Source organism: Frigoribacterium sp. NPDC087798 (genome assembly GCF_044742985.1).
Taxonomy (GTDB): domain Bacteria; phylum Actinomycetota; class Actinomycetes; order Actinomycetales; family Microbacteriaceae; genus Frigoribacterium.
Genome location: NZ_JBIUVP010000001.1, coordinates 961,680 through 1,072,606 on the forward strand (window position 1 = coordinate 961,680; position 110,927 = coordinate 1,072,606).

Sequence of the window (110,927 nt, forward strand, 5' to 3'; positions counted from 1 at the left end):
GGGTTGTGAGATGGCGCTGGGGGGGGGTTTGGGGGGGGGGGGGGGGGGGGGGGGGGGGCGGGGGGGGCGCGGGGGGGGGGGGCGGCCCCCCCCCCCCCCCCCGCCTCCGTCGTCCCTCGCGAGGGCGCCTACGCGTCGAGCCGGGCGAGCGCCTGCGTGACGTCGCCGAGCAGGTCGTCGACGTCCTCGATGCCGACCGACAGCCGCACGATCGAGTCGGGCACCTCGAGCTCGGTGCCGCGCACCGAGGCGTGGGTCATCTCGCTCGGGTAGCCGATGAGCGACTCGACGCCGCCGAGCGACTCGGCCAGCTGGAACAGCTCGGTCGACTCGGCGAACCGTCGGGCCGCGGCGGCACCCGCGCTCAGCTGCACCGAGAGCATGCCGCCGAACGCCCGCATCTGCCGGGCGGCGAGTTCGTGGCCAGGGTGGGACTCGAGCCCCGGGTAGTAGACGCGCTCGACCGCCGCGTGCCCCTCGAGGGCCCGGGCGATGGCGAGGGCGTTCGACGAGTGGCGGTCGACGCGCACGCCGAGCGTCTTGATGCCACGCACCGTGAGCCACGCCTCCATCGGCGCCGACACGGCACCGACGCCGAACTGCACGAAGCCGACCTTCGCGGCGAGCTCGTCGTCGCGCACGACGACGGCCCCGCCCACGACGTCCGAGTGACCGCCGATGTACTTCGTCGTCGAGTGGACGACCGCGTCGGCCCCCAGCGCGAGGGGCTGCTGCAGGTACGGCGACGCGAACGTGTTGTCGACGACGACGACGGCCCCGGCGGCGTGCCCGATCTCGGCGAGCGCCGCGATGTCGCTGATCTTCATCAGCGGGTTGCTCGGGGTCTCGACCCAGAGCACGGCCGTCGGGGCGGCCTGGACCGCGGTGCGCACGGCGTCGAGGTCGCTCATCTCGACGGTGTCGAGCGTGACGCCCCAGGGCACCCACACCCGGTTGACGAGGCGGTGCGTGCCGCCGTAGACGTCGTTGCCCATGACGATGCGCGTGCCGGGTGCCAGGACCGAACGCAGCAGCGCGTCCTCGGCCGACAGCCCCGAGGCGAAGCTGAACGCGGCGCTGCCGCCCTCGAGGTCGGCGAGCAGGGTCTGCAGCGAGTCGCGCGTCGGGTTCGCCGACCGCGCGTACTCGTAGCCGCCGCGGAACCCGCCGATGCCGTCCTGGACGAACGTCGACGACTGGTAGATCGGGGGGACGACGGCACCGGTGGTGGGGTCGAAGTCCTGGCCGGCGTGGATCGCCCTGGTCGAGAAGCCGTGGGTCATGAGGATGTCCTTTCGAGGGGGACGGGTGGTGCAGACGGAGGGGGACGAGGAGGCGCGGGCCGGGCCGCCGGGTGACGGTGCCGCCCCGGCCGCTCAGGAGGACAGGAAGGAGAGGACGTCCTGGCGGGTGACGACGCCGACCGGGCGGCCGTCGTCGGTGACGAGCAGGGCGTCGACGGACTCGAGCGCGGACCGGGCCGCCGAGACGGGTTCGTTCACGCCGATCAGGGGCAGGGGGTCGCCGAGGTACGCCGAGACGGCGTCGCCCATGGTCGCGCCCCCGCGGAAGATGGCCTCGAGCAACGCCTTCTCCTCGATGGCGCCGACGACCTCGCCGATGACGACCGGGGGCTCGGCCGAGAGCACGGGCATCTGCGAGACGCCGTAGGTCTTCATGATGCCGATCACGTCGTGGACGGTGTCGGACGGGTGGGCGTGGACGAGGTCGGGCAGCTGCCCGGTCTTCGAGGCGATGAGGTCGCGGACCGACCGCTCGTCGTGGCTGACGCCGAAGCCGTACGAGCGCATCCACGCGTCGTTGAAGATCTTGCCGAGGTAGCCGCGCCCGCCGTCGGGCAGCAGGGCGACGACGACGTCGTCCGGGCCGAGCTCGCGGGCCACGTCGAGGGCGGCCGCGACGGCCAGGCCGGACGAGCCGCCGACCAGCAGTCCCTCCTCGCGGGCGAGGCGCCGGGTCAGCTCGAACGAACGGGCGTCGTCCGCGGCGATGATGCGGTCGACGACCGAGGGGTCGTAGGCGGCCGGCCAGAAGTCCTCGCCGACGCCCTCGAGCAGGTAGGGACGGCCGGTGCCCCCGCTGTAGACGCTGCCCTCGGGATCGGCGCCGACGACCTGCACCGCGCCTCCGGACACCTCTTTGAGGTAGCGGCCGGTACCGCTGATGGTGCCGCCGGTGCCCACGCCTGCGACGAAGTGCGTGATGCGGCCGTCGGTGTCGCGCCAGATCTCGGGGCCCGTCGTCTCGTAGTGGCTGAGCGGCCCGTTGGGGTTGGCGTACTGGTTCGGCTTGAACGCCCCGGGGATCTCGCGCGCGAGGCGGTCGGAGACGCTGTAGTACGACTCGGGGCTGGTCGGCTCGACGGCGGTCGGCGTGACGACGATCTCGGCGCCGTAGGCCTTGAGCACGTTGCGCTTGTCCTCGCCGACCTTGTCGGGCAGGACGAAGACGCAGCGGTAGCCGCGCTGCTGGGCGACGAGGGCGAGGCCCACGCCGGTGTTGCCGCTGGTCGGCTCGACGATGGTGCCCCCGGGCCCGAGCAGGCCGTCGCGCTCGGCCGCGTCGATGATGCGCGTCGCGATGCGGTCCTTCGACGAACCGCCCGGGTTGACGTACTCGACCTTGACGAGCACGGTCGCCGTGATGCCCTCGGTCACCTTGTTCAGCTTGACGAGCGGCGTGTCACCGATCAGGTCGAGGACGGTCTCGGCGTACTTCACGGGTGCTCCGGTTCTCGCGGGGCCCTCGTGGGGCGCGCGCAGGTCGACGACTCGGGTGGTCGGGTCGGTCGGGGCGTCCCCGCCGGACCCGTCCGTCGAGTCTAACGACGGGGTCGTGGCGTGTGACGGAGGGTCGGCGGGCCCGACCGGCTGGCACGCGCCTCCCAGGCAGTCGTGAGAGAAAATGGGTGACGCATCCACGATCGGGTGCGTCCCGACCACCTCCCCGACCCCAGAGGACCCCCGTGGCCAGCAGCGACAAGCCGACCGACAAACCCACCGTCAAGCAGCAGCGAGACGCCCGGCGTCACGAGAAGGTGGCCGAGCTCAAGCGGCAACAGGCCCGGGCGAAGCGCAACCGCACCATCGGCATCGTCACCGCCTCGGTCGCGGGCGCGGCGGCGATCGCGCTGGTCGTCACCTTCGTCGTGACGAGCGGCCAGCCGCGGCAGGACCCCCAGGCCATCGAGATCGACGGCGTGAAGACCTACTCCGACCTCACCGCGAACCACGTCGGCGGCAGCGTCGACTACGCGATGACCCCTCCCGCGGGCGGCGACCACAACCAGATCTGGCTCAACTGCGGCGTCTACACCGAGCCCGTGCCGAACGAGAACGCCGTCCACGACCTCGAGCACGGCGCCGTCTGGTTCACCTACGACCCCGAGCAGGTCAGCGAGGGCGAGATCGAGGCGCTGCGCGACTTCGCCCCCGACACGTACGCGGTCGTCTCGCCCTACGAGGGCCTCGACTCCCCCATGTACGTCTCGGCCTGGGGCGCCCAGTTGCCCTTCTCGAACGTGACCGACGACGAGGCCACCGTGTCCGACTTCGTCACCAAGTACTGGAAGTCCACGAACGCCCCCGAGCCCGGTGCGCCGTGCAGCGGCGGCGTGGACGGCACCGGCAAGATCGCGTGACGGCACCGGGGCGCGACGACGTGATCGACGGGACGGGGCCGCACCGCGCCTCCTCGGGTCGTCGGCTGAGGCTGGTGATCGCGGGGGTCCTGACCGTGGCGATCGTGCTGCTGGTCGGCGTCGCGCTCGGGCGGCTCAGCTCGCCCACCCCGGTCACGCCCGGGACGGACAGCGTCGAGGCGGGGTTCTCGCGCGACATGCAGGTGCACCACGAGCAGGCCGTGCAGATGGCGATGATGGTCCGCGACCGGACCGACGACCCCGCGGTCCGCTCGTTGGCCTACGACATGGCCCTCACGCAGTCGCAGCAGGCCGGTCAGATGTACGCCTGGCTCGAGCTGTGGCGCCTGCCGCAGGCGCCCTCGGAGCCGACCATGACCTGGATGACCCGTCCGACCCTCGACGGGGACTACGGCAGCCACCACATGACCGACGACGGAGGCGCGGGCGGCTCGGCCACGCCCGTCGCCACCCACGAACCCGGCGGCCGCATGCCGGGGCTGGCGACCGACGAGCAGCTGGCGGCACTGGACTCCGCGAACGGCGTCGAGGCCGAGCGGATCTTCCTGACCTTGATGATCGCGCACCACGAGGGCGGCATCGAGATGGCTGACGCCGTCCTGGCGCGCAGCGAGGTGCCGCAGGTGCGGGCCTTCGCCTCGGGCATGGTGCAGACGCAGCAGAGCGAGGTCGACGCCATGCAGGCGATGCTCGTCGAGCGCGGCTGACGGGACGCCTCAGCGCTACGACGACACCTGCTGCCCGTACAGCTCGGCGTACACCCCGCCCAGGGCCAGCAGCTCGTCGTGCGTCCCCCGCTCGACGACGCGACCGGCCACCACGACGAACACGACGTCGGCGTCGCGCACGGTCGAGAGCCGGTGCGCGATGGCGATCGTCGTCCGGCCACGGGTCGCCGTGTCGAGGGCCTCTTGCACCACGCGCTCGGACACCGTGTCGAGGGCGCTCGTCGCCTCGTCGAGGACCATGACGGCGGGGTCCTTCAACAGGACGCGAGCGATGGCGATGCGTTGTTTCTCGCCGCCCGAGAGCCGATAACCCCGCTCGCCCACGATCGTGTCGTAACCGTCGGGGAACGACGCGATGGTCTCGTGGATGTTCGCCTGCCGGGCTGCGTCGACCAACTGTTCGTCGGTCGCGTCGGGTCGCGCGTACCGGAGGTTGTCGCCGATGCTGGCGTGGAAGAGGTAGGTCTCTTGGCTGACGATGCCGATGTTGCCGACCAGCGATTCTTGGTCGAGGCGCCGGACGTCGGTGCCGGCGAATCGCACCGCCCCGCCGGACGCCTCGTAGAACCGCGGGATCAGGTACGAGACTGTCGTCTTGCCGGCACCGCTCGGGCCGACGAAGGCGGCGAACTGACCCGGTGCGATGTCGAACGAGACGCCGTCGAGGGTCTTCTGCCCGGGCTCGGCGTCGGGGTACGAGAACGAGACGTGGTCGAACTCGACCCGGCCGAGCTGCGTCTCGTCGACCGGCTCGGCCGAGGGGTCGTTCGTGATCGCCGGGTGGAGGTCGAGGTACTCGAAGATGCGCGCGAAGAGCGCTCCGGAGGTCTGCAGGTCGAGGGCCACCCGCAGCAGCCCCATGAGCGGGAAGGTCAAGCGGGCCTGCACCGTGGTGAAGGCCACGATCGTGCCCGCCGTCACGGGCACGTCACGGAGGATCAGCCAGGCCGCGACCAGGTAGATGAGGGCGGGGATGACCGAGAGGAAGATCTGGACGACGGCGAAGAACCACTGCCCGCTCATCTGCTGACGCACCTGCAACCCGATCTGGGTGCGGTTCTCGGCCGAGTAGCGCTCGACCTCGGCGCGCTGCTGGTTGAAGCTCTTCGCCAACAGGATGCCGCTGACGCTCAGCGCCTCCTGCGTGATGGCGGTCATGTCGCTGAGCGACTCCTGCGTCTTGGTGGCGATGCGGGCGCGCACCTGGCCCACCCGTCGCTGGGCCACCACCAGCAGCGGCAGCAGGACGACCGTGACGACGGTCATCTGCCAGCTGAGCACGAGCATGGACACGAAGGCCGCGATGACCGTGACCGTGTTGCCGAGGACGCTCGAGATGGTGTTGCTCAGCACGTTCGCGACGCCGCCGACGTCGTTCTGCAGGCGCGACTGGATGACCCCGGTCTTGGTGCGGGTGAAGAACGCGAGCTCCATGCGCTGCAGGTGGCCGAAGAGGCGGATGCGCAACGCACCCATCACCTTGTTGCCGACCGTGGCGGTCAGGTACGTCTGCCAGACGCCGATGCCGGCGGACAGCACCCAGAGTCCCACCATGGCGCCCACGAGTTCGAGCAGCACGGGCACGTCGGGACCGCCCTGGGGGAACAACCCCCGGTCGAACGCCTGCTTGGTGAGCAGCGGTGGAGCCACGCTGACGGCGGCCCCGATCAGGACGAGCACGACGGTGACGACGAGGGCCCGCCGGTGCGGGGCGAACAGGCCGCGGATGCGACGGAACAGGTCGGGGATGCGCGGCGCGGTGGCGTTCGCCGCACGCTGGGCCTCGGCGTCGCCGCTCGAGACCCGGCCGGACCCGCCCGGTCGGCCTCCGCCCCGGGGACCGCCTGCGGGGGCGTGCATCGAACTCATGCGGTCAGCGTAGGCCCGACCCCCGTCACGGGTGGCCCGCCGTCGGATGCCGACGCGTCGTCGCCGTTCGCGGGTGCCGTCACCGTTGCCGTCCCCCGGAAAAGAGCCTCACCTGCGACACGCCGCGACACGCCGTAGAACGACCGTTCGTCCCCCAGTTGTGGGCGCAATGCCCGACAGACCATACGGCGTAATGAACACTCAGTTTAGTATGGCGGTGTCGGTGCACCTGACCAGGCTCCGGCAGCCGCGTTCTCCCTACCCGACGGGCGAGCCTCCCGAAGCGGCCGAGCTAGGACCATCGTGAACACGTCGAACCCCACGGCCGTCGAACCGCCGAGTGCCGAACTGCAGCCCGCCGACCACCGGGCCGCTCTCGATGCCATCGAGCAGGGCTGGACCCAGATCGCCCCCTTGCAGGGAGCGCGTCTGCGCGAGGCCATCCGCTCGACGCCCGAAGAGGAATGGCGCGGTCGACCCCGCATCCTGCTCGCCCTGGCGGCGAGCCACCGCTCGGTCGGCTCCCGCTCGCGCAGTGCGGCCCTGCCCTGGTTCCGCGGCGTCGCCAAGGCGCTCGACGCCGACCCCGACCTGCCGCTCGACATCCGGGCGGGCTACCACGTGCACCTCGGGGCGTCGCTGCGCACCCTCGGCAACTTCGTCGTGGCCCACGAGCACCTCGAGGTCGCCCGGACCCTCATCGAGAACGACCTCGCCGAGTCGATCAGCGTGCGCATCTCGCTCAGCGCCTCCTTCTCGTTGCAGCTCGGCCTCATCCGGCTGCACTACGGCGAGATCGACCAGGCCCGCTTCGCCCTGAGCCTCGCGAACGGTCTCGGCGAGGACCACCTCAGCACCGCCGAGCGGGTCGAGTGCCTCTCGGCGCTCGCCTTCGTCGCGATGCTGATCGGAGACTTCGACCTCGCCGACCGCCACGTCGACCTCGCCCGCGAGCTCGCCGACGGCACCGACCTGCTGGGGAGCTCGTTCGGGGCCCTCACCCAGATCACGCGCGTGCACCTCGCCCTCGAACGCGGTGAGGCCGTGAGCGGCCACGAGGGTCTGCTCGCCGACGTGCGGCAGGCGTCGCGCGGCAGCGACTGGGAGGCGCTCGGCCTGTTCGCCGAAGCGCACGTGCTGCTGTCCGAGGGCCGCTACATCGAGGTGCTCGACCTGCTGGCGCGGATCACCCGCACCATCGACGGGTTCACCGGGCACAGTGCCCTCACCGACTCGGCCACGGTGTTGCGGGCCGAGACCATGCGCCTGCTCGGTCAGCCGCACGAGGCCCGTCGACTCGCGTCGTCGGTGACGTCGTCGCACCACCACATCCGCTGTCCCGGTCGCGTGCTCGCCCTCGTGCACCTCGCCGCCGGTGAACCCGAGGCCGCCCTCGAGGCGCTCGAGCCGTGCCTCGCCATCGGCGACCTGCACAGCGAGCGCACGATGGGCCAGGTCCACGCCCTCCAGGCGGCCGCACACCTCGCCCTCGGCGACGCCCCGCACAGCGACATCGCCTTCGACCAGGCCCTGCTGAGCGCGGGTCACAACGGGTCGATCTGGCTCTTCGCCACCCTGCCGGAGGACGTCCTCGACCACCTCGTGCAGCGCGCCGTCGGCCGTCGCCAGCCGGCCGCCATCGTCGGGGTGCTCGACCGCCTGCGCGGGACCACGGCCGACGTCGTGCCGCAGCTCGCCGAGCCGCTGAGCGACCGCGAGCTCGTGATCGTCCGGCACCTGGCCACCGGTCAGACCCTCGGCCAGATCGGCAGCCAGCTGTTCATCTCGGTCAACACCGTTAAGAGCCACGTCCGCAGCATCTACCGCAAGCTGCAGGCGTCGTCGCGGCGCGAGGCGATGACCCGCGTCAAGCAGCTCGGCCTCGACCTCGACGACTAGGGACGAGGAGGCGCGGTGCCGGCCGTGGGGTAACCTCTCGCGGTGCCCCACGAGTCCCGCGTCACGTCCCGTCCGTCCCTCCTCGCCCAGCTGAGGGCGCGCAAACCCCTCGAGGCCTACGTCGCCGAGAGCGCGGCATCCGCCGACGGCGGCCCCCGTCTGCGACGCACCCTGGGCGTCTGGCACCTCACGGCGATCAGCATCGGGGCGACCCTCGGCACGGGCATCCTGGTCGTGCTGGGCACCGCCGTCCCGCTGGCCGGCCCCGCCGTCTGGATCTCGTTCGTCCTCGCGGGCGTCGCGGCCCTGCTGTCGGCCCTGTCGTACGCCGAGATGGCGGGCAGCGTGCCCGTGTCGGGGTCGAGCTACTCGTACGCGTACGCGACGCTCGGCGAGGGCATCGCGTGGGTCTGCGGGTGGTGCCTCGTGCTCGAGTACGCCGTCTCGGTCGCGGCCGTCGCCGTCGGGGCGGGGCAGTACGTTAACGAGGCCCTCGACGTGTTCGGGCTCGCCCTGCCGGCCGCGATCGCCGAGCCCCCGGGCGCCGGCGGCGTCCTCAACCTGCCCGCCGCGGTCCTCGTCCTGCTCGCCACCCTCGTGCTCGTTCCCGGCGCGCGCGAGAGCGCCTGGGTCAACACCCTGCTCGTCGTCGTCAAGGTGGCGCTGCTCGTGTTCTTCGTCGCCGTCGCCTTCACGGCCTTCCGCGCCGGGAACTTCGAGCCGCTGGCACCGATGGGCGCGGCCGGCGTCTCGGCGGCGGCCTCGCGCCTGTTCTTCTCGTACATCGGCTTCGACGCGGCGTCCACGGCCGGCGAAGAGGCCCGCGACGCGAAGCGCGACCTGCCGCGCGCCATCATCGCCTCGATCGTGATCATCACGGTGCTCTACATCCTGGTGGCCGTCGCCGCTATCGGTGCGCGCCCGTGGACCACCTTCACCGACGGCGAGGCGACCCTCGTCACGATCGTCGCCGACATCACGGGACAGCCGTGGGTCGCCTTCCTCTTCGCCGTCACCGCCGTGGCGGCGATCGCGAGCGTCGTGTTGACGGTGCTCTACGGTCAGACGCGCATCTTCGTCTCGATGGCCCGCGACGGCCTCGTGCCCCGCGTCCTCGGCCGCGTCTCGGCGCGCACGCAGACCCCCGTCGCCGGCACCCTGATCGTCGGCGGAGCCGTGGCCGTCGCGGCGGCGGTGATCCCCCTGGGCGCCCTGGCCGACGCGACGAGCATCGGCACGCTCTTCGCCTTCGCCCTGGTCAACGTGTCGGTCATCTGGCTGCGGCGCAACCGACCGGAGCTCGACCGCACCTACAAGGTGCCCCTCTACCCGCTGACCCCGGTCCTCGGCTGTGCCTTCTGCGTGCTGCTCATGGTGACCCTCGGGTGGGTCACCTGGGCGGCCTTCGCCGTCTGGATGGTCGTGGGCACCGCGGTGTACCTCGGGTACGGCCGCCGACACTCGGTCCTGGCCCGCGCCTCCTGACCCGGCCCTCCGCGTGGTCGGCGGGTCGCAGCGGAAACGCCAGAAGGCGCCACCCCGAGGGGTGGCGCCTTCCGTGTGGTGCTGAGCAGACGTGCCGCTCAAGCGCAGAGGGCCGCGAGGGCCCGCCGACTACTTGAGGGTGATCGTCGCGCCGGCGGCCTCGAGCTGAGCCTTGGCCTTCTCGGCGGCGTCCTTCGTGGCACCCTCGAGGACGGTGCTGGGGGCACCGTCGACGACGGCCTTGGCCTCGCCGAGACCGAGGCTCGTGAGCGCGCGGACCTCTTTGATGACCTGGATCTTCTTGTCGCCGGCAGCCTCGAGCACGACGTCGAAAGCGGTCTGCTCTTCGACCTCTTCAGCGGCGGCGGCGGGGCCGGCGGCACCGGCAGCGGCCACGGGGGCAGCAGCGGTGACCTCGAAGACCTCTTCGAACTTCTTCACGAAGTCGCTGAGCTCGATGAGCGTGAGCTCCTTGAAGGCCTCGATCAGTTCGTCCTGCGTGAGCTTCGCCATGGTGTTCTCCTTATGGGTTTTCTAAAGTGTGGGTTGGTACGACAGCTGTTTAGCTGTCGGCTTCCTGCTTGGCACGCAGCGCCTCGACCGTGCGAACGGCCTGGGACAGCGGTGCCTGGAACAGGTAGGCAGCACCGAACAGCGAAGCCTTGAAGGCGCCGGCCAGTTTGCCCAGCAGCACCTCTCGGGACTCGAGATCGGCGAGCTGCTTGACCTCGTCTGCCGTGAGCGGGTTACCGTCGAAGTAACCGTTCTTCACGATCAGAGCGGGGTGTGCCTTGGCGAAGTCACGCAGGCTCTTGGCGACGGCGACAGGGTCACCGTGCACGAAGGCGATCGCAGACGGTCCGACGAGTTCGTCGTCGAACGAGCTGATTCCGGCGTTGTTGGCCGCGATCTTGCTGAGCGTGTTCTTCACCACGGCGTACGTCGCGTCTGCACTGATGGACTTGCGGAGCTCTTTCAGCTCGGCAACAGTGAGACCGCGGTACTCGGTGAGCAGGACGGCGGTCGAGTCACGGAAGTTGTCCGTGAGCTCGGCGACCGATGCTTCCTTGTTCGCCATGGCTCTCCTAAAACGTGGGTGTGCCGGCAGCCCCCGGGAACTCGACTCGGCCGCGCCGAGACCGGCGCCGCACCAATGAAAAAAGCTCCGGCGCAAGCGCACGGAGCTGGATCTCTTCGAGAAGAGGAACGACTTCACACACCTGCGCTGGTCGCTCTCTCTCGAGAACCTTCGGCACCCGTCTGCGAGCAGACGACTACAACCGGCGGTCTTGGGCTTCGTACAGAGTAGACGCAGGAGGCGCGCTCACGCAAGTCGCGCCTCCTCGGCTTCGGGGTGGGGTGCGTCCGCGGGCGTCACGAGCGGCAGGCGGACCGTGAAGGTCGCTCCCCCGGCCGAGCTCGCGACGTCGACGGTGCCGCCGTGGGAGTGGACGACGGCCTGGACGATCGCGAGGCCGAGCCCCGTGGAGCCGGCCTTCCGCGACCGCGAGCTGTCGGCGCGGGCGAACCGCTCGAACAGCACGGGCAGCACGGCCGGGTCGATGCCCGGCCCGTCGTCGGCGACCGAGACGACGGCCTCCCCCGACGTGTCGTCGACCGTGAGCGAGACGTGCACGTGGGTGCCGTCGGGCGTGTGGGTGCGCACGTTCGTCAACAGGTTCGCGACGATCTGGTGCAGGCGCATGGCGTCGCCCGACACGGTCACCGGCTCGTCGGGCACGTACACGTCGACGTCGTGCGTGGGTCCGGCCACGTGGGCGTCGTTGACCGTGTCGAGCACGACCCTGGTCAGGTCGACGTCGCCCGTGACGAGGTCGCGGCCCTCGTCGAGGCGGGCGAGCAGCAGGAGGTCCTCGACGAGCGAGGTCATCCGCAGCGACTCCGACTCGATGCGGCCCATGGCGTAGACCACGTCGTCGGGCAGTCCGGTGTTCATGCGGCGGGTCAGCTCGGCGTAGCCGCGGACCGACGCGAGCGGGGTGCGCAGCTCGTGCGAGGCGTCGGCCACGAACTGCCGCACCTTGTTCTCGCTCTGCTGACGGGCCTCGAGGGCCCCGGCCACGTGGCCCAGCATGCGGTTGAGCGATGCGCCGACGCGGCCGACCTCGGTGCGGGTGTCGGCGTCGGCCTCGTCGACGCGTTCCGCGAGGGCCACCTCGCCGCGGTCGAGCGGCAGTTCGGCGACCCGCAGCGCCGTGTCGGACATGCGCTCGAGCGGGCGGAGGGCGCTCCGCACGACCCCGTAGGCGATCGCGATCGCGACCGCGAGGCCGATGAGGGTCACCGCGAGGATCGTGACCACCATGACCGTGATGGTGCGGTCGACGCTGCTCGTCGGCAGACCGACGACGAGGTACGCCGGCGTGGTGGCGAGGGAGCCCGACGTGGTGGTCGTCTGGTAGCCGACCGCGAGCGACTCCACCCGGTACGACCCCAGCGCCGACCCGAGCGAGACGGACTCGGGCGCGGTCGAGCCGGCGACGGTCGTCACGACCGAGGTCAGGTCGTCGGTCAGGCGCGGCGTGACGACCCGACCCGACTGCTCGACCTGGTACGCCGCCACGACCGTCCCGTTCACGACGACGGCCGTGAAGGTGCCGGGCGACTGCCGCGGGCCCGAGAGGTCGTCGCCGTCGGGCGTCAGGTAGGGCCGGCTCGTCGAGCCCTGCGCGTTCACCATGGGCACGGAGCGGCCCGTCGCCCCCTCGAGCTCGTCGTCGAGCTGACGCATGAGCGACGCCTGGAGCACGAACACGCTGACCGAGCCGATCACGATGGTCAGCAGCACCACGAGCGCGACGATGCTGAGGATCAGGCGGTTGCGCAGCGTGAGCGGCCCGGCGAGACCGGGCGCCCGGCCCACCAGGCCCCGGAGGCGCGAGCCCACCCGGGCGGGCAGGGCATCGCTCACGACGTGGGCTTGATCACGTAACCGACGCCGCGCACGGTGTGGATCATCGGCTCTTCGCCGACGTCGATCTTCTTGCGCAGGTACGAGATGTAGATCTCGACGACGCTGGACTTGCCACCGAAGTCGTAGCTCCAGACCCGGTCGAGGATCTGCGCCTTGCTCAGCACGCGGCGGGGGTTGCGCATCAGGAAGCGCAGCAGCTCGAACTCGGTCGCGGTCAGCTCGATCTCGCGACCGGCGCGCGTCACCTCGTAGCTCTCCTCGTCGAGCACGAGGTCGCCGACGACGATGCGCGAGTCGCCCGCCTCGCTGATGGCCGAGGCCGACCGGCGGATCAGGCCGCGCAGGCGGGCCACGACCTCTTCGAGCGAGAACGGCTTGGTGACGTAGTCGTCGCCCCCGGCGGTGAGACCCGACACGCGGTCCTCGACGCTGTCCTTCGCGGTGAGGAACAGGATCGGGGTGTCGTCACCGCTCGACCGCAGTCGACCCAGCACCTGGATGCCGTCGATGTCGGGCAGCATCCAGTCGAGCACGATCGCGTCGGGCTTGAACTCGCGCGCCGTGGCGAGGGCCGCCTGACCGTCGGAGGCCGCCTTGACGTCCCATCCCTCGTAGCGGAGGGCCATCGAGAGCAGGTCGGTGAGACTGTTCTCGTCGTCGACGACGAGGACTCGGAGAGGCGTTCCGTCGGCACGGGTGAGGCGGGGGGCCGAGGCGGTGGCGGGGGTCGTTGTGGTCACCTCTCCAAGTATCGAGTGGTTCCTATGAACCGACTGTGATCAGTCGATGAGCGGGCTGCGCATCGTCCCCGGGCGACCCACGCGGGCCGCGACCACCCGGGGCGCCGGGCGCGCGTCAGGCGGACGGGTAGTCGGCGCAGGCGAAACGAGCCGAGTCCGGGGCCCAGCAGGGCACGTTGATCGTGCCCTGGCCGCCGAAGAGGGCGAGCACGTCGCGTGGCGCCCGGCCCGGCACGGGCAGGCCGTCGGGACCGAGGGGCAGGGTGCGCAGCACGACGTCGCGGTTCTCGGGGTGGCCGAGCGTGCCGGGCTCGAACGACACCCAGAGCAGCATCGAGCCGTCGGGCGACACGTGCGGGAACCAGTTGACCCGTTCGTCGTCGGTCACCTGCAAGACGTCTCCGCCGTCCAGTCGGCTCCGGAAGAGCTGCGCGTGGCCGGCGACCCCCGCGGAGGCGCGTTCCGAGTTGGCCCACAGCCACGCCCCGTCCGGAGAGAACTCGGCCCCGTCGTCGGGGTGCTCGTCGTCGGTCACCGGCGTGGTCGCGCCGTCGGCGAGCGAGACCAGGGCGACGTTCGTGCGCCAGCCGGCCCGCGCCTCCTCGTCGTCCGGGTCGTCGACCGGCGCCGGCAGGGCGCCGACGATCACGCTGAGCGTGGCACCGTCGGGCGAGACGCCGTGCAGGTAGTTCTTGTGGTTGCGGCCCGCGGGGTGGTCGCGCGTCACGCGGCGGGCGGTGCCGCCCGGGGTCACGCCGTCCCACGGCACCTCGTACAGGTGGCCGTCCCGGGCGCTCACGATCACGGCCCCCTGGTCGGGAACGATCACGTGGTCGTTGTTGATCTCGGGCACGTCGCCCATCGGCACCGGCTCGAGCGCCGTCTCGTCGACCCCACGGGCGTCGGCGGGCACCCGCCAGAGCAGGCCGTCGCCGTTGACGACGAGCCAGCGACCGTCGGGGCTCCAGTTCGGGGCCTCGACGAGCACGCGGGTGCTCTCGAGGACGACCTGGACGTCGCCGGTCGCGGGGTCGACGACGAGCAGGCGGCTCCGTTGGCCGGGCAGCAGGATTCGGGGCATGGGATCAGTCTGCCGTCACTGGTTCGAGAAGGCGGCGTCGAAGGAGGCGCTCGGCCGTCTCCAGAGGAGTGAACGGATGTAGGCGAGCGCCTCGGGAGCACCGTGCAACCGGTCCATGCCCGCGTCCTCCCACTCGATCGAGATCGGGCCGTCGTAGCCGATCGCGTCGAGGGCGCGGAAGGCGTCCTCCCACTTCATGTCGCCGTGGCCGGTCGAGACGAAGTCCCAGCCCCGGCGGGGGTCGCCCCAGGGCAGGTGGGAGCCGAGCACGCCCGAGCGCCCGCTGGCGGGCTTGATGCGGGTGTCCTTGCAGTCGACGTGGAAGATCCGGTCGGCGAAGTCGGTGATGAACGACACCGTGTCGACCCCCTGCCAGAGCATGTGCGAGGGGTCCCAGTTGAAGCCGAAGGCCGACCGGTGCTCGATGGCCTCGAGCGCCCGGACGCTCGTCCAGTGGTCGTAGGCGATCTCGCTCGGGTGCACCTCGTGGGCGAACCGGACGCCCTCGGCGTCGAACACGTCGAGGATGGGGTTCCAGCGGTCGGCGAAGTCCTGGTAGCCGGCGTCGATCACGCTCGCCGGGACCGGCGGGAACATCGCCACGTAGGGCCAGATCTTCGAGCCGGTGAAGCCGACGACGGTCTCGACGCCCATCTTGCGCGCCACCCGTGCCGCCCGCTTCATGTCCTCCGCGGCCCGCTGCCGGACGCCCTCGGGCTCGCCGTCGCCCCAGGTGGACGGGCGCACGATCGCCTGGTGCCGGAAGTCGATCGGGTCGTCGCAGACCGCCTGCCCGGTCAGGTGGTTCGAGATCGCCCAGACCCCCAGGCCGTGCCGCTCGAGCACGTCGAGTCGCGACCGCAGGTACGCGTCGTCCTGGTCGGCGCGCTCGAGGTCGAGGTGGTCGCCCGACGCGGCGATCTCGAGGCCGTCGTAGCCCCACCCGGCGGCGAGTGCCGCGACCTCCTCGAAGGGCAGGTCGGCCCACTGGCCGGTGAACAGGGTGACGGGGCGGGAGCTCTCGGCCATGGGTTCCTTCTCGGGGGCGACGGGGGTGCGGGCGGGCGGCGGGGGCGGTGCGGGCGGCGGCGGGGTCGGGACGGTCGGGGTCAGGGCAGGTCGACCCACCGGCGCGACGCGGCGGACGCGAGGACCGCCTCGGTCACCCGGACGGCGCGCAGGCCGTCGGCGAAGGTCGGCAGCCCCTCGGGGGTCCCGCCCCGGACGGCGTCGTGGGCGTCGCGCACGAACCCGGCGAACGCGTCGACGTAGCCCATCGGGTGCCCGGCGGGGACGGTCGACAGGCGGGCGGCGTCGGGTGCGAGCACGGCCGCGTCGCGGGCGACGAGCTGCGTGCCCGACCGGCGTCCGACCCAGAGCGTCTCGGGCTCCTCCTGCGAGAACTCGAGGCTCTCGGCGGTGCCCGACAGGTCGAGCAGGAGGCGGTTCTTGCGACCCGGCGCGACCTGCGACACGAAGAGGGTGCCGATCGCCCCCCGTGCCGTCTCGAACACGACGGCCGCCTCGTCCTCGGTGTCGACCGACGAGCCCCCGCGGTGGGTGTGCACGGTGGTGGTCGTCGAGGTCAGCCGGGCCAGCCGGTCGCCCAGGACGAACTCGAGCAGGTCGACCAGGTGGCTGCCGATGTCGGCGAAGGCGCGTGACGGACCGCCCGCGGCCGAGTCGACCCGCCAGTCGACGTCGTCGCTGTCGAGCAACCAGTCCTGCAGGTACGAACCCCGGACGCTCAGCACGCGGCCGACCTCGCCCGTGGCGACGCGGGCCCGGGCCTCGCGCACCATCGGGTGGTAGCGGTAGACGAAGGGCACGGCACCGACCAGTCGCCCGGCCCGGGCGGCCTCGACCAGGGCCTCGGCCTCGGCGCTCGAGGTCGCCAGCGGCTTCTCGCAGACCACGTGCTTGCCGGCGGCGAGCGCCGCCAGCGCGACGGGCGCGTGCGTGGCGTTCGGCGAGCAGACGTGCACGACGTCGACGCCGGGATCGGTCACGAGGTCGTCGACGCTCTCGTGGGAGGTGTCGACGCCCAGGGAAGCCGCCGCGTGGGCCGCGCTGGCGGCGCTCGAGGAGGCGAGGGCGACCACGCGGGCACCGGCCGACCGCGCGGCGCCGGCGTGCACGCGCGCCATGAAGCCGCCGCCCACGATGCCGACGCGCAGGGGTTCGACGCGACCCGCGCCTCCTCGGCTCGGCGCTGCCCGGCCGGCCGGGCCGGCGGTGGCGCCCACCGGCCCCACCGCCGTGGCCACGGCCGGCTCGGTCACTTCACGGCCCCCGACGACAGTCCGGTGATCAAGTGTTTCTGCACGAGCATGAAGCCTATGAGCACGGGCAGCGAGACGACGACCGAGGCGGCCATGAGCTGGTTCCAGTAGACGTCCTGCTGCGAGGCGTAGGCGCGGAGGCCGATGGAGAGCGTGCGCGTGTCCTTGCTCGTCAGCACCGAGGCGAAGAGCACCTCGCCCCAGGCCGTGATGAAGGCGTAGACCGCGACCGCGATGATGCCCGGCTTGGCGACCGGGATGATCACGCGGAACAGGGCACCGAGGCGACCCGTGCCGTCGATCATCGACGCCTCCTCCAGCTCTTTCGGGATGGACGCGAAGTAGCCCGTCAGCATCCAGATCGAGAACGGCAGCGAGAACGTCATGTAGGTGATGATCAGGCCGAGGTAGCTGCCGGTCAGCTGCACGCCGACCGTGCGCTGGATCTGAACGAAGATCAGGAACAGCGGCAACAGGAACAGGATGCCCGGGAACATCTGCGTCGACAGCACGACCAGGCTGAAGCTGCGCTGGCCCTTGAACCGCAGGCGGGCCAGCGAGTACGCGGCGAGCACGGCCATGGCCACCGACAGCACCGTCGCCGAGATCGTGACGATCAGGCTGTTCTTGAAGTACGACGCCAGCGGCACCGTCTGCCAGATCTGCACGTACGGTTCGAGCGTCACCCGGCTGGGGATCCAGGTGAACAAGCCCTGGACGTCGGCGAGCGGCTTGATCGAGGTGGTCAGCACCACGTAGAGCGGGACGACCACCACGAGCGACAGGAAGGCCAGCCCGAAGAAGCGGAAGACCTTGAACCCACGGGTCTCAATCATCGTGTTGTCCCTTCGGCAGAACCATGCGGATGTAGAACGCCGACGCGATCAGCAGCACGACCAGGAGCATCACGCTCATGGCACCGCCGAGGCCGAAGTTCCAGTTGTTGAACGACTGCTGGTAGATCAACGGCGAGATGAGCGTCGCCTGCTCGGGCGACGCCGGGCCGAAAAGCACGTAGGGCACGTTGAACTGGTTGAAGATCCACAGGCTCATGATCAACAGCAGCACGGCGTTGGCCGGCTTGACCATGGGCAGGGTGATCTGGGTGAACTGCTTCCAGAGGCTGGCGCCGTCGAGGCTCGCGGCCTCGTAGACGTCGCCCGGGATGTTCTGCAACGCGGCGAGCAGCATCAGGAAGGCGAAGGGCCAGAACTGCCACGCCGTCACGATGACGATGGCCCAGAACGAGTTGCCGCCGAGCAGCCAGAAGGGGCGGTCCTGCAGGATGCCGAGGTCGTCCACCAGGAAGCGGTTGATGGCCCCGTCGCGCTGGTTGAACATGAAGGCCCAGGCGATGGTGCCGACGTACGACGGCAGGGCGTAGGGCACGAGGAAGAGCGTGCGGAGGATGCCGCGGCCCTTGAACGAGCTGGTCAGGAGCACCGCGCCGAGCATGCCCATGCTCCAGGCGATGGCCACCACGATGACGGTGAACATCAACGTGCGCCCCAGGGCCCCGTACAGCTGGCCGGCGATGGGCGAGGACGGGTCGAGCGCGGTGACGAAGTTCTGCAGGCCGACGAAGGGCGCGTTGACCCAGTTGGCGATGCTGAGCTGGTTCAGCGTGATGAACGCGATCCAGATGCCGAGCACCATCGGGACGATGTGGACGAGCAGTTCGGCCAGGGCGGCGGGCGCCACCAGGAAGTAGGCGAGCGGCGATCGGTGCTTCTTGCGCTTGGCCGGCTCGATCGGGGCCTGCTGGTGCGGGTCGGGCGGGAGATCTTTCTCGGCGGTGGCGGGGGGCAGGACGTTGACGGTCATGAGGGTCCTCTCGGGGCCTGGGTGGCGGGGGCGGCCGGTCGATCGGACCGGCCGCCCCCGTCACGGGCGGTGGGACGGGCTACTGACCCGAGCTCATCTGGCTGTTCGCGTCCTCGAGGGCCGACTTGACGTCGGACTCGCTGACGGAACCGCCCTGGGCTGCGGTGGCGAGGAGGTTCTTGATCGCGGTGCCGACCAAGGTCTCCATCTGCCCCTCGGAGGGGTAGAGGGGCATGGGCTGGGCGTGGTCCTCGAGGATCGTCTGCTTCAGCTTGATCGTGTCCGACTGGAACGCCGGGTCGTCGTACGCGCTCGTGACCACGGGCAGCGAGCTGAACGCCTTGTTCAGGTACACCTGCTCGGAGTCGCTCGTCAGGTGCTTGACGAAGTCGATCGCCGCGTCCTTGTTGCCGCTGTTCTCGAAGACGCTCACGTTGATGCCGGCCACGTGGCTCTGGGTGCCCAGCAGACCGGTCGCGTCGGCGGACTCCATCGGCACGGGTGCCGCGGCGTAGTCGGTGAAGTCGCGGGCCGAGAGGTTCGCGTCGGGGGCCTGGTCGAAGAACATCGCGGCCTTGTCGTCCGCGAACGTCGCGGCCATGTCCGAACCGTTCACGCTCTCGGCGTCGGAGGGTGAGACCACCTTGTCGACCGCCATCAGGTCGACCCACTCCTTGACGCCCTTGACGACGCCGTCGTTGCCGAAGTCGGGCTCGCCGTCCTCGTCGTACAGCGTGCCTCCGTTCTGCAGGCCCCGGACGAACGCCTGGTGGGCGTTGTTCGAGATGCTCGACCCGGCCATGGTGACGCCCCACTGGTCGATCGTGCCGTCGCCGTCGGTGTCGACCGTCAGCTTCTTGGCGTCCTCGACGAACTCGTCCCAGGTGGCGGGCGGGGTGGTGATGCCCGCGGCCTCGAACATCTTCGTGTTGTAGTACAGCGAGTACGACAGCCCGTAGAGCGGGATCGACGTGGGTGCCTGACCCTCGGCACCGCCGGTGGCGAAGCTGGACTGCACGAAGCGGTCCTGGCCACCGACCTGGTCGAGGGCGTCGCCCTCCCAGGGCACGAAGGCACCGCTGGACTGCAGCGACACCGCCCAGGTGTTGCCGATGTTGAGGACGTCGGGCCCCTCGCCGCTCGAGACGGCGGTGAGGATGCGGTTGTAGAGGTCGGACCACGGGATGACCTCGAGGTCGACCTTGACGCCGGTCTCCTCCGTGTAGCGGTCGATGCTCTCCTGCAGGATCTCGGCGTCCTTCTCGACCGTCGGAGCCTGGTTGCTGGCCCAGTAGGTGATCGTGTCGGCGTCGCCGCTGCCGCCCGAGGCGCTGCAGGCGGTCATCGATCCGACCGAGAGGGCTCCGACCGCGAGGGCGGCGAGCCAACGGAACTTCGTTTGCATGACTTCTCCTGGTGTCTCTTCTTCGAGATTTCTCTTCATCGAGTGAGGGAAGGGGTGGTGCGGGGGTTCGTGGTGCTGTGGTGACTCCGGTGGTACGGGTAGTGCGGGTGGTGCGCTCAGGGGGTGGACGGGTCGGGAGGCGCGGTGCCGGCGTCGAGGAGGCGCCGGCACCGCACCGGATCAGCCGAGGGTCGGGACGGAGGGGTCCCAGCTCTCGGGCAGCTCGGGCGTCGGCTCGAGGGTCGAGTCGACGCGGACGCTCTCGTCGCGTTCGGCGGACTCGGCCAGCGAGACCATGACGTCGAGGACGTGGAAGGCGAGTTCGCCGGGCACGCGCTCACGGCGACCCTCGCGGATGGCCTGGGCGAGCTCGGCGACGCCGGTGCCGCGGGTGAAGGTCGAACCCGTGGCCGCGACGACCGCCGGCTCGTCGGTGCCCGTGTGGACCGTCGTGTCGCCCTCGAACTCGTTCGGGTCGGGGAACACGGCCGTGCCCTCGGTCCCGGCGATCTCGACGAAGCCGGCGCGGGCCAGCTTCGAGTCGAAGCTGAAGACGGCCTGCGCGCTGGCGCCGCTCTCGAACTGCAGCAGGGCGCTCACGTGCGTCGGCACCTCGACGGGGAAGACCGTTCCGGCCTTCGGCCCCGAGCCGATGACCCGGCTGTCCCGGGCCTTCGACGCCGTGGCCGTGACCTTCGCGACGGGTCCGAAGACCTGCACGAGCGTGGTCAGGTAGTACGGGCCGACGTCGAACATCGGTCCCGCGCCGTAGGCGAAGAGGAACTCGGGGCTGGGGTGCCACGACTCGGGGCCGGGCACCTGGAAGAGCGCGAGGCCGGTCAGGGGCGTGCCGATGTCGCCGCGCTTCACGACCCGCAGTCCGGTCTGCAGACCGGCGCCGAGGAACGTGTCCGGGGCGACGGCCACGCGGACGCCCGCCTCCTTCGCGGCGGCCAGCAGCCGGGCACCGCTCTCGCGGTCGAGGGCGTAGGGCTTCTCTCCCCAGACGTGCTTGCCCGCGGCGACGGCCTGCAGCGCCACGTCGACGTGGGCCGCCGGGATCGTCAGGTTGACCACGATCTCGACGTCGTCGAGGGCGAGCAACTCGTCGACCGTGCCGCTGGCGGGGACGCCCCACTTCTCGGCCTGGGCCGCCGCGCGGGCCTGGTCGATGTCGGCGATGAAGAGCACCTCGAGGTCGGGGAACTGCGTGAGGTTGCCGAGGTACTGGTCGCTGATCACGCCGGCGCCGATGACCCCGACGCCCACCGGGCCGGTCTTGCCGTCGGAGGCGACGGCGGGCCGCGAGGCCGTCGTCACGTCGGTCATGCGCGGACCCCCTGCAGGAACTCGAGGCTGTCGGCGAGCGCGGTGAACACGTCACCGGCGTGGTCGTCGAGTTCGACGACGGGGGTGGCCTGACGGGCCGCCTGCAGGATGTCGCGGACGGGCATCGACCCGCGCCCGACGGCGACCTGCTCGACGTCGTTCTTGTTCTTCGGGCCGTCCTTCACGTGGAGGAACTGCACCTTGTCGCCGAGGCGGGCGAGCAGCTCGGCGGCGTCGACGCCGCCGACCTCGACCCAGTAGGTGTCGATCTCGAGCACGACGTTCGCGGGCAGGGCCGCGGCGAACACCTCGAGGGCGGGGGTGCCGTCGATCAGGTTCTCCAGCTCGAAGGCGTGGTTGTGGTAGCCGATGGTGAGGTCGTGGGCGGCGGCCGCGTCGGCGATCTCGCCCAGCTCCTTCGCGATCGCCTCGACGTCCTCACGGGTGACCCAGCGGGTCTCGTCGATGTGCGGGTCGATGATCGTGCCGACGCCGAGACGGGTGGCGGCGGCGAAGATCGGCTCGAGGTCCTTGCCGATCAGGCCGACGTGCGCGCTGGGCGCGGTGAGTCCGGCGGCGGGCAGGGCCTCGGCGTACTCGTCGACGCGGTCGACGAAGGCGTACGGCTCGACCTGGGTGTAGCCGAGGTCGGCGATGCGCTTCAGGGTGCCGGGCAGGTCGGCGGCGATGGCGTCTCTGACCGTGTAGAGCTGGACCGAGATCGGGCTTGCGGTGGTCACCAGGGGTGTCTCCTCTTCCGAGTGGATGTGCGACGGCGACGGGCACCGTCGGGGACTCTCAGCGGTCGAGCCGTCGACCGGTCACCCCCGGAAGAGTGGCGGTCGGCGTCGACCGAGACTCACCATAGGACCGCTTCTGTCGACCCGCAAGCAAAAGTCGACCTTTTCTCGGCGGGGTTCTCTCGGGCGTCGCCGAGGGCTGTGGTTTACTGCTGCCATGTCCGACACGACGAGGTCGTCTGCCCTCGGCAGCACCGGAGCCAGCGAGATCTTCCAGCTGCTCCGCGACGGCGTGCCGCGCACCCGGGCCGAACTCGCCGCGATGACGGGCCTCGCCCGGTCGACGATCGGCCTGCGCCTCGACGTCCTGGCCGAACTCGGTCTGGTCGGCCCCTCCGCCGACGCCGTCTCGACGGGTGGCCGCCCTCCCTCTCGCGTGGCGCTCATCCCCTCGGCGCGCGTCGTCCTGGCCGCGGACTTCGGAGCGGGCCACGTCAACCTCGCCCTGACCGACCTGATGGGCGTCGAGCTGAACAGCGACCGTCGCCTGATCGACATCGCCGACGGTCCCGAGACGACCCTCGCCGGCATGGTGACCGGGGCGGACGCCCTGCTCGACCGGCTCGGTCGCACCCGGGACGACCTCATCGGGGTCGGGATCGGCCTGCCGGGCCCCGTGCAGTTCAGCACGGGTCGACCGGTGAACCCGCCGATCATGCCCGGCTGGGACGGTGTCGACGTGCCGGGCTGGGTGAGGCGCCACCTCGACGTGCCCGTCCTCGTCGACAACGACGTCAACATCATGGCCCTGGGCGAACGCAGCCACGCCTGGCCGGGCACCGACCACTTCCTGTTCGTCAAGGTCGCCACCGGCATCGGCTCGGGCATCATCTCGGGCGGTCGCCTGCAGCGCGGCGCCCAGGGCATCGCGGGCGACATCGGCCACGTGCAGATCCCCCGCGGCGCCGGCGTCGTCTGCCACTGCGGCAACGTCGGGTGCCTCGAGGCCGTCGCCTCCGGCCCGGCCCTCGCCCGCTCGCTGCAGGCCCTCGGCCACGACTGCGAGGGTGGCCGCCAGGTGGTCGAGCTCGTCCGGGCCGGCAACGTCGACGCGGTGCAGGCCGTCCGCCAGGCGGGTCGCGACCTCGGCGAGGTGCTGACCGCCTGCGTCAACATGATCAACCCCTCGGTCATCGCGATCGGCGGCTCCATGGCGCAGGCCGGCGAGCACCTGCTGGCCGGCGTGCGCGAGGTCGTCTACCAGCGGTCGATGCCGCTCGCGACCGAGCACCTGAGCATCGTGCCGTCCCGGGCGGGCGACCGGGCGGGACTCATGGGCGCGAGCATGCTCGCGATCCACCACGCCCTCTCCCCCGCGGCGATCGACGAGCTCGCCGCCGCCGTCTGACCGCGGGCTCCCGGTGCTCGCCGCTCCGCCGCGACACGAGGAGGCGCGGGTGTCGTCCTCGCGCCCCCGGCGAGGGAGAATGGTCACCATGACCGTCGTCCAACCCATGCTCGCCCTGTGGGACGACGACGAGCCGACGACCCCCGCCGCGCCTCCTGCGCACCTGACGCGCGTGCTGGCCGACTCGTCGGACCGCATCGCGTGGCTGCGGGCTCGCAGCCAGGGCATCACGGCCACCGACGTCGCCCGACTCTCGAGCCCGCGCGCCGTGCAGGCCGTCGTGCTCGACAAGTTGTACGGCAACGGTTTCGGCGGCAACGCCTACACCGACCACGGGCGGGCGCGTGAGCCCGAGATCGCCCGGTGGGTGCTGCAGAGGCACGGCATCGAGTCCAGCCAGAAGCTCTTCCACGCTGCGGGTCAGCGCCGACACCTGGCCACCCCGGACGGCGTGACCGTCCGCACCGACGGCACCGTCGAGCTGTGCGAGATCAAGACGACGAAGAAGGCCTGGTCGTCGATCCCCCGCTCGTACCTGCGTCAGGTGGCCTGGCAGCAGTACGTGCTCGGCGCCGAGCGCACCCTCGTGGTGTGGGAGCAGCACACCGACTTCGTGCCCCTGCACGGTGACCCGCAGTGCCGCTGGGTCGAGCGGGACGAGGACGAGATCCACCGTCTCGTGGCCCTCGCCGACCAGGTGCTCGACACCCTCGCACGACAGGCGCCGGTCGACCCGTTCGCGCCGGGCGGTCGGGCGTCGGCGCCGCCACCGCCCGACGCCTACGAGGCCTACGAACCCCCGCCCTACGATCCGTTGCGCTGAGTCACGCGCCGATCCGGGTCGACGAGGCGCAGGCGCGACGCCGCCACGACGAGCGCCCCGATCAGGGCGACCGCGACGGCGATGCCCACGCACCAGAGCGCCACGACGCCCCCGCCGAGGGTCGCCACGTCGAGGAAGGGGTACGGCACGAAGTCGGCGCCCCGAGCCAGGACGACGACCACCCAGATCAACGGGAAGGCCAGGAACTGCCACAACCGCCGCCAGGGCTGGCGGTCGCGGTCGGCGAAGAGCACCCAGTCGAGCACGACGTAGAGCGGGATCACCCGGTGGAACACGTCGCTCGCCCACCCCACGGTGTACGGGTCGTTCGAGGGCAAGCCCGCCAGCAGCAGGTTGAAGACCAGCCCGGTCAACGCGATGTACGTGGTCGCCGCCGCCCGCACCGCGACCGTCCACCGGGGCGGCGTCGTCCGGCGCAGCACCGTGAACGCCCCGATCGCCAGGGCCAGCAGCACGATGAGGTTGCTCTGGATGGTGAAGTACCCGAAGAAGTCCACGAACCGGTACCCCGGGTCGCGCAGGCTGTTCTCCCACTGGGCCACGACGGCGACGAGGACCGCGACCGCAGCCGCGACGCGCAGGACGGCGACCGATGCTCTCATGTCCACACCGTACCCATCATCGTTTCCCTCTCGGTGACACCCGCGAAACACGGGTGACTCATCCGTCCCGTTGACTGACCTGACCACCGCGCCGGAGCCACGGCGCACACGAGCCGACAGGGGCCGCCGATGGACACGACGATGCAGACGACGATGCGGGCGATGGTGATCGAGCGGACCGGCGGGCCCGAACAGCTCGTCGCCGCCGACGTGCCCTACCCGCGACGGGTCAACGCCGAGGTGCTCGTGCGCGTCGTCGCCGCCGGCGTCAACCGCTTCGACCTGGAGACCCGGGCCGGTCGCGGCGACAGCGACGCCATCCCGGCGTTCCCGGCCGTGCTGGGCCACGACTTCAGCGGCGTCGTCGTCGAGACGCCCTACGCGGCGCATCCACTGAGTCCGGGCGACGCCGTCTACGGCATGGCCCCGTGCCCGCGCTCCGGTGGCAGCTACGCCGAGTACATCAGCGTCCCGTCGCTGTCGGTGGCCCGGAAGCCCACCACCCTGTCGCACCTCGAAGCCGCCGCGGTGCCCCTCGCGGCGCTCACGGCCTGGGGGATGGTCGTCGACGTCGCCAAGGCCCACGAGGGCCAGCGCCTCCTCATCAACGCCGGCGCGGGCGGGGTGGGGCACTTCGCGGTGCAGTTCGCCTCGTACTTCGGCGCACACGTCGTCGCGACCGGCTCGCAGGCCAACTCGGCCTGGCTGCGGGAGCTCGGTGCCGCCGAGGTCGTCGACTACGGCGCGGCCGACGTCGACCGCAGCGTCCGTCAGGTCGACGTCGTGCTCAACCTGGTCGACGACGACGTCGAGGCCGACCGGTCGCTGAGGTTGCTCCGACCCGGAGGGCTCGCCGTCCACGCACCGCTCGCCTCGGGGGCCGCCTTCGCCGAGAAGGCCGCGCAGGCAGGCGTCCGGTCGACCGGGTTCGCCGTCTCCCCCGACGGCGCCACGCTGGCGGTCATCTCGCGACTGCTCGACTCGGGAGACGTCCGGGTCTACGTCGACGAGGTCTACGACCTGGTCGACGCCCGTGACGCCCATGCCCGCCTCGAGCGGTCGCACACCCGCGGCAAGCTCGTGCTGCGCGTCACCGACGACACCGAGGCCGCCTGACCCGGCCTCCGGACCGGCCGCCGTGGCCCGACGCGACGCCGCCTAGATCCGACGCTCGAGGACGAAGTCCTGCTGCAGGTCGTCGCCGAGGGCGAAGGTCTTCGTCCCGACCTTCACGAGTCCGTGCTTGGCGTAGAAGCGAAGCGCCCGTTCGTTCTGCTGGTTGACCCCGAGCCACACCGAGGAGGCGCCGGTCGCGCGGGCTGCCTCGAGGGTCGCGGCCATCAGGGTCGAGGCCGCCCCCGTGCCGTGCCCCTGCGGCATGACGTAGAACTTGCTCAGCTCGACGGTCGGCCGGGACGAGACGGCTGCGGCGACGTCCGCGTCCTCGGGATCTCCCGCGATCATCATGCTGTAGCCGAGGGCCCCCCGGGCCGTGGGGTCGACGGCCAGCAGGACGGTCCGGGTGTCGTCGGCGAGGTAGCGCGAGAAGGCCTCCTCGGACAGCACCGTGGTGACGACCCGGGCGATGTCCGCGAGGTCCGACCCGGGCGGGCAGGCGAGCGGGAAGGTCACCGCGGCGACCTCGGCGAGCAGGGGGGCGTCGGTCGGGAGGGCAGGGCGCACGGTGACGGTCATCTGCCCATGGTGCCCCACCCGCGCCTCCTCGCCCGACCACGGACGGGAGCCGACGACGAAGGCCGCCCCACTCGAGAGTGGGACGGCCTTCGGGCGACGCAGTGCCTGGGAGGTCGGAGGACCTAGAAGACGTTGATGTCGAGGGGGATGCCGGGACCGAAGGTCGTCGACAGCGTGCCCTTGGTGATGTAGCGGCCCTTGGACGAGGACGGCTTGAGGCGGACGACCTCTTCGAGGGCGGCGTCGAGGTTGGTGTTCAGCTGCTCTTCCGAGAAGCCGGCCTTGCCGATGACGAAGTGCACGTTGCTGTGCTTGTCGACACGGAACTCGATCTTTCCGCCCTTGATGTCGTTGACCGCCTGCGCGACGTTGGGGGTCACGGTGCCGGTCTTCGGGTTGGGCATGAGGCCGCGGGGGCCGAGCACCTTTCCGAGACGACCGACCTTGCCCATGAGCTCGGGGGTCGAGACGGCCGAGTCGAACGACGTGTAGCCGCCCGCGACCTTCTCGATGAGCTCGTCGCCACCGACCTCGTCGGCACCGGCGGCGATGGCCGCCTCGGCGGCGGCACCCGTCGCGAACACGATGACGCGGGCGGTCTTGCCCGTGCCGTGCGGCAGGATGACGGTGCCGCGCACCATCTGGTCGGCCTTGCGGGGGTCGACGCCGAGCTTGAGCGCGACCTCGACGGTCGAGTCGAACTTCTTCGAGCCGGTCTCGCGAGCGACGGCCACGGCCTCGCTGGTGCTGTAGAACTTGCCTGCCTCGATCTTCTCGGCAGCGGCGCGGTACGCCTTGGACTTCTGAGCCATGTTGGACCTCTTCGTACTGGGGACGTGGTTGCGAGCCTGGCCGGCTCTCCCACTGATGTCAGGGTCGTGCAGGCGGGTCGCCTGCACGCAGGGGTGCTGCTTAGGCGTCGACCGTGATGCCCATGGAACGGGCGGTGCCGGCGATGATCTTCGCCGCGGCGTCGATGTCGTTGGCGTTCAGGTCGGCCTGCTTGGTCGTCGCGATCTCGCGCACCTGGTCCATGGTCAGCTTGCCGACCTTGGTGGTGTGCGGGGTTCCCGAACCCTTGGCGACGCCGGCGGCCTTCTTGATGAGCTCGGCGGCGGGCGGGGTCTTGAGGATGAACGTGAACGAGCGGTCTTCGTAGACCGTGATCTCGACGGGGACGACGTTGCCGCGCTGCGACTCGGTCGCCGCGTTGTACGCCTTGCAGAACTCCATGATGTTCACGCCGTGCTGACCCAGGGCCGGGCCGATGGGCGGGGCGGGGTTCGCGGCGCCGGCGTTGATCTGAAGCTTGATCAGACCCGTGACCTTCTTTTTCGGTGCCATTGTTCTTTTCCTTCTTGTGGGGTTCGAACCGATCGCGGTCGCGACCTGCTCTCCCGGTGGCCCGCGGCGCGGACTCCGGTGATCTGTAGACCTGGGGGGGGTGGGTGCCTGCTAGAGCTTCGTGACCTGGTCGAAGCTGAGCTCGACCGGCGTCTCGCGCTCGAACAGCGAGACCAGCACGGTGAGCTTGCCGCTCTCGGGCTTGATCTCGTTGATCGTACCGGGAAGTCCGGCGAACGACCCCTCTTTGATCGTGATCGTCTCGCCGATCTCGAAGTCGACCTCGGCGGGGATGACCCGCTGGGCCTGCTTGCCACCCTTGGCGCCGCCCTTGGCGGGCGCCGGGGTCGTGTCGACCTGGACGAGGCTCTTCAACATGTTGAAGGCCTCTTCGAAACGCAGCGGCGTCGGGTTGTGGGCGTTGCCCACGAAGCCCGTGACGCCGGGGGTGTGGCGGACGACGGACCAGCTGTCCTCGTTGAGGTCGAGACGCACGAGCACGTAGCCGGGGATGCGGACGCGGGTGACGAGCTTGCGCTGCCCGTTCTTGATCTCGACCACGTCCTCCATGGGGACCTCTACCTGGTAGATGTAGTCCTCCATGGTCATCGAGACCATGCGGTTCTCGATGTTCTGCTTCACGCGGCGCTCGAAGCCGGCGTACGAGTGGATGACGTACCACTTGCCGGGCTTGCCCCGCAGCTCGTAACGGAAGGCCTCGTAGGGGTCGACCTCGGCGGGCTCGTCGTCCTCGACCTCGGTGGCGGACACGTCGACGTCGACGTCGTCGTGCGCGATCTCGGCGTCGGCGTCCTGGACGGACTGCTCGGCCTCGGCGATGACGGCGTTCGCGGCGGGGGCGTCGCCCTCGTCGGCCGCCTGCTCGGCCTCGGAGTCGGCCTCGTCGTCGGTGGCCTCGACGGCGGCCTCGGCCTCGAACTCGTCGTCGATGTCGAGGGCGTCGTCGACGATCGCGTCGGCCTCGGGGTCGCGTGCCTCGGCCAGCGTGTCGAGCAGGCCGTCGAGGTCGCTCGTGTCGGTCGAACCGGAGTCGCCTTCGTCGACGACCGAGAGGGCCTCGGACTCGGCGGGCTCGACGGCGTCCTCGTCGGCGGCCAGCGTGCCGCCCTCTTGGGCCTCTTCGACCTCGGAGGACTGCTCGGCAGCGGTGGCGAGGTCGATGTCGTCGCGCTCGTTGTCAGGCAAGGGTTCTTCTTTCGATCGGGGTTGTCGGGTGCTCGTGCTCGGTGGCACGGGACCCGCTCACGTGGTGCTCGGGGAGTCGGCCGGTGGGTGACGCGTCAGCTGCCGGTCGGGCCGTTGCCGAAGACGTAGCCGACGCCGGTGCCGAACACCAGGTCGAGCAGGGAGACGAGGGCCATCATGATGACCACGAAGACCAGGACGACGCCGGTGTAGCTGAGCAGCTCTTTGCGGGTCGGCGTGACGACCTTCTTGAGCTCGGCGATCACCTGGCGGATGAACAACGCGATGCGGGCGAAGGGACTGCGGCGCGTCGCACCGTCGCTCTTCGCCTTCTCGACGACGTCTTCACTGGGGACGTCAACGTCTTTTCTCGCCACTGTTCCGACCTTCCGAGCTCGGCCCGTGGGCCTGTGTCCGTATCTGTGTGTGATCACCGTGTCATGAAGAACACAGCCGGGCTGCAGGGCGGACAGGACTCGAACCTGCAACCTGCGGTTTTGGAGACCGCTGCTCTACCAATTGAGCCACCGCCCTATGGGACCGACGCCCTTCAGATGACCTCTCGGTCGGACCCGGAGGCCCTGCCTCTCTCAGTCGGCTGTTGGTGAACCGGACTGCAGAGGCGCGCTGAAGCTTGGCGCATTCGATCGCCTCGTCAAGTGTAGGCGAAGCGGCGGGCGCGTGCAAAGCCGGGCGCCGCGGGGTCCGACGGACCGCCGGCGGGCGCACCCGTCCGGGCCGGTCACACCCCCGCTAGGCTGACCCGCGTGACCCCGACCGCGCGCCGTCTCTCGTCCCGTATCTCGTCGATCGCCGAATCGGCCACGCTGGCCGTCGACGCGAAGGCCAAGGCCCTGCTGGCACAGGGCCGACCGATCATCAGCTACGGCCCGGGCGAGCCCAACTTCCCCACGCCCGACCACATCGTCGACGCGGCCGTCGTCGCCGCCCGCGACCCGCGCAACCACCGCTACTCGGCCGCGGCCGGCCTGCTCGAACTGCGCGAGGCGATCGTCGAGAAGACCCTGCGCGACAGCGGCACCACGGTGTCGACGTCGCAGGTGATCGTCACGAACGGTGGCAAGCAGGCCGTCTACCAGGCCTTCCAGGCGCTGCTCGACGACGGCGACGAAGCCCTCCTGCCGTCGCCCTACTGGACGACCTACCCCGAGGCCATCGCCCTCGCCGGCGGAGTCACCGTCGAGGTCTTCGCCGGTGCCGACCAGGGCTACAAGGTCACCGTCGACCAGCTCGAGGCCGCCCGCACCGAGCGCACGAAGGTGTTGCTGTTCTGCTCGCCGTCGAACCCGACGGGCGCGGTCTACTCACCCGACGAGGTCGAGGCGATCGGTCGCTGGGCCCTCGAGGCCGGCGTCTGGGTGATCACCGACGAGATCTACCAGAACCTCACCTACGACGGGGTGACGGCCGTCTCGATCACCGAGGCCGTGCCCGAGCTGGCCGACCAGGCGATCCTGGTCAACGGCGTGGCCAAGACCTACGCGATGACCGGGTGGCGGGTCGGCTGGATGATCGGCCCGACCGACGTGGTCAAGGGTGCCGCGAACCTCCAGTCGCACCTCACGTCGAACGTCTCGAACGTGTCGCAGCGGGCGGCCCTGGCGGCCCTCACCGGACCGCAGGACGAGGTCGAGGCCATGCGGGTCGCCTTCGACGCCCGACGCAGCACCATCGTCCGCGAGCTCAACCGGATCGACGGCGTCGTCACCCCCACCCCCGAGGGTGCCTTCTACGTCTACCCCGACGTGCAGGGCCTGCTCGGTCGGGAGTGGGGAGGCGTCACGCCCACCACGTCGCTCGAACTCGCCGACCTCATCCTCGAACAGGCCGACGTCGCCACCGTGCCCGGTGAGGCCTTCGGGCCCAGCGGGTACCTCCGGCTGTCCTACGCCCTCGGCGACGACGAGTTGCTCGAGGGCGTCCGCCGCCTCCAGCGCCTGTTCGCCTGAGGCCGCGACCCCCGTCCCGAGGCCGGGTCCACCGATCGGTGGACCCGGCCTCGACCGGTCGGGCCTGGTGCGCGGAGCCGCCACGGCGCACGCTGGAGCCATGACCCCCGAACCCGTCGTGCGAGTGCACGACCTCACCAAGACCTACGGCACCGCCACGGCTCTGCACGGCCTCTCGTTCGAGGTGGCCGCGGGCGAGACCCTCGGCCTGCTCGGCCCCAACGGTGCCGGCAAGTCGACCACCATCGAGATCCTCGAGGGCTACCGCGACCGGTCGGGCGGCGACGTGTCGGTGCTCGGCGCCGACCCGCAGCACGCCGGTCTCGACTGGAAGGCGCGCCTCGGCATCGTCCTGCAGACCTCCGGCGAACAGGGGACGGCCACGGTGCGCGAGCAGATCGCCCACTTCGCCGGCTTCTACCCGAACCCGCGCGACGTCGACGAGGTGATCGCCGCGGTCGGCCTCGAGGCGAAGGCCGGGGCGCGCATCCGGTCGCTGTCCGGGGGGCAGCGACGACGCGTCGACGTCGCGCTCGGTGTGGTCGGCGGCCCCGAGCTGTTGTTCCTCGACGAACCGACCACGGGCTTCGACCCCGAGGCCCGCCGACAGTTCTGGCAGTTGATCCGGTCGCTGTCGGACGACGGGACGAGCATCGTCCTCACCACGCACTACCTCGACGAGGCGGCGCAGCTGAGCGACCGCGTCGCGGTGATCGCGCAGGGCCGGCTCGTCGCCCAGGGGCGACCCGACGAGCTCGGGGACGAGGAGGCGCGCACCCCTCGCGTGACCTGGCTCGACGAGCACGGACGGCACGACGTCCGCACCTCCGCACCGGGCGCCCTGGTCGCCGACCTGCACGCCCGCGGAGGCGAACCGCGCTCGCTCGAGGTGATCCGGCCGTCGCTGGAGGACGTGTACCTCGGGTTGGTCGCGACCGCCGAGCACGTCGCGGACGGAGAACGGGTCGCGACCGACGCCGGGGACGCGCAGCGCGCCTCCTCGTCCGGGGTGACCTCGTGAGGACGCTCTCGCTCGGCCTGAGCCGCACCCGGTACGAGGTGCGGGGGTACTTCCGGGCCGGCGACACCGTCTTCTTCACGTTCCTGTTCCCGGTCGTGATGCTCGCGATCTTCTCCACGGCCTTCAGCGCCTCGGGCTCGTTCGGCACGCGGCCGGACGGTTCCGAGGTGGGGGCCGCCGCGTTCTACCTGCCGGGCATGATCGCGGCCGGCATCCTGCTCTCGGGCGTGCAGAACCTCGCCGTCGACATCGCCCTCGAGCGTGGCGACGGCACCCTCAAGCGACTCTCGGGGACGCCCCTGCCGGTCGGGTCGTACTTCGTCGGCAAGTTCGGCCAGGTGCTCGTCACGAGCCTGCTGCAGGTGGCGCTGCTCGTGCTGGTGGCCCGGGTGCTCTTCGGCGTGCCCTTGCCGACCGACGCCGGGTCGTGGCTGACGCTCGCCTGGGTCTACCTGCTCGGCATCGCGACGTCGGCGCTGGTCGGCATCGCCCTCTCGCGCGTGCCCCGCAGCGGGAAGAGCGCCACGGCCGTGATCGTCCCGATCACGCTCGTGCTGCAGTTCATCTCGGGGGTCTACCTGCCGTTCACCCAGCTGCCCGACTGGCTGCAGTCGGTGGCCTCGGTGTTCCCGTTGAAGTGGCTGGCGCAGGGCATGCGCAGCGTGTTCCTGCCCGACACGTTCTCGGCCGCCGAGGCCGGCGGATCGTGGGACCTGCCCGGCGTCGCACTCTGGCTGACGGTCTGGCTCGTCGCCGGCGCCGTCGCCTCGCTGCTGACCTTCCGGTGGATCAGGAAGGACACCTGACCCGTGGACGGCCACCGTCCTCCGCCCGATCGGCGACGACCACGACGGCCTCGACGGCCCGCGGCTGCCACTAGCGTGATCGACATGGACGACACCGGCGACCGGGCGGAGGCCGCGGCCTCCGCCCGGTCGGGCACCGCCATCTCGATGCGCTGGTGGGACGCCGGCCTCGCGATCACGGTCGTGGTGATGGTCGTCCTGGCCACGACCTCGTCGAGCGGCCGGGTCACGGCCTCGTTCGTCGCCGTCGGGCTGCTGGTGCTCACGTGGTTCGCCCTCGCGCGGCCCGTGGTGCGTCGCGCCGACGCGCTGCTGTCGCTCCCGACCGTGACGGCCGTCGCCGCGCTCGTGGTGGTGGGCGGCGTCACGGTGGCCGCCACCCCCGAACTCGCGGTCGTGCAGGCCTTCCTCATGCCGCTGATCTGGACGCTGCTCCCCGGCACCCGGTCCGCGATCGTCGCCAACGTCTGCTTGTGCGTCGCCATCTCGATCGGGTTCGTCGTCAGCCTGGGGTGGTCGGCCGAGGCCCTCGCGACGGCCGCCACCAGCGAAGGCCTCTCGCTCGTCTTCAGCATCGCGCTGGGGATGTGGATCACCACGATCGCCCGGGTCGGGGTCGAACGCGGCCGGCTGCTCGACGAGCTGCGCGAGGCCCAGGCCGAACTGGCCGCGCGGCACCGCGACGCGGGCACGAGCACCGAACGCGAGCGCCTGGCCCGGGAGATCCACGACACGATCGCCCAGAGCCTCACCGGAGTCGTCATGCTCGCGCAGCAGACCCGCGGAGCCCTCGCGGCGGGCGACCTGACGACGACCCGTGAACGGCTCGACGTGATCGAGGCAGCCGCCCGCGAGGCCCTCACCGAGGCGCGCACCCTCGTCGCGGCGACCGCGTCCACCGGACCGGCGGGCACCGACGTGGCGGCCGCCCTCCATCGCCTCGGCGCGCGCTTCGAGCGGGAGAGCGGAATCGGGATCACGGTCGACGCCGTCGAGGTCGACCTGCCCCGCGACCTGCAGGTCGTGCTGGTGCGGTGCACCCAGGAGGCGCTGGCCAACGTCCGCAAGCACAGTGCGTCGACGTCGGCGCGGGTCACGCTCACGGCGACGGGCGGGACGGCCGTGCTCGTCGTGTCCGACGACGGCACCGGGTTCGACACGGCGGTCGCATCGACCGGGTTCGGCCTCGACGGTCTCCGCGAGCGGCTCGAGCTGTCGGGTGGCCGCCTCGACGTCTCGTCGGACCGTGACGGGACGGTCGTCACCGCGCAGGTCCCCCGCGCCTCGGTGGTGACCCCGTGACCGCGGGGCCCGCGCACGAGGGTGCGACGTCGACCGGGCCCGGAGCCTCGTCGGCGGGATCGCCCGTGCACCGCACCCTCGTGGCCGACGACCATCCGATCGTGCGGCAGGGCATCGCCGCCCTGCTCGCGACGACGGACGACTTCGTCGTGGTGGGGCAGGCGAGCGACGGCTCCGAGGCCGTCGCCCTGGCGGACTCGCTCGAGCCCGACCTGATCGTGATGGACCTCCGCATGCCCGGCCTCGACGGTGTCGAGGCGACCGAGGCCGTCCTGGCACGTCACCCGACGACCAAGGTCGTCGTGCTCACCACCTACGAGTCCGACGACAGCATCCTGCGGGCGATCGAGGTGGGGGCGAGCGGCTACCTCCTGAAGGCCTCCCCGGAGGACGAGCTCGTGGCGGGCCTCCGAGCCGTGGTCGCGGGACAGGTGGCCCTCGCCCCCGCGATGGCGGCCCGTCTCGTCGGCCGCGCACGCAGCGGCGCCGAGCCCGTGCCGCGCCCGACCCCGTTGAGTCCTCGCGAAACCGACGTGCTCGCCCTCGTGGCGGAGGGTTGCTCGAACCGCGAGATCGGACGCCGGTTGTTCGTCGGCGAGGCGACGGTCAAGACGCACCTGCTGCACGTCTTCGAGAAACTCGGCGTCAACGACCGGACGCGCGCCGTCACGCTGGCGCTCGAACTCGGCCACCTGCCGCGCCGCTGAGGTCCTCTGCGCCGCGACGTCGGACGGGCACCGCCGCGTCGGACGGCCGCCGCGTCGGACGCGCGCGGCGGCGTCCCTACAGCGAGAGGCCGAGGAGGACGGGCTCGGGGTGCAGCAGCACGCCGAACTCGGACTGGACCCGCTGCTGCACGTAGCGCGCGAGCTCGGCGACCTCGTCGCCCGTGGCACCGCCACGGTTGGTCAGGGCCAGGGTGTGCTTGGACGAGACGGCGGCCTGCGAGCCCGGCAGGCGGAAACCCCTCGTGATGCCGGCGTGCTCGATCAGCCAGGCGGCGCTGAGCTTGACCTCGGCGGGTGCACGGGGCGCCGGGGCGGCCGGCTCCTCACCGAGTGGCACGACCTGGCGCTCGGGCTCGGGGCCGGTCGGCCACCGTGGCGCGTCGGCCGGCAGGGTCGACGCATCGGCCCGCGACACGATCGGGTTGGTGAAGAACGATCCGCTCGACGCCGTGTCACGGTCGGCCGGGTCGAGCACCATGCCCTTCGCGGCCCGCAGGGCGAGCACGCTGGAGCGCACGTCGGCGACCGAGACCCGGGCCCCGAGCTCGACGCCGAGGGCCTTCGCGAGCTGCGGGTACGCGACCTGCTCGCTCGCGCCTCCGTGGTCCGTGAGGGCGAACTCCACGGCCGTGACGACGCCCCGACGGCCCTGCTTGAAGACGCTCGTGCGGTACCCGAGGTCGAGGTTGGCCGCGGGGATGCGGACGAACTCGCCCGAGTCGTCGTCCAGGAAGTCGACGGCCACGAGCGTCGAGGCGACCTCCTGGCCGTAGGCACCGATGTTCTGGATCGGCGACGCGCCCGTCGAGCCGGGGATGCCGCTGAGCGCCTCGAGCCCCGACCAGCCCTGCTCGACCGTCGAGGCGACGAGGTCGTCCCAGGGCTCGCCTGCGGCGACGCGGAGGTGGACGCGGTGGTCGTCGGAGTCGACGCGCTCGACACCCCGGGTGGCCACGTGCACGACCGTGCCGTCGAACGGCTCGTCGGAGGCGACCGTGTTCGACCCGCCGCCCAGGACGTACCAGGGGTCGTCACCGACCGACGCCTCACGGACCGCGGCCAGCAGCTCGTCGGTCGTCGTCGCCTCGACCAGGCGGGCGGGCTCGCCACCCACCTGCATCGTCGTGAGCTCGGCGAAGGTCGTCACGCCAGCGTCACCACGACCTGGGCCTTGCCCAGCACGGTCTGGCCGCCGGCGGTCACGGTCAGGTCGATGCGCGCCGTGCCGGCCTCGGCGTCGAGCTTGCCCACCTTCGCGACGACGGCGATCTCGGCCCCGGCGGTGGGGTCGACCACGACGGGACGCGTGAAGCGCACCTGGTAGTCCGACACCCGACCGAGCACGCCGGCGTCGTCGCCCGCCCCCTCGAGCCATTCGACGACCGGCTGGACGGCGGTGCCCATCGTGAGCATGCCGTGGGCCAGGACACCGGGGAGACCGACCGCGGCCGCCACGTCGTCGCGGTAGTGGATGGGGTTGAAGTCGCCCGAGGCGCCGGCGTAGCGCACCAACGAGTCGCGTGTCAGGGGGTAGGTCTTCTCGGCCACGACCTGGCCGACCTCGAGGGCGCTCACGCGGCGGCCTCGTCGTCGGCGCGGACGACGAGCGTCGACACGGCGGTGACCACGTGCCGCCCGTCGACGTCGCGCATGTCGGAGGACGCCGTGACCATGGCGTTGCCGCCCAGCGTCTTGACGCTGGTCACGGTCAGGGTGGCCGTGAGCTCGTCCCCCGCGACGATCGGACGCGAGAGCGAGAAGCGCTGCTCGCCGTGGACCACGCGCGAGAAGTCGATGCCCGCGTCGGGTTCGGCGAGCAACTGGGCGAGCGTGGCCTCTTGGACGACGACGGCGAAGGTCGGCGGGGCGACGAGGTCGCCGTGCCCGGCCGCGTGGGCCGCCTCGACGTCGAACGAGAGCGGGCTCGTCGAGCCGGTCGCGCGGGCGAACTCGCGCACCTTCTCGCGGCCCACGAGGTAGGGCGGGGCCGGCGGGAAGACCCGCCCTTGCAGATCAGGGTTCACGGACACGCGGTCGAGTCTAACCAGCGGGGTACGTCGCCCGGCCCGGTGTCGGGGGCACGGCGTACGTTCACGTCATGAGCGACGCGAACATCGACCCCGACATCACCCCCGTCGACCCGGCAGCGGCCGAGTCCGACGAGACGACGACCACCGACACGACGACCACCGACGAGACCGACCAGGCCGCCACGGCCCGCGAGGAGAACGCGGCTCCCGCACACGGCGAGACGCTCGGCGGCGCCCGCCCCGACGGCGGCAGCACGGCGTCGAAGGACCCGGACGACTGGGTCACCGGCGACGAGCCCATCACCGGCCCGCAGAAGAGCTACCTCGACACCCTCGCCCGCGAGGCCGGCGAAGAGCTGCCCGCCGACATGACGAAGGCCGAGGCGAGCGAGCACATCGACCGCCTCCAGCAGAAGACCGGCCGCGGGGCCTGACCCCTCGTCGTCCCCCGGGGCCCGGGCCGATCCGCGAAAGACGGCCCGGTGCCCCTTCCGATCCACCCGTGGCAGTCGTACACTCCAGTCACGTCTGGGATGGTAACTCGACGTGGGCACCCTCCTCTGGCGCGTGCCGGTACTGATCCACCTGCACCTCGAGCGCCGAGGGTGCGACGGGGTGCATCCGAGTCCTCCCCCGACTCGGGTGCACCTCTTCTCGTCGCCCACCGCACCACGTGCCGTCGTCCGGGGCCGACCCGTCCGGGGCCGTGCGGCTCCGTCCGTCTAGGGTGAACGGATGACCTCCCCCGAGCCCCCGGTCTCCACCGCCGGCTCCGGGCGCCGCGACGGCCCCGCCTCGTGGACCGTCGCCCTGCTGGGTTCGACGCACCCGGGGCCGACGGTGGTGGTGACCGTCCTCGCCGTCGTGCTGGGCGCCTCCTCGGGGTTGCCCCTCGGCCGACTCGTGCTGCTCGCCCTCGCGGTGCTGCTCGGACAGGCCTCGATCGGGTTCGCCAACGACTGGCTCGACGCCGGGCGCGACCGCGCCGTCGGCCGGACCGACAAGCCGGTGGCCCAGGGCCTCGTGAGCGTGTCGGCCGTCCGCCGTGCCGCGGTGGTCTGCGGCGTGCTGATGCTCGTGCCCTCCTACGCGCTCGGGCCGGCAGCCGGTACAGCCCACCTCGTGCTCGTGGCCTCGGGGTGGGCCTACGACCTCGGGCTCAAGCGGACCCCGGTCTCGGTGGTGCCGTTCGTCGTGAGCTTCGGCCTGCTGCCCGCCGTCGCCACCCTCGCCGCGGCACCACCGTCGCCTCCCGCCGGCTGGGCCGTGGCGGTCGGAGCCGTGTTCGGCGTGGCGATCCACTTCACGAACGTCCTGCCCGACCTCGACGACGACGCGCGCACCGGCATCGTCGGGCTCCCCCACCGCCTCGGGCGGACCGTCTCGGGAGTCGTCGCGTTCGCGGCCCTGGCCGTCGCGGCCGTCCTGCTGCTCTCGGGCCGGCTGGGCGGCGACTCGTCGGCTCCAGGCCTCGTCGCTGCCGCCGTCGGCACCACCGTGACCCTCGGCATCGCCGTCCTCGGCGTCCGCCTCGTGCTCGCGGGACGCGTCGATCGCACCCTCTTCCGGTTGATCATGGTGGCGGCCGTGCTGCTCGTGGTGCAGCTCGCCCTCAGCGGCGGCACCGTCGTCGCCTGAGCACGCGGGTCGACGAAGGAGAGCCGAGCGGGGGGGCCGCGGGGGCCGGATGGCTCAGGCCCAGCGCATGGCGTAGACAGACGCGAGCAGGTGCCTGCTCGGAGCCCTCAGCACGGCTCCGAGCGCCAGGTCCCGGGCCCGAGCCGCTCCCCCGCCGACGGGCCGACCGAGGGCGGTGTTCCACTCGGCCTGCCGGGCGGCGCGGAGGGCGGCGCGGGCACGGTCGGCGTCGAAACGGCCGAACGTGGTCGGATCGAGCACCCGGCCACCCCTCCGCTTCACCGCCGCGGCGATGACGACCTCGAGAGCGTGTCCGTCGAGCCAGCCGAGGTTCATGCCCTGGCCGCCGATGGGACTGATCTCGTGGGCGGCGTCGCCGATCAGCGTGACCCGGCCGACGACCGTCCGGACGGCCAGCCGGCGCCGGACGCCGAACCCGCTCGTCATGGTCGAGGTCGTCGGGTCGACGGGCGACCCGGTGCGGTCCGACACGAGCCGCGCGACGTCGTCCGGTGCGACCGACGCGGTCGCTCCGTGAGCCGACCCGACGTGCACCACGAACCGTCGTCGACCCGCGGGCAACGGGAACGACTCGACCACCCCGGAGCGCTCGAGATGGATCACGGCGTCGGGGCCGTGGCCGGTGGCGTCGGCGAAGTCGCCCATCACGTAGCGGTCGGGCAGGTCCCGGGCCCTGGTGTCGACGCCCAACGCGGCGCGGACGGCGCTGCGCGTGCCGTCGGCCCCGACGACGAAGCGGGCGGCGACGACCACCGGCCCCTCGTCGTCGACGCCCTCGACGACCACGTCCTCGTCCCGTTGTGCGAGCCCGACGAACCGCACGCCCCGACGGAGCGCGTCGTCCCGCCGCGCGGCCAACCCCGTCCGCAGCACCGCCTCGGTGCGGTCCTGCGGCACCGCCGCGACGAACGGCCACCGCGACGACGCCCGGTCGAACGGCACCACGCCGACCGTCCGCTCGCCGCTCCGGGCGATCCCCCGCCGGATGCGGACGGCGTCGGCGAGCAGGTCGTCCGCGAGGCCGAGCCGGTCGAAGAGGTCGATCGAGGGCGGATGCACGCCGAGGGCGCGCGAGTGCGCCGGATCGTCGACCCGCGCCTCCCAGACGACGGCGTCGAGGCCGCGATCCGCCAGGGCGGCGGCGAGCATCACCCCGACGGGCCCGCCACCGACGATCAGGACGTCATGCGTCCGCACGGCCGGCACCCCCGGGGGCGTCGACGCCGATCTCGCGGACGAGCAGCAGGCGGAAGGGCCACTGCCGGACGACGCGCCACCCCGGCGGAGCCACGTCGACCAGCTCGTCGGCGGTGAAGCTGCGGCGGATCGACAGGAGCCCGTCGACGTGGACGAACGAGCGGGTCCGCCACGGCCAGGTCGCGGCCCGGTAGGCGAGGTACGCCCCGCGGGCCCGCTCGATGTCGGCGTGCAGCACGAGACGGGACGCCAGGCGGGCGCTGTCGTCCAGCACGGCCGCCCGGGCCTCGTCGTCGAGGTGGTGCAGGACGTGGTTCGACACGACCACGTCGAAGGTCTCGCCCGCCGCCACGAGGTCGGCGCTCGAGGCCCGCCGGAACTCGACGCCGGGCGGGACGGGGCGGGACACCGCGAAGGCGTGGGCCCGTTCGTCGGGATCGACGGCCACGACCTCGAGGGCGAGCCCGTCGCGACGGGCCCAGCCGGCCAGGGCGCGCGCGAGGTCGCCGCCGCCGGACCCGAGGTCGAGCAGCCTGGTCGTCACGTCGGCCGACAACAGCGGGCGGAGGCGGCGGAGGTACGCCCGGCGCCACCCCGCCACGAGACCGTTCACGACCGGGAAGGCCCGGTAGGTGGCGTTCAGCAGGCCGAGGTCGCAGCCCGGGTCGTCCATCAGCTCGACGAGTCCGACGCCTCGTCGCGACAGGTCCGGCCACCAGGGCGGCCGCACCGCGACCGACGGAGCCGAGGAGGTGCGGGTCGCGCTCACGAGACCGCGCGACGCGTCATCAGCGCGGTCTCGACGGTCAGCCCGGGGCCGAAGGCCATGGCACCCACGCGCTGCGACGGGGCGGGGGGCCCGGCCAGGAGGTCGGCGAGGATGAACAGGACGGTCGCGCTCGACATGTTGCCGTAGTCGCGCAGGACGTCGCGTGAGGGCGCAAGGTGGGCGTCGGTGAGCCCGAGCTGCTGTTGCACGCGGTCGAGGATGCTGCGCCCGCCCGGATGGACGGCCCACAGGTCGACGTCGCCGACGCCGACGCCGCCGGCCTCGAAGAGCGGTGCCAGGGCCGAGTCGATGTGCAGCTCGATGATCTGCGGGACGTAGCTGCTCAGCACCATGTCGAAGCCCAGGTCGCCGATCGTCCACGCCATGTCGGTCTCGCCGACCGGCGTGAGCACCGTCTCGAGGACGTCGAGGTCGAGCACGACGGAGCCCGACGGCGCCGGGCGGGCGGTCACCACGGCGGCGGCCGCCCCGTCGGCGAACACGGACGAGGCGACGATCGAGTCGGGGTCGTCGGAGCTCCGCAGGTGCAGCGTGCAGAGCTCGGCGCAGACGACGAGCACGACCGCCTCCGGATCGGCGAGGCAGAAGTCGCGTGCGGCGGCGAGGGCGGGGAAGGCCCCGTAGCAGCCCATGAAGCCCAGGTGGTGGCGACGGGTCGACGGCGACAACCCGAGGCCCCGGACGAGCAGGTAGTCGGGCCCGGGGGCGAAGAAGCCGGTGCACGACACGCTGATCACGTGCGTGACGTCGTCGGGCCCGAGGTCGGGCGCCGCCGCGAGCGCGGCACGAGCGGCGTCGAGGAACAGCTCGGGCGACCGGTCCGTGTAGACCTGGTTGCGTGCGCCCGTGCCGGGTCGGAGGATCTCGTTCGACGCGGCGTCGTAGAACGTCGGCTCGCCCTCGCGCGGTCGCCGGTCGAGCTCGTCGACGACGGTGTGCCGGGTCTCGATGGCCGAGGCACCGAACGCGGCTCCGACGATGCGCTGACCGAGGCGGCCGAGGCCGGCCTGGGTCGCGAAGATCTCTCGGACGTCGTCCTGTCGGATGATGGTCGGGGGCACCGCGGTGCCGATGCTGCGGATGCTCACGGCCATGCTTCATCGTATGCCCGACGCCCGGGCACGGCGCACCGGTCGCGTCTCGGTGCACGGAGACGACCCGCCGGGTGACCACCGAGGGTACGGACGACGAAGGCCCGAACTCGTGAGAGATCCGGGCCTGCGGTAGCGAGGGCGGGACTTGAACCCGCGACACCACGATTATGAGCCGTGTGCTCTAACCAACTGAGCTACCCCGCCGCAGGCTGCAGGCCCTGCCGGCATCACACCGGGACGGGACCGAGACAGCCAGAGCCCCGAGTCAGGATTGAACTGACGACCCCTTCCTTACCATGGAAGTGCTCTACCACTGAGCTATCGGGGCGTGACCACCAGGCGAGCGACCGAGGCCGCTGCCGATTGGCACCAGACAAGGGTAGCAGAGCGAACGGGCTGCTGACGCCACGTGCCGACCCGGCCCGCCGAGGGCCCCGCGGGGCAGGATCGACGGGTGCACAGCCTCGAACTCTTGCTCGACCCGGCCTCCGACGGAGCCGTCCGTGACGAATGGCGCGTGCTGTCCGCGGCGGGCCTCCCGTCGCAGGGCGACCACGTCGGGACGTCGAACGCGCCGCACGTCACCCTGGTGGCACGACCCGACCTCGACCCAGCTGCCGACCCGCGCCTCCTGCCCCTCTCGGAGGCATTGCCGATGCCCGCCGAGCTCGGCGGGCTGCTGCTCCTCGGATCGCCCCCGCGCGGGCTCGTGCTCGTGCGACCCGTGGTCGTGACGGGAGAACTGCTGGACCTCCACGCCCGGGTGCACGAGAGCCTCGGAGGCGCGGGGGACGTCCCGCACACCACGCCCGGTCGGTGGACCCCCCACGTCACCCTCGCGTCACGCCTGACGCCCGACCAGGTGGCCCGGGCCCTCGACGCCCTCTCCGAGGCCGGCGTCCCGTCGACCCGGCCGGTCGTGCTGTCCCGGCTGCGGCGCTGGGACCCGGGAGCGCGCACGATCGTCCCGCTGGGTCCCGTCGCCGCGGACGCGGAGGCGGATGAGAGGGACGGCGCCGGGCGCTGACCCCGGACGTCAGGCGAGCGGACGCGAGGCCGCCTCGAGCGACGCCAGGTCGCCCTCGGTCAACTCGACCCGGGCGGCGTCGAGCAGACCCTCGAGCTGGCGGGGGGTCCGGGCGCTGCCGAGTGCGCCGATGACGTTGTCGCGGGAGGCGAGCCACGCGACGGCCACGGCGCCCGGCTCGACGTCGAGACGCTCGGCGATCTCGACGACGACCTCGAGGGTGCCCTGGTTCTGCGGCGTGACGTAGCTGAGGGCCCGGCTGCCCCGGGGAGAGTCCCCTCGGCCGGCCTCGTGACGGTACTTGCCGGTCAGGAACCCGCTCGCCAGGGACGAGTGCGGCAACACGGCGAGGTCGTAGTGGTCCACGATGGCGGCGACGTCGTGCTCGTACTCGCCCCGTCGCACCAGGTTGTACGCGACCTGGACCAACCGGAACGGGTGGAGTCCGTCGCGATCCGCGATCGCGAGGGCCTGCCGGAGGCGCGCGCCGGTGTAGTTGGACGCCCCGGCGCAGAGGATCTTGCCCTCGTCGACGAGCTCGCTGAGCGCGCCCACCGTCTCGTCCAGCGGTGTCTCGTCGTCGTCGAAGTGCGTGAAGTAGAAGTCGACGTGGTCGGTGCGCAGACGGCGCAGCGACGCCTCGACCGCCGCACGGATGCTGGCACGCGACAGGCCGGGAGCGTCGGGGTGCTGCCCGCACTTGGTGCTCAGCACCACCCGGTCGCGGTTGCCCGGTCGGGCGAGCCACCGGCCGATGATCGCCTCGGACTCGCCCCCGGAGTTGCCCGGCAGCCACGCCGAGTAGACGTCGGCCGTGTCGACGACGCGGCCGCCGTCGTCGGCGAAGAGGTCGAGCACCTCGAGGGCGGTGGGGGCGCCGACCGTCCAGCCGAAGACGTTGGTTCCGAGCGCGAGCGGGAACGGCCGGGTGCCGGCGGGCAGGTCGGCCGTCACGAGATCGGTCGCAGGGTTCAGGATCGTGCCAATCGTGTCGCGGGTGTTCGTCCCGGAGGTCCCCCTCCGGGCTGTCCTGACCACGACCGTAGCCGATGCCGCGTCGAGGGCCTGCCGTATCGTGGCCTCATGTCCACACGAGATCCGGCCGAGACCGACACGCTGACCCCGACCGCCCCCCTCGAGGGCACCGCGACGACCGCCGACCAGGGCCACGAGTGGTGGCGCACCGCCGTCATCTACCAGGTCTACCCGCGGTCGTTCGCCGACGGCGACGGCGACGGCGTCGGCGACCTCCCCGGCATCACGTCGCGCCTCGACGCCCTCGGCGAGCTCGGCGTCGACGCCGTCTGGCTGTCGCCCTTCTACACCTCGCCCCAGCGCGACGCGGGCTACGACGTGGCCGACTACCGCGACGTCGACCCGCTGTTCGGCACCTTGGACGACTTCGACGCCCTCCGCGCCCGGGCCACCGAGCTGGGCCTGCGGGTCATCGTCGACGTGGTGCCGAACCACACCTCGAGCGACCACGCGTGGTTCCGCGAGGCCCTCGCCTCGCCGGCCGGTTCGGCCGCCCGCGGTCGGTACCTGTTCCGTGACGGCCGCGGCCCCGACGGCGAGCTGCCGCCGAACAACTGGCAGTCGGTCTTCGGCGGCCCGGCGTGGTCCCGCGTGACCGAGGCCGACGGCCGACCGGGCCAGTGGTACCTGCACCTGTTCGACTCGTCGCAACCCGACCTCGACTGGACGAACCGCCGCGTGCGCGACGAGTTCGTCGACGTGCTGCGCTTCTGGCTCGACCGCGGCGTCGACGGGTTCCGGGTCGACGTCGCTCACGGCATGGTCAAGGCCGAGGGCCTGCCCGACTACACGCCCCCCGCCGAGTCCGGCAGCATGGGCGGTGGCCAGGGCGAGTCCGCTCCCCCGCCCTACTGGGGCCAGGAGGGCGTCCACGAGATCTACCGCGAGTGGCACACCGTCCTCGCCGAGTACCCGGGCGACCGGGTGCTCGTCGCCGAGGCCTGGGTCGAACCGCTCTCGCGCCTGGCCGACTGGGTGCGCCCCGACGAGATGCACCAGGCGTTCAACTTCGCCTACCTCGAGACCGGGTGGTCCGCCCCGGCCGTCCGCGAGGTCGTCGACGCGTCCCTCCAGACCTTCTCGAGCGTCGGAGCCCCCAGCACCTGGGTCATGAGCAACCACGACGTCGTCCGGCACGCCAGTCGGCTCGCCCTGACGGCCGAGAACCCGCAGGGGTACGGCATCGGGCCGAAGAGCGAGGGGCTGCCCGTCCCCGAGCTCGGGTTGGCCAGGGCGCGAGCCGCATCGGCGCTCATGTTGGCCCTCCCCGGCAGCGCGTACCTCTACCAGGGCGAAGAACTCGGCCTGCCCGAGGCCATCGACCTGCCCGACGACTCCCGGCAGGACCCCACGTGGTTCCGCACGGACGGGGAGCGCTACGGCCGGGACGGCTGCCGCGTGCCGTTGCCCTGGTCCGCGACCGAGCCGGCCTTCGGGTTCAACGCGACGGGCGCCTCCTGGTTGCCCCAACCCGCGGACTGGTCGACGTACGCCCGGGACGAGCAGCGGGGCGTCGCCGGGTCGACGCTCGAGCTCTACACGCGGGCGCTCCGCCTCCGTGCGGAGCACGAGCTGGGTACGGGCACGCTGACCTGGCTCGAGGGCTTCGGGCCCGAGGTGGTCGCGTTCCGCAGCCAGGGGGTCACCGTCGTGGCCAACATGGGCGACGTCCCCGTCGAGCTCCCCGTGGGCGAGGTCCTGCTGGCCACCATGGTCGTCGACGGGCCGGCCCTGCCGGCGAACGCGACGGTCTGGCTCGCCACCACGTCGTAGCGGCGGCGACGACGGAAGAGCCCCACCTGGCGACAGGTGGGGCTCTTCTCGTGCGTGCCGCGCGGACGCGGGACCACGGCTCAGTTCGTGTTGGCCTGCAGCCAGGGATACGGGTCGACGGGCACGCCGCCGATCACGATCTCGAAGTGCAGGTGGGCCCCGGTGCTGTTGCCCGTGCTGCCGACCTTGCCGATGATGGTGCCGACCGTGACGGTGTCGCCCTCGCGGACCTCGACCGAACCGGTCTGCATGTGCGCGTAGACGCTGGTGACCTTCTGGCCGTTGACGACGTGGTCGATCCAGACGTTGTTGCCCAGGGCACCCGAGGGGCCGTCGACCTTGCTGACGACGCCGTCGGCGATCGCCTGGATCGGCGAGCCGGCACCGGGGACGAAGTCGAGACCCTGGTGGAACGTCGAGCAGAAGCCGCAGTTGGCCACCTGGCGGGCGCCGAAGCCGCTGCTGATCGGCACGCCCGTCTGGAACGGCCACTGGACCGTGCCGTCGACGTCGTTCGAGAACGTGCTGGCACTCGTCGAGGCGTACTCGGAGACGGCCTTCATCTCGGTGACCGAGTAACCGTCGCGCGAGACACCGGCCGTGCCGTCGGCCGAGGGTGCGGTCGCCGTGTAGCTCTGGGAGTCGGCGGCCTTCTTGGCGGCCGTCTGCGTGGGGGTGTCGACGAAGAAGGCGTTGGCGGGCACCGAGGTGGCCACGAGCATGGACGCGGCGAAGAGCATGGCTCCGACGACCGTGACGCGCTTGGTGGTGCGTCGGAAGGTCGCCCCGGCGGTGCGGGGCGCGCGGACGGGCGCCTCGAGGCGAGCCGCGGGGCGCTGTGCGCGGGCCTTCGCGGTGCGTCCGGCAGCTGCGGGACGGGTGCCGGAGTCCGCACCGAGACGAGCGGCTCGTCGCGGCGAGACGTGCTCGGTCGCCGCGGACGGGCCAGTCGTGGGCCGGGCCTCGGCGGCGGGCTCGGCGACCACGCGGGCCGCGGTGCTCGTAGCGGCGGCAGCCGTCGTGGTGGCGGAGGTCGTGGTGGCGGCGGAGGCCGTCGCGGTCACGGGCCGGGCCGCGCGGCGTTCGGCCTCACGGGCTTCGCGACGGGTGAGGTAGACGGGGGCGTCGGCCACGACGGGTACGGTCGGAGCGACACTCGGCGAACCGGTGCCCGTGAGGTCGTCGGTGGCGCGACGCGACGGGGTTCCGTCGCCGTCGGGCTCGGCGATCTGCTGGTACTTCGTCACGTGTGATGGGTCCTCGGGGTGATCGGGATCGGACGGTGGGTGCACCGTCGTCTTCACGGCCGTCACTGGTGATCGTGGCGCGAGCTGCGCAGGACCTTCGGAAGGAGCCCTGGCGGAGTGCGTCACGCGATGATCACGGATCAATAACGACCTCACCAGGGTAGCCGGTCGATGAACGAATGGCTACCCGCATTCGGGTGTCGTCGCCGATATTCACCGTTGATCTACGATATGACAACGCACAACGACGCATGTTGACATCTTGCGCTGGGTGCTCCGGTCAGATCCCTGCCTCGACGACCAGGGCGGCGAGGTCCTGGGCGATGGCAGGGGCCGCGACGAAGGTCAGCGACTCGCTGGGGGCCTGACCGAGCTCCCCGCGGACGACGGCGCCTGCTTCGGCGGCCACGAGTGCGCCCGCCGCGTGGTCCCACGGCTTGAGTCCTCGCTCGACGTAGGCGTCGACCCGTCCCGCGGCGACGGCGCAGAGGTCGAGCGAGGCCGCCCCCAGGCGCCTCAGGTCGCGAACGCGCCCCACCACCCGGACCAGCGCCTCCGCGTGCTCGACCCGACGTGCGGCGTCGTACGAGAACCCGGTGGCCAGCAGGGACGTCTCGAGGGAGGCCGGAGCGTTCACCTCGAGGCGACGCCCGTCCAGCCACGCGCCACCGCCGACCGACGCGGTGAAGGTCTCGCCCGACGTCGGGTTGACGACCGCTGCGGCGAGGGTGCGCCAGGTGAGCGGGTCGGGACCGCCCTCGACGACGGCGATGCTCACGGCCCACTGCGGGATGCCGTAGAGGAAGTTGACGGTCCCGTCGATGGGGTCCACGACCCAGGTGAGTCCCGTGGTCGAGTCGTCGGGTTCGCCCTCTTCTCCGAAGAAGCCGTCCCCAGGACGCAGCTCGGCCAGACGGCCTCGGACGTACGTCTCGACCTCTCGGTCGGTGTGCGTCACGACGTCGACGGCGCTGCTCTTGGTGTCGGCGACGACGACCCCCTCGGAGCGGCGGAGGGCCGCGAGCTCGGCGGCCTCACCCGCGACGGCGACGGCGATCTCGAGCAGCTCGGCGGGGGTCGGGGTGACGGACACGGGTCCTCCTGTGGGGTGGGTGGCCCGGTAACGCAAGAACGGACTCGACGAGCGAGTCCGTTCTTGAGGGGCAACCGTGGCAAGTGAGGGATTCGAACCCCCGAAGGCTACGCCGGCTGATTTACAGTCAGATCCCTTTGGCCGCTTGGGTAACTTGCCATGCACGCCCAGCCCGTGTGATCACCGACCGGAGGCGCCAGACAAATATACAGCCTCGGGAGCCCCCTCACGACCACTCGCCCTCAGGGCCGCGCCGCGCGGGCCGCCGGCCCACGATGGACCGCGCGGACAGGTGGACTACTGGACGGCGGAGGTGAGGCGGGCGACGTTGTCGAGGACCTTCGAGCGGAAGGGCCGCGCGAGCCAGTCGTCGAGGAACAGTTCGCGGCTCGAGGCGCGGTAGGTCTGCTCGACCTCGCGCAGCCGTTCGACGAACTCGCGTCCACGCACCATGACCGAGATCTCGAGGTTGAGGCTGAACGACCGCATGTCCATGTTGCTGGAGCCGATGACCGCGACCTCGTCGTCGATCGAGAAGTGCTTGGCGTGCAGGACGGTCGGCGAGCGGTACAGGAAGATGCGGACCCCCGACCGCAGCAGTGCCTCGTAGTAGGAACGCTGCGCGTGGTAGACCACCGGCTGGTCGCCGATCTCGCTGACGAAGAGCTGCACCTCGAGCCCGCGCTGGGCCGCGGTCGTCACGGCGTAGAGCATCGACTCGTCGGGCACGAAGTAGGGGCTGGTGATGATGATGCGCTCCTGCGCGCTGTAGAGCAGCGAGTTGAACAACCGCAGGTTGTTCTCGCCGTCGAAGCCCGGCCCGCTCGGCACCACCTGACAGTCGATCGTCTCGAGCCGGTCGGCCGTGTGCACGGGGTCGGTCTCGCGGAGCAGCAACTCGTCGGTCTCGCTGTACCAGTCGGTGACGAACAGCGCGTTGATGCCGGCGACGATGGGGCCCTCGAAGCGGACCATGAAGTCCTTCCACTCGAGGCCGCGGCGCTTGTTCTTGCGTTTCTGGTAGCTCTTGTCGACCATGTTCTGCGAGCCCGTGAAGGCCACCCGGCCGTCGATGACGAGGAGCTTGCGGTGGTTGCGCAGATCGGGCCGCTGGTACTTGCCCCGCAGCGGCAGCACGGGCAGCATGAGCTGCCACTCCACGCCCATCGCGTCCAACCGGCGTCGGGCCTTGCGGTACCCCGGGTACCCGCGGCTGGCGATGTGGTCCATCAGCAGACGGACCGTGACGCCCCGTCGACGGGCGTTCTCGAGCGCCAGGAAGAACGGCTCGGTCGTGCGGTCGAGGCTCGTGATGTAGAACTCGGCGTGGACGTAGCGGTGGGCCCCGTCGACGGCCTCGACCATCGCGGCCATGGATTCGTCGTAGTCGGTGTGCATCTCACCGGTGTTGCCGCCGACGAGCGGCATCGCACCGAGCGTGCGGTTGAGTTCGACCACCGAGTCGAGCCAGGCCGGCCACGGGTGGTCGCGCTTGACGCGCTCCATGCCCTCGGTCGTCTCGATGATGTACTTGTTGATCTCGGTCTGCTTCTCACGACGACGCGCGGGCAGCTTGGTGCTGCCGATCAACAAGAAGAGGACGAACCCGACGTACGGGATCAGGAAGATCGCGAGCAACCACGCGGTGGCCGTCTGGGGCCGCCGGTTGATGGGGACGTAGACGATCGCGAACACCCGGATGGCGATGTCGAGCACGATGCCGAGAACGGCGATCGTCGGCGCCACCCAGGCGGGTTCGACCATGGACGGGACCTCGGAGTCGTGAGCCGCGGGTGACTAGCGGAAGTTGACGAACTGCAGGTCGACGTCGAGGTCGGCCTTCTTCAACAGCGCCATGGTCGCCTGCAGATCGTCACGGCTCTTGGACTGCACGCGCAGTTCGTCGCCCTGGATCTGGCTCTTCACGCTCTTCGGGCCCTCGTCGCGGATGATCTTGCCGATCTTCTTCGCTGCGTCCTGCTCGATGCCCTGCTTGAGGGACGCCTCGATGCGGTACTCCTTGCCGCTGGCGAAGGGCTCGCCGACGTCGAGGTGCTTGAGGCTGATGCTGCGCTTGATGAACTTCGACTCGAGCACGTCGAGCACGGCCTTGACGCGTTCTTCGGTGGCGGCCTTGAGCAGCAGCTTCTCGCCGCTCCAGTCGACCGAGGCACCGACACCCTTGAAGTCGTAGCGCTGCTCGATCTCTTTCTGCGCCTGGTGGAGGGCGTTGTCGGCCTCCATCTTGTCGACCTTGCTGACCACGTCGAAGGAACTGTCTGCCATGGGGACCACCATACCGACGACCGACGAGGTCGGTGACGACCGCGCGCCTCCTCGGTTCCGCCGTCGAGGGGAGCCGAGGAGGCGCGCTACGGGCGACCGAGGACGTCAGGCGGGCGTCGACTCCGTCTCGACGGCGCGCGAGACGCGCACCATCTCGTCACGCTCCACGACCTTGACCCGGGCACGCTCGTGCTCGTGGGCCCCGCCGAGGGCGATCTCGTGCCCGTCGAGACGGTGCCAGCCCTCGAGGTCGGTGTACTCGACGCCGCGCTGCTCGAGCAGGGCCGGGATGGCCTCGTCGGACGGGTCGACCGGCTGCCACCAGCTGGCCTGGTCGTTGATGAGGTGCTTGACGGTCTCCATCGCGTCGCTCTTGGTGTGCCCGATGAGGCCGACGGGGCCGCGCTTGATCCAACCGGTGGCGTAGACGCCGGGGACGATCTGGTTGTCGTCGTCCATCACCTGGCCCTCGTGGTTCGGGATCACGCCACGACGCTCGTCGAACGGGATGCCGTCGAGCGGGGAGCCGAAGTAGCCGACCGCGCGGTAGATGGCCTGGATCGGCACGTCGCGGAGCTCGCCCGTGCCCTCGACGCCGCCCTGCCCGTCGGGCCGGGTGCGCTCGTACCGGAAGGCCGCGACGCGACCGTCGGCGTCGCCGACGACCTCGACGGGCTTGGCGTAGAAGTGCAGGTGCAGGCGACGCGACGCCGTCCCCACCTCGCGCTGGCGCCACTGGTTCAGCACCTTGTCGATGACGAACACCTGCTTGTTGGTGGCGATGGCATTCTTGGACGCCTCGTCGTGGTCGAAGTCCTCGTCGTAGACGATCATGTCGACGTCACGCACCTCGCCCAGCTCGCGCAGCTCGAGCGGCGTGAACTTGACCTGCGCCGGGCCCCGGCGTCCGAAGACGTGCACGTCGGTGATCGAGGACTGCTTGAGGCCCGCGTAGACGTTGTCGGGGATCTCGGTGGGCAGCAGGTCGTCGGCGTGCTTGGCCAGGATGCGGGACACGTCGAGGGCGACGTTGCCGACGCCGACGACGGCGACCGACGTCGCGTCGAGCGGCCAGGTGCGGGGGAAGTCGGGGTGACCGTCGAACCAGCTGACGAAGTCGGCCGCGCCGTAGCTGCCCTCGAGGTCGATGCCGGGGATGTCGAGGTCGGCGTCCTTGATGGCACCGGTCGAGAAGATGACGGCGTTGTAGTGCTTGCGCAGGTCGTCGAGCCCGATGTCGACGCCGTAGCGGACGTTGCCGAAGACCCTGATGTCGCCGCTGTCGAGCACGTCGCGCAGCGCGTTGACGATGCCCTTGATGCGGGGGTGGTCGGGGGCGACGCCGTAGCGCACGAGACCGTAGGGGGCCGGCAGCTGCTCGAAGAGGTCGATCGAGACGTCGAAGGCCTTCTCGGCCTTCGCGAGGATGTCGGCGGCGTAGATGCCGGCCGGTCCGGCGCCGACGATGGCCAGTCGCAAGGTGGTCACGGGTTCTCCCTAGATCTGGGGTGGCTCGGCGGGGCCGGCCGGTTGGACGATGGTGCTCGAGGACGAGACGGACGAGGAGGCGCGGCGCCGGTCAGGCGGACCGCTCGACCACGCGGTCGGCGAAGCGGGTGAGCGCCTTCTTCACGGGCCCGTCGGGCAGCGGGGACAGGGCGTCGAGGGCTTCGCGGGCCCACCGGTGAGCCTCGACCCGGGTGCGTTCGGTGACCTCGTGCTCACGGACGCGTCGGACCAGGTCGGCGAACTCGTCGTCGAGGTGGGCCGTCGCGTCGGCGAGCGACGCCGACGTGCCGCCCTCGAGGGTCGGTTCACCGCTCGACCCGTGGGCCGCGGCACGCGTGGCGTCGACGATGCGGTCGATCTCGGACAACAGCGACGACGCCTCGAGGTCGGCCTGCGCCAGCTGCCGCAGGTACAGCACCGGGAGCGTGACGACGCCGGCCCGCAGGTCGGTGCCGGCCTTCTTGCCGGTCTCGGCGGGCTGGTCGGACAGGTCGATGACGTCGTCGATCAGCTGGAAGGCGATGCCGATCTTCTCACCGAACTCGGCGACGGGGGCGAGGTACTCACGCGGTGCCCCGCTGAACATGACGCCGGCGCGGGCGGCGGTCGAGATGAGCGACCCCGTCTTGTCGGCGAGCACGTCGATGTAGTGGGCGATCGGGTCGTCGCCTTCTCGTGGGCCGACCGTCTCGTGGAGCTGACCGAGGCAGAGCCGTTCGAAGGTCTCGGCCTGGAGCAGGATGGCCTCTTGGCCGAGCCCCGACACGATGGTGCTGGCCCGGGCGAACAGCAGGTCGCCGGCGAGGATCGCGACGTTGTTGCCCCACACCGTCTGGGCGCTGGGGACGCCGCGACGCATCTGCGCCTCGTCCATGACGTCGTCGTGGTAGAGCGAGGCGAGGTGGGTGATCTCGGTGGCCTGCGCCGAGGCGACGATCCCGGGGGTCGCGCCGTCGCCCAGCTGGGCGATGAGCAGCGTCAGCGTCGGCCGGACGCGCTTGCCGCCGGCCGCGAGGAGGTAGCGCGTCGTGGCGTCGGCGATGTCGTCGGCGAAGGCGATCTCGCGCAGCAACCCCTCTTCGACGAGCTCGAGCCCGTCGTCGACCGCGGCCACGAAACGACGCTCGGTCGGCGTGGCGAACAGCTTCTCGCCGAGGCCGAGCGAACGACCCAGCGAGTTGCGCTGCGCAGGAGGGGCGCCGGCGTTCACGACGTGGCCCGCTTCGACCGCGAGGAGGAGCGCGCGGCGCCCGACGCCGGCTTGCGCCCCCGGTGCAGGGCGACGATGCCGAAGCTGAGGTCGCGGTGGGCGACGCGGGTGAACCCGGCGCCGCGGATCCACTGGCTGAGGACCTGCTGCTCCGGCCACTGCTCGATGGACTCGGCCAGGTACGAGTAGGCCGGGCCGTTGCTGCTGGTGACCTTGGCGACGAGGGGCATGCCGTACTTGAGGTAGGCCCGGTAGGCGGCGCGCAGGAGACCGAACGGCGGAGTGGAGAACTCGCAGACGACGAGGCGGCCACCCGGCTTGAGCACGCGGTTCATCTCGGCGAGCGCGACCTTGGGCCGGTTCACGTTGCGCAGCCCGAACGAGATGGTGACGGCGTCGAACGTGTCGTCGTCGAAGGGCAGCGACTCGGCGTTGCCCTCGACGAACTCGAGCTCGGGGTGGCGTTCGCGGCCGACCTCGACCATGCCCTTCGAGAAGTCGAGGGCGACGACCTCGGCACCCCGCTGCGCGATGGCCGCCGAGCTGGTGCCCGTGCCGGCTGCGATGTCGAGGACCTTGTCGGCCGGACCGGCACCGATCGCCTTCACGGTGGCGATGCGCCACAGGACGGCGTTGCCCGCCGAGAGCACGTCGTTCGTGCGGTCGTAATGGCGCGCGACGCCGTCGAACATCGAGGCGACCTCGTCGGGTTGCTTGTTCATGTCGGCCTTGGTCACGATGGTGGATCCTACCGTCAAGCACTGGGGGTGTCCCGAGTAGGGTCGACGAGTGAAGTCCCCCGCGTCCCGCGCTCCGTCACTCGCCGTCCGCACCACGCGAATCGACCACGTCAGCCCGTTGCTCGACGTCGTCGACCGGGCGCGTCCGCTGGTCTTCGTCCGCGGCGGGGCGGGCATGGCGGGCGTCGGCGAGGCCCTCCGTCTCGAGTTCTCCGGGCCCGACCGCATGACCGAGGCCGCCGACGCCTGGCGTGCCGTGGCGGCCGCCGCCACGGTGCACGACGAGGTCGGCGTGCCCGGTACCGGGTTGGTCGCGTTCGGCTCGTTCGCGTTCGACGACGAGTCCGCCGAGACGAGCGTGCTGATCGTCCCGAGCATCGTCATCGGACGGCGCGACGGGGTCGCCTGGATCACGAGGGTGGACGACGCCGAGCTGCCCGCGGGGAAGCCGGTCGGCGCCTCCGTCCGCCTCTCGCTGGCCGACGGCGCCCTCGACGCCGACGGCTACGCTACGGCCGTGGCCCGGGCCGTCGACGCCATCGGCGCCGGTCGGGTCAGCAAGGTCGTGCTCGCACGCGACCTCGTGGGCACGTTGCCCCCCGAGGCCGACCTGCGCCTCGTCGCCGCCACCCTGCTCACCGCGTACCCCGACTGCTACGCCTTCGCCGTCGACGGACTGATCGGGGCCAGCCCCGAGACGCTCGTCAAGTCCGAACGGGGAGAGGTGTCGGCCCGGGTCCTCGCCGGCAGCGCGGCCCGTGGCGTCGACGCGGCCACCGACGAGCAGGCCGCCCTCGCCCTGGCGACGTCTCCGAAGGACCTCGACGAACACGCCTTCGCCCTGCGCAGCCTGTTGCTGTCGCTCGGACCGCACGCCCGAGACGTCGTGACGGGCGAGCAGCCCTTCACCCTGCGCCTCCCCAACCTCTGGCACCTGGCCAGCGACGTGCGGGGCCGCCTGACCGACGGGTCGAGCTCGCTCGACCTCATCGCCTCGCTGCACCCGACGGCGGCCGTCGCCGGCACCCCGACGCAGGAGGCGCTGGCCCTGATCCGAGAACTCGAACCGTTCGACCGTGGTCGCTACGCGGGGCCCGTCGGCTGGGTCGGCGCCGACGGCGACGGCGAGTGGGCCATCGCCCTCCGGTGTGCCCAGGTCGACCGGGACGGCTCGGTGCGGGCGTTCGCGGGGGCCGGCGTCGTCGCCGAGTCCGTGCCCGAGAGGGAGGTGGCCGAGACGGCCATGAAGTTCCGCCCCGTGGTCGACGCCTTCAGCCGATGACCGCGCCCGCCCCCGCGACGACGTGGTCGCGTCCGGTCGCCCTCGTCGTGGCGGCCGCGTTCTTCATGGAGAACCTCGACGCCACCATCCTGTCGACGGCGACCGCCACGATCGCGACCGACTTCGGCGTCCAGCCCGCGCAACTCGGACTCGCCGTGACCGGCTACCTCGTCGCCGTGGCGGCGTTCATCCCGCTGGGCGCCTGGCTCGCCGAACGCTGGGGCGCCCGCCGCGTGTTCCTCGCGGCCGTCGTGCTCTTCGTCCTCGCCTCGGTCGCCTGTGCCGCGAGCACCGACCTGGTCGCCCTCACGACCTCCCGGGTCGTGCAGGGCTTCGCGGGCAGCATGATGGTGCCGATCGGCCGACTGATCGTCCTCCGCAGCACCGAGAAGTCCGAGCTGATCCGAGCGATCGCCTACCTCACCTGGCCCGCGCTCGTGGCTCCGGTCGTCGCGCCGCTGCTCGGAGGACTGCTCACCGAGCACCTCGGCTGGCAGTGGGTGTTCCTGGTCAACGTCCCGGTCGGCCTCGCGCTGCTCGCGGTCGCCTGGAGGGTCGTCCCCTCCCCCGAGGTCGGTGACCGCCAGCCGCTCGACCTGGTCGGTCTGGTGCTCGTGGCGGGATCGATCGTGGCACTGGTGCTGGCGTTCGAGCTGCTCGGCGAGCCCACGACGCTCGTGCCGGGCGTGCTGCTGGCCGTCCTGGCGGTGGTGCTCGGCCTCGTGGCCGTGCGGTGGTTCCGTCGGGCGGCGCACCCGTTGCTCGACCTCACGGCCTTCCGCATCGGGTCGTTCCGCGTGACGAACCTCAGCGGATCGCTCTACCGGGCCGTCGTGAACGGCATCCCCTTCGTCGTCCCGCTGCTGCTGCAGGACGGTTTCGGCTGGTCGCCGGTCGAGGCGGGACTCATGCTCATGTGGGTGTTCGTCGGCAACCTGGCCGTCAAACCGTTCACGACGCCGCTGCTGGAGCGCTTCCGCGTGGTGCCGATCATCGTCGTCGCGACGGTGGCCCTCGCGGCGACCTTCGTCGCGGCCGCGCTGGTCGGCCCCGACACCTCGCCGGTCGTCGTGGCGGGGGTGCTGCTGCTCAGCGGCGTCTTCCGGTCCGTCGGCTTCACGGCCTACAACACGCTGCAGTTCGCCGACGTCCCGGCCGAGATGATCGGGCCCGCCAACGCCATCGCGTCCATCACGAGCCAACTCGCCGTGGGGCTCGGCGTCGCCGCGACGGCACTGGCCGTCCGCGTGGCCGACCTCGCGATCTCGACCGACGGCCCGGCACCCGCCGCGTCCGGGTACCAGGCCGCGTTGATCGTGCTGGCCGTGCTGGCCCTGCTCAGCCTGATCGAGGGGCTGCGGCTGCCCGAGGGGACCGGCGTCGCGTTGCGGAGCCGCGCCTCCTAGGCTCCTGACCTCGTCGGCCGGTGGGCCGGCTACGACGTCGCGAGCTTCGTCTTCTCGAGCTCGACGTCGAACTGCGCGACGGGCCAGTCGAGCCCGCGCGACGCGAGGGCGTCGATCAGCAGCTTCTGGACGGCGACCCGGGCGTACCACTTGCGATCGGCCGGCACGACGAACCACGGGGCGGTCCCGGTCGACGTGCGACGGATCGCCGTCTCGTAGGCGTCTTGGTAGTCGTTCCAGACGAGACGCTCCTCGAGGTCGCCGGGGTTGTACTTCCAGTGCTTGTCGGGGCGGTCGAGTCGGTCCGCGAGGCGTTCCTTCTGCTCGTCGGACGAGATGTGCAGCATCACCTTGACCAGCGTGGTGCCGTTCGCGACGAGCTCGTCCTCGAACTCGACGATGTCGGCGTACCGCTGTTCGATGTCCTCGGGCGGCGCGAGGCGGCGCACCTTGCCGATCAGCACGTCCTCGTAGTGCGAGCGGTCGAAGACCCCGATCATGCCGGGGCCGGGCAGCTCGCGCCGCACCCGCCACAGGAAGTCGTGCGCGAGCTCGTCGGGCGTCGGCGACTTGAAGGCATGGTGCGCGACGCCCTGGGGGTCGACGGCGCCCACGACGTGCCGGACGATGCCGCCCTTGCCGGCGGTGTCCATCGCCTGCAGGACCAACAGCACGTTGCCGGTGCTGCCCCCGCTCCGGCTCTGCGCGAACATCTTCTCCTGGAGCTCGCTCAGGGTCTCGCGACCCGACTCGAGCGCCTGCTGTGCATACGCCTTGTCACCCGCGAAGCCCGGGGTGGACGAGGTGTCGACGTCGGCGAGCACGAAGCCCTCACCGGCTCGGAGGGACTGGGAGGGCGGGGTCGTCCACGTCTTGGCCATGCCCTCGACCCTACGACCGAGCGACCCGATCCGCCCTGGCGTGGCGCGGACGCTCAGCGGGAGAGGGGCACCTCGATCAGAACCGGCCCGTCGTACCGGGCGACGAGGGCCTGGTCGAGCTCCGCCCGTGTGGCCGCCTCGACGTACTGCCAGCCGTAGGCCACGGCGAGTGCCGAGAGGTCGACCTCGTGAGGGGTGAACTGCACACGGGTCATCGCCTCGGGCGACGCGGTGGCCGCGACCTCGAGCCCGTCGAAGATGGTGCCGCCGCCGTCGTTGCCGACGACCACCTGCAACCGGGGCCTGGTCTCGCCGAGGCCGAGGAGCATCGAACCGACGTCGTGCAACAAGGTCAGGTCGCCGACGAGCACCCGGGTGGTGCCGGCTGCGGGGTCGTCACGCTGGCTGGCGAGGGCGATGCCGGTGGCCGTGGCGATCGTGCCGTCGATGCCGGCCAGCCCACGGTTGGCGTGCACGGGGATCTTCTTGCCCGGCACGATCTGGTCGAGTTCGCGGATGAGCCTCGACGCACCCAACACGAGGCGGTCGTGTGGCCAGCTGACGCGCCACAGGGCCTCGGCGAGGGCGCGGCGCGTCACCGGCCGCCGCAGCAGCTGCACCTCGCGACGCAGGAACTCGGCCTGTTCGGCCGCCTCGGTGCGACCGGCCGAACCCTCGGCCGTCCCGTCGGCCCCGGGACCGTCGGCCGCGTCCTCGGACTCGGCCTCGGCCTCGAGCAGGCGACGACCCGTGTGGACCCAGCGCCCGACCCACGTGCGATGAGCGGCGTCGTCGGTCGAACCGACCCCCGAGGAGGCGCGGTCCACCTCGACGGCCTCGACCACGCGCGCGGAGCGACCCGGGTCGTAGGCCTCGGCCCCCGCCGCACGGACGACCACGACCTCGACCCCGCCACGGGTGAGCAGCGAGGGGATCTGACGGCTGAGGGTCGGGTGCCCGAAGACCACCACCCGACGGACGCGGCCGCCGAAGTCGGCGTCGTCGAGCAGGGCACGGTACGACGAGACGAGGTGCGGCCCGAAACGGGCCCCGCTCGAGACCTCGGCCACGAGCGGGGCACCCAGTGCCCGGGCAGCGGCCTCGGCCTCGGGGCCGGCGGCGTGCCCGGCGACGACGAGGGTCGCGGGGTCGACGTCGACCCCGAGCGCGGATGGTGCCACGGACGGCGCGACCTCGACCGGCGCGGGGTGGGCGGCGGGCAGCGACTGCTCGCCCGACGACAGGGGCTCGCGGAACGCGACGTTGAGCTGGACCGGGCCGCGCGAACGCCCGAGGGCTCCGTGCGAGTCGCCGCCGAGGGCCTCGGCGACGGCCTCGCGCGCGAGCGTGCGGACGGCCTCGTGGTCGACCGGGCCGGAGCGGGGAGCCTCGACGTCGCGCACCCACCCGACGGCGCTCGCGAAGAGACCCGGTTGCACCGTCGTCTGGTTCGAGCCGATCCCGCGCATCTCGGAGGGACGGTCGGCGCTCACGACGATCATGGGCACACCCGAGTGGTGCGCCTCGAGCACGGCGGGGTGGAGGTTCGCCACGGCGGTGCCCGACGTGGTGATCACGACGCTCGGGACGCCCGTCTCGGCGGCGAGACCCAGCGCCAGGAATCCTCCCGAGCGCTCGTCGATGCGCACGTGGACCGACAACCGACCGGCGGTCTCGAACTCGGCGGCCGCGAGGGCCAGGGCCTGGCTTCGGGACCCGGGGCTGAGCACCACGTCGCGGACACCCGCGTCGGCGAGGGACGCGAGCAGCGACAGGGCGTACTCGGTCGACGGACTGGTCACTTACTGCTTGCCGGTCTTGTCGTCGTTGTCGAGGTCGAGCAGCTCTTGCTCGAGGCGACGGATGCGCTCGTCGGTCGTCTCGCGGTCGAGGTCGCTCGTCGTGCGCCAGGACGTCCCCGAGAACTCGGGGTCGTCGTCGGGTGCAATGGTGCGCGTCGCGGCGGGGCGGCCGCTCTTGCGCGCCCGCCCGAGCACGAACCACAGCACCGCGCCGATGACGGGGAGGAGGACGATGATGACGGCCCAGAGGGGCTTGTTGAGGGCCCGGAACCGTGAGGCGTCGGCGAACAGGCAGTCGATGAGCGCGAAGATGACGAATGCCGCCGCGGCGACGATGCCCACGATGAAGAGCCTGACCATGGACCGAGCCTAGTTCTCGATCCGGTGCAACGCCTGATGGTCGGTCGGCCGTTGCGGAGCTGTGACGTACGGCGCGAGGCGGTGCCGCACCGCGCCTCCTCGGCCCGTCGGATCGCGGCCGCAGGGCCCGTCCGCCGCGGGGCGGGCGCACACCTCACGGACCGTAGACTCCTCGTCGTGAAACCCTGGCTCAAGTACTCGATCGTCCGACTCGGCCTGTTCGCGGTCGTGCTGGGCCTGCTGCTGGTGCTGAGGTTCGACCCCTTCTGGGCCACGCTGATCGCGGCGGTCGTCGGCTTCTGCGTCTCGTACCTGTTCTTCGCGCCGCTGCGCCGGAAGGTCGCGCTCGACCTCGCCGACCGCCGGTCGCGCCCGGCCAAGCTCGACGACGACTCGGTCGCCGAGGACGAGGCCATCGCCGACGACGACGGCGAGCGCGCACGCCGCAGCGACGGCCAGGCCTGACCTCGCCCGGGCCGCGAGCCCGGGCCGGACCCTAGAAGAAGAGCGCTGCCGATAGGGCGAGCGCCCAGACCAGGGCCGACAACGACGACAGCTGCAGGGCGAGGATCAGCTCACGGGGCGTCTTGCCCGTGACGCCGATCACCGCGGCGGGCACCGCGACGATGAGCGTGAAGTAGACGTAGGGCGCGTGCAGGTACAGGAACGCGAAGTACACGAGGATGAAGAACGGCAGCAGCAGGAACAGCGCGTAGAGCGCGCGCGCCACCGGGTCGCCGACGACGACCGCGAGGGTGCGTTTGCCGGCGGCGGTGTCTTGCGGGATGTCGCGCACGTTGTTGATCATCAGGACCGCGCAGGCGAACAGCCCGGCGGCGACCCCCGCCACCCAGGCGTCGAACGGGAACTCGCGCAGCTGTACGAAGGTCGTGCCCACGGTCGCGACGAGCCCGAAGAACACGAAGACGAAGAGCTCGCCCAGGGCGTTGTAGCCGTAGGGCCGTTTGCCGCCGGTGTAGAACCAGGCGGCCACGACCGCGGCGGCGCCGACGGCGAGCAGCCACCAGATCTGGGTGATGACGACGACGACGACACCGGCGACGGCCGCGAGGGCGAAGAACGCCAGCGCCACCTTCAGCACGGTCTTCGGACGGACGCTGCCCGAGCCGGTCAGTCGCGAGGGCCCGACCCGGAAGTCGTCGGTGCCGCGGATGCCGTCCGAGTAGTCGTTCGAGTAGTTGACGCCGATCTGCAGGAACACCGCGACGGCGAGGCAGAGAAGCGCCAGGGTGAGGTCCCAGCCACCGTTCGCCCGGGCGACGCCGGTGCCGAGGGCGACCGGGGCGATGCCCAGCGGCAGGGTGCGCAGGCGGGCACCGCCGATCCAGTCGCCGGCCGTCACGCGACGGACCGGCTGCTTGCCGGGCCGCCCGCCCGGTCGGCCACCGGGGCGGCCGCTGCGCTTGGGGGTCGAGGTCTTCGTCTTCGCCACGTGGTCGAGTCTAGTTCGCAGCCGGCTATCAGCTTGCCGCGAGGCCGGCGACCAGGCGGGTCAGCGCCACCCGGTCCGGCTTGCCGCTCGCGAGCACGGGCACCGCGTCGACCCTGACGATGCGATCGGGTGCCGCGGCTCGACCGGCGGCGGCGACCACCGCGGATCGCAGGGCCGCCAGGTCGTCGGCGGCCGACGGCGCAGGAGGCGCGGTGTCGGTGACCACGACGGGCACCTCGCCCCACCGGGCGTGTGCCGCGCGGACGACCACGGCGTCGGCGAGCCCCGGCTGCTCGCGCACGACCCGCTCGACGACGCCGAGCGACACCTTCTCGCCACCCGAGACGATCACGTCGTCGAGCCGGCCGCTGACGGTCAGCACCCCGCCGGGCGACACCGTTCCGGCGTCGCCCGTGCGGTACCACCGCAGGCCGTCGCGCGTGACGAAGGCCGCAGCCGTGCGCTCGGGGTCGTCGAGGTACCCCTCGGCCAGCGACGGCCCGCTCAGCTCGACCTGGCCGTCGACGACCTCGACGCGGGTGCGGCCCACCGGCACGCCGTCGTACACGCACCCGCCACTGGTCTCGCTCGACCCGTAGGTGCGCACGACGGTCACCCCGAGCCGACGGGCCCGTTCGACGAGGGGGCCGGGAGTCGCCTGCCCGCCCACCAGGAGGGCGTCGAAGCGGCGCAGCACGTCGGCCACGCCGGCGTCCTCGTCGGCGGCGTCCAGCGCCGTCGAGAGCTGCGCGGGGACGAGCGACGAGTACCGCACGGGGTGCTCGAGCCGACTGGCGGCGGCGACGAAGCCGGCGACGTCGAAGTGGCCGGGCGTCAGCAGGGCCGGCTCGGTGCCCGAGGCGAGCGAGCGGACGAGCACGTTCAGCCCGGCGACGTAGTGCGCCGGCAGGGCGAGCACCCACTGCCCGGGCCCGGCCAGGGCACCGTCGGCCGCGGCGGCACCGGCGAGCACCGCGTCGGAGGACAGGGCCACGCGCTTCGGGCGTCCGCTCGAGCCGCTGGTCTCGACGACCAGCGACACCGCCTGCGGCACGAGTCCCGGGAGGTCGGCGGGCACACGGTCGTCCGTCCGGGGCGCCACCGCGGGACCCCCCTCGAGCGCGACCCGGAGGGCGTCGAGCACCGCACCGGGCTCACGTGCGTCGACCGCCCGCAGGGTGCGCGTCATCAGTACTGCCAGGGGAAGGGCGACCAGTCGGGAGCACGCTTCTCGAGGAACGAGTCGCGTCCTTCGACGGCCTCGTCGGTGCCGTAGGCGAGGCGGGTCGCCTCGCCCGCGAAGACCTGCTGACCGACGATGCCGTCGTCGGTCGCGTTGAAGGCGAACTTGAGCATGCGGATGGCGGTCGGCGACTTCGTCAGGATGGTGCGCGCCATGGCGAGCGCCTCGCGTTCGAGGTCGACGTGTGGCACGACCCGGTTGACGGCACCCATCTCGTGGGCACGGTCGGCGCTGTACTCCTCTGCCAGGAAGAACACCTCGCGAGCGAACTTCTGCCCGATCTGCTTGGCGAAGTAGGCGCTGCCGTAGCCCGCGTCGAACGACCCCACGTCGGCGTCCGTCTGCTTGAACCGACCGTGTTCGCGACTGGCGATCGTCAGGTCGCAGACGACGTGCAACGAGTGGCCGCCACCGGCCGCCCAACCGGGCACCACGGCGATGACGACCTTGGGCATGAACCGGATGAGCCGCTGCACCTCGAGGATGTGCAGCCGCCCCGCCGACGCCGGGTCGGGCACGTTCGCCTGGTCGCCCTCTGCTTTGTAGCCGTCACGACCGCGGATGCGCTGGTCGCCACCGCTGCAGAACGCCCAGCCCCCGTCCTTCGCGCTGGGACCGTTGCCGGTCAGCAGGACGACCCCGATGCGGCTGTTCATGCGGGCGTCGTCGAGCACCCGGTAGAGCTCGTCGACCGTGTGCGGCCGGAACGCGTTGCGCACCTCGGGGCGGTCGAAGGCCACGCGGGCCACCCGCCCGTCGAGGCTGTGGTGGTAGGTGACGTCGGTCAGGGCGTCGAACCCCTCGACCCCCCGCCACTCGGTCGGATCGAACAGGTCGGACACCTCGGAAGCCATGTCGCCAGCCTAGCGACGGGGTCCGACCTCGCCGCCTGGCGGGGTCAGACCGTCGAGACGAACCGCGAGATCAGCCAGACGAGGACGAACGGGTTCGACAGCGAGCTGAGGACGACCGCGGCCACCCCCCACCACCGGCCGCGGCGCAGGACGGCGGCCATCAGACCGATCACCCCGACGACGACGGAGGCCAACAGGGTGACCAACGCGAGGACGGCGGCCGGGCTCACGGCGTCCGCGGCCAGGAGTCCCAGGGCCACACCGTCGAGGGCGAGCAGCACGACGGCCAGGACGAACGTGACGACGCCGAGGCGTCGGCTGCGCGGAGGGTCGACCACGTCGTGACCGGGACCGTCGAAGACCCGGAGGCCGTCGGCCTCGGACGAGGCGCGACCGAGTCCGCCGCGCCCCGGGTCGGAGGGATCGTCGGGTGAGGGCTCCGGTCGTCGGACGGGCTCGGGTTCGCGGTCGACCATGACGCACGACCTTACCGGGGTCCCCGGTGCGACACTGGGCGGATGCCGACCGTCGACCGCGCACCGTCCACGACTCCCCCGCTGCCTCCCCTGGCCGACCTGGTCGAGGGTGCCCACGTCGTCCGTCTCCCCCTCCGCACCCGGTTCCGGGGACTCGACGCACGCGAGGCCCTGGTGGTCGAAGGCCCGTCGGGCTGGACCGAGTTCAGCCCCTTCGTCGAGTACGGACCGGCCGAGGCGGCCGCCTGGCTCGCGGCCACGATCGACTTCGGCTGGGGTCGGCTCCCCGAGGGGGGCTCCCGCCGGGTGGCGGTCAACGCGACCCTGCCGGCCGTCGCCGCCGACCGGGTGCCCGACGTGCTCGCCCGCTACCGCGGCTGCCGGACGGTCAAGGTCAAGGTCGCCGAGCGCGGTCAGACCCTCGCGGACGACATCGCCCGCGTCGCCGCAGCCCGCGACTGGGTCGGCCCCGAGGGGCGCGTCCGCGTCGACGCCAACGGAGGATGGTCCGTCGAGTCGGCCGAGGAGGCGCTGGTCGGGATGGCACCGTACGCCCTGGAGTACGCCGAACAGCCCTGCGCCACGGTGCCCGAGCTCGCCGAGCTGCGGCGCCGCGTCTCGGGGACGGGCGTGCTCGTCGCCGCCGACGAGAGCGTCCGCAAGGCCGACGACCCGCTGGCCGTGGCCCGGGCCGGGGCCGCGGACCTCCTCGTGATCAAGGCCCAACCGCTCGGCGGCGTCACCGCCGCACTGCGCATCGTCGCGGCGGCCGGGCTGCCCGTCGTCGTGTCGAGCGCCCTCGACACGTCGGTCGGGCTCAGCATGGGGGCGCACCTCGCCGCCGCCGTGCCCGGGCTCCGCCACGACTGCGGGCTCGGCACGGCCGCCCTGCTCGGGGCCGACGTGACGCGTGATCCCCTGCTGCCCGTCGACGGCGAGATCGACGTGCGACGGGTCGAGGTCGACGTCGACCTGCTCCGCCGCCACGCGGTGGACGACGACCGACGCGAGGTGTGGCTGGAGCGGCTGCGCGCCTCCTACGCCGTGCTCGCGGGCTGACGCCCCGTCGCACGCGGCGCCGGGCGACGCCACGGCGTCGGTGCGTCAGAGACCGGAGTACGCGTGGAGGCCCTTGAAGAAGACGTTGACGACCGAGAAGTTGAACATGACCGCGGCGAAGCCGATGATCGACAACCACGACGACCGGGCCCCGCGCCACCCACGGGTCGCCCGCGCGTGGATGTACCCGGCGTAGAGCACCCAGATGATGAAGGTCCAGACCTCTTTGGTGTCCCAGCCCCAGTAGCGGCCCCACGCCCGCTCGGCCCAGATGGCGCCGGCGATGAGGGTGAAGGTCCAGAGGACGAAGCCGACGAGGGCGATGCGGTAGGCCAGGTCTTCGAGGCGCTCGGCGCCCGGGAGGGTGTCGAGGAAGCGCAGGCCGGCGAGCTTGGACTGCTCACGCTTCGTCTGCACGAGCTGGGCGGCCGAGAGCCCGGCGGCGATGGCGAAGAACGCCGTGCCGAGGATGGCCACGAAGACGTGGATCACCAGCCAGGCGGACTGGAGCGCCGGCGGCAGCGGCGAGACCGCCACGTAGTAGTTGACGGTGCCGATCGCGAGCAGCACCAGGTTGAGGCCCATGACGTACGCGCCGAGGAACCGCAGGTTGACCACCAGCTGGACGGCCAGGTAGACCCCGACGATGATCGCGGTGCCGGTCAGCGAGAACTCGAACATGTTCGCCCACGGCACGCGACCGGCGGCCAGTCCACGCAGGACGACCGAGGAGACGTGGACGACGAACCCCAGGAGCATCATGGCGATGGCGACGCGCTCGAAGCTCGAGGCCTTGGCGGACCCACCGGCGGCGGGGACCGCCCCGCCCGCTCCGCCCGACGGCCGGTCGAGGACGACGGTGCTGCCGCCCGACGACGAGCGCGAGACGGTGGTGGTCGCGAGGGCCTCGGCCTTGGCCGCACGGGCCGCCGCCTGCTGGGCGTCACCGGACCGCTTCGCCAGGTCGAGGGCGAAGGCCACGAACGAGATCGTGTAGATGGCCATCGCCGAGTACACGGCGACGAGCGAGTAGTAGGCGAGGTCGGCGGTCACCATCAGATCTTACGTCCGCGTCCCCCGGCGGCGGGGCCGGGTTTCTCGACGTCGTGACGGGCCGGGTCGTCGGCGACCTCGCGCGCGACGTCGGCCGGGACGCCCAGGCCGCCCAGGTGCGCCTTGGCGATGTCGCCGACGGCGCGTCCGAGCGTGGGGTCCTCGCCGCGGGCGAGCCCGGCGTACTCGAGCCGGACGCCGTCGCCGGTCTCGGTGGCCTTGACCCAGACCCGACGGCGCGGCACGAACAACGCGGTCAGCAGACCGGCGAACGAGAGCCCCGCGAACAACAGCACCCAGACCTGCGAGGGGTCGTGGTGGATGTCGAACGAGGCGAACCGCTTCACCCCGTCGAAGGTGATCGTGCCGAGACCGTCGGGGATCGTCGCCGTCTCGCCCGGGGTCAGCTGGACCGCTTTCTCTTGCGCGTCGTCGTCGGTGCCGGCCAGCGGGGTCAGACCATCCGTGTCGAGCGTGTAGACGGACGTCGGCACCCCGGCGTCCAGCCCGAGGTCGCCCGAGTAGACGTTCAGGCTGAGCACGGGGTTCGTGGTGTCCGGGTCGGTGGACGTCAGGGCCCCCGTGCCGTTGTCCGCCGCCGTGGGGTAGAAGAACCCGATCATGCCGAGCTGCCGGGGCAGGGCGTCGGGCACCTTGATGACGCCGAGCGAGGTGAGGTTGGTGTCCTGCGGCAGGAACGGGACCGTGTCCCGGAACGCGACGTTGCCCTCGCCGTCGCGCACCGTCACGTCGACCGCGTAGCCGTTGCCCAGCAGGTAGACGTTCGAACCGCCGATCGACAGGGGCGAGTTGACCTTGATCTGCGTCTTCTCGGCGTCGCCACCCCGCGCCTGCGCGGTGACGTCGGCGGTGAAGTCGGTGGCCATGCCGGCCGCGCCCGCGGTGTCGGGCGCGTACTCGGTCGAGAACCGGTCGAGCGCGATCGAGAAAGGCGACAGCTGTGCCTCGTCGAACCAGCGGCCCGGGTTGAACGAGTCGTAGGAGCCGAGCACGTTCGAGAAGGTCTGACCCTCGACGACCACGCGCTGGCCCGAGTAACCGAAGCCGCCGCCGACGCCGACGGTCAGGAGGACCCCGACGAGCGCCGAGTGGAACACCAGGTTGCCGGTCTCGCGCAGGTAGCCGCGTTCGGCACTGACCGAGTCGCCGAAGACCTGCGTGCGGTAGCCGGAGCGCTTCAGCTGGGCCCGGGCCGCGTCGACGGCACGGGCGGCCGTGATCGAGGCCTCACCCGCGCCTCCTGCGGTCTCGAGCGTGATCGACCGGTACCCGGCCAGGCGCGACAACCGCGCGGGGGTCTTCGGGGGTCGAGCTCGCAGCGCCTCGAAGTGGTGCCGGGTGCGCGGGATGATGCAGCCGATCAGCGAGATGAAGAGCAGCAGGTAGACGGCCGAGAACCAGGGCGACGAGTAGGTGTCGAAGACGCCGAGCTTGTCGAGCACCGGGAACAGGTCGGGGTGGTCGGTGCGGTACTGGACCACGCCGTTGGGGTCGGAGGTGCGCTGCGGCACGAGCGAACCGGGGATCGCCGCGACGGCGAGCAGCATGAGCAGGAAGAGCGCGGTCTTCATGCTGGTCAGCTGTCGCCAGAAGAAGCGCAGGTAGCCGACGGGGCCGAGCTTCGGCTGCGTGATGCCCGCGCCGTCGGAGGCCGCCGGGCGGACCGAGTCGATGTGGTCGCTCGGGCGCAACGGGTCGCCGCCGACGTCGGTGGCGTCCGCGTCGGTCAACCCGGTGTCGCTCCCCCCGGTGTCGGTCCCGGCGGCCACCGAGGAGGCGCGGGTCGCGTCGCCCCCGTCGCGGTCAGACGATCGTGCCATAGGTCGCGATCACCGCCCCCACGTGTGACATGAGGCTGGACCAGAGGCCCGTGACCATGAGCAGACCGATGAGCACGAGCAGTGACCCTCCGACGATGTTGACGACGCGGATGTGCCGCTTGACGAACGAGATGGATCGTGACGCCCAGCCGAAGCCGAGCGCGACGAGCAGGAACGGGACCCCGAGGCCGATGCAGTAGAAGGCCCCGAGCAGGACGCCCTGCCAGGCCGAGCCCGAGCCCAGGGCGAGCACCTGCACGGCGGCCAGGGTGGGTCCGATGCAGGGGGTCCACCCGATGCCGAAGACGATGCCGAGCAGGGGCGCCCCGGCGAGACCCGTCTTCGGGAGGAACCCGGGCTTGAGGGTGCGCTGCAAGAACGTGAACTGCCCGATGAAGACGAGACCGAGCAGGATCACCACGACGCCCATGACCCGGGTGACGACGTCGCGCCACTGGATCAACCAGAACCCCGCCGAGGCGAAGGCGAGCGAGGTGCCGACGAAGACGACCGAGAAGCCGAGGATGAACAGGACGACGCCGAGGACGAGCCGGCGGCGGTCGCGGCGCCGGGCCCTCGCCTCGGTCGCCCCCGTGGTCAGACCGCCGACGTAACCGAGGTACCCCGGCACGAGCGGCAGCACGCACGGCGACAGGAACGAGATGAGCCCCGCCAGCAGGGCCACCGGCAGGCCGACCGCGAGCTGACCGCCCACGACCGCGTCGAAGAAGGGATTGCCCTGGTACACCTAGGACGTCTCGGCGAGGGTGTCGGAGATCAGGGTGTCGAGGATGCCGGGCCCGTCGAGACCGCCCAGGATGCGCGCCGCGATGCGGCCCTGCTTGTCGAGGACGATCGTGGTTGGCACCGCGTTGGGCGCGATCGTGCCGGCGAGGGCGAGCTGGACCGCGCCGTCGTTGGCGTCGACGACCGACGGGTAGGTGACGTCGAAGGTGCGGGCGAAGGCCAGGGAGGTGTCGGCCTGGTCGCGCACGTTGACGCCGAGGAACTCGACGCCCTTGTCGGCGTAGGACTGGTTGAGCTTCTCCAGCTCCGGTGCTTCGAGACGGCAGGGCGGGCACGCCGCGTACCAGAAGTTGAGGACGACGACCTCGCCCTCGTGGTCGGTTCGCGAGACGGTCTCGCCGGCGTCCGTCTCGGCCGTGAACGCGACCGGGTCGGTGCGGTCCTCGGGCGCGATCTCGGTCACGGTGCCGTTGCCCGAGATGTAGTTCTCGGTGGTGCCGTTGCCGTACTGCTTCGCGAGGTCGTCGGCGGTGGACGAGCACCCCGTGGCGACGACGCCCAGGACTGCAGCGAGCGCGAGGCCCCGGACCACGAGTCGGGCTCGGGTCGGACGGATGGTCTTCTGGCTCACACTGCTCCCAGGTCGACGGCGGACTGGTTCAAGTGTGCAGCGGGTTCCTGGTAGCCGACCTCGACGAAGCCCCCCTCGCGGCGTTCGAGCGTCGTGATGCTCGAGAGGGTGCAGCGGCGGCGGCGCGGGTCGTGGAACAGGCGGGCGCCCGTCACGCTCCGGTGGACCATCCAGATGGGCAGCTGGTGGCTGACGAGCACGACGTCGCCTTCGTCGACGCTCGACCAGGCCTCGTCGACCGCCGAGAGCATGCGGGCGGCGATGCTCACGTAGGCCTCGCCCCAGCTCGGTTTCAGCGGGTTGACGATCCAGGGCCACTCGGCCGGCACCTTGAGCTGCTTGGCGATGGTGAAGTCGCTGCGACGACCCTCGTACTTGTTGCTCGGCTCGATCAGCCGCTCGTCGACCTGCGTCTCGAGCCCGAAGGCCGACGACCACGGCGCCGCGCTCTCGCGGGTGCGCTGGAGCGGTGAGGCCACGACGGCACGGACCGGGACGCCCTGCTCGTGGAAGGCGTCGGCCGAGGCGGCCGCCATCCGGTGGCCGAGGTCGCTCAGGCCGAACCCGTCGAGGCGGCCGTAGAGCACGTGCTCGGGATTGTGCACCTCACCGTGCCGGACGAGGTGGATCTGCTGCGCGGGCATGCGGACGAGTCTAGGTCGGGACCGCCTGCACACCTCCCACACGGGAAGCCCCAAGCTCGCCGCGGTCCGCCCGGGCCGTCCGGCGGGTCGCGCGAGGCGGTGACTGTAAACTCGGGCCTCGTGATCGAACGCACCCTCATCAAAGACCTGTCCGCGCTGCCCGACGGACCCGTGACCGTGACCGGCTGGGTCGAGACGGTGCGCGACCAGAAGAAGGTGCAGTTCGTCGTCCTCCGCGACGAGACGGGCGCCCTTCAGCTGGTCCGCCCCCGTACCGCGGCCGACGTGCTCGAGGCCGCGGGCGAGACCGACGACGTCGCCGACGCGATCTCGTCGCTGTCGCAGGGCAGCTTCGTCACCGTCACGGGCGAGCTCAAGCACGACGAGCGCGTCAAGCTCGGCGGCATCGAGGTCAAGGTCGAGACGCTCGTCATCGACTCGCTGGCCGATCCCGAGACCCCCATCGCGGCCGACAGCGGCATCGACAAGCGCCTCGACTGGCGCTTCCTCGACCTGCGCGTCCCCCGCAACGCCCTGATCTTCCGCGTGCAGACGACCTTCGAGCACGCCCTGCGCACCTGGTGGATCGAGCGTGACTACGTCGAGATCCACACCCCGAAGCTCATGGCGACCCCGAGCGAGTCGAACGCCGAGCTGTTCAAGGTCGACTACTTCGACGGTGTCGCCTACCTGGCGCAGAGCCCCCAGTTCTTCAAGCAGATGGCCCAGTCGGCCGGCTTCGGCAAGATCTTCGAGATCGCTCCGGTGTTCCGCGCCGACCCGTCGTTCACGTCGCGTCACGCGACCGAGTTCACGGGGGTCGACGCCGAGATCAGCTACGTCGAGAGCCACGAGGACGTCATGCAGATGCAGGAGCAGCTGCTGGCATTCGCGTTCCAGGCCGTGGCCGACAAGCACGGCGCCGAGATCAAGGAGCTCTTCGACGTCGACGTCGTGGTGCCGACCGTGCCGTTCCCCCGCATCCCCTTGGCCGAGGCCAAGCGCATCGTGGCCGAGCGCGGCTACGAGGTGCCCCGGGCGGACGCCGACATGGACCCCGAGGGCGAGCGCCGCATCGCCGAGTACGTCGCGGAGGAGTTCGGACACGACTTCGTGTACCTGACGGACTACGACGCCTCGATCCGCCCGTTCTATCACATGCGTCATGACGACGACCCGCAGCTCACCAAGAGCTACGACCTCATCTACCGCGGCACCGAGATCACCACGGGTGCGCAGCGCGAGCACCGCATCGAGGTGCTCGAGCAGCAGATCCGCGAGAAGGGCATGAAGCCCGAAGAGCTCTCGAGCTACCTCGACTTCTTCCGCTACGGCGCCCCGTCGCACGGCGGCTTCGGCATGGGCCTCGCCCGGGTGCTGATGCTCATGCTGAACCAGGCCAACCTGCGTGAGGTGACCTTCCTCTTCCGCGGCCCGACGCGCCTCCAGCCGTAGCTCCTCGCCACCGACCACAGAAGCCCCGACGAGAGTGTCTCGTCGGGGCTTCTCGTCGTCGTGCGCCGTCGGCCGTCCTCAGCGGACGGCCGCGCGGAGCGCCGTCCGGAGCCGCTCGGGCTCGACCCGCCAGATGGTGTGCACGCGACCGTCGATCAGGACGACCGGGATCTCTTCGTCGTACTCGGCGGTGAGCTCGGCGTCGTCGAGGATGTTCTGCTCGTCGACGGCCACGCCGGCATCGACGAACTCGGCTTCGGCCAGCACGCCGTGCACCGCGGAACGGGCGTCGTCGCACAGGTGGCAGCCCGGCTTGGTCAGGAGGGTGATTCGCGGTTCGGCCATGCCCTCAAGGGTAGCGAGGGCCGGATAGCGCCCGGTCACGACGAAGGCCCCCGGCGACCGGTGGTCGGCGGGGGCCTTCGCGTCGAGCGACTACTTCTTGTTGCGACGCTGGTGACGAGTCTTGCGAAGCAGCTTGCGGTGCTTCTTCTTCGCCATGCGCTTGCGACGCTTCTTGATGACAGAACCCATAGAGGACCTCACTGATTTCTGGATTGGACCGACCGGGTCCGAAACAGAACCGCGGAAAAATGCCTCGGGTCAGTCTACTAGGACGGCCCGAGAAAGTCGAAGTGGGCCTACCCGACGTCGGCGATGCCGATTCGCAGCACGGCCGCGACGGCCGATTCCGGCACGCGGAAGGACCGCCCGAAGCGGATCGCCGGCAGCTCGCCCGAGTGGACCATGCGGTAGACCGTCATCTTCGACACGCGCATCATGTCGGCCACCTCGGCGACCGTGAGGAACCGCACATCCGACAGATCCTGCGACATGACCCTGCCTCGTCTCGGGCCCCGGGCGGGGCTGTGGAGCAGACGGGTGTTCCCCATGTGCCTGGGGGCAACTCTAGGGGCGCGTGTGACTCGGTGTAAAGGCGCCCGGGCCGCTACTGGCCGGTGCGTCCCCACCGCTTGCGGACGGGGTCGATGACGCGCTCGTCCAGGGCCCCGAGCGCGCTCTGGGCGTCGTGCAGGGCCGAGGAGGCGCGGTGCTGGGCCCCGGCCGCGTAGCGACCCAGCGTGCTCCCGACGTCCTCGGCGTCGGGCAGGTTCTCGGCCGCCCGCCGGAGCGGGGCGGGGACGGAGGCCCCGGCCCAGGCGGCGAAGGGCGTGCTGGCCAACGCCTCGGAGGTCAGCGAGTCGGCACTGACGAACGGGATCAACCAGTCCTCGACCACCTCGAGCGGCCCCGACTCGAGCGAGTAGTAGCGGTGCTGCCCTTCTTCGCGGACGCGCACCAGACCGGCCTCGCGCAGCACCCGGAGGTGCTTCGAGACGGTCGGCTGGCTGACGCCGAGGGACGTGACCATCTCGCCCACGCTGATGTCGGCATTGGCGGAGTCGGTCGACAGCGAGGCGTCGAGCAGCACCTTCAAGAGGTCTCGGCGGGTGGCGTCGGCGATCACGGCGAAGATGTCCGGCATGCGACCAGCGTAGTGACCCGGGATAGCATGACCGTCGTGACTCGCGCCCCCGTCGCCGGTCGACGCCGCCCCTCGGACCCCGGCCGCTCGCCCTGGCGCAGACTCAGCGACGCGATCGACGACATCGGTCGCAAGTCGCCCGCGCGCTTCGCCATCCTGATCTTCACCGGCCTCATCGTCGTCTTCACCCTGCTGTTCTCGCTGCCGATCGCGTCGGCCGACCGGACGATCACCCCGCTGGCCGACTCCGTGTTCACGGCCGTCTCGGTCATCTGCGTGACCGGCCTCGCGACGGTCGACATGGCCACCCACTGGTCCCTGTTCGGCCACGTCGTCATCTTCGTCGGCGTGCAGATCGGGGCGATCGGCGTGCTCACGCTCGCGTCGATCATGGGCCTCGTCGTCTCGCGCAAGCTCGGCCTCCGCGCCCGGCTGATGGCCGCCGGCGACCAGAACCCGCTGCGGGTGCACGCCGGCCCCGTGCCCGAGGGGCAGGCCGTGCGACTCGGCGAGATCGGTGGCCTGCTGACGACGGTGGCCCTCAGCTCGTTCGTGATCCAGCTCGTCATCGCGGTGCTGATGATCCCCCGCATGCTGATCGACGGCATCCCCGTCGGCGACGCGGTGCTCGACAGCTTCTACTACTCGGCGATGGCCTTCACGAACACCGGGTTCACGCCCAACGCCGAGGGTCTGGCCGCGTTCGAGAACGACTACTGGTTCCTCAGCCTGATCATGGTCGGGGTCTTCCTCGGCAGCATCGGGTTCCCGGTGATCTACGCCCTGGCCCGGAACCCCCGCAACCCCCGGCGCTGGTCCGTCCACGTCAAGCTGACCCTGCTGACGACGGCGATCCTCATCGTGTTCGGCATGGTGCTCTACATCGTCCTCGAGTTCGACAACCCGAAGACGTTCGGCGGCATCGAGGCCGGCCCGACGGTGTTCCAGTCCCTGTTCCTCAGCATGATGACGAGGTCGGGCGGTTTCTCGACCATCCAGATCTCCGACCTGAACGGATCGTCGCTCCTCGTCACCGACATGCTGATGTTCATCGGCGGCGGCTCGGCGTCGACCGCCGGAGGCATCAAGGTCACGACGCTCGCGGTGCTGTTCCTGGCGGCCTTCGCGGAGGCACGCGGCCAGCGGTCGATGGAGGCCTTCGGCCGCCGCATCCCCAGCGACGTCCTGCGCCTGGCCGTCAGCGTCGTCCTCTGGGGCGCCACGATCGTCGCCGTGTCGAGCATCCTGATCATGCACATCACGAAGGAGCCCCTCGACCACGTGCTGTTCGAGTCCATCTCGGCGTTCGCCACCTCGGGGCTCAGCACCGGCCTGACCGACCGCCTGCCGGACTCGGCGAAGTACATCCTGGCGGTCACGATGTGGATGGGCCGCGTTGGTACAGTGACACTCTCCGTCGCCCTGGCCGCCAGCCAACGACGCCAGCTGTTCACCCGAGCCGAGGAGCGACCGATCGTTGGTTGACAAGATCAAGCACGACGCCCCGGTGCTCGTCATCGGCCTCGGACGCTTCGGCGCCGCGACCGCCGGACAGCTCGAACGGCAGGACCGTGACGTGCTCGCCGTCGACACCGACGCCGGGCTCGTGCAGAAATGGGCCGACCGCGTGACGCACGCGGTGCAGGCCGACGCCCGGAGCATCGACGCCCTCAAGCAGATCGGCGCGCAGGACTTCTCGATCGCGGTCGTCGCCGTCGGCTCGTCCATCGAGGCCAGCGTGCTCATCACGGCCAACCTGGTCGACCTGAAGGTGCCGCAGATCTGGGCGAAGGCGATCAGCCAGTCGCACGGCAAGATCCTCGCCCGCATCGGCGCAAACCACGTCATCTACCCCGAGCGCGAGGCCGGCGAGCGCGTCGCGCACCTCGTCTCGGGCCGGATGCTCGACTACATCGAGTTCGACGACGCCTTCGCGATCGTCAAGATGTATCCGCCGAAGCCCGTCCGCGGTGCCTCGTTGGCCGCGTCGAACATCCGCAAGAAGTACGGCATCACGATCGTCGGCGTCAAGAGCCCCGGCGGGGCGTTCGTCGAGGCGACCCCCGAGACGGTCATCAGCAACCACGACCTGATCATCGTGTCGGGCGACAGCCGCGCCATCGAGCGCTTCGCCGCCCTCGAGGGCTGATCGCCTAGCGCCCTTCGGCGATCTCGCGGTTGCGGGCCAGGGCCGCCTGGGTCGCCCGCTCGAACAGCTCGAGCAGACCACCGTCGGCGAGTTCGGCCACGGCGCGCTCGGTCGTTCCGCCAGGGCTCGTGACACGGCGACGGAGTTCGGCCGGTGCGGCGTCGGCCGGCAGGACGTCGCTTCTCGCGAGCAGCTCGCTCGCGCCACGGAACGTGCCCTGCACCAGGGTGGCGGCCTGCGCGCGGGTGAAGCCCAACGCGACCGCCGCCTCCTGCAGTTGCTCGACGAGGTAGAAGACGTACGCGGGGCCCGAACCCGAGATCGTGCTGAGCGCGTCGATCTGCGCCTCGGGGACGACCACGACGTCGCCGACGACGGCGAAGAGCGACCGGGCCAGGGCCAGGTCGGCATCGGTCGAGCGTGACCCGGCGCTCAGGCCGGTCACCCCCAGTCCGACGTGCGACGGCGTGTTCGGCATCGAGCGCAGCACCGACACGGACTCGGGCAGCGCCGCCTCCATCGTGGCCGTCGTCACGCCGGCGGCCAGGCTCACGACGACGGCGCCCGCGTCGAGCACGGGACCGATCTCGTGCAGCAGGTCGACCACCATGTGCGGCTTCACGCCGATCAGCACCAGCCGCGCACCGACGACCGCGGAGGAGTTGGCGCTCGGGTCGGTCTCGGTGGCGAGGGAGGTGACCCCGCCGTGCCGCAGCGCGCGGGCCTTGACCTCGGTGCGGTTCGTCACCCGCACGCCCCCGTCGACGGACACCTCGGGGCGCAGCAGGCCCTGCAGGATCGCGCCGCCCATCGAGCCGGCTCCGAGAATCGCTGTGGTGGGGAGGGTGGTGACCATCCGGCCATCCTAGGATCGACCAGGACCACACGAGGGGATCGAACCGATGAGCAGTCACGGCGGCAACAAGGCGATCATCGCCGCACTCAGCGCGAACCTGGGCATCGCGGTGACGAAGTTCATAGCCTGGGCGTTCTCGGGGTCGTCGTCCATGCTCGCCGAGGGCGTCCACTCCCTGGCGGACTCGGGCAACCAGCTCCTGCTGCTGCTCGGTGGCCGCAAGGCGAAGAAGGCCGCCGACGCCGACCACCCCTTCGGCCACGGGCGCGAACGCTACGTCTACGCGTTCGTCGTCTCGATCATCCTGTTCAGCGTCGGTGGCGTGTTCTCGCTCTACGAGGGCGTCGAGAAGCTGCGCGAGCCGCACCCCCTCGAGGTGCCCTGGCTGCCCGTCCTCGTGCTCGCCATCTCGCTCGCCCTCGAGGGGTTCTCGCTGCGCACCGCGATCCGCGAGTCCCGCCCGAGCAAGGGTCAGCAGAGCTGGGTCGCGTTCGTGCGCCGGGCCAAGGCCCCCGAGCTGCCGGTCGTGCTGCTCGAGGACGCCGCCGCGCTGCTCGGCCTGTCGTTCGCCATGATCGGCGTCGTGCTCACCTGGATCACCGGTGACGGCGTCTTCGACGCGATCGGCACCCTGGCGATCGGCGTGCTGCTCGTCGCGGTGGCCGTGATCCTCGGCATCGAGACGAAGAGCCTGCTCGTCGGCGAGGGCGCCTCGGCCGAGGACGTCCAGAAGATCCGCGCCGCGATCACGGGCGGGCCCGAGGTCGAGTCGATCATCCACATGAAGACCCTCTACCTCGGTCCCGACGAGCTGCTCGTCGGCGTCAAGGTCGCGATGCCCGGCCGCACGGTGCTGGCCGACGTCGCGAGCGCCATCAACGCCGTCGAGTCGCGCATCCGCGAGGCCGTGCCGATCGCCCGCGTCATCTACGTCGAACCCGACGTCTGGGTCAAGCCGGGCCAGGTCGACCCGCCGACCGACGCGATCGTCATCCGCGCGGCCGACTGACCCGAGGAGGCGCGGATCGGCCCCCGGGGTCGGCCCGCCTCAGTGCCCCTCGACGACGCGCCGCGCGGCGAAGAAGTCGTCCAGCCGAGCCCGGCACTCGGCCTCGCGCACGCCGGCGTACACCTCGGCGCGGTGCGGGAGCCTGCGGTCGCGGACGATGTCGTAGACGCTGCCCGCGCCTCCTGCCTTGTCGTCCCAGGCCCCGAAGACGAGCCGCGGGACCCGGGCGGCGAGCAGGGCTCCGGCGCACATGGGGCACGGTTCGAGGGTGACCACGAGCGTCGTGCCGGTGAGGTGCCAGTCGCCGGTGTGCGCCGCGGCGGCCCGCAGCGCGATCACCTCGGCGTGGGCGGTCGGGTCCTGCCGCAACTCGCGTTCGTTGCGGCCGGTCGCGATGACCAGGCCGTCGGCGTCGACCACCACGGCACCGACCGGCACGTCGGCCGAGACGTGGCACGCGTCGGCCTCGGCGAGGGCGAGCGACATCCAGTCGTCGAACTCGGGCGGGACGGCGATCACGGGGCCTCTGCGGGGTCGGGACGGCTCACGGAACCGGTCGACTCCGCTACCGTTGAGCCTATGCGAGTGCACGTAGCGGACCACCCCCTGATCACCCACAAGCTGACCGTGCTCCGCGACAAGAGCACACCCTCCCCCACCTTCCGGGCGCTGACCGAAGAACTCGTCACGCTGCTGGCCTACGAGGCCACGCGCGACGTCCGCACCAGCCCCGTCGACATCGAGACCCCGGTCGGTCCGACCACGGGTCTCGAGATCAGCCAGCCGCGTCCGCTCGTCGTGCCGATCCTGCGCGCCGGCCTCGGCATGCTCGAGGGCATGACCAAGCTCGTCCCCACGGCCGAGGTCGGATTCCTCGGCATGGTGCGCGACGAAGAGACCCTCCAGCCCACGACCTACGCCGAGCGTCTGCCCGACGACCTCTCGAACCGTCAGTGCTTCGTGCTCGACCCGATGCTCGCCACCGGCGGTTCGCTCATCGCGGCGATCGACTACCTGCTCGACCGCGGCGCCGTCGACGTCACGGCGGTCTGCATCCTGGCCGCGCCCGAGGGCCTCGCCGCCGTCGAGAAGGCGATGGAGGGCCGCGACGTCCACGTCGTGCTGGGCGCCGTCGACGAGAAGCTCAACGAGCAGGGCTACATCGTGCCGGGCCTCGGCGACGCGGGCGACCGCCTCTACGGGCTCGCCTGACCCCCGTCGCCCCGACGCCCCGGACCGCGCCTCCTCGACCGCAGGAGGCGCGGTCCGGCGTTTCCGGGCCGCTCACGGTGCCGGAACGCGAACGTCGCTTGACATCGCGACGCGGGGTGTAACAAGATCGACCCCATGACTAACAGTGTGCTCACCCCGACCTCTCGTGAGGCCCTCGGGAGCACCGGCATGATGATGCCGATGCACGCTGTCATGTGTCGAATGTGTGCCTGATCCGGTCACACACCTCGCCGAGTCGAAGCTGCTGACACCGCCAGCTGAGCTCGTGGCCCCACCCGGTCACTGAGCCACCGACTCCAGGATGCCCCGCGTCGCCACCCTCGACGCGCATCCCGAACGGTGCATCGCACCGACTGCTCGTGACGTACGGCACCATCGCCGGCGGGATCGAGCACCGACACACATCGAGCAGTCCCACCGCACCCGGCGACCCGTCGGCCCGAGGGACCGCCGCCGTCACGCAAGGACCCCGCCTGTCATGTCCCTCATCCTCGACCGCCCCGTCACCGCCACCCGCACCGTCTCGCCCGCCCGTTCCGCCGCCCCGACGCCCCTCCGCGAGGTCGCGCCCGCCCTCTCGGCCGCCCCCAGCGACGCGTCCGTCGTCGCGAGTTCCGTTGCTCCCGCGGCACCTCGACCCCGCGCCGTGCCCGAGGGCACCGAGGCCCGCGGCTTCGTCCTCTACGTCGGGCTCGACGAGCTCAAGGCCGCCGCCGACGGCACCTCCCTCGGCGACGTCGTCTCGCAGATCAAGGAACTCGTCGGACGGATCGCCCCGTCGGCCGAGACGCACGCCGCCGTGGCCCTCGCCCCCGAGGGGGCCGGCGGCCGAGACGTCGAGGTCGTCCGCCTGGCCCTGCAGGACCCGGCCGCCCTGGCGAAGCGCCGGCAGGTCACCGAGGACGACGAGCCCGGTGCCCGCGGCGGCGTCGTCGTCGACATCTCGCGCAAGCGCCTGCTGCTGGACGGCGACGTGGCTCCCCTGACGTACAAGGAGTTCGAGCTGCTGCAGTACCTCGTCCTGCGCGAGGGCCGCACCATCGAACGAGCAGAGCTGATCTCGAGCCTCTGGGCCGACGGCGACGACGAGGTGCCGAACGAACGCACCATCGACGTGCACGTCCGTCGACTGCGGTCGAAACTCGGCGCCTTCGAGGACATCGTCCGCACCGTCCGCGGGGTCGGCTACCGCTTCGACCGACACGCGGACGTCTCGATCCGTCACGCGTCGACCCCGTCGCCCGACGTGTTCTGAGCCCCGTCCGGCACACGCGCCGGCCGCGGCGTCGGCTCGGTGCGAGTTCCCAGGAATTCCTCGGGTACACCCCTGGACCACCGTTACCGATCCGTTATAGATTGTGTCTCGCCGACGTCGTTTGCTGTGGCGGCCGAGGCGGAATGTGATTGCAGGACACTCCTGGTGCAAGGGAAGAGGGCCGGTCGCCATCGGGCGACCGGCCCTCTGTCGTGTACCCCCGGGTACACGCTCGCTCGGCGCCGCCCCCGCGCGTCGGCCCGAGGTCGGTGGCCTTTCGTAGACTCGACCTCGACGAACGTGAGGGACGACATGAGCGAGACATCGATGGCCGTGGGGGCCTGGGAAGCCCTGTTCCGGGCCCAGGTCAGCGTCATGCGTGAACTGACCGAGTGCTTCCCGACCCACGAGATCTCGTTCAACGAGTACGACGTGTTGTTCAACCTGTCCAACCAGCCCGATCGGCGGGCCCGCATCCGCGACCTGACCCGCCACCTGTTGCTGACGCAGCCGAGCATCAGCCGTCTCGTCGACCGACTGGCGTCGAAGGGCATCGTCGAGAAGGCCTCCGACCCCGGCGACGGCCGGGGCATCATCGTGACCATGACGGACGAGGGCTACGACCTCTACCGGCGCACGGCGGTCAGCCACGCCGAGGCCATCCGTCGTCGCGTGGGCGGAGCACTGGACGACGACGAACTGGCCTCGCTCGCCGATCTGTGCACCAAGCTGCGGCTCGGCACGCCGGTCGGGACGAACGCATGACCTCTCCCTCCATCGTCTGGTTGCGCGACGACCTGCGCCTCGCCGACAACCCCGCCCTCGTGGCCGCCGTCGAGCGCGGCGAGCCGGTCGTCGTCCTCTTCCTGCTCGACGACGAGACCGACGGCCTCCGCCCCCTCGGCGGGGCCTCACGCTGGTGGCTGCACCACAGCCTCGCCGCCCTCGCCGAATCGCTGCAGGCCGTCGGGGGGCGACTCACGCTGCGCCGGGGTCCCCAGGCACGCGAACTCCCCCGTCTCGTCGACGAGGTGGGCGCGGGTGCCGTCTTCTGGAACCGCCGGTACGGTCTGGCCGCCCGCGACGCCGACGCCGGGCTCAAGTCGTCGCTGCGCGAGCGTGGGCTCGACGTGCGCAGCTTCCAGGCGAACCTCATGTTCGAACCGTGGACCATCCAGACCGGGCAGGGTCAGCCCTTCAAGGTCTTCACGCCGTTCTGGCGCGCCTGCCTCGACCGGCCCGAACCCCGCCACCCCGAGGCGGCACCCGACGAGCTGCACGTCCCCCACGCGACGCCCGACAGCGACGACCTCGACTCGTTGGCGCTGCTGCCCACGACCCCCGACTGGTCGGCCGGCCTGCGCGACGCCTGGACCCCGGGCGAGGCGTCGGCCCTCGACACCCTCGAACGTTTCGCCACCGGCCACCTGGCCGACTACGGCCTGCGCGACGAGCCGGCCCAAGAGGCGACGAGCCACCTCTCGCCGCACCTCCGCTTCGGCGAGGTCAGCCCGTTCCAGGTCTGGCACCGCATGCGCGGCGACCTGGCACCCGACGCCCGAGAACAGGCCTCGGGCTTCCTGCGCGAACTCGTGTGGCGCGAGTTCAACCACACCGTCCTCTTCGCGAACCCGCACCTCGCCACGAAGAACTACCGGCCGGAGTTCGACGACTTCCCGTGGCACGAACTCGAACCCGGCGAACTCGAGGCGTGGCAGCAGGGCACGACCGGCATCCCGCTGGTCGACGCGGGCATGCGAGAGCTGTGGACCACCGGGTACATGCACAACCGGGTGCGCATGGTCACGGCGAGCTTCCTGGTCAAGAACCTGCTGGCCGACTGGCGGGTGGGCGAGCAGTGGTTCTGGGACACCCTGGTCGACGCGGACGAGGCGAACAACCCCGCGAACTGGCAGTGGACGGCCGGCTCGGGCGCGGACGCGGCCCCGTACTTCCGCGTGTTCAACCCCGTCCTGCAGGCCGACAAGTTCGACAAGCACCGCGACTACGTGCGGCGCTGGGTCCCCGAGGTCGACACCGACTCGTACCCCGAGCCCATGGTCGACCTCAAGGCCTCCCGCCGGGCCGCGCTCGACGCCTACGAAGCCATGCGCCGCACCACGCGCACCGAATGACCCCGCCCCTCGAGAGGACCGCCTCCGTGACGACGTCATCACGACCCGACCGCACCGAACCACCCACGGGGATCGACGCCGTCTTCGCCGCACGCGCTCCCGAGCGGCGCGGCCCGAGCGCCGTGTGGGCGACCTTCGACCGTTCGGGCGTCACGCACGACGGCTCCTACGGCCAGGTCGCCCCCGGCACCGCGCCCGGCGTCGACACGGCGTACCGCATCGCCTCGTGCACGAAGAGCTTCACCGCCACCGCCCTGCTCGCCCAGCGCGAAGCCGGGCTCGTGTCCCTCGACGCACCGATCACCGACTTCGTGCCCGCCTTCGCCGACGTGGCCCTGCCCACCGCCGACTCCCCCGTGCCGACCCTGCGCATGCTCCTGACCATGTCGGCCGGCTTCCCCACGGACGATCCCTGGGGCGACCGGCAAGAATCCCTCACCGACGACGGACTCGACGCCCTGCTGCGGGCCGGGCTCAGCTTCGACAGCGTGCCGGGCACCACCTTCGCCTACTCCAACCTCGGCTTCGCCCTCGTGGGCCGGGCGATCGCGGCCGTCGCCGGCAAGCCCTACCGTGAGGTCGTCGAGTCGACGATCCTCGAACCGCTCGGCCTGACGGCCACCGGCTTCGAGGCGACCGTGCGGGCGACGGGCGGCGTCGCGATCGGCCATCGCCGCACCTCCGACGGGGGTGACCCCCTGCCGTTCTCAGGCCCGGGCGCGTTCTCGCCGATCGGCGGCTTGTTCAGCACCGTGACCGACCTGGCGCGCTGGGCGCGCTGGCTGGGTTCCGCCTTCGACCCCGAGGGCCGCGGCGACCTCGACGGCATCCTCGCGCGCGCCTCCCGACGCGAGATGCAACAGGTGCAGCGTTTCGTCCCCGCCCGGGTCGGGCACCCCGGCGGCTACGGGTTCGGTCTGTTCGTCGAGCACTACCCCGACCACGGCCCCGTCGTGTCGCACAGCGGGGGCTACCCCGGGTTCTCGGCCCACATGCGCTGGCAGACCTCGACCGGCCTCGGCGCGATCGGGTTCGAGAACGCGACCTACTCGAAGGTCTCCGAGCCGATCGGGCTCGCGCTCGACGGCCTGATGGCCGAGCGCCCCGACGCCCGCGTCGTCGTGCGGCCGTGGCCCGAGACGTCGGCGGCACGCGAGGCGGTCGAGGTCGTCGTCCTCGGCGGCGCCGTGCCCGACGGGTTGTTCAGCGAGAACGTCGAAGCGGACCTGCCGCTCGACCGACGCCGCGCCTCCTGGGCCGCCGCCGTCGAGTCCGTGGGCGGCTGGGACGACGACGGCGAGGCATCGCCGCCCGACGAGTCGTCCGCGCCCTCGCACGTCATCTGGCGACGACGGGGAGCCCGGGGCGTCGTCCGGTTCGAGATCCGGCTCACCCCCGAGCATCCGCCCCGGGTCCAGACCGTGTTGGTGAGCGCCGAGAGCGCACGGTAGCCGAAGGGCTCGTCGGGCCAGGCGTCGTCAGGCGGGCCAGGCGTCGTCACGCGGGCCAGGCGTCGTCAGGCGAGCCCGACGCCGTCAGGCGGGCGGCCGTCCTCCGGCGACCCCGGCGGCACGGGCGGCGGCACGGGCCCCACTCCGACCCGCGACCCCCAGGCTGCCCGTCGTCGCCCACGCGGCGATGAACCCGGCCGAGAACGCGTCCACGAGACCAACCGAGTCGACCCAGCGCGAGACGACCCCGTCGACCACGACCGGTTGCTGCCCCCGCGAGACCACGACGGCACCCCCGTCGTCGGCGACGATCGCGACCACGCCGACCTGCTCGGCGAGCGCCGTCGCCGAGGCGACCGGGTCGTCCAGCCCGGTGAGCTCGCGAGCGGTCTCGTCCGACGGGAAGAACAGGTCGGCTCCGTGGACGGCCGCGAGGAACGCCGACGCCCCGAAGCGGCGGACGATCGAGGCGCTGCCCGGGGCGACCGAGACGAGCGCCCCCGCCTCCCGGGCCCGTCCCACGAGGCGTCGGAGGGCGACCGGGCTGCGGGACTGGGCGACGGTGTAGCCCGTGAAGTGCACGAGACCGGCCCCGGCGACCAGGTCGTCGGGGACGTCGTCGGGGCTCAGCGAGGCACCGGCCCCCCGATCGGTGAACATGATGCGCGACGAGCCGTCGACGGTGATGACGACCGTGCCCGTCGGGTCGTGGGCGTCGTAGGACAGACGGGCCACGACCCCCGCGTTGGCGAGCAGTTGCGCGTGGCGTTGCAGGTCGGCCGTGCCGACCCGACCGACGAACGAGACCTCGACCCCCAGCGACCCGAGCCACGCCGCCGTGTTCGCCGCCGAACCCCCGGCCCGGTGCCGGATGGTGGCGGCCGTCTCGGTCCCGGTGCCGTCCTCCGCCCGGGGAGTGACGATGATGTCGTCGAGGACGTCCCCGAAGACGAGGACGGGCGACCCGGTGCGGGGTCGGCCGCCGGAGCGGCGGAAGCGGTCGCTGGCGGGGATCATCGGCATCCAGCCGACCACGGATCGGGGGCCGGGACGGGACGAGGAGGCGCAAATCACCCTCGCGGGTGCGTCACGTTCACCCGTCCCGGCCTCGCGCCCGACCCGCTCGGCCCCGACTCAGACGGTGGCGGGCAGCGGGGCCGGGGCCTCGCGACGGGCGCGCCGGCCCCGGACGACCAGGGCGTCGAGGGCGAAGCGGCCCGGCCCCGTGAGCACGACCGCGGCGGAGACGACCGCCAGGACGAGGACGTACTCGAACCCACCCGTCGTCGAGTAGAAGCCGTTCGGCAGGTGGACGGCGACCAGGGCGACGACCGCCGTCACCGCCAGGAGCGCGGCGGCGACACGGGTGGCGACGCCGACCACGAGCGCGACGCCACCGGCGAGCTCGGTGACGGCCGCGACCGGGGCGGCGACCTCGGCGAGCGGGATGCCCATGCCCCCGAAGGCGCCCTGCGTCGCGGCGAGGCCGTCGACGGCGAGCTTCTGCCAGCCATGGGCGACGAACACGACCCCGAGGACGACGCGGACGAGGAGGAGGCCGAGGGACGAGAGAGCTGACGACACGAGGTGCCTTTCGGTCGGGGACGGGGTCGTGGCACGTCGTCGGGCCCTCGGCCACGGTAGGAGGTGACGCGTCACCGACCGGGGTCGTGGAGATCTCTGCCAGGCCTTCGCCAGAGCCTTGTCAGGCTCGGGTGGGGCATCCGGGGGACGCGGGGACGCGTCGCGAGGGCGGTTCGGCGGACGCGTGGCGTGCCCCGCGGGCGCTGTCGGTGGTCCCGGGCAGGATCGGGGCAGGACCACGGGACGGGCCGACGAGCCCCCGACGAGAGGCGGCACACATGGCGACCATCGCGATCACGGGAGGCTCGGGCCGCATCGCGACCTGGGTCCGCCCTCTTCTGCTCGAGGCCGGCCACGACCTGCGGTTGCTCGACGTGGTCACGCCACCCGGCGACCTCCGACGACGAGAGACCTTCGAGCACGTCGGCGTGACCGATCTCGACTCCCTCACCGTGGCGTTCTCCGGGGCCGACCTGGTCGTCCACCTCGCGTCGCACGCCAGCGAGCGCACGTGGCACGAGATCCGCGACCTCAACGTCGAGAGCGCCTACGTGGCAAACGAGGCCGCCCGTCGGGCCGGCGTGACCCGGCTGCTCGCGGCCAGCTCGGTGCACGCCGTCGGGTTCGAACCGGGCTCGAGCGCCGCCGACCACGACGTGCCGGCCCCCCGGCCCGACACCTTCTACGGCGTCAGCAAGGTGCTGCTCGAGGCGGTGGGCAGCCTGTACGCCGACCGCTTCGGCTCGACCGTGGTGTCGGCGCGCATCATGACGGCCGAGGTCGAGCCGCACGACGTCCGCAGCCTCGGCACCTGGCTGTCCCCGGCCGACGCGACGCGGCTGATCCTGGCCACCCTGACGACCGCACCGGCCGGGCACCACGTCGTCTGGGGCGTCAGTCACAACACCCGTCGCGTCGTGTCGCTCGCGGCGGGCGAGGCCATCGGCTACCACCCCGAGGACGACGCCGAGGCGTTCGCCGACCGCTTCGCCGGTCAGGTCCTGCCCCCCGACGCACCCGTCGGCGGGGACTTCACGACCATGCCGTTGGGCGAGACCCGGTGACCCGCCCGAAGGCGGCATCCGGTCACGCGCGCGAGGCCGATAGCGTGGCCGTGTGACCCCCACCCAGCACTCGTCGTCCGTCGCCGAGATCGACCCCGTCGTCCTCTACGAGATCCTCCGCCTCCGGGTCGACGTCTTCGTCGTCGAACAGGAGTGCCCCTACCCCGAGCTCGACGGGCGCGACCTCGAGCCGACCGCGCGCCTCCTCTGGTTCGCCGACGACCACGCCCGGGTCCTGGCGACGCTCCGGGTGCTGCACGACGGCGACGACCGTCGCATCGGCCGGGTGGCGACGGCGTCGTCGGCTCGCGGTCGCGGGCTCGCGGCCGACCTCATGCGGTCGGCCGTCGACGAGTGCGACGGTCGACTGGTCCGGCTCGACGCCCAGGCCCACCTCTCGGGCTGGTACGCCCGGTTCGGCTTCGTGGTCGACGGTGACGAGTTCCTCGAGGACGGCATCCCCCACCTGCCGATGACGCTCGCCGCCACGCGCTGACGCCGGCCCCTGGCTCGGCACGGCACGGCACCGGCTGATCGGTCAGACGGTCGGGCCGGGGTGGTGGTGCTCGAAGACCAGACTGGTCCGGGTCGAGGCGACGGCCGGGTGCGCCGAGAGGTGGTCGAGGACGAACTCGCGGACGTCGTTCGTGTCGCGGACGGCCAGGTGGATGATGAAGTCCTCGGACCCGCCCAGGAAGAACAGCTGCACCACCTGCGGCAGGGCCCGGATCTCGGCCGAGAAGGCGGCGATCCGCTGTCGGGCCGACGCGAGGATCGTCACGCTGATCAGCGCCTGCAGGTCGAGTCCGAGCGCCGACAGGTCGACGTCGGCTCCGAAGCCGGCGACGACGCCGCGCTCGACGAGGGACCGGAGGCGCGCGAGGCAGGTCGACGGAGCGATCCCGACCTGCGCGGCCAACGTGGCGTTGGGGGTCCGACTGTTCGCGAGCAGCAGGCGCACGAGCTGCCGGTCGATCTCGTCGAGCCGAACGTCCTTCGTCGCAGCCATGCCTCGTCCCGCCCCTCACCGTCGATCGTGCGGCCAGGCAGGGCCTGCACAGAATCTCGTGCGGAGAGCTTGGCACGCATCGGCACGAAACAGCACACTGACCTCAGTTCGGCGAACAGAGGCGTGCACCGGCCGCCCGTCGTCGAGGCCACTCCCCGAGAGGACGAACCATGCGCGTCGGCATCCCCACCGAGATCAAGAACAACGAGAACCGCGTCGCCGCGACACCGGCCGGAGTCCACGAGTTCTCCCGCCGTGGACACGACGTGATCGTGCAGGCCGGCGCCGGACGGGGGTCGGGGTTCACCGACGCCGAGTTCGTCGCCGCGGGTGCGACGGTGGTGGACGACGCGGCCGACGTCTGGGGCGAGGCCGATCTGCTGATGAAGGTCAAGGAGCCGATCGCGGCCGAGTACCCGCTCATGCGGGCGGACCAGACCCTCTTCACCTATCTGCACCTCGCGGCCTCACCCGAGTGCACCGAGGCCGTCCTCGCGTCCGGCACGACCGCGATCGCCTACGAGACGGTCCAGCGGGACGATCGCAGCCTCCCGCTGCTCTCGCCCATGAGCGAGGTCGCCGGCCGCCTCTCCACGATGGTCGGCGCCTACCACCTCATGAAGCCGATCGGGGGCACGGGCGTGCTGCTCGGCGGCGTCCCCGGCACCCCGAAGGCGAAGGTGGTGGTGATCGGCGGCGGCGTCGCCGGTGAACACGCCGCGGCGAACGCCCTCGGCCTCGGCGCCGACGTGACCGTCATCGACGTGTCGCTTCCGCGCCTCCGCGCCCTCGAGGTGCAGTTCGGTGGCAGGGTGCAGACCCGCGCCTCGACGGCCTACGAGATCGGCGCCCAGGTCGCGGCCGCCGACCTGGTGATCGGTTCGGTTCTGATCCCCGGCGCACAGGCCCCCAAGCTCGTCACCGACGAGATGGTGGCGTCGATGCGTCCCGGGTCGGTGCTCGTCGACATCGCCATCGACCAGGGCGGCTGCTTCGAGGGCTCGCACGCGACCACGCACGACGACCCGACCTTCGCCGTCCACGACAGCGTCTACTACTGCGTCGCCAACATGCCCGGCGCGGTCCCCCAGACCTCGACCCGGGCCCTGACCAACGCGACCATGCCCTACGCACTCGCCCTCGCCGACCGGGGGTGGCGTGACGCCATCGCGGCGGATGCGTCGTTGGCCCGCGGCGTCAACGCGGTCGCGGGGCAGATCACCAACGCGGGCGTCGCGGCGGCGGCCGGCGTCGACCTGGTGGACGCCCGCGCGCTCTGACCCGTCCGACGACGCGACGGCCCACCTCCGCGACGGCGCCCTCCCGGACGCGGGGCGAACCGGTCCGGCCGGTAAGCGAAGACCTCTCTCCGAACCAGGTGGTCCGGAGAGGTGCAGCCCCTATGCTCTGGGCATGGCACGACGACCCACCCCTCCGCGGGAGCGGCTGCTCGAGGCGGCGCGGACCGAGTTCGCGGCCCGCGGCCTCGCCGGAGCCCGCGTCGACACGATCGCGCGCGACGCCGAGGCGAGCAAAGAACGGCTCTACGCCCACTTCTCGACCAAGCGCGACCTGTTCGACGCCGCCCTCGGCGAGAGCATCGGCCGCTGGGTCGCGGTCGTCCCCTTCGACGCCCACGACCTGCCGGGCTGGGCCAGCGCGCTCTACGACCACCTGGCTTCGAACCCCGACGACGCGCGCCTCCTGCTCTGGGGCCAGATCGAGGGCGTCGCGCTGCCGAGCCCTGGCGTGCTCGACCACGGTCAGCTCGAGGCGCGCCGTGACTCGGTGCGTGCGGCCCAGGACGCGGGTGACATCTCGTCCGGCTGGGACGCCGACGAGTTGCTGACCATGGTCTTCGGCGTCGTGCTGGCCTGGTTCGTCACGCCCGAGGCCACCAACCTGCACACCGGCCCGCAGCAGCGTCGGTGCGACGTCGTCCGCCAGGCCGTCGCCCGCATCGTCGCCCCCGGCTGAACCGCCCCCGGCACCGTCCGACCCGCCGGGAGTAGCGTCCCCGTGTGACCACGACCGAACCCACTCCCGCCCTCTCACCCGACCTTCAGCGCGTCCTCGACAGCGTGCCCGACCCGGGCGGCGTCACGACGTCGGACGAGGTCTACGCGGCGACCGACGTCGATCTCGAGGGGTTCCTCGCGACGCCGGCCGGCGCCTCCTCGTCCGGGCTCGTGCCCGGCGTGCTCGTGCTGCACGACTGGTTCGGCGTCGTCGACCACGTCAAGGTGCGCGCGCAGATGCTCGCGCGGCTCGGCTACGTGGCGCTGGCCGGCGACGTCTACGGGCAGGGGGTCCGCCCGTCGCCCGAGGAGGCCGCCGGCGAGGCGGGCAAGTACTACGGCGACGTCGAGCTGTTCCGGTCGCGCCTGCTCGCGAACCTCGAGCGCCTGCGCGCCGAGCCGGGCGTCGACCCGTCGCGGATCGCGGTGATGGGCTACTGCTTCGGCGGCTCGGGTGCCCTCGAGCTGGCCCGCGCGGGTGCCGACGTCGCCGGCGTCGTGTCGTTCCACGGAGGGCTCGGGACGGGGATGCCCGCCGAGAAGGGTGCCGTGACGGCCCCGCTGCTCGTGATGACGGGTGCCGCCGACCCGGTGGTGCCCGACGAGGCCGTGGTCGGCTTCGAGGACGAGATGCGCGCCGCCGAGGCACCCGACTGGCAGGTGCTGAGCTACAGCGGCGTCATGCACGCCTTCGCCGTCCCCGGGACGGACGCACCCGATCACGGGGCCCAGTACGACGCCCGCGCGGATCGTCGCTCGTGGCAGCAGCTCGAGACGTTCCTGTCCGAGGTCTTCGCCTAGGCCCGAGGGGCCCGAGGGTCCCGACGGGCGCGACGGGCAGGACGCCAGACCGTCAGGAGGCGCGGTGCCGGGACGCTCGTCGCCCCGGCACCGCCTCCGTCGTCAGAAGCCGGCCACGCGGGCCGTGCCGGCCCGGGCCAGGTCGCGCAACTGGACGGCCGTCGCGACGGCGGCGTGGGCGGCCTCGGCACCCTTGTCCTCCTTCGAGCCGGGGAGGCCTGCCCGGTCGAGGCCCTGCTGCTCGTCGTCGAGGGTGAGCACGCCGAACCCGACGGGCTTGCCCGTGTCGAGCGTCACCCGCAGCAGGCCCGAGGTCGCGGCGTCGGACACGTACTCGAAGTGCGGCGTGCCGCCGCGGATGATGACACCGAGGGCCACGACCGCGTCGGCCCCGGCCTCGAGCGCGGCCTTCGCGACGACGGGCAGTTCGAAGCTGCCGGGCACGCGCACGACCGTGGCCGTGGCGCCGAGGCGCTCGACCGTCGACAGCGCGCCGGCCAGCAGGCCGTCGGTGATGGTCTCGTGCCAGGTGCCGGCGACGATCGTGACACGGATTCCCGTGCCGTCGACGTCGAGTTCGGTGGGGGCGCCTTCTCCGCTCATGCGCGGTCTCCTTCGGTCGTGCGGGTGGTGGTCGTGGCGTCGGTGGCCCGGGAGTCGGACGCAGGGGATGGTGCGTCGAGGTCGCGGTCGCCCAGCCAGGAGACGAGAGCGGCGATCGTCACGACCGGCACGCCCTCGCGGGCCCCGAAGTCGAGCAGAGCCCGCAGTCGCATCATCTCGCCGTCGTCGCCCACGATCTCGCTGATGACGGCCACGGGTCGCAGCCCCGCGGCCTTCATCAGGTCGACCGAGGCCTCGGTGTGGCCATCGCGCTCACGCACTCCGCCGTCACGGGCGCGCAGCGGCAGGACGTGCCCAGGGCGGTGCAGGTCGTCGCGAACGCTGGTCGGCGACGCGAGCGTGCGGAGGGTCGTCGCCCGGTCGGAGGCGCTGATCCCCGTCGTCACGCCGGCCGCCGCGTCGACGCTGACGGTATAGGCCGTGCCCCGGGCGTCCTCGTTGTGGGCGACCATCGGCGGCAGGTCGAGTCGGTCGGCGATCTCGTTCGTCATCGGCGCGCAGACGAAACCGGAGGACACCCGGACCGTCCAGGCGATCCACTCGGCCGAGGCCAACTCGGCCGACAGGACGACGTCGCCCTCGTTCTCGCGGGACTCGTCGTCGACCACCACGACCGGGCGACCACGGCGCAGGTGCTCGAGGGCGAGCTCGATCGGGGCGAGGCGCGAGTCGACCCGCCCCTCCTCCCGGGGCGTCGACACGGTCACGGGCGCCCCGTCACGGCGGCGTCCCGCAGGTCCGCCGCGTCGGCCGGGGTGGCCGCACCGCGCGGGCCGTCGGCGTCGAGCGCGTCCAGTCGCAGCATGCGGCGCACGTGACGGGCGAGCACGTCGGTCTCGACGTTGACGCGGTCGCCGACGGCCTTGCCGCCCAGGGTCGTCACGGCGAGCGTCTCGGGGATGAGGCTGACCTCGAACCAGCCCGGCACCTCGCCGGGTTCGCTGATCGCGCTCACCGTGAGGCTGACGCCGTCGAGCGTCACCGACCCCTTGTCGACGAGCAGGGGCGCGAGGTCCTCGGCGAGGTCGAACCGGACCCGACGCCAGGCCTCGCCCTCTTCGATCTCGACGACCGTGGCCGTGCCGTCGACGTGGCCCTGGACGATGTGACCGCCCAGGCGGTCGCCGACGCGGGCGGCTCGTTCGAGGTTGACGGGCGTCCCGGGGCCGAACGTCCCCACGGTGCTCATGGCCAGGGTCTGCCGCATGACGTCGGCCGTGAAGGTGTCACCCTGCTGCTCGACCACCGTCAGGCAGACGCCGCTGACCGAGATGGAGTCACCGTGCGCGGCGTCGGTCAGCACGGCGGGGCCGTGGACCGTCAGGCGGACGCTGTCCCCCTGGTCGGCGACGCGCTCGACGCGTCCGAGTTCTTCGACGAGGCCGGTGAACATCAGCGCACCACCGGGCCCGTCGGGTCGGTGGGTCGGTGCGTGCGTGCATCGGGCCCGCGGGGCGTGGTCGCCTGCGTCGTCATGTCGTCCTCCGGTCTGCCTGGCTGTGTGCCGAGGGCTCTCCGGGGGTGCGCGACGCGAGGGTCGGCATCGGCCCGGGGGTCCGCTGAGGGACGACCGGGCCCGCGCCACCTCTCATCCGGACTATGACCGTCGGTACCGGGGTTCCACCGGTTCAACCGGCCGCCACCTCTCGGGGACGACGCGGGTCGCGGACTGTGACCGCCGGCTCAGATTTTCACTGACCCCGGAGCGCGTTGCTCTGTCGGCGACGATAGCACCGCCGCCTCGTGCGGCCCCGACGTGTTCGGCCAGGGCGTAGCCGGGCGTCGCACGGGCGGCCCGGGCTCAGCCGTCGACGAGCCCGGGCTCAGCCGACGACGAGCCCGAGGTGAGCCGCCATCGTCGGGGCGAAGGTCGCCAGCTGCAGGTCGTCGATGGTCGCGCCACGAAGCCCTTCGAAACCGTCGATGCGGGAGAAGTCGCTGGTGCGCAGATCGGTGTGCGACAAGGAGGCGCGGGTCACGTCGAGCGTGCCGATGCGGCAGTCGACCAGCGCGACCCGCAGGGCCTGCACACCCCCGAGGTCGAGTTCGCCGATCGTGCAGCCCTCGATCACGACGTCGGTGAGGCGCGCCCCGCGCAGGTTGAGGAAGTCGACCTTGCCGCCGACCAGGTGCACCGACCGCAGTTCGGCGTCGAACAGCTCTGCCGACCCCCACCGGGGCCGCTCGACGCGGACGTCACGCCAGGTGCTGCGCGAGGCGGCGAACTCGGGGGCGAACGAGTCGGCCAGCACCGACTCGACCAGGCGGGCGCCCCGCAGTCGGGCCGATCCGAGCCGCGGCGACTCGAAGACGCACTCGGTGAACTCGGACCCCTCGAGGTCGCGACCGGTCAGGTCGGCGTCGACGTACCGTTCGAGCTCACGGCTGTCGCGTGGACCCAGCAGGTCGGTGCCGAGATCGACGAGCCCCCGGGGCTCGACGGGGTCGAGCCGCGGAGCGTCGGTGCCCCCCGGGGTCGCGGGGCGGGACGGCGTGGGGCGGCGCGACGGGGTCATGCGACGAGGCTAGCGGCGGGGTGCGACACGACCCGAGGAACGTCCGGGCGGGCCTCCGACGCGGTCGTCCTCAGCACTCGATGACGTTGACCGCGAGCCCGGCACGGCTGGTCTCCTTGTAGCTGTCCTTCATGTCGCGGCCGGTCTGGCGCATCGTCTCGATGACGGTGTCGAGGCTGACGACGTGGCTGCCGTCGCCGAGCAGGGCCATGCGGGTGGCGGCGACCGCCGTGCCCGCCGCGATCGCGTTGCGCTCGATGCAGGGCACCTGCACGAAGCCGCCCACGGGGTCGCAGGTGAGGCCGAGGTGGTGCTCCATGGCGATCTCGGCCGCGTTCTCGAACTGGCGGGGCGTCCCGCCGAGAAGGGCGGTCAGGGCGCCGGCGGCCATCGATGCGGCCGAGCCGACCTCGCCCTGACAGCCGGCCTCGGCCCCCGAGATCGACGCGTTGCGCTTGTAGAGCGACCCGATCGCCGCCGCCGTCAGCAGGAAGGTGCGGGACAGCTCGTGATCGGTCGCGCCGTGGAACCTCATGGCGTAGTAGGCGACCGCCGGGATGATGCCGGCTGCGCCGTTGGTCGGGGCGGTGACGACGCGCCCGCCGCCCGCGTTCTCCTCGTTGACGGCCATCGCGTAGGCCTGCAGCCACTGGGCCGGCAGGTCGGAGGCCAACAGCGAGGAGGCGCGGCCCTGGTCGATCGCCGAGCCGCCGAGGGCGAAGGCGGTCGCCCGCTCGTCCTGCTGGCGCAGCATGGTCGCGAACTGCCGGGCGCGTCGGGGCACCTTCATCCAGCCGGGCAGGACGCCCGTGGCCTCGAGACCCGCGTCGACGCAGGCCCGCATGGCCGCCCAGCGTGAGTCGAGCCCCACCGCGGCGTCGGCCTCGCCGTGCAGCGCGACCTCGTTGCGCCAGGCGAGGTCGGCGATCGACGCGCCTTCGGAGTCGCAGAGGCGCAGCAGGTCGTCCGCGTCGGTGAAGGCGAACGGCGCCTCGGCGGTGGGCACGGCCCGCTCGTCGTCACCGTCCCGCACGACGAAGCCCCCGCCGACCGAGAAGTAGACCTCGCGGGCGAGGCTCTCGCCGTGAGCGTCGAAGGCCTCGACGCTCATCGCGTTGGGGTGCCGGGGCATGCGCGTCAGCGGCGCCATCCGCAGGTCGTTGGGGGCGAAGGCGATCTGGTGCCGGCCGAGCAGCCGCAGGCCGCCGCCCTGCTCGACCGCCTGCTGCATGCCCGAGACGACCTCGGGGTCACAGGTCTCGGGTTGCATGCCCGCGAGGCCGGCGAGGACGGCCGACGGAGTGCCGTGGCCGAGGCCGGTGGCGGCGAGCGAGCCGTAGAGCACGGCCTCGACCCGCACGACGTCGGTCAGCCGGCCGTCGACGTCGAGACCGAGCAGGAACTCGCGGGCGGCCCTCATGGGGCCGACGGTGTGCGAGCTCGAGGGGCCGATGCCGATCGAGAAGAGATCGAGGGCCGAGACGTGGTCGGTCACGGAGAACCTGCCTTCCGGGGTCACCACGACGTTACCCGCTCCCGCCGACGCCCAGGAGGTCGGGGCCGTTCGCCACCCCGAGGAGGCGCGGCTCGCCTCAGGCGGGTCGCCCCACCTCGCGGGCCCGCTCCGCCATCGCGCCCGACATGCCCTCGAGGAACCGTCGGACGGTCTCGAGCTCGGCCTCGTCGAACTCGGCCATGACCCGGTCGCTCATCACGCCGAGCGGCCCGAAGAACGCGCCCGCGACCTCGCGGGCGCGATCCGAGTAGCGGACGAGCACCCGGCGCCGATCGGCGTCGTCGCGGCTGCGGTGCACGTGCCCGACCTTCTCGAGGCGGTCGATGACTCCGGTCGCCGCCCCCGACGTGACGCCCAGGAGCTCGCCGAGACCGCCGGCGGTGACGGGGTCGCCGTCACGCTCGGCCTGCATGACGTGCAGCAGCGCCTCGAGGTCGATGTGGCCGAGACCGTGTCGCGAGGCGAAGGCCTGGGCGACCTTCTGGGACTCGGTGGTCAGCCGTTGCATGTGGGTGACGATCTCGTCGGCCTGCGGCGAGCGCGACGGACGGGTCGACGGGGCCGTGGGGCCCGGGTCTCTCGGGGTGGGCATGGAACCTCCTGCGTGACGAGTCTGGTCGATGCTCCTGTGATCTGCAATACTCTTAGCTCCTAAGACATTCAGCGACTGAAGGATCACCATGCGCACCCTCGCCCGCATCGTCAGCGGCCACCGCACCGCCTGGGCGGTGCTCGCCGCGACGGCCGTCGCCGTCGCCCTGCTCTTCACGGTCCTGCCGCAGAGCGAGGGCGACGCGGCCCCGCCGTCGGGAGTCCCCGACACGAGCCAGTCGGCCCAGGTGGCCGAGTTGCTCACGACCTTCCCGAGTGCCGAGACGACGGTGGGCATCCTGGTCTTCAGCCACGACGGCGACCGGCTCGACGCCGCCGACCTGACCGCCGTCGACGAGCGGGCGGCCGCCCTCGCCGAGCTCGCCACGACCCCGCAGGCCGTCCGGCCGCAGATCAGCGACGACGGCACCGCGGCGATCGTGGCCGTCCCGCTCGACGCCACGACGGTCGACGCCGACGTCGCGGGCACGGCGACGAGCCTGCGGGACGCGGCCTCGGCCGACCTGCCCGCCGGGCTGGACGCCCTGCTCACCGGGCCGATCGGGTTCCAGGACGACATCGCGAACGCCTTCGCCGGGGCCGACTTCCGGCTCCTGCTGGTCACGGTGGTCGTCGTGGCCGTGCTGCTGATCGTCACCTACCGCAGCCCCGTGCTGTGGATCGTGCCGCTGGCCGTCGTCGGTGCCGCGGACGCCCTGGCCGGCCGGGTCGCGGCCGCCGTCGCCGAACCCCTGGGCATCCCGCTCGACGCCTCGATCTCGGGCATCCTCTCGGTGCTCGTCTTCGGCGCGGGCACCAACTACGCCCTGCTGCTCGTCGCGCGTTACCGCGAAGAACTGCTGCTCGAGCCCGACCGCCATCGCGCGATGCGCACGGCCGTGACGAGCGCCGGGCCCGCCATCGCGGCCAGCGGCGGCACGGTCGCCCTGAGCCTCCTCACGCTGCTCCTCGCGTCGCTCACGGGCAACCGGGCCCTCGGTCTCGCCTGTGCGATCGGCGTCGGCGTCGCGATCGTGTTCGCCCTCGTCGCCCTGCCGGCGGCCCTGGTGGTCTGCGGTCGCGGGCTGTTCTGGCCCTTCGTGCCCCGCGCCTCCTCGTCCGGGCGCGACCGCGTGCCCGACGGGGCCGACGCGACGCGGACGGCCGACGCCACCGCAGGAGGCGCGGCGCACCACGCGGCACCGCGACGCGGCTTCTGGGACCGTCTCGGGCGCGGCGTCCGACGCCGTCCGGCCGTCGTGGCCGTGGCGTCCGTCGCGGGCATCGGCGTCCTCTGCCTCGGCCTGAGCGGCTACGCCGTCGGCCTCTCGCAGACCGACCAGCTGCTCGGCGACCCCGATTCGGTCACCGCGCAACAGGTGATCGACGACTCGTTCTCGGCGGGGCTGACCAGCCGCACCACCGTGATCGTCCCCTCGACGGTCGCCGACGAGGCCACCGCGCTCGCGTCGGGCACGGACGGCGTCGACACGGCCACGACCGGCGAGACCGAGGGCGGACTGACGCGCGTCGACCTGCAGCTGTCCGCCGAACCCGAGAGCGACGCCGCGTTCGCCACCGTCGAGCGTCTGCGTGCCGGGTACGCCGACGCCGGCGGCGGCCTCGCCGACGCGCTCGTCGGGGGCAGCGACGCCACCGCCTACGACACGAAGGTGGCGGCGCAGGCCGACATCGACCTGATCGCGCCGATCATCCTGGCGATCGTGTTCGCCGTCCTGGCCCTGTTGCTGCGCTCGCTCGTGGCCCCCGTCCTGCTCATCGCCTCGGTGCTCGCCACGTTCTTCGCGAGCCTCGGGGCCTCGACCTGGCTGTTCCAGAACGTGCTGGGGTTCCCCGCGCTCGACACGGCGGTGACGCTGTACGCGTTCCTGTTCCTCGTCGCCCTCGGGGTGGACTACAACATCTTCCTCACCACCCGGGCCCGCGAGGAGGGCCTCGTGCACGGCACCCGCGAGGGCATGGTGCGGGCCCTGGCCTCGACCGGCGCCGTCATCACGAGTGCGGGCATCCTGCTGGCGGCCGTCTTCGCCGTCCTCGGCGTGCTGCCGGTCGTCGCCCTGACCCAGGTCGGCGTGATCGTCTGCCTCGGCGTGCTGCTCGACACCCTGGTCGTGCGCACCGTGCTGGTGCCCGCGCTCGTGTTCCTCACCGGTGACGCGTTCTGGTGGCCGAGCCGGCGTCCGTCGGTTCAGCCGCAGGCGCCCCAGAGCCCGACCCGCGACGCCTCGGCCGACGCCTCGGCCGCGACGAACCGGTCGCGGTAGCGGTACGCGTCGTCGTAGGTGTCCTCGCGCCCGTAGCCCTCGGCGACGAGCCGCTCGTTGAGCATCGTGCCGTCCGGCGACCAGACGTAGCGCAGCAGCCGGTCGTAGCGGTCGGCGTCACCCTGCGAGGCGTCGTCCTCGAGCCAGACCGTGGCCCCCTCGGGCAGGGTGGCCGTCGTGAAGGCGCTCGCCTCGGGTCCGAAGCAGTCGACGGGCGCGTCGGGCTTCACGGTCTCGGGGGTGTCGACGCCGATCAGGCGGATGCGCTCGCGCTCCTCCGCCACCAGGACGACGACGGTGTCCCCGTCGACGACCCGGTCGACCACGGCCTCGACCGCCGCGGCCGGGACGCTCGCGGGCACGGGGACCGCACCCGCGCCTCCCGGGTCGCCACCCGCCGACCCGTCGCCGAGGAGGCGCGGGAAGGCCACGAGGACGGCCCCCGCCACGAGCACCACGAGGACTCCGAGCAGCCGGCGAGGCGTGAGGCGACGACGCGACGGACGGCGACGCGCGCTCACTCGGCGAGCCGCGTGCCGCGGAGCTCGGGCAGCATCGTGGCGGCGACGGCCCCCACGACGAAGACCGCGCCGAAGACGACGAACAGGGTGGGCGGCCCCCCGAGGGCGATCAGCGGGGGCACCGACAGCGGCGCGGCGATCGAGGCGATGCGCCCGACGCCCGCGGCCCACCCCGCGCCCGTGCCCCGCAGCGGGGTGGGGTAGAGCTCGGGCGTCACGGCGTAGAGCGCCCCCCACGCGCCGAGGTTGAAGAACGACAGGGCCATGCCCGCGACGAGGATCTGCGCGACGCTGCCGCTGACCGCCCCGAAGCCGAAGAAGACGGCCGCGACGGCCGACCCGAGCAGGAAGGTCGCGAGCGTCCCCCGGCGTCCCCACTTCTCGATCAACCAGGCCGAGGCCGCGTAGCCCGGCAGCTGCGCCAGGGTGATGATCAGCACGTACCCGAACGAGCGCACGAGCGGGAACCCGGCCGCGACGAGCAACGACGGCAGCCAGACGAAGGCGCCGTAGTACGAGAAGTTGGTCATGAACCAGACCACCCAGATCGCGACCGTGCGGCGAGCCATGCCGGCACCGAAGAGCCGGCCGACGGAGGCGCGGGCCGGCTTCTCGACGACCCGCGCCTCCTCGGCGGCCACGGTCGGGGCGGCGACGCCGGCCGCCTGCTCGAAGCCGCGGACGGTGCGCTCGGCCTCGTCGTGACGCCCCTTCGACTCGAGGAAGCGCACCGACTCGGGCATCCTGAGGCGGACGAACACGGCGTAGAGCGCGGGAGCGGCACCGATCAGCAGGGCCCAGCGCCAGCCGTCGTCGCTCGTCGGGATCACGAGGTAGCCGACGAGGGCGGCCCCGATCGAGCCGACGGCCCAGAACGCCTCGAGCAGGACGACCACCCGGCCCCGGATGCGCCGGGGTGAGAACTCGCTGACGAGGGTCGACGCGACCGGCAGTTCGGAGCCCAGGCCGAGTCCGACGACGAAGCGCAGGACGAGCAGCACGCCGACCGACCAGGACAGGGCCGAGAGGCCGGTGGCGAGGCCGTAGAGCAAGAGGGTCAGGGCGAAGACGGTCTTGCGGCCCAAGCGGTCGGCCAGCGAACCACCGACGGCCGCGCCGATCGCCATGCCCGCGAACCCGGCCGACGCGACCCAGGCCAGTTGTCCGGCCTGGTCGCTCCACACGGTCATCAGTTGGGCGATGACGAACGAGAGCAGGCCGACGTCGAGCGCGTCCAGGGCCCAACCGATGCCCGAGCCGGCCAACAGGCGACGGTGCTTCGAGGTGAACGGCAGCTCGTCGAGGCGCTCGCTGCGCGTCGGGGCGACCGGGGTCGAGGTGGGGACGGGGGTCATCGGGGCCTGTCGTCTCGGGGTGTCGTCGGGTCGGGCGGGTGGTCGGACACGGACTCCTCGCGTGAGGCGGACCGGGCCACTGGGCAGTGTAGGAGCCGTGAAGATGGCCGCGGCTACAGACACCGGGGCCGCGGCACCGTAGCCTCGGGCGGACCGGATCATCTCGGTCCGCGACGGAGGCACCACCATGGCAGAGAAATCAGCGAAAAAAGGCACCGCGAAGGTTGCCGTGCGCTCCTTGAAGGAGAAGCGCGCCGACAAGAAGGCCAAGGGCGCGACGGGTGGCCACTCGGAGGACATCGTCTCCGACGCCAAGAAGCGCTGACGCACGACGTCCCCGAAGGGGCGCCGACCTCCGCACCGGGTGACCGGTCGCGAGGCGGCGCCCCTTCGTCGTCCCCGGCACGCGGCGACGCCCGCGACGACGCCTCGGGTCGGTCCGGGTGTGACACGACGACCACACCTGACATAACCTCGACCTCGTGGCCCGCGATCAGGGGTGGGGCCGGAGGGACGACGACATGATCGACAGGCGCATCAGGGCATGGGCGGCGACGGGGGTGACGGTCGTCGTGGCCGGCGCGCTGGCCCTCGGGGGCGCGACCAGCGCCTCCGCCGCCGGACCGGGAGCGGTCGGCTGGGCCGACTTCACCGTCGACGGGACGGCTCGTGCCTACACGGGCACGATGACGCTCCCCGGGGACTTCCCGCAGGCGACGGTCACGTCGACCTCGCGCCAGGCGACGATCCCCAGCGGATCGAGCACGTGGCAGGGCACGGGCACGCCGGTCGGCGCCGAGTACGACTCGAGCCGCGGTCGCCCCTACCTCAACCTCCGTCCCGCCCAGGACTCGCCGACCGCGGCCGCCGCCTCGGTCACGACCTACACCTTCGATCGCGCCACCCCCGCGAGCGACTGGTCGTTCGTGCTCGGTGACGTCGACGCCGACCAGGTGACGGTGTCGGCCACCGGCGCCGACGGTGTGGCCGTGCCCGCCGACGCCCTCGGCTTCGGGAGCACGTACAACTACTGCCGCACCGCGGCCGGCGGTCCGTCGCCGTCGTGCGACGCCGCGGGACTGCGCGACGTGCCGACCTGGAACGCCGCCACGGGCGTGCTGACCGGCAACGCCACCGCGTCCGACACCGAGGGCGCCGCCGCCTGGTTCAGCCCGACCGTGCCGCTGTCGACGCTGACCTTCACGTACCAGCAGCGTTCCGGGTTCCCCGTCTACCAGACGTGGTTCGTGACCAAGACCTTCACCGCGAGCGGGGTGGTGACGAACGACGGCGCGGCCTACCCCGGAGCGATCGTGACGGTCGTCGACCCGGCGACCGGTGAGGTCGTCGGGACCACCACGACGGTCGGCCCCGACGGCACCTGGTCGGTCCCCGGCCTCGTCTCGGGCACGCCCTACGAGGTCGACGTCACCACACCGGAGGACGCCGCGGATCTGCCTGCCGTGCCCTTCACGATCGCGGGCGACGACTCCCCCGGACTCGACTTCGCCTTCGCCGGCGCCGTGCCCCCGGTGGCCACCGCGCCCCTCACGGTGACGGTCGTGGAGGCCGACGGGACGCCCGTGGCCGACCGTCCGGTGAGCATCGTCGTGCCCGGCCAGATCGACCCGGTGGCGTCGGGGACGACCGGAGCCGACGGCTCGGTCACCTTCGAGGGGCTCGACCCCGCGGCCGAGTACGACCTGGTGGACGAGGTCACGGGCATCGCCCGCGGTCCGGTCACCACGGCCTCCGGCGCGTCGATCACGCTCGACCCGACCGTCGAGATCACGACGAGCATCGTGAACCCCGACGGATCGGCACCCGCGACCGGGTCGACGGTCGACATCGTGCCGGTCGGCGAGACCGCGCCGGTGGCGAGCGTCGAGACCGGCGCGGGCGGCTCGTTCACGGCCGACGGCCTCACCCCTGGCGAACAGTACGAGGTGGTCCTCAACGAGGACGTCGACTCGGCCGTCACGATCACCGCACCCGCGACGAGCGGGACGATCCCGCCCGTGCAGATCGCGGCCCCCGCGACCGTGTCGGTCGAGGGCACCGTCGTGGACTCCGACGGCACGCCCGCCGCCGACCTCGAGCTGTCGCTGATCGAGGCGGACGCCACCGACCCCGAGCCCGTCGCCACCCCGACCACCGACGCCGCGGGCGTCTACCGGGCCGACGACCTCGTCCCCGGCACGACCTACGACGTCGTGGCCGACGGCGAGGCCATCGGGTCGTTCACGGCGCCGACCGCCGACGGGACCGTCCCGACCATCACCCTCGCCGCGCCTCCCGTGGTGACCCCGGTGCCCGACCCCGAGCCGACCCCCGACCCGACCGTCACGCCGGCTCCCGTCGTGCCGGCAGCCGGAGGCCAGGGCACGGGCGGCACGGGCACCGGCGGCTCGGGCCGGCCGCTCGCCTACACGGGCAGCGAGCCGGGCCTGCCGCTCGGCGTCGCGGCGGCCGCCCTGGCCCTCGGCCTCGCGCTCGTCACGGGCTCGGCCGTCACCCGTCGCCGGGCGGGGCGCCGCTGACCGCGGCGGCCCCCGGGGCCCGACCCCACGAGGCAGAGGAGGCGCGGTGTCCGGTCGACGGGCACCGCGCCTCCTGCGGTCCGTCGGCCCGTGGGCCGGGCATGTGCCCGCACCGGGTGCGAGGGAGTTGGCTCGGGACCATGAAGAACACCACACTCGGCCAGGTCGACGGCGGACTCGACGTCGGCCGCCTCGGCCTCGGCCTCATGGGCATGTCCGCCTTCTACACCGGCAACAGCACCGACGACGACGAGTCGGTGCGCGTCATCCACCGCGCGCTCGACGTGGGCGTCACCCTGCTCGACACCGCCGACATGTACGGCCCGCACACGAACGAGCAACTGCTCGGCCGCGCCCTCAAGGGCCGCCGCGACCAGGCCGTCGTCGCGACGAAGTTCGGCAACGTGACCGACCCCGAGGCCCGCGCCGAACGCACGGTCGACGGTCGCCCCGAGTACGTCCGCCGGTCGGTCGACGGCTCGCTGAAGCGCCTCGGCATCGACCACATCGACCTCTACTACCAGCACCGCGTCGACCCGCTCGTGCCCATCGAGGAGACCGTGGGCGCCATGGGCGAGCTCGTCACGGCCGGCAAGGTGAGGTTCCTCGGGCTGTCCGAGGCGGCGCCCGAGACGATCCGCCGTGCCCACGCGACGCACCCGATCACCGCCCTGCAGACCGAGTGGTCGCTGTGGAGCCGTGAGCCCGAGGCCGAGATCCTGCCGACCGTCCGCGAGCTCGGCATCGGCTTCGTGCCCTACTCGCCGCTCGGTCGGGGGTTCCTCACGGGCACCATCCGCTCGGTGGACGAGCTCGCCGAGGACGACTTCCGCCGGTTCGCTCCCCGCTTCTCGGGCGACAACCTGCAGGCCAACGTCCGCATCGTGCAGCAGGTCGACGAGGTCGCCCGGGCCGTCGGCGCCACACCGGGTCAGGTCGCGCTCGCCTGGCTGCTCGCCAAGGGTGACGGCATCGTGCCGATCCCGGGCACGAAGCGCCGCGCCTACCTCGACGAGAACGTCGCGGCCGACGACGTGGTGCTCGACGCCGAGCAGGTGCACCAGCTCGACGACGTGGCCGCGCCGAAGGGCGCCCGCTACGCCGACATGTCGACGGTCGACAAGTAGCGAGGCGACCGGCGTCGGCTCGGCCGTCGCCCTGCGTGAGCCGTCGCCCCGCCACCCCGCCACGAAATGAACATCCCGCCATCCCTTTCCGTGGCGGGATGTCCATTTCGTGGCGGGGTGAGACGTCCGGGCGCGGAACGAGGGCGAGCCCGAGGAGGCGCGGGTACGGTCGAGCGATGGACGACGTGATCAGACGCCGGGCCCTCGTGCACGGTTCGGTGCAGGGCGTGGGTTTCCGCTTCTCGACCGAGGGCGAGGCGGACCGACTGGACGTCGGCGGCTTCGTCCGCAACCTGCCCGACGGGACCGTCGAGGTCGAGGTCGAGGGACGGCCCGACCGGGTGGCGCTGCTGCTCGAGTGGCTGGACGAGGGACCTCGTGGGGCCCGGGTCGACCGGGTCGAGGTGAGCGAGATCACCCCCGTGGGCGAGAGCGACTTCAGCACGCGCCACTAGCCCGACCGGCGATCAGAACGGGGCCCGGCGGCCGGAGACGAGAGACCCGGCCCGGACGCTCGCACACACCCGACAGTGTGGAGTGCCCGGACCGGGCGTTCAAGGGTACCTGCTCGACGGCCCGGCCCGATCACCCGGACCGGTTCGGTCGGACCGTCCGGCCCCGTCGGCCCGGGGCGTCCGATCCCGTCGACCGGTGACCTCACATCCGGTGCCGCTGCCGCGTCTACGGGGTGGATACCATCGCCGAGAGCCAGGAGGCACCGTGAGCGTCCACACCAGCGTCGACACCCCCGTCGGCCCGTTGACCGTCGTCGGGGGCGAGACGGGCCTCGTCGGCCTCTACTTCGACGAGCACCGCCACCTGCCCGATCCGACCGGCTTCGGCCCGGTCTCGCGGAACGGCGTCGGCCTGAGCGACTTCGCCGAGGTCGGGCGCCAGCTCGGCGAGTACTTCGGCGGCGAGCGGCGCTCCTTCGACCTCCCGCTGGCACCGCGCGGCAACGACTTCCAGGTGCGGGTGTGGACGCTCCTCCGCGACATCCCCTTCGGCGAGACCCGCAGCTACGGGCAGCTCGCGACCGCGCTCGGCGGCGTCGGCCTGGCGCGGGCGGTCGGCGCCGCCAACGGGCTCAACCCGTTGAGCATCGTCGTGCCGTGCCACCGCGTGGTCGGCTCGGGCGGGGCCCTGGTCGGCTACGCCGGCGGGCTCGACCGCAAACGGTTCCTGCTCGGGCTGGAGGCCGACCAGCCGTCGGGCCCCGACTCCGGTCGGCTGTTCTGACGTGGAACCCTTCGAGCGCGTGGTCGCCCGGCACGGTCGCACGGTCTGGCGGGTCTGCCGGGCCGTGCTCGACGAGCACGACACCGACGACGCCTGGAGCGAGACGTTCGTGGCGGCCCTCGTCGCGTATCCGTCGCTCCCCGCGTCGACGAACCTCGAGGCGTGGCTGGTGACCATCGCGCACCGCAAGGCGATCGACGTGCTGCGGGCACGGGAGCGTCGCCCCCGCCCGGTCGAGACGGTGCCCGAACCGCCGCCCGCGCCTCCCCACGACGAGACCGTCGCGCGCGCGGACGAGCTCGACGGGGCGCTGCGCACCCTGCCGCCGGGCCAGCGGCGTGCCGTGGTCTACCACCACCTCGTCGGGCTCTCGCACCGCGAGGTCGCCGAGCTGACCGGCATCAGCGCGGACGCGGCCCGGCGCGCGTCCGCCGACGGCATCGCGGCGCTGCGGCGGCTGCTGGCCGACCCCGCGACGCCTCGCGCGACCGGCGCCTCCGACCGGGTCGCCGGCCGCGCCTCCGTCCCGTCCGCCTCCCCCGAGCCGAAGGGCACCCGATGACCGCCTCCCCCATCGACGCGTCGACCGACCCCGGCGACCCGCTGACCGGCCTCGACCCGACCGACGAGCGACTCGCCGCGCTGCACGCCCGCTTCGCCGAGACCGCCCTCGGCGTCGGGGCGGTCGACGTGGCCTACCGCACCCTCGACTCCCCCGTCGGCCTCCTGCTGCTCTGCGCCACCGACGTGGGCGTGCTGCGGGTGGCCTTCCAGATCGAGGGGCACGACACGGTGCTCGACCGCCTCGCCACGACGATCAGCCCCCGCATCGTCGAGGCGCCGTCACGGCTCGACACCGTGGCACGCGAGCTCGACGAGTACTTCCGCGGCGAGCGCCGCGCGTTCGACCTGCCGCTCGACCGGCGCCTGTCGACGGGGTTCCAGCGGACGGTGCTCGAGCACCTGCCCGACATCGGCTACGGGTCGACGGCGAGCTACGCCGCGGTGGCGCTGGCCTCGGGCAGTCCTCGCGCGGTGCGGGCCGTCGGCACGGCCTGCGCCACCAACCCCCTGCCGCTCGTCGTCCCCTGCCACCGGGTGGTGCGGAGCGACGGGACCTCGGGCAACTACCGTGGGGGCATGGCGGCCAAGCAGATCCTGATCGACCTCGAGGCGGGGGCGTGAGCGAGGCGGTCACCCCCGGCGTCACCGCGGCTGGCACGGGAGCGGTGCCGTCGGACCTGGCGGGCGCGGGCGTCGTGGTCGGTGACGACGGGCTGGCCCGACCGGTCTGGGCATCGACCGATCCGCTGTTGCGCGAGTACTACGACACCGAGTGGGGGCTGCCGGTCCGGGACGAGCGGGGCCTGTTCGAGCGGCTGAGCCTCGAGGCGTTCCAGTCGGGGCTGTCGTGGGCGACGATCCTGCGCAAGCGTCCGGCGTTCCGGAGCGCGTTCTCCGACTTCGACCCCGAGGTCGTCGCCCGCTTCGACGACGAGGACCGGGCACGGCTGATGGCCGACGCGGGGATCGTCCGCAACCGGCTCAAGGTCGACGCGACGATCCGCAACGCGCGGGCGACGCTCGACCTGAGGGCCGACGGCGGCCTGGTCGACTTCGTCTGGTCGTTCGGGCCGGCCGAGACTCCCCGGCCCCGCACGATGGCCGAGGTGCCGACGACGTCGCCGGAGTCGCTCGCCCTCTCGCGGGCACTCAAGGCGAAGGGGTTCACCTTCGTGGGGCCGACCACCATGCACGCGCTGATGGAGGCCGCGGGCATCGTCGACACGCACCTCGTCGACAGCCACCGCCGCGGGTCGTCCGGGGTGTGGGGCGACGACGGCCGGCCGGTGCCGGACGGCGGCCCCCGGGCGGCCGGGTCGTGACCGCGGACTCGCCCGACGGGGCGGCACCCGACGGGGCGGCACCGGTCGGGGCGGTACCGCACGGGGCGCCCGCGCGCTTCGTCGTCGAACCCGTCGGCGCCTGGGACCACGCGCACGCCGTGGGATTGCTGGCGGCGCACAGCGTGCCGGGAGCCGAAGCCACCGACGTCGCCGCCGCCACGCACGCGCGACTGGTCGAGCTGGGCACGGGAGCCGAGCGCGCCTCCCACCGTCTCGACCTGTCGTTCACGGCCACCGGGGTCGACGTGACGGTGACCGGGCCCGACGGCGTGCCGCCGACGCAGGCGACGGTCGACGAGGCACGACGCGTCGTGCGGACGTGGCTCGACCTCGACACCGACCTCGACGACGTCGAGCGGGGCTTCGCCGACGACCCCGTGCTCGGGCCGCTCGTCGCGGCGCGTCCGGGCATCCGCGTGACGGGCAACCCCGACGGGTTCGAGACGGCCGTGATGACGGTGCTCGGGCAGCAGGTCTCGCTCGCCGCGGCGCGCACCTTCACCGGGCGGCTCGTCGCGGCCCACGGCGAACCCGTCGCGGGGACGGGCCTGACGCGGTTCCCCCGCGCCGACCGCCTGGCGGCCGCCGACGTCGACGAGCTGCGGGCCGCGGTCGGGGTGACGAACAGTCGCGCGCGGACGATCCACGCCCTGGCCGAGGTCGTCGCCGACGGACTCGTCATCGCCCCCGACGTCGACCACGCCGACGCCCGCCGACGCCTGCTCGCCGTGCCCGGCATCGGCCCGTGGACCGTCGAGTACCTGGCCGTGCGCGCCCTCGGCGACCGTGACGCCTGGCCCGCGGGCGACCTCGTACTGCGGCGCGTGATGGGCGGCCTGACGACGAAGGAGGCCGAGGTCGCCGGCGCACCGTGGTCGCCCTGGCGCGCCTACGCCCTGTTCCACCTCTGGGCCGCGGTGCTGCCGACCGCGCCGTGAGGCGTTCGGCGCCACCTGCCGACGACGACGACCGGACGAGGAGGCGCGGTGCGCCTAGCCTCGGAGGCCCACCACGAGAGGACCCCCCGATGAGCGACGCCCGCACGAACCCGGACCCGCACGAGCCGGACGACGAACTCGGCCACGGCGACGCGCTCGACCAGGCTGCCGTCGAGGCCGCCGCGATCGAGACGCACCGGGCCGCCCACGGGTCGGGCCCGACCGACACGCAGGGCGAGCCCGCCGCATCGGGCGAGGCGACGCCGGAAGGCGACGTCACGCAGCCGCTCGGCGGCCGCCACTCGGGCGAGGACGGCTACGTCGCCGTGAGTCCCGGCGGCGTCTCGGGCGAGCAGGACGCCGCCTTGACCGTCGACGACGAGGACCCGCACTCGGCCGACCCCGAGGCCAACGCCCACCGTGGCGACATCGGCGCGAACCGCGGCGGCAGCGGCGGCCGCTGACCCGTGTGAGACCCCGGTGCGGCGCCGAGACCCGCGTGCGCGAGCCGGGGCCTCGGCCCCGGCCTCGGCCACTTCGTGGGGTCTCGGCGGCGACCGGGTGGTGCATGCTGGTGAGGATGACTGACACGCGCCCCCACCTCGACGACTTCGCCCGCTTCATCCAGGCCTCGCCCTCGTCCTTCCACGCCGCGGCCGAGGCCGCCCGCCGGCTCGACGACGCCGGGTTCACCGCCCTCGACGAGACCGCCGAGTGGCCCTCGGGCCCGGGCCGTCGCTATGTCGTGCGCGACGGCGCGGTCATCGCCTGGATCGAGCCGGCCACCGCGACGGCCACGACGCCGTTCCGCGTCGTCGGAGCGCACACCGACTCCCCCGGCTTCAAGCTGAAGCCCAAGCCGACGACCGGCACCCGCGGCTGGCTGCAGGCCGGCGTCGAGGTCTACGGCGGTCCGCTGTTCAACTCGTGGCTCGACCGCGACCTCGAGTTCGCCGGCCGACTGGTCACCCGCAGCGGCGAGACGCACCTGGTGCGCACCGGGCCGCTGCTGCGCTTCCCGCAGCTCGCCGTCCACCTCGACCGGGGCGTCAACGCCGAGGGCCTGAAGCTCGACCCCCAGCGCCACCTGAACCCCGTGGTCGGGGCGGGGCCGCTCGACGAGGCCGACGTCCTCGGCCACCTCGCCGGGTTGGCCGGGCTGACCGGAGCCGACGTGACCGGGTACGACGTGGTCGTGGCCGACACCGCGCCTCCTGCGGTCCTGGGGATGTCGGGCGAGCTCTTCGCCGCCGGGCGCATGGACAACCTGTCGTCGACCCACGCCGGTCTCGTCGCACTGGTCGAGACGGCGACCTCGGGCGTCGAACTCGACCACGTCGCCGTGTTCGCGGCGTTCGACCACGAAGAGGTCGGTTCGGCCACGCCGTCGGGTGCAGCCGGGCCGCTGCTCGAGGACGTCCTGGCCCGGGTCTCGGCCGGTCTCGGGGCGACGACGACCGATCACCGCCGGGCCCTCGCCGGGTCGTGGTGCCTGAGCGCGGACGCCGGGCACGCGGTGCACCCGAACTACCCCGAGCGGCACGACCCGGTCAACCAGCCGGTCGTCAACCGCGGGCCACTGCTCAAGATCAACGCGAACCAGCGCTACGCCACCGACGGGCTCGGGGCGGCCGAGTGGTCACGGGCGTGCGAGCAGGCGGGTGTGCCGTTCCAGGAGTTCGTCTCGAACAACTCGGTGCCCTGCGGCTCGACCATCGGACCGATCACCGCGACGCGGCTCGGCATCCGGACGATCGACGTCGGCATCCCGTTGCTCGGCATGCACTCGGCCCGCGAGTTGTGCGGCGCCGACGACCCGGCCTACCTGTCACGCGCCGCCGCCGCCTTCCTCGCGCCGGACGCGTAGGCGCCGGCGCGGACGGCCGCGGCCCTGCCCTGCCCTGCCCTGCCCTGCTCGAGGCGGTTCGCCGTGACATGACGGTCTGACATGTCACGGTAGTCTGGTGCGATGCACGAGGCGAATCGACTACGACTGGCGGACGTCGAGATCCGGTACGGGCGCCGACCGGTGGTGGCCGCTCCCGCACTCGAGATCGCCCGATCGTCCACGACAGCGCTCGTGGGAGCATCCGGCAGCGGCAAGAGCTCTCTGCTTCGCTGCCTGACGGGCCTCCAACGCCCTTCCTCGGGTCAGGTCTTCGTCGACGACCTCGATCTGACGTCCTTGTCCCCCTCCCGGCTCGCTCGGCGACGGCGAGAGCTGTTCGGCATCGTCCTTCAAGACGGCGGCCTCGTACCGTCCTTGTCGGCCTTGGACAACGTGCAGATCGCTCTCGACCTCCGCCGCATCCCGAGGTCGCGATCCACTGCCCGATCGACCCTCGCCGACCTCGGCCTGACCAGACTGGCCGACCGGCGACCCGACGAGCTGTCCGGCGGCGAGCGGCAGAGGGTCGCCTTCGCCCGGGTGCTGGCCCAACGGGCACCTTTCGCGACGTTGGACGAACCGACCTCGAGCCTCGACGCCGAGAGCCGCGCCGACGTCGTCCACGGCATCCGTGCGCTCGCGGCCGCGGGGTGCGGCACGGTGCTGGTCACGCACGATCTCGAGCTCGCCGCCAGCGTCGATGCCGTCGCGGCGATCACCGAGGGGCAGGTCGTCACGCATCTGACCCCGACGACGGCGTCGGACATCCGCCGACGGATGCGAGCCGTACACGACACACAGAGCGAGAGATGATCGGCCTCGCTCGTCTCGCCGGGGCCTCCCTGCGCATGCTCGCGACCGATCGGGCCACCTGGTTCGCCTACGGCGCCGTCGTCCTGGTCACCACCGTCGTCGCCGGCCTCGCCCTGACGGGTGTCGACTCGGCAGGCGGCGCGCCCGCCCCCCTCGGAGGCATCGTCCGCTCGTGGACGACTCCCGCGGCGTTCATGGCCGTCGTCGCCGGCACGACGTGCCTCGCCGCCGTGTCACGACTGACCCAGTCACAGTTCGACCCGACCCGTCTCGCCTGGGTGCCCTTGGGCGTCCTGCCGTGGCAGGGGCGAGCGCTCATCGCCCTCGAGACGGCCGTCGTGACGGTCGCGGCCGCCACGGGGGGTGTCGCCATCGTGATCGTGACGGCCACGGCCCTCAACCCCCTGACAACTCCCTGGGGTTCCCTCGTCCTCACCACGGGTCCACTGGTCACCGTCGGCACATCGGTCGTCGTCGCATTGTCACTGACCCCGGCGCTGGTAGGTGCGACGAGCCGCTTCCCGCCGCGTCCGCGACGGGCCAGGCTCGGCCGCGTGCTCGGTTGCGCGATCCCCGTCGCGGCCGTCGTGGTGCTCCTGGCCCTGATGCCGTCGACTTCGATGAGAGACGACGACGTGGCCGGGCTGGTGCCCTGGTCGCTCCTCCTCGTCGTCCTCGGCTCCGTCGCCGCGTCCACGATCGGCCCTGCGGCCTGCCGTCTCGCCGCCGCCGGGCTCGGTCTGGTTGCGCGGGGTACCCGATGGACCATTCCCCGACTCGCCTTCCAGGCCGTCGCGGACGGCGTCCGCCGCGATGGCGCGGGCATCTCGGTGCCGATGGTCGGCGTCGCCGTCCCCGGCGGACTCGCCGCCGTCTTCCTGGCGGGCGACGAGGCCCTCCGTGCGTTCGGTTCGCTGGTCACGTCGGAGACGACGATCAACTGGGCGGCCGTGACCGGTCTCGCCACGGCGCCCGCCCTCCTCGCAGCGGTCACGGGTGCACTCGTCTTCAGCCTGTCGGCCCCGATCCGTCGAGACACCGGGCGAGCACTGCTCGCCGCGGGAGCCGCCCCGGCGACCCTTCGGGCCATCGCCTCCTTCGAGGCCGTCCTGCTCTGGGCTCTCGGGGCCCTTGGCGCCGTCGCCGTGGTAGCGGTCTCGGCCTCACCTCTGTTGTCGGCCGCCCAGGCCGACCTCGGCACGTGGGCGGCCGTGATCGTGAACCCGGTCACCCTGTGCTGTTCCGGGCTCGCCCTCGTCGCACTGCTGATGGGCAGTTCGTTCGGCCGACGGTCGTGACCGGCGGCGGATCAGCCGAAGGCCTCCACCGCCGGTGCCCCGAGCGCCCAGGCCAGGATCGCCGGCCACTCGCCGTAGCCCGAGTCCGGGGTGAGGTGACCGCCTCGGGGCACGACGACGACCGGGGCGTCGACCCGCGCCTCCCACGTGTCGACCGGGCCGAGCGGCAGCCACTCGTCGTCGTCCCCGGCGACGACGACCGACTCGGCGTCGCCCCCGAGCGCGAGCCGCCGCCCGTCGAACAGCTCCCCGGCCACGAACGCGTGGATCGGCTGGCCGGCGATCAGCTCGGGCGACGGAGGCGCGACCAGCGCGACCCGGTCGGCGGACGGAGGCGCGACGCCGGCCCGCAGCCTCAACCAGAGCAGGCACGAGAGGCTGTGGCACAGCACCGTCACCGGACGGCCCGCGGGCAGGGCGGCCCGTTCGTGTCGCACCGCGGCGTCCCAGGCGGCGGGCGTGGGCTCGTCGGCGTCGGGCAGCTGCGGGTAGCGCACCACGTGTCCGCGGGCCTCGAGCTCGCCGGCGAGCCAGCGCTGCCAGTGCCCCTCGGGACGATGGTTCTGCCAGCCGTGCAAGATCAGGAAGGCCGTGGGCGGGGTCGGCGTCGGGGCGGTCGCGTCGGTCACGGTCCGATCATGCCCCGACCCGGCGTCCTCACGTGGCAGGGTCGACCCATGACGTCACACCCGTACCGCGCCCGGTTCGGCGACGGCTACGCCTTCGAGGGTGAGCCCACCCTCGACGGTCCGCCGCCGACCGGATTCCACGTGACGACGCGCAGTCGGGTGATCGGCCACGGCCGGGCCGCCTTCGAGGCCGCGGGGGACGCCGTGCTGCACTGGCAGGTGCACCGCGGCTCGGGCTTCGTGCCCCTCGAGGTGCCCGTCCGCGTGGCCGTCGGTGCGACGAGCGTC

At 72.1% G+C, this 110,927-nt stretch carries 111 protein-coding genes, 4 tRNA genes, 2 pseudogenes and 1 riboswitch (1 of these 118 only partly in view); of the genes and pseudogenes, 48 read left to right on the forward strand and 69 right to left on the reverse strand.

Annotation, left to right across the window (positions count from 1 at the left end; genetic code table 11):
• Window positions 1-128 precede the first annotated feature (128 nt).
• Both ACIOSR_RS04410 and ACIOSR_RS04415 read right to left on the reverse strand, forming a co-directional pair.
• Complete coding sequence (locus ACIOSR_RS04410) at window positions 129-1,283, reverse strand: cystathionine gamma-synthase (protein WP_402751928.1); 1,155 nt, start codon at window positions 1,281-1,283, stop codon at window positions 129-131.
• A gap of 93 nt (window positions 1,284-1,376) precedes the next feature.
• A complete protein-coding gene (locus tag ACIOSR_RS04415) occupies window positions 1,377-2,741 on the reverse strand; it encodes a cystathionine beta-synthase (RefSeq protein ID WP_056046509.1) in 1,365 nt (454 codons plus the stop codon).
• A 245-nt stretch (window positions 2,742-2,986) separates the two neighbouring features.
• Here ACIOSR_RS04415 and ACIOSR_RS04420 point away from each other — a divergent pair, with 245 nt between their 5' ends.
• Window positions 2,987-3,661, forward strand: a complete 675-nt coding sequence (locus tag ACIOSR_RS04420; RefSeq protein ID WP_402751929.1) for a DUF3105 domain-containing protein — start codon at window positions 2,987-2,989, stop codon at window positions 3,659-3,661.
• The gene (locus ACIOSR_RS04425) at window positions 3,658-4,389 is read left to right on the forward strand and encodes a DUF305 domain-containing protein (RefSeq protein WP_402751930.1); all 732 of its coding nucleotides are present in this window, start codon (window positions 3,658-3,660) and stop codon (window positions 4,387-4,389) included. Before ACIOSR_RS04420 ends, ACIOSR_RS04425 begins: the two co-directional genes overlap by 4 nt.
• 15 nt (window positions 4,390-4,404) lie before the next feature.
• Here the strand turns inward: ACIOSR_RS04425 and ACIOSR_RS04430 are convergent, their stop codons facing one another.
• Complete coding sequence (locus ACIOSR_RS04430) at window positions 4,405-6,279, reverse strand: ABC transporter ATP-binding protein (protein WP_402751931.1); 1,875 nt, start codon at window positions 6,277-6,279, stop codon at window positions 4,405-4,407.
• A 303-nt stretch (window positions 6,280-6,582) separates the two neighbouring features.
• Here ACIOSR_RS04430 and ACIOSR_RS04435 point away from each other — a divergent pair, with 303 nt between their 5' ends.
• Together ACIOSR_RS04435 and ACIOSR_RS04440 are read left to right on the forward strand one after the other, a co-directional pair.
• Window positions 6,583-8,178: a LuxR C-terminal-related transcriptional regulator gene (locus tag ACIOSR_RS04435; protein WP_277960195.1), complete on the forward strand. Its 1,596-nt coding sequence runs from the start codon at window positions 6,583-6,585 to the stop codon at window positions 8,176-8,178.
• 42 nt (window positions 8,179-8,220) lie between these two features.
• The gene (locus ACIOSR_RS04440; protein ID WP_159826117.1) at window positions 8,221-9,663 is read left to right on the forward strand and encodes an APC family permease; all 1,443 of its coding nucleotides are present in this window, start codon (window positions 8,221-8,223) and stop codon (window positions 9,661-9,663) included.
• 129 nt (window positions 9,664-9,792) lie between these two features.
• On the opposite strand, the gene rplL is transcribed toward ACIOSR_RS04440, so the two are convergent.
• The 12 genes from rplL to ACIOSR_RS04500 all read right to left on the reverse strand — a co-directional run bounded on the left by rplL (window position 9,793) and on the right by ACIOSR_RS04500 (window position 21,999).
• Window positions 9,793-10,176, reverse strand: a complete 384-nt coding sequence (gene rplL, locus ACIOSR_RS04445; protein ID WP_056046519.1) for a 50S ribosomal protein L7/L12 — start codon at window positions 10,174-10,176, stop codon at window positions 9,793-9,795.
• A gap of 49 nt (window positions 10,177-10,225) precedes the next feature.
• Window positions 10,226-10,741, reverse strand: a complete 516-nt coding sequence (gene rplJ, locus ACIOSR_RS04450) for a 50S ribosomal protein L10 (protein ID WP_043592926.1) — start codon at window positions 10,739-10,741, stop codon at window positions 10,226-10,228.
• 246 nt (window positions 10,742-10,987) lie between these two features.
• Complete coding sequence (locus tag ACIOSR_RS04455; protein ID WP_402751932.1) at window positions 10,988-12,595, reverse strand: ATP-binding protein; 1,608 nt, start codon at window positions 12,593-12,595, stop codon at window positions 10,988-10,990.
• Window positions 12,592-13,350, reverse strand: coding sequence for a response regulator transcription factor (locus tag ACIOSR_RS04460; protein ID WP_056046521.1), 759 nt, complete (start codon window positions 13,348-13,350; stop codon window positions 12,592-12,594). The genes ACIOSR_RS04455 and ACIOSR_RS04460 overlap by 4 nt, the downstream gene beginning before the upstream one ends.
• Before the next feature lie 103 nt (window positions 13,351-13,453).
• Window positions 13,454-14,419 (reverse strand): biopolymer transporter Tol, encoded by a 966-nt coding sequence (locus tag ACIOSR_RS04465; RefSeq protein WP_402751933.1) that lies wholly within the window; start codon window positions 14,417-14,419, stop codon window positions 13,454-13,456.
• Window positions 14,420-14,434: 15 nt separating this feature from the next.
• The gene (locus ACIOSR_RS04470; RefSeq protein ID WP_402751934.1) at window positions 14,435-15,448 is read right to left on the reverse strand and encodes a sugar phosphate isomerase/epimerase family protein; all 1,014 of its coding nucleotides are present in this window, start codon (window positions 15,446-15,448) and stop codon (window positions 14,435-14,437) included.
• 80 nt (window positions 15,449-15,528) lie between these two features.
• Entirely contained in the window at window positions 15,529-16,701 is a 1,173-nt protein-coding gene (locus ACIOSR_RS04475; RefSeq protein ID WP_402751935.1) for a Gfo/Idh/MocA family protein, read from the reverse strand.
• A complete protein-coding gene (locus ACIOSR_RS04480; protein WP_043592933.1) occupies window positions 16,698-17,537 on the reverse strand; it encodes a carbohydrate ABC transporter permease in 840 nt (279 codons plus the stop codon). The genes ACIOSR_RS04475 and ACIOSR_RS04480 overlap by 4 nt, the downstream gene beginning before the upstream one ends.
• Window positions 17,530-18,525, reverse strand: a complete 996-nt coding sequence (locus ACIOSR_RS04485) for a carbohydrate ABC transporter permease (RefSeq protein WP_082460311.1) — start codon at window positions 18,523-18,525, stop codon at window positions 17,530-17,532. Before ACIOSR_RS04485 ends, ACIOSR_RS04480 begins: the two co-directional genes overlap by 8 nt.
• Window positions 18,526-18,604: 79 nt before the next feature.
• On the reverse strand, window positions 18,605-19,969 hold the full coding sequence (locus tag ACIOSR_RS04490) for an ABC transporter substrate-binding protein (protein WP_402751936.1): 1,365 nt from the start codon (window positions 19,967-19,969) through the stop codon (window positions 18,605-18,607).
• 141 nt (window positions 19,970-20,110) lie between these two features.
• Window positions 20,111-21,259 carry a Gfo/Idh/MocA family protein gene (locus ACIOSR_RS04495; RefSeq protein ID WP_056046529.1) on the reverse strand — a complete coding sequence of 383 codons (1,149 nt, stop codon included), beginning with the start codon at window positions 21,257-21,259 and terminating at the stop codon, window positions 20,111-20,113.
• Window positions 21,256-21,999 (reverse strand): sugar phosphate isomerase/epimerase, encoded by a 744-nt coding sequence (locus ACIOSR_RS04500; RefSeq protein ID WP_152970255.1) that lies wholly within the window; start codon window positions 21,997-21,999, stop codon window positions 21,256-21,258. The genes ACIOSR_RS04495 and ACIOSR_RS04500 overlap by 4 nt, the downstream gene beginning before the upstream one ends.
• A 217-nt stretch (window positions 22,000-22,216) precedes the next feature.
• On the opposite strand from ACIOSR_RS04500, the gene ACIOSR_RS04505 reads away from it, so the two are divergent.
• Together ACIOSR_RS04505 and ACIOSR_RS04510 are read left to right on the forward strand one after the other, a co-directional pair.
• Window positions 22,217-23,407: an ROK family protein gene (locus ACIOSR_RS04505; RefSeq protein WP_402751937.1), complete on the forward strand. Its 1,191-nt coding sequence runs from the start codon at window positions 22,217-22,219 to the stop codon at window positions 23,405-23,407.
• Between the two features lie 88 nt (window positions 23,408-23,495).
• Window positions 23,496-24,230, forward strand: a complete 735-nt coding sequence (locus ACIOSR_RS04510) for a YqaJ viral recombinase family protein (RefSeq protein WP_249407988.1) — start codon at window positions 23,496-23,498, stop codon at window positions 24,228-24,230.
• Here ACIOSR_RS04510 and ACIOSR_RS04515 read toward each other — a convergent pair.
• A complete protein-coding gene (locus tag ACIOSR_RS04515; RefSeq protein ID WP_148053634.1) occupies window positions 24,212-24,853 on the reverse strand; it encodes a Pr6Pr family membrane protein in 642 nt (213 codons plus the stop codon). The genes ACIOSR_RS04510 and ACIOSR_RS04515 overlap by 19 nt on opposite strands.
• A gap of 129 nt (window positions 24,854-24,982) precedes the next feature.
• Here ACIOSR_RS04515 and ACIOSR_RS04520 point away from each other — a divergent pair, with 129 nt between their 5' ends.
• Complete coding sequence (locus ACIOSR_RS04520) at window positions 24,983-25,969, forward strand: NADP-dependent oxidoreductase (RefSeq protein WP_369794389.1); 987 nt, start codon at window positions 24,983-24,985, stop codon at window positions 25,967-25,969.
• 42 nt (window positions 25,970-26,011) lie between these two features.
• On the opposite strand, the gene ACIOSR_RS04525 is transcribed toward ACIOSR_RS04520, so the two are convergent.
• From ACIOSR_RS04525 to ACIOSR_RS04550, 6 genes are all read right to left on the reverse strand, one after another.
• Window positions 26,012-26,548: a GNAT family N-acetyltransferase gene (locus ACIOSR_RS04525; RefSeq protein ID WP_056046534.1), complete on the reverse strand. Its 537-nt coding sequence runs from the start codon at window positions 26,546-26,548 to the stop codon at window positions 26,012-26,014.
• A gap of 122 nt (window positions 26,549-26,670) precedes the next feature.
• Window positions 26,671-27,360, reverse strand: coding sequence for a 50S ribosomal protein L1 (gene rplA, locus ACIOSR_RS04530; protein WP_043592944.1), 690 nt, complete (start codon window positions 27,358-27,360; stop codon window positions 26,671-26,673).
• A 100-nt stretch (window positions 27,361-27,460) separates the two neighbouring features.
• Window positions 27,461-27,892 (reverse strand): 50S ribosomal protein L11, encoded by a 432-nt coding sequence (gene rplK / locus ACIOSR_RS04535; protein WP_043592945.1) that lies wholly within the window; start codon window positions 27,890-27,892, stop codon window positions 27,461-27,463.
• 111 nt (window positions 27,893-28,003) lie between these two features.
• Complete coding sequence (gene nusG / locus ACIOSR_RS04540; RefSeq protein ID WP_173151329.1) at window positions 28,004-29,098, reverse strand: transcription termination/antitermination protein NusG; 1,095 nt, start codon at window positions 29,096-29,098, stop codon at window positions 28,004-28,006.
• A gap of 95 nt (window positions 29,099-29,193) precedes the next feature.
• The gene (gene secE / locus ACIOSR_RS04545; RefSeq protein WP_043592949.1) at window positions 29,194-29,475 is read right to left on the reverse strand and encodes a preprotein translocase subunit SecE; all 282 of its coding nucleotides are present in this window, start codon (window positions 29,473-29,475) and stop codon (window positions 29,194-29,196) included.
• Window positions 29,476-29,559: 84 nt separating this feature from the next.
• A tRNA-Trp gene (locus ACIOSR_RS04550) sits at window positions 29,560-29,632 on the reverse strand.
• Window positions 29,633-29,865: 233 nt separating this feature from the next.
• On the opposite strand from ACIOSR_RS04550, the gene ACIOSR_RS04555 reads away from it, so the two are divergent.
• The 5 genes from ACIOSR_RS04555 to ACIOSR_RS04575 all read left to right on the forward strand — a co-directional run bounded on the left by ACIOSR_RS04555 (window position 29,866) and on the right by ACIOSR_RS04575 (window position 34,904).
• The gene (locus tag ACIOSR_RS04555; RefSeq protein WP_056046539.1) at window positions 29,866-31,068 is read left to right on the forward strand and encodes a pyridoxal phosphate-dependent aminotransferase; all 1,203 of its coding nucleotides are present in this window, start codon (window positions 29,866-29,868) and stop codon (window positions 31,066-31,068) included.
• Window positions 31,069-31,168: 100 nt separating this feature from the next.
• The gene (locus ACIOSR_RS04560) at window positions 31,169-32,089 is read left to right on the forward strand and encodes an ABC transporter ATP-binding protein (RefSeq protein ID WP_402751938.1); all 921 of its coding nucleotides are present in this window, start codon (window positions 31,169-31,171) and stop codon (window positions 32,087-32,089) included.
• Complete coding sequence (locus ACIOSR_RS04565; RefSeq protein ID WP_402751939.1) at window positions 32,086-32,895, forward strand: ABC transporter permease; 810 nt, start codon at window positions 32,086-32,088, stop codon at window positions 32,893-32,895. Before ACIOSR_RS04560 ends, ACIOSR_RS04565 begins: the two co-directional genes overlap by 4 nt.
• An 84-nt stretch (window positions 32,896-32,979) precedes the next feature.
• Window positions 32,980-34,197 (forward strand): sensor histidine kinase, encoded by a 1,218-nt coding sequence (locus ACIOSR_RS04570; RefSeq protein WP_402751940.1) that lies wholly within the window; start codon window positions 32,980-32,982, stop codon window positions 34,195-34,197.
• A gap of 65 nt (window positions 34,198-34,262) precedes the next feature.
• Window positions 34,263-34,904: a response regulator transcription factor gene (locus tag ACIOSR_RS04575; RefSeq protein WP_159826098.1), complete on the forward strand. Its 642-nt coding sequence runs from the start codon at window positions 34,263-34,265 to the stop codon at window positions 34,902-34,904.
• A 76-nt stretch (window positions 34,905-34,980) separates the two neighbouring features.
• Here ACIOSR_RS04575 and ACIOSR_RS04580 read toward each other — a convergent pair whose 3' ends face one another.
• The 3 genes from ACIOSR_RS04580 to ACIOSR_RS04590 are packed head-to-tail and all read right to left on the reverse strand — an operon-like array spanning window position 34,981 to window position 36,955.
• Entirely contained in the window at window positions 34,981-36,072 is a 1,092-nt protein-coding gene (locus tag ACIOSR_RS04580) for a UDP-N-acetylmuramate dehydrogenase (RefSeq protein ID WP_402751941.1), read from the reverse strand.
• Window positions 36,069-36,500, reverse strand: coding sequence for a MaoC family dehydratase (locus ACIOSR_RS04585; protein WP_056046546.1), 432 nt, complete (start codon window positions 36,498-36,500; stop codon window positions 36,069-36,071). Before ACIOSR_RS04585 ends, ACIOSR_RS04580 begins: the two co-directional genes overlap by 4 nt.
• The gene (locus ACIOSR_RS04590) at window positions 36,497-36,955 is read right to left on the reverse strand and encodes a MaoC family dehydratase N-terminal domain-containing protein (protein ID WP_173151341.1); all 459 of its coding nucleotides are present in this window, start codon (window positions 36,953-36,955) and stop codon (window positions 36,497-36,499) included. Before ACIOSR_RS04590 ends, ACIOSR_RS04585 begins: the two co-directional genes overlap by 4 nt.
• 215 nt (window positions 36,956-37,170) lie before the next feature.
• Between ACIOSR_RS04590 and ACIOSR_RS04595 the strand changes: the two are divergent.
• A pseudogene (locus ACIOSR_RS04595) lies at window positions 37,171-37,389 on the forward strand (DUF3072 domain-containing protein); the annotation flags it as partial.
• Between the two features lie 301 nt (window positions 37,390-37,690).
• Window positions 37,691-38,593 (forward strand): UbiA family prenyltransferase, encoded by a 903-nt coding sequence (locus ACIOSR_RS04600; protein ID WP_402751942.1) that lies wholly within the window; start codon window positions 37,691-37,693, stop codon window positions 38,591-38,593.
• Window positions 38,594-38,647: 54 nt separating this feature from the next.
• On the opposite strand, the gene ACIOSR_RS04605 is transcribed toward ACIOSR_RS04600, so the two are convergent.
• From ACIOSR_RS04605 to ACIOSR_RS04625, 5 genes are all read right to left on the reverse strand, one after another.
• The gene (locus ACIOSR_RS04605) at window positions 38,648-39,811 is read right to left on the reverse strand and encodes an FAD-dependent oxidoreductase (protein ID WP_402751943.1); all 1,164 of its coding nucleotides are present in this window, start codon (window positions 39,809-39,811) and stop codon (window positions 38,648-38,650) included.
• The gene (locus tag ACIOSR_RS04610; RefSeq protein WP_402751944.1) at window positions 39,798-40,580 is read right to left on the reverse strand and encodes a class I SAM-dependent methyltransferase; all 783 of its coding nucleotides are present in this window, start codon (window positions 40,578-40,580) and stop codon (window positions 39,798-39,800) included. Before ACIOSR_RS04610 ends, ACIOSR_RS04605 begins: the two co-directional genes overlap by 14 nt.
• Window positions 40,577-41,695 (reverse strand): type III polyketide synthase, encoded by a 1,119-nt coding sequence (locus ACIOSR_RS04615; RefSeq protein WP_159826088.1) that lies wholly within the window; start codon window positions 41,693-41,695, stop codon window positions 40,577-40,579. The genes ACIOSR_RS04610 and ACIOSR_RS04615 overlap by 4 nt, the downstream gene beginning before the upstream one ends.
• Before the next feature lie 130 nt (window positions 41,696-41,825).
• Window positions 41,826-41,899: transfer RNA gene (locus ACIOSR_RS04620), tRNA-Met, on the reverse strand.
• A gap of 52 nt (window positions 41,900-41,951) precedes the next feature.
• Window positions 41,952-42,023, reverse strand: a tRNA-Thr gene (locus tag ACIOSR_RS04625).
• Window positions 42,024-42,149: 126 nt separating this feature from the next.
• Here ACIOSR_RS04625 and ACIOSR_RS04630 point away from each other — a divergent pair.
• Window positions 42,150-42,722: a 2'-5' RNA ligase family protein gene (locus ACIOSR_RS04630; RefSeq protein WP_402751945.1), complete on the forward strand. Its 573-nt coding sequence runs from the start codon at window positions 42,150-42,152 to the stop codon at window positions 42,720-42,722.
• Window positions 42,723-42,731: 9 nt separating this feature from the next.
• Here ACIOSR_RS04630 and ACIOSR_RS04635 read toward each other — a convergent pair whose 3' ends face one another.
• Complete coding sequence (locus ACIOSR_RS04635; protein WP_173151347.1) at window positions 42,732-43,676, reverse strand: aldo/keto reductase; 945 nt, start codon at window positions 43,674-43,676, stop codon at window positions 42,732-42,734.
• 129 nt (window positions 43,677-43,805) lie between these two features.
• Between ACIOSR_RS04635 and ACIOSR_RS04640 the strand changes: the two genes are divergently transcribed.
• Window positions 43,806-45,530 (forward strand): glycoside hydrolase family 13 protein, encoded by a 1,725-nt coding sequence (locus ACIOSR_RS04640; RefSeq protein ID WP_056046553.1) that lies wholly within the window; start codon window positions 43,806-43,808, stop codon window positions 45,528-45,530.
• An 80-nt stretch (window positions 45,531-45,610) separates the two neighbouring features.
• On the opposite strand, the gene ACIOSR_RS04645 is transcribed toward ACIOSR_RS04640, so the two are convergent.
• The 8 genes from ACIOSR_RS04645 to ubiE form a co-directional block, all read right to left on the reverse strand.
• The gene (locus tag ACIOSR_RS04645; RefSeq protein ID WP_192124578.1) at window positions 45,611-46,777 is read right to left on the reverse strand and encodes a M23 family metallopeptidase; all 1,167 of its coding nucleotides are present in this window, start codon (window positions 46,775-46,777) and stop codon (window positions 45,611-45,613) included.
• A gap of 280 nt (window positions 46,778-47,057) precedes the next feature.
• A complete protein-coding gene (locus tag ACIOSR_RS04650) occupies window positions 47,058-47,870 on the reverse strand; it encodes an inositol monophosphatase (RefSeq protein ID WP_192124576.1) in 813 nt (270 codons plus the stop codon).
• A 77-nt stretch (window positions 47,871-47,947) separates the two neighbouring features.
• Window positions 47,948-48,029: transfer RNA gene (locus ACIOSR_RS04655), tRNA-Tyr, on the reverse strand.
• Window positions 48,030-48,167: 138 nt separating this feature from the next.
• Window positions 48,168-49,634 (reverse strand): cardiolipin synthase, encoded by a 1,467-nt coding sequence (gene cls / locus ACIOSR_RS04660; RefSeq protein ID WP_159826076.1) that lies wholly within the window; start codon window positions 49,632-49,634, stop codon window positions 48,168-48,170.
• A gap of 33 nt (window positions 49,635-49,667) precedes the next feature.
• Window positions 49,668-50,156, reverse strand: coding sequence for a YajQ family cyclic di-GMP-binding protein (locus ACIOSR_RS04665; protein ID WP_056047782.1), 489 nt, complete (start codon window positions 50,154-50,156; stop codon window positions 49,668-49,670).
• 105 nt (window positions 50,157-50,261) lie between these two features.
• The gene (locus ACIOSR_RS04670) at window positions 50,262-51,644 is read right to left on the reverse strand and encodes an FAD-dependent oxidoreductase (protein ID WP_402751946.1); all 1,383 of its coding nucleotides are present in this window, start codon (window positions 51,642-51,644) and stop codon (window positions 50,262-50,264) included.
• Window positions 51,645-51,735: 91 nt separating this feature from the next.
• Window positions 51,736-52,875: a polyprenyl synthetase family protein gene (locus ACIOSR_RS04675; RefSeq protein WP_402751947.1), complete on the reverse strand. Its 1,140-nt coding sequence runs from the start codon at window positions 52,873-52,875 to the stop codon at window positions 51,736-51,738.
• Window positions 52,872-53,612 carry a bifunctional demethylmenaquinone methyltransferase/2-methoxy-6-polyprenyl-1,4-benzoquinol methylase UbiE gene (gene ubiE, locus ACIOSR_RS04680; RefSeq protein ID WP_233568365.1) on the reverse strand — a complete coding sequence of 247 codons (741 nt, stop codon included), beginning with the start codon at window positions 53,610-53,612 and terminating at the stop codon, window positions 52,872-52,874. Before ubiE ends, ACIOSR_RS04675 begins: the two co-directional genes overlap by 4 nt.
• A gap of 52 nt (window positions 53,613-53,664) precedes the next feature.
• On the opposite strand from ubiE, the gene ACIOSR_RS04685 reads away from it, so the two are divergent.
• Both ACIOSR_RS04685 and ACIOSR_RS04690 read left to right on the forward strand, forming a co-directional pair.
• Window positions 53,665-54,897, forward strand: a complete 1,233-nt coding sequence (locus ACIOSR_RS04685; RefSeq protein ID WP_402751948.1) for an isochorismate synthase MenF — start codon at window positions 53,665-53,667, stop codon at window positions 54,895-54,897.
• Window positions 54,894-56,303, forward strand: a complete 1,410-nt coding sequence (locus ACIOSR_RS04690) for an MFS transporter (RefSeq protein ID WP_402751949.1) — start codon at window positions 54,894-54,896, stop codon at window positions 56,301-56,303. The genes ACIOSR_RS04685 and ACIOSR_RS04690 overlap by 4 nt, the downstream gene beginning before the upstream one ends.
• Window positions 56,304-56,332: 29 nt before the next feature.
• On the opposite strand, the gene ACIOSR_RS04695 is transcribed toward ACIOSR_RS04690, so the two are convergent.
• From ACIOSR_RS04695 to ACIOSR_RS04705, 3 genes are read right to left on the reverse strand one after another with little or no spacing between them, the layout of a single operon-like run.
• Window positions 56,333-57,184: a PPK2 family polyphosphate kinase gene (locus ACIOSR_RS04695; protein ID WP_056046567.1), complete on the reverse strand. Its 852-nt coding sequence runs from the start codon at window positions 57,182-57,184 to the stop codon at window positions 56,333-56,335.
• Between the two features lie 53 nt (window positions 57,185-57,237).
• Entirely contained in the window at window positions 57,238-58,986 is a 1,749-nt protein-coding gene (menD, locus tag ACIOSR_RS04700) for a 2-succinyl-5-enolpyruvyl-6-hydroxy-3-cyclohexene-1-carboxylic-acid synthase (protein ID WP_402751950.1), read from the reverse strand.
• Window positions 58,987-59,346 carry a PLD nuclease N-terminal domain-containing protein gene (locus tag ACIOSR_RS04705; RefSeq protein ID WP_056046571.1) on the reverse strand — a complete coding sequence of 120 codons (360 nt, stop codon included), beginning with the start codon at window positions 59,344-59,346 and terminating at the stop codon, window positions 58,987-58,989. It lies immediately after the preceding gene.
• Window positions 59,347-59,523: 177 nt separating this feature from the next.
• On the opposite strand from ACIOSR_RS04705, the gene ACIOSR_RS04710 reads away from it, so the two are divergent.
• Window positions 59,524-59,811 carry a DUF4229 domain-containing protein gene (locus tag ACIOSR_RS04710; RefSeq protein WP_402751951.1) on the forward strand — a complete coding sequence of 96 codons (288 nt, stop codon included), beginning with the start codon at window positions 59,524-59,526 and terminating at the stop codon, window positions 59,809-59,811.
• A gap of 31 nt (window positions 59,812-59,842) precedes the next feature.
• On the opposite strand, the gene ACIOSR_RS04715 is transcribed toward ACIOSR_RS04710, so the two are convergent.
• Genes ACIOSR_RS04715 through ACIOSR_RS04730 form a run of 4 tightly spaced genes read right to left on the reverse strand, consistent with a single transcriptional unit; the run spans window position 59,843 to window position 63,372 of the window.
• The gene (locus ACIOSR_RS04715) at window positions 59,843-60,799 is read right to left on the reverse strand and encodes a 1,4-dihydroxy-2-naphthoate polyprenyltransferase (protein ID WP_123518715.1); all 957 of its coding nucleotides are present in this window, start codon (window positions 60,797-60,799) and stop codon (window positions 59,843-59,845) included.
• A 28-nt stretch (window positions 60,800-60,827) separates the two neighbouring features.
• Complete coding sequence (locus ACIOSR_RS04720) at window positions 60,828-61,988, reverse strand: AMP-binding protein (protein ID WP_402751952.1); 1,161 nt, start codon at window positions 61,986-61,988, stop codon at window positions 60,828-60,830.
• The gene (locus ACIOSR_RS04725) at window positions 61,988-62,896 is read right to left on the reverse strand and encodes a 1,4-dihydroxy-2-naphthoyl-CoA synthase (protein WP_056046577.1); all 909 of its coding nucleotides are present in this window, start codon (window positions 62,894-62,896) and stop codon (window positions 61,988-61,990) included. Before ACIOSR_RS04725 ends, ACIOSR_RS04720 begins: the two co-directional genes overlap by 1 nt.
• A gap of 44 nt (window positions 62,897-62,940) precedes the next feature.
• On the reverse strand, window positions 62,941-63,372 hold the full coding sequence (locus ACIOSR_RS04730; protein ID WP_277960082.1) for a hypothetical protein: 432 nt from the start codon (window positions 63,370-63,372) through the stop codon (window positions 62,941-62,943).
• 42 nt (window positions 63,373-63,414) lie between these two features.
• Between ACIOSR_RS04730 and ACIOSR_RS04735 the strand changes: the two genes are divergently transcribed.
• Window positions 63,415-64,431, forward strand: a complete 1,017-nt coding sequence (locus ACIOSR_RS04735) for an o-succinylbenzoate synthase (RefSeq protein ID WP_402751953.1) — start codon at window positions 63,415-63,417, stop codon at window positions 64,429-64,431.
• A gap of 45 nt (window positions 64,432-64,476) precedes the next feature.
• On the opposite strand, the gene ccsB is transcribed toward ACIOSR_RS04735, so the two are convergent.
• The 5 genes from ccsB to ACIOSR_RS04760 are packed head-to-tail and all read right to left on the reverse strand — an operon-like array spanning window position 64,477 to window position 69,347.
• The gene (gene ccsB / locus ACIOSR_RS04740) at window positions 64,477-65,487 is read right to left on the reverse strand and encodes a c-type cytochrome biogenesis protein CcsB (RefSeq protein WP_159826062.1); all 1,011 of its coding nucleotides are present in this window, start codon (window positions 65,485-65,487) and stop codon (window positions 64,477-64,479) included.
• Window positions 65,487-67,325, reverse strand: a complete 1,839-nt coding sequence (locus ACIOSR_RS04745) for a cytochrome c biogenesis protein ResB (RefSeq protein WP_402751954.1) — start codon at window positions 67,323-67,325, stop codon at window positions 65,487-65,489. Before ACIOSR_RS04745 ends, ccsB begins: the two co-directional genes overlap by 1 nt.
• Entirely contained in the window at window positions 67,309-68,073 is a 765-nt protein-coding gene (locus ACIOSR_RS04750) for a cytochrome c biogenesis CcdA family protein (protein ID WP_056046586.1), read from the reverse strand. Before ACIOSR_RS04750 ends, ACIOSR_RS04745 begins: the two co-directional genes overlap by 17 nt.
• Complete coding sequence (locus ACIOSR_RS04755; RefSeq protein ID WP_236556940.1) at window positions 68,074-68,703, reverse strand: TlpA disulfide reductase family protein; 630 nt, start codon at window positions 68,701-68,703, stop codon at window positions 68,074-68,076.
• The gene (locus ACIOSR_RS04760; RefSeq protein ID WP_056046592.1) at window positions 68,700-69,347 is read right to left on the reverse strand and encodes a histidine phosphatase family protein; all 648 of its coding nucleotides are present in this window, start codon (window positions 69,345-69,347) and stop codon (window positions 68,700-68,702) included. Before ACIOSR_RS04760 ends, ACIOSR_RS04755 begins: the two co-directional genes overlap by 4 nt.
• A 120-nt stretch (window positions 69,348-69,467) precedes the next feature.
• Between ACIOSR_RS04760 and aspS the strand changes: the two genes are divergently transcribed.
• Window positions 69,468-70,802 carry an aspartate--tRNA(Asn) ligase gene (gene aspS / locus ACIOSR_RS04765; protein WP_056046595.1) on the forward strand — a complete coding sequence of 445 codons (1,335 nt, stop codon included), beginning with the start codon at window positions 69,468-69,470 and terminating at the stop codon, window positions 70,800-70,802.
• 78 nt (window positions 70,803-70,880) lie between these two features.
• On the opposite strand, the gene ACIOSR_RS04770 is transcribed toward aspS, so the two are convergent.
• The 4 genes from ACIOSR_RS04770 to ACIOSR_RS04785 form a co-directional block, all read right to left on the reverse strand.
• The gene (locus ACIOSR_RS04770) at window positions 70,881-71,147 is read right to left on the reverse strand and encodes a glutaredoxin family protein (RefSeq protein WP_402751955.1); all 267 of its coding nucleotides are present in this window, start codon (window positions 71,145-71,147) and stop codon (window positions 70,881-70,883) included.
• 90 nt (window positions 71,148-71,237) lie between these two features.
• A complete protein-coding gene (locus ACIOSR_RS04775; RefSeq protein WP_003792170.1) occupies window positions 71,238-71,336 on the reverse strand; it encodes a 30S ribosomal protein bS22 in 99 nt (32 codons plus the stop codon).
• Window positions 71,337-71,443: 107 nt separating this feature from the next.
• Window positions 71,444-71,638: a helix-turn-helix domain-containing protein gene (locus ACIOSR_RS04780; protein WP_043593002.1), complete on the reverse strand. Its 195-nt coding sequence runs from the start codon at window positions 71,636-71,638 to the stop codon at window positions 71,444-71,446.
• 113 nt (window positions 71,639-71,751) lie between these two features.
• The gene (locus tag ACIOSR_RS04785; RefSeq protein ID WP_082460318.1) at window positions 71,752-72,288 is read right to left on the reverse strand and encodes a helix-turn-helix transcriptional regulator; all 537 of its coding nucleotides are present in this window, start codon (window positions 72,286-72,288) and stop codon (window positions 71,752-71,754) included.
• A gap of 27 nt (window positions 72,289-72,315) precedes the next feature.
• Here ACIOSR_RS04785 and ACIOSR_RS04790 point away from each other — a divergent pair, with 27 nt between their 5' ends.
• Together ACIOSR_RS04790 and ACIOSR_RS04795 are read left to right on the forward strand one after the other, a co-directional pair.
• Window positions 72,316-73,773: a TrkH family potassium uptake protein gene (locus ACIOSR_RS04790; RefSeq protein WP_056046599.1), complete on the forward strand. Its 1,458-nt coding sequence runs from the start codon at window positions 72,316-72,318 to the stop codon at window positions 73,771-73,773.
• Window positions 73,766-74,437, forward strand: a complete 672-nt coding sequence (locus ACIOSR_RS04795; RefSeq protein ID WP_043593005.1) for a TrkA family potassium uptake protein — start codon at window positions 73,766-73,768, stop codon at window positions 74,435-74,437. The genes ACIOSR_RS04790 and ACIOSR_RS04795 overlap by 8 nt, the downstream gene beginning before the upstream one ends.
• A gap of 4 nt (window positions 74,438-74,441) precedes the next feature.
• On the opposite strand, the gene proC is transcribed toward ACIOSR_RS04795, so the two are convergent.
• The gene (proC, locus tag ACIOSR_RS04800; protein WP_159826056.1) at window positions 74,442-75,293 is read right to left on the reverse strand and encodes a pyrroline-5-carboxylate reductase; all 852 of its coding nucleotides are present in this window, start codon (window positions 75,291-75,293) and stop codon (window positions 74,442-74,444) included.
• Between the two features lie 46 nt (window positions 75,294-75,339).
• Between proC and ACIOSR_RS04805 the strand changes: the two genes are divergently transcribed.
• Window positions 75,340-76,302 (forward strand): cation diffusion facilitator family transporter, encoded by a 963-nt coding sequence (locus ACIOSR_RS04805; protein ID WP_123570541.1) that lies wholly within the window; start codon window positions 75,340-75,342, stop codon window positions 76,300-76,302.
• A 39-nt stretch (window positions 76,303-76,341) separates the two neighbouring features.
• Here ACIOSR_RS04805 and ACIOSR_RS04810 read toward each other — a convergent pair whose 3' ends face one another.
• Entirely contained in the window at window positions 76,342-76,788 is a 447-nt protein-coding gene (locus tag ACIOSR_RS04810; protein ID WP_402752203.1) for a nucleoside deaminase, read from the reverse strand.
• Window positions 76,789-76,881: 93 nt separating this feature from the next.
• Here ACIOSR_RS04810 and upp point away from each other — a divergent pair, with 93 nt between their 5' ends.
• The 5 genes from upp to ACIOSR_RS04835 all read left to right on the forward strand — a co-directional run bounded on the left by upp (window position 76,882) and on the right by ACIOSR_RS04835 (window position 82,376).
• Window positions 76,882-77,514, forward strand: a complete 633-nt coding sequence (upp, locus tag ACIOSR_RS04815; RefSeq protein WP_043593011.1) for a uracil phosphoribosyltransferase — start codon at window positions 76,882-76,884, stop codon at window positions 77,512-77,514.
• Between the two features lie 499 nt (window positions 77,515-78,013).
• A complete protein-coding gene (locus ACIOSR_RS04820) occupies window positions 78,014-78,790 on the forward strand; it encodes a winged helix-turn-helix domain-containing protein (RefSeq protein WP_159826052.1) in 777 nt (258 codons plus the stop codon).
• A gap of 312 nt (window positions 78,791-79,102) precedes the next feature.
• Window positions 79,103-79,555 carry a MarR family winged helix-turn-helix transcriptional regulator gene (locus tag ACIOSR_RS04825; RefSeq protein ID WP_056046607.1) on the forward strand — a complete coding sequence of 151 codons (453 nt, stop codon included), beginning with the start codon at window positions 79,103-79,105 and terminating at the stop codon, window positions 79,553-79,555.
• Window positions 79,552-80,925: a cryptochrome/photolyase family protein gene (locus ACIOSR_RS04830; protein WP_402751956.1), complete on the forward strand. Its 1,374-nt coding sequence runs from the start codon at window positions 79,552-79,554 to the stop codon at window positions 80,923-80,925. The genes ACIOSR_RS04825 and ACIOSR_RS04830 overlap by 4 nt, the downstream gene beginning before the upstream one ends.
• A 26-nt stretch (window positions 80,926-80,951) precedes the next feature.
• Window positions 80,952-82,376 (forward strand): serine hydrolase domain-containing protein, encoded by a 1,425-nt coding sequence (locus tag ACIOSR_RS04835; protein WP_402751957.1) that lies wholly within the window; start codon window positions 80,952-80,954, stop codon window positions 82,374-82,376.
• 84 nt (window positions 82,377-82,460) lie between these two features.
• On the opposite strand, the gene ACIOSR_RS04840 is transcribed toward ACIOSR_RS04835, so the two are convergent.
• Entirely contained in the window at window positions 82,461-83,393 is a 933-nt protein-coding gene (locus tag ACIOSR_RS04840; RefSeq protein ID WP_192124545.1) for a carbohydrate kinase family protein, read from the reverse strand.
• A 117-nt stretch (window positions 83,394-83,510) separates the two neighbouring features.
• On the reverse strand, window positions 83,511-83,960 hold the full coding sequence (locus ACIOSR_RS04845) for a DoxX family protein (protein WP_402751958.1): 450 nt from the start codon (window positions 83,958-83,960) through the stop codon (window positions 83,511-83,513).
• Window positions 83,961-84,238: 278 nt separating this feature from the next.
• Between ACIOSR_RS04845 and ACIOSR_RS04850 the strand changes: the two genes are divergently transcribed.
• Together ACIOSR_RS04850 and ACIOSR_RS04855 are read left to right on the forward strand one after the other, a co-directional pair.
• Window positions 84,239-85,024 (forward strand): NAD-dependent epimerase/dehydratase family protein, encoded by a 786-nt coding sequence (locus ACIOSR_RS04850; protein ID WP_402751959.1) that lies wholly within the window; start codon window positions 84,239-84,241, stop codon window positions 85,022-85,024.
• Window positions 85,025-85,076: 52 nt separating this feature from the next.
• Window positions 85,077-85,520 carry a GNAT family N-acetyltransferase gene (locus ACIOSR_RS04855; protein ID WP_402751960.1) on the forward strand — a complete coding sequence of 148 codons (444 nt, stop codon included), beginning with the start codon at window positions 85,077-85,079 and terminating at the stop codon, window positions 85,518-85,520.
• 42 nt (window positions 85,521-85,562) lie between these two features.
• Here the strand turns inward: ACIOSR_RS04855 and ACIOSR_RS04860 are convergent, their stop codons facing one another.
• Entirely contained in the window at window positions 85,563-86,033 is a 471-nt protein-coding gene (locus ACIOSR_RS04860; protein WP_056046623.1) for an Lrp/AsnC family transcriptional regulator, read from the reverse strand.
• Between the two features lie 170 nt (window positions 86,034-86,203).
• On the opposite strand from ACIOSR_RS04860, the gene ald reads away from it, so the two are divergent.
• The 3 genes from ald (at window position 86,204) to ACIOSR_RS04875 (ending at window position 88,852) form a co-directional block, all read left to right on the forward strand.
• Window positions 86,204-87,313, forward strand: coding sequence for an alanine dehydrogenase (gene ald / locus ACIOSR_RS04865; protein WP_402751961.1), 1,110 nt, complete (start codon window positions 86,204-86,206; stop codon window positions 87,311-87,313).
• Window positions 87,314-87,446: 133 nt separating this feature from the next.
• Window positions 87,447-88,010, forward strand: a complete 564-nt coding sequence (locus ACIOSR_RS04870) for a TetR family transcriptional regulator (RefSeq protein WP_056225368.1) — start codon at window positions 87,447-87,449, stop codon at window positions 88,008-88,010.
• Window positions 88,011-88,054: 44 nt separating this feature from the next.
• A complete protein-coding gene (locus tag ACIOSR_RS04875) occupies window positions 88,055-88,852 on the forward strand; it encodes a dienelactone hydrolase family protein (RefSeq protein WP_402751962.1) in 798 nt (265 codons plus the stop codon).
• A 102-nt stretch (window positions 88,853-88,954) separates the two neighbouring features.
• On the opposite strand, the gene ribH is transcribed toward ACIOSR_RS04875, so the two are convergent.
• The 6 genes and pseudogenes from ribH to ACIOSR_RS04905 all read right to left on the reverse strand — a co-directional run bounded on the left by ribH (window position 88,955) and on the right by ACIOSR_RS04905 (window position 94,100).
• Entirely contained in the window at window positions 88,955-89,455 is a 501-nt protein-coding gene (ribH, locus tag ACIOSR_RS04880) for a 6,7-dimethyl-8-ribityllumazine synthase (RefSeq protein WP_056046630.1), read from the reverse strand.
• Window positions 89,456-89,558: 103 nt separating this feature from the next.
• Window positions 89,559-90,177: pseudogene (gene ribB / locus ACIOSR_RS04885) on the reverse strand (3,4-dihydroxy-2-butanone-4-phosphate synthase); the annotation flags it as partial.
• 2 nt (window positions 90,178-90,179) lie between these two features.
• A complete protein-coding gene (locus ACIOSR_RS04890) occupies window positions 90,180-90,869 on the reverse strand; it encodes a riboflavin synthase (protein WP_267658770.1) in 690 nt (229 codons plus the stop codon).
• A gap of 183 nt (window positions 90,870-91,052) precedes the next feature.
• Window positions 91,053-91,187, reverse strand: a riboswitch (FMN riboswitch).
• A 112-nt stretch (window positions 91,188-91,299) separates the two neighbouring features.
• On the reverse strand, window positions 91,300-91,992 hold the full coding sequence (locus tag ACIOSR_RS04895) for a pentapeptide repeat-containing protein (RefSeq protein ID WP_173151402.1): 693 nt from the start codon (window positions 91,990-91,992) through the stop codon (window positions 91,300-91,302).
• Window positions 91,993-92,062: 70 nt separating this feature from the next.
• Entirely contained in the window at window positions 92,063-93,487 is a 1,425-nt protein-coding gene (locus tag ACIOSR_RS04900; RefSeq protein ID WP_402751963.1) for an L-serine ammonia-lyase, read from the reverse strand.
• A 97-nt stretch (window positions 93,488-93,584) separates the two neighbouring features.
• Window positions 93,585-94,100, reverse strand: coding sequence for a MarR family winged helix-turn-helix transcriptional regulator (locus ACIOSR_RS04905; RefSeq protein WP_123570553.1), 516 nt, complete (start codon window positions 94,098-94,100; stop codon window positions 93,585-93,587).
• An 88-nt stretch (window positions 94,101-94,188) separates the two neighbouring features.
• Between ACIOSR_RS04905 and ACIOSR_RS04910 the strand changes: the two genes are divergently transcribed.
• A complete protein-coding gene (locus ACIOSR_RS04910) occupies window positions 94,189-96,384 on the forward strand; it encodes an MMPL family transporter (RefSeq protein ID WP_402751964.1) in 2,196 nt (731 codons plus the stop codon).
• On the opposite strand, the gene ACIOSR_RS04915 is transcribed toward ACIOSR_RS04910, so the two are convergent.
• Window positions 96,309-96,905 carry a thermonuclease family protein gene (locus tag ACIOSR_RS04915; RefSeq protein ID WP_402751965.1) on the reverse strand — a complete coding sequence of 199 codons (597 nt, stop codon included), beginning with the start codon at window positions 96,903-96,905 and terminating at the stop codon, window positions 96,309-96,311. The genes ACIOSR_RS04910 and ACIOSR_RS04915 overlap by 76 nt on opposite strands.
• A complete protein-coding gene (locus ACIOSR_RS04920) occupies window positions 96,902-98,260 on the reverse strand; it encodes an MFS transporter (protein WP_173151410.1) in 1,359 nt (452 codons plus the stop codon). The genes ACIOSR_RS04915 and ACIOSR_RS04920 overlap by 4 nt, the downstream gene beginning before the upstream one ends.
• A 521-nt stretch (window positions 98,261-98,781) precedes the next feature.
• Between ACIOSR_RS04920 and ACIOSR_RS04925 the strand changes: the two genes are divergently transcribed.
• The 12 genes from ACIOSR_RS04925 to ACIOSR_RS04980 all read left to right on the forward strand — a co-directional run bounded on the left by ACIOSR_RS04925 (window position 98,782) and on the right by ACIOSR_RS04980 (window position 110,010).
• Window positions 98,782-100,800 carry a hypothetical protein gene (locus tag ACIOSR_RS04925; protein WP_402751966.1) on the forward strand — a complete coding sequence of 673 codons (2,019 nt, stop codon included), beginning with the start codon at window positions 98,782-98,784 and terminating at the stop codon, window positions 100,798-100,800.
• A 140-nt stretch (window positions 100,801-100,940) separates the two neighbouring features.
• Entirely contained in the window at window positions 100,941-101,927 is a 987-nt protein-coding gene (locus tag ACIOSR_RS04930) for an aldo/keto reductase (RefSeq protein WP_159826022.1), read from the forward strand.
• 176 nt (window positions 101,928-102,103) lie between these two features.
• The gene (locus ACIOSR_RS04935) at window positions 102,104-102,382 is read left to right on the forward strand and encodes an acylphosphatase (protein ID WP_402751967.1); all 279 of its coding nucleotides are present in this window, start codon (window positions 102,104-102,106) and stop codon (window positions 102,380-102,382) included.
• Window positions 102,383-102,647: 265 nt separating this feature from the next.
• Window positions 102,648-103,166, forward strand: coding sequence for a methylated-DNA--[protein]-cysteine S-methyltransferase (locus ACIOSR_RS04940; protein ID WP_402751968.1), 519 nt, complete (start codon window positions 102,648-102,650; stop codon window positions 103,164-103,166).
• A 1-nt stretch (window position 103,167) separates the two neighbouring features.
• A complete protein-coding gene (locus ACIOSR_RS04945) occupies window positions 103,168-103,728 on the forward strand; it encodes an RNA polymerase sigma factor (protein WP_277960179.1) in 561 nt (186 codons plus the stop codon).
• Window positions 103,725-104,351 carry a methylated-DNA--[protein]-cysteine S-methyltransferase gene (locus ACIOSR_RS04950; RefSeq protein WP_402751969.1) on the forward strand — a complete coding sequence of 209 codons (627 nt, stop codon included), beginning with the start codon at window positions 103,725-103,727 and terminating at the stop codon, window positions 104,349-104,351. Before ACIOSR_RS04945 ends, ACIOSR_RS04950 begins: the two co-directional genes overlap by 4 nt.
• 44 nt (window positions 104,352-104,395) lie before the next feature.
• On the forward strand, window positions 104,396-105,052 hold the full coding sequence (locus ACIOSR_RS04955; RefSeq protein WP_402752204.1) for a DNA-3-methyladenine glycosylase I: 657 nt from the start codon (window positions 104,396-104,398) through the stop codon (window positions 105,050-105,052).
• Complete coding sequence (locus ACIOSR_RS04960) at window positions 105,049-106,011, forward strand: DNA-3-methyladenine glycosylase family protein (RefSeq protein ID WP_402751970.1); 963 nt, start codon at window positions 105,049-105,051, stop codon at window positions 106,009-106,011. The genes ACIOSR_RS04955 and ACIOSR_RS04960 overlap by 4 nt, the downstream gene beginning before the upstream one ends.
• Window positions 106,012-106,100: 89 nt before the next feature.
• Complete coding sequence (locus tag ACIOSR_RS04965; protein WP_402751971.1) at window positions 106,101-106,475, forward strand: hypothetical protein; 375 nt, start codon at window positions 106,101-106,103, stop codon at window positions 106,473-106,475.
• A 116-nt stretch (window positions 106,476-106,591) separates the two neighbouring features.
• Window positions 106,592-107,878, forward strand: a complete 1,287-nt coding sequence (locus tag ACIOSR_RS04970) for a M18 family aminopeptidase (protein WP_056047805.1) — start codon at window positions 106,592-106,594, stop codon at window positions 107,876-107,878.
• Between the two features lie 102 nt (window positions 107,879-107,980).
• A complete protein-coding gene (locus tag ACIOSR_RS04975; protein ID WP_402751972.1) occupies window positions 107,981-108,712 on the forward strand; it encodes an ABC transporter ATP-binding protein in 732 nt (243 codons plus the stop codon).
• Complete coding sequence (locus ACIOSR_RS04980) at window positions 108,709-110,010, forward strand: hypothetical protein (RefSeq protein WP_402751973.1); 1,302 nt, start codon at window positions 108,709-108,711, stop codon at window positions 110,008-110,010. Before ACIOSR_RS04975 ends, ACIOSR_RS04980 begins: the two co-directional genes overlap by 4 nt.
• Window positions 110,011-110,021: 11 nt before the next feature.
• On the opposite strand, the gene ACIOSR_RS04985 is transcribed toward ACIOSR_RS04980, so the two are convergent.
• Window positions 110,022-110,639, reverse strand: coding sequence for an RBBP9/YdeN family alpha/beta hydrolase (locus ACIOSR_RS04985; protein ID WP_402751974.1), 618 nt, complete (start codon window positions 110,637-110,639; stop codon window positions 110,022-110,024).
• 48 nt (window positions 110,640-110,687) lie between these two features.
• Here ACIOSR_RS04985 and ACIOSR_RS04990 point away from each other — a divergent pair, with 48 nt between their 5' ends.
• Window positions 110,688-110,927, forward strand: partial view of a DUF1990 family protein gene (locus ACIOSR_RS04990; RefSeq protein ID WP_173151437.1) — the 5' portion only. 297 nt of this gene lie beyond the right edge of the window; the window shows 240 of its 537 coding nt (coding positions 1-240); its start codon is at window positions 110,688-110,690; its stop codon lies off the right edge, out of view.

Excerpts from the sequence above, each read along its gene's own strand:
- ACIOSR_RS04410 (WP_402751928.1), bottom strand. The coding sequence starts at position 1,283 with ATGACCCACGGCTTCTCGACCAGGGCGATCCACGCCGGCCAGGACTTC.
- ACIOSR_RS04430 (WP_402751931.1), bottom strand. The coding sequence starts at position 6,279 with ATGAGTTCGATGCACGCCCCCGCAGGCGGTCCCCGGGGCGGAGGCCGA.
- rplL (WP_056046519.1), bottom strand. The coding sequence starts at position 10,176 with ATGGCGAAGCTCACGCAGGACGAACTGATCGAGGCCTTCAAGGAGCTC.
- rplJ (WP_043592926.1), bottom strand. The coding sequence starts at position 10,741 with ATGGCGAACAAGGAAGCATCGGTCGCCGAGCTCACGGACAACTTCCGT.
- ACIOSR_RS04465 (WP_402751933.1), bottom strand. The coding sequence starts at position 14,419 with ATGCCCCGAATCCTGCTGCCCGGCCAACGGAGCCGCCTGCTCGTCGTC.
- ACIOSR_RS04470 (WP_402751934.1), bottom strand. The coding sequence starts at position 15,448 with ATGGCCGAGAGCTCCCGCCCCGTCACCCTGTTCACCGGCCAGTGGGCC.
- ACIOSR_RS04480 (WP_043592933.1), bottom strand. The coding sequence starts at position 17,537 with ATGATTGAGACCCGTGGGTTCAAGGTCTTCCGCTTCTTCGGGCTGGCC.
- ACIOSR_RS04485 (WP_082460311.1), bottom strand. The coding sequence starts at position 18,525 with ATGACCGTCAACGTCCTGCCCCCCGCCACCGCCGAGAAAGATCTCCCG.
- ACIOSR_RS04490 (WP_402751936.1), bottom strand. The coding sequence starts at position 19,969 with ATGAAGAGAAATCTCGAAGAAGAGACACCAGGAGAAGTCATGCAAACG.
- ACIOSR_RS04495 (WP_056046529.1), bottom strand. The coding sequence starts at position 21,259 with ATGACCGACGTGACGACGGCCTCGCGGCCCGCCGTCGCCTCCGACGGC.
- ACIOSR_RS04505 (WP_402751937.1), top strand. The coding sequence starts at position 22,217 with ATGTCCGACACGACGAGGTCGTCTGCCCTCGGCAGCACCGGAGCCAGC.
- ACIOSR_RS04510 (WP_249407988.1), top strand. The coding sequence starts at position 23,496 with ATGACCGTCGTCCAACCCATGCTCGCCCTGTGGGACGACGACGAGCCG.
- ACIOSR_RS04515 (WP_148053634.1), bottom strand. The coding sequence starts at position 24,853 with ATGAGAGCATCGGTCGCCGTCCTGCGCGTCGCGGCTGCGGTCGCGGTC.
- ACIOSR_RS04520 (WP_369794389.1), top strand. The coding sequence starts at position 24,983 with ATGGACACGACGATGCAGACGACGATGCGGGCGATGGTGATCGAGCGG.
- ACIOSR_RS04525 (WP_056046534.1), bottom strand. The coding sequence starts at position 26,548 with ATGACCGTCACCGTGCGCCCTGCCCTCCCGACCGACGCCCCCCTGCTC.
- rplA (WP_043592944.1), bottom strand. The coding sequence starts at position 27,360 with ATGGCTCAGAAGTCCAAGGCGTACCGCGCCGCTGCCGAGAAGATCGAG.
- rplK (WP_043592945.1), bottom strand. The coding sequence starts at position 27,892 with ATGGCACCGAAAAAGAAGGTCACGGGTCTGATCAAGCTTCAGATCAAC.
- ACIOSR_RS04560 (WP_402751938.1), top strand. The coding sequence starts at position 31,169 with ATGACCCCCGAACCCGTCGTGCGAGTGCACGACCTCACCAAGACCTAC.
- ACIOSR_RS04570 (WP_402751940.1), top strand. The coding sequence starts at position 32,980 with ATGGACGACACCGGCGACCGGGCGGAGGCCGCGGCCTCCGCCCGGTCG.
- ACIOSR_RS04600 (WP_402751942.1), top strand. The coding sequence starts at position 37,691 with ATGACCTCCCCCGAGCCCCCGGTCTCCACCGCCGGCTCCGGGCGCCGC.
- ACIOSR_RS04615 (WP_159826088.1), bottom strand. The coding sequence starts at position 41,695 with ATGGCCGTGAGCATCCGCAGCATCGGCACCGCGGTGCCCCCGACCATC.
- ACIOSR_RS04640 (WP_056046553.1), top strand. The coding sequence starts at position 43,806 with ATGTCCACACGAGATCCGGCCGAGACCGACACGCTGACCCCGACCGCC.
- cls (WP_159826076.1), bottom strand. The coding sequence starts at position 49,634 with ATGGTCGAACCCGCCTGGGTGGCGCCGACGATCGCCGTTCTCGGCATC.
- ACIOSR_RS04665 (WP_056047782.1), bottom strand. The coding sequence starts at position 50,156 with ATGGCAGACAGTTCCTTCGACGTGGTCAGCAAGGTCGACAAGATGGAG.
- ACIOSR_RS04690 (WP_402751949.1), top strand. The coding sequence starts at position 54,894 with ATGACCGCGCCCGCCCCCGCGACGACGTGGTCGCGTCCGGTCGCCCTC.
- ACIOSR_RS04695 (WP_056046567.1), bottom strand. The coding sequence starts at position 57,184 with ATGGCCAAGACGTGGACGACCCCGCCCTCCCAGTCCCTCCGAGCCGGT.
- ACIOSR_RS04705 (WP_056046571.1), bottom strand. The coding sequence starts at position 59,346 with ATGGTCAGGCTCTTCATCGTGGGCATCGTCGCCGCGGCGGCATTCGTC.
- ACIOSR_RS04720 (WP_402751952.1), bottom strand. The coding sequence starts at position 61,988 with ATGACGCGCACCCTGCGGGCGGTCGACGCACGTGAGCCCGGTGCGGTG.
- ACIOSR_RS04725 (WP_056046577.1), bottom strand. The coding sequence starts at position 62,896 with ATGGCTTCCGAGGTGTCCGACCTGTTCGATCCGACCGAGTGGCGGGGG.
- ACIOSR_RS04730 (WP_277960082.1), bottom strand. The coding sequence starts at position 63,372 with ATGGTCGACCGCGAACCCGAGCCCGTCCGACGACCGGAGCCCTCACCC.
- ACIOSR_RS04735 (WP_402751953.1), top strand. The coding sequence starts at position 63,415 with ATGCCGACCGTCGACCGCGCACCGTCCACGACTCCCCCGCTGCCTCCC.
- ccsB (WP_159826062.1), bottom strand. The coding sequence starts at position 65,487 with ATGGTGACCGCCGACCTCGCCTACTACTCGCTCGTCGCCGTGTACTCG.
- ACIOSR_RS04745 (WP_402751954.1), bottom strand. The coding sequence starts at position 67,325 with ATGGCACGATCGTCTGACCGCGACGGGGGCGACGCGACCCGCGCCTCC.
- ACIOSR_RS04760 (WP_056046592.1), bottom strand. The coding sequence starts at position 69,347 with ATGCCCGCGCAGCAGATCCACCTCGTCCGGCACGGTGAGGTGCACAAT.
- ACIOSR_RS04770 (WP_402751955.1), bottom strand. The coding sequence starts at position 71,147 with ATGGCCGAACCGCGAATCACCCTCCTGACCAAGCCGGGCTGCCACCTG.
- ACIOSR_RS04775 (WP_003792170.1), bottom strand. The coding sequence starts at position 71,336 with ATGGGTTCTGTCATCAAGAAGCGTCGCAAGCGCATGGCGAAGAAGAAG.
- ACIOSR_RS04780 (WP_043593002.1), bottom strand. The coding sequence starts at position 71,638 with ATGTCGCAGGATCTGTCGGATGTGCGGTTCCTCACGGTCGCCGAGGTG.
- ACIOSR_RS04785 (WP_082460318.1), bottom strand. The coding sequence starts at position 72,288 with ATGCCGGACATCTTCGCCGTGATCGCCGACGCCACCCGCCGAGACCTC.
- ACIOSR_RS04790 (WP_056046599.1), top strand. The coding sequence starts at position 72,316 with ATGACCGTCGTGACTCGCGCCCCCGTCGCCGGTCGACGCCGCCCCTCG.
- proC (WP_159826056.1), bottom strand. The coding sequence starts at position 75,293 with ATGGTCACCACCCTCCCCACCACAGCGATTCTCGGAGCCGGCTCGATG.
- ACIOSR_RS04805 (WP_123570541.1), top strand. The coding sequence starts at position 75,340 with ATGAGCAGTCACGGCGGCAACAAGGCGATCATCGCCGCACTCAGCGCG.
- ACIOSR_RS04810 (WP_402752203.1), bottom strand. The coding sequence starts at position 76,788 with ATGTCGCTCGCCCTCGCCGAGGCCGACGCGTGCCACGTCTCGGCCGAC.
- upp (WP_043593011.1), top strand. The coding sequence starts at position 76,882 with ATGCGAGTGCACGTAGCGGACCACCCCCTGATCACCCACAAGCTGACC.
- ACIOSR_RS04820 (WP_159826052.1), top strand. The coding sequence starts at position 78,014 with ATGTCCCTCATCCTCGACCGCCCCGTCACCGCCACCCGCACCGTCTCG.
- ACIOSR_RS04825 (WP_056046607.1), top strand. The coding sequence starts at position 79,103 with ATGAGCGAGACATCGATGGCCGTGGGGGCCTGGGAAGCCCTGTTCCGG.
- ACIOSR_RS04830 (WP_402751956.1), top strand. The coding sequence starts at position 79,552 with ATGACCTCTCCCTCCATCGTCTGGTTGCGCGACGACCTGCGCCTCGCC.
- ACIOSR_RS04840 (WP_192124545.1), bottom strand. The coding sequence starts at position 83,393 with ATGATCCCCGCCAGCGACCGCTTCCGCCGCTCCGGCGGCCGACCCCGC.
- ACIOSR_RS04850 (WP_402751959.1), top strand. The coding sequence starts at position 84,239 with ATGGCGACCATCGCGATCACGGGAGGCTCGGGCCGCATCGCGACCTGG.
- ACIOSR_RS04860 (WP_056046623.1), bottom strand. The coding sequence starts at position 86,033 with ATGGCTGCGACGAAGGACGTTCGGCTCGACGAGATCGACCGGCAGCTC.
- ald (WP_402751961.1), top strand. The coding sequence starts at position 86,204 with ATGCGCGTCGGCATCCCCACCGAGATCAAGAACAACGAGAACCGCGTC.
- ACIOSR_RS04870 (WP_056225368.1), top strand. The coding sequence starts at position 87,447 with ATGGCACGACGACCCACCCCTCCGCGGGAGCGGCTGCTCGAGGCGGCG.
- ribH (WP_056046630.1), bottom strand. The coding sequence starts at position 89,455 with ATGAGCGGAGAAGGCGCCCCCACCGAACTCGACGTCGACGGCACGGGA.
- ACIOSR_RS04890 (WP_267658770.1), bottom strand. The coding sequence starts at position 90,869 with ATGTTCACCGGCCTCGTCGAAGAACTCGGACGCGTCGAGCGCGTCGCC.
- ACIOSR_RS04895 (WP_173151402.1), bottom strand. The coding sequence starts at position 91,992 with ATGACCCCGTCGCGCCGCCCCACGCCGTCCCGCCCCGCGACCCCGGGG.
- ACIOSR_RS04905 (WP_123570553.1), bottom strand. The coding sequence starts at position 94,100 with ATGCCCACCCCGAGAGACCCGGGCCCCACGGCCCCGTCGACCCGTCCG.
- ACIOSR_RS04910 (WP_402751964.1), top strand. The coding sequence starts at position 94,189 with ATGCGCACCCTCGCCCGCATCGTCAGCGGCCACCGCACCGCCTGGGCG.
- ACIOSR_RS04920 (WP_173151410.1), bottom strand. The coding sequence starts at position 98,260 with ATGACCCCCGTCCCCACCTCGACCCCGGTCGCCCCGACGCGCAGCGAG.
- ACIOSR_RS04925 (WP_402751966.1), top strand. The coding sequence starts at position 98,782 with ATGATCGACAGGCGCATCAGGGCATGGGCGGCGACGGGGGTGACGGTC.
- ACIOSR_RS04930 (WP_159826022.1), top strand. The coding sequence starts at position 100,941 with ATGAAGAACACCACACTCGGCCAGGTCGACGGCGGACTCGACGTCGGC.
- ACIOSR_RS04935 (WP_402751967.1), top strand. The coding sequence starts at position 102,104 with ATGGACGACGTGATCAGACGCCGGGCCCTCGTGCACGGTTCGGTGCAG.
- ACIOSR_RS04950 (WP_402751969.1), top strand. The coding sequence starts at position 103,725 with ATGACCGCCTCCCCCATCGACGCGTCGACCGACCCCGGCGACCCGCTG.
- ACIOSR_RS04965 (WP_402751971.1), top strand. The coding sequence starts at position 106,101 with ATGAGCGACGCCCGCACGAACCCGGACCCGCACGAGCCGGACGACGAA.
- ACIOSR_RS04970 (WP_056047805.1), top strand. The coding sequence starts at position 106,592 with ATGACTGACACGCGCCCCCACCTCGACGACTTCGCCCGCTTCATCCAG.
- ACIOSR_RS04975 (WP_402751972.1), top strand. The coding sequence starts at position 107,981 with ATGCACGAGGCGAATCGACTACGACTGGCGGACGTCGAGATCCGGTAC.
- ACIOSR_RS04980 (WP_402751973.1), top strand. The coding sequence starts at position 108,709 with ATGATCGGCCTCGCTCGTCTCGCCGGGGCCTCCCTGCGCATGCTCGCG.